We start from the raw sequence: 115,343 nt of genomic DNA, 5'->3' as shown, positions 1-115,343 counted from the left end.
CTGCCGGGTTTCATGGGGGTGCCGTGGGCCTCGGCCCTGCCGCCGGTGCTGAGGATCAGGCCGATGGCGGGGACGGCGGCGAGGAGGGAGACGAAGACGAGGAGGAGGGCTCTGGCGCGTAAGCCCGGTCCTCTTTTGGCCATGATCATGACACTTCGCATGACGGAGTCCGTCCTTCCGTGTACGGACCGTGCGGGTGGGGGGCGGTGCCGGTGGAACGACGCGGCCCGAGGGCCGACGCGGGCGTGCGTGTGGGGGTGCGGAAGAGACGTGAAGCGGGAGCGAACCCGGGCGGGTTCCGGTCCACCGGATGGGAGCGCTCCCACCTCACCTGAGCCGGAAGATAACCGCAGAGCGTGAGTTTGTAAACGCCTGCCGCGGCTACCGACCCGTCGGGGGTGGACCGGGGCGTTGTCTGGGCGGTGTCGGAGCTTCAGCGCGGGCGTCGGCCGGCTGTGATCGGGGCCGTCGTGTGGCCATGGCCGGAGCCGGGGGTGTGCGGTCGCCGCAGGATCGGCGCAGTACGGCCGCAGGCAGAGCCGGGCCTTCCGCCGCCCTCGGGGCCGCCGCCGTCCGGCCGCCGTCGGGGCCGGCATCGGTCGACTGCGGGCCGGGGCCATACGGCCGCCGTCGAAGTCGGCGTTGTACAGCGGCGGTCGGGTTCGGCACGGTCCGGCAGCATCACAGCGCCGTCGTGCGACCTCAGTCGCGGTCGGAGGCGGGCGGACTCGGCCGCGCCCTGCGCCGTACGGCCGCCCTGGGAGCCGGCCCCGTCCGGCAGCATCACAGCCCCGTCGTGCGACCTCAGTCGCGGTCGGAGGCGGGCGGACTCGGCCGCGCCCTGCGCCGTACGGCCGCCCTGGGAGCCGGCCCCGTCCGGCAGCCGTCAAGGCCGCCCTCGTGCGGCCGTAGTGCGGGTGGAGTCGTGCGACCGCGGTCGGAGTTGGCGTCGGACGGCCGCAGTCCAGTCGGCATCATCCGGCCACCGTCGGAGTCGGCACCGTCCGCCGGCGGGCGGGGCCGGCGTCGGGCGGCCGCCCTCGGGGTCAGGTCGGGCGGTCGCTGTCGGGCCGGCGTCGTACGGCCACCGTCGGAGACGACGTCGGCGCCGCCCGGTCGCCGTCGGGGTCCCCGGCGGCGGCGTCGGCGGCCCTCTCACACCGGCGGGCCCTGCGACAGGCCTCGGACCAGCGCCAGTTGCCTCCCACTTGCGGCATCGCCGTTCGGTCTGCTCATCAGCCACCAGACCAGCACGGCGGCCACCGCGATGACTCCCAGGCAGACGTAGGGGTCACCCCTGGTCTCCATGTAGAAGGCCACGCCGGCGAACGCGAAGCCGAGCAGGCCCGCGATCCACGCCCTGCGTCGGTCCTCCCGTTCGCCGGCCTGCACCCGCTGCCTGATCAGATCGAGAACACGACCCTTGTCGCCCTCGTTCAACTTGCCCAGGGCGTCCAGGAATTCGGCCGGTGGCCAGATGGAGTCTGCCGACGTCTCCGATTTCACGCGCGCCATGACGGCCCCCCTCGCTCCTCTGCAGGAAGGTACAGGTGGCGCGATGCTCCTTCCATCCGAATGAGCGATCCCCCACTCCTCGGGGTGAAACGGCGCAGGGCCGCACCCCCGGGGTGGGGGTGCGGCCCTGTGGCGGCCAGGGGCCGCCGTGGCGGGTGTCGCCGCTTACTTGCGGATCAGGCTGCGCAGCACGTACTGCATGATGCCGCCGTTGCGGTAGTAGTCGGCCTCGCCCGGGGTGTCGATGCGGACGACCGCGTCGAACTCGACGCCCGTGTCGGTGATGACCTTCACCGTGCGCGGGGTGGTGCCGTTGTTGAGCTCCTCGACACCGGTGAAGGAGAAGGTCTCCTCGCCGGTCAGGCCGAGGGTCTCGGCGGACTGGCCCTCCGGGAACTGGAGCGGCAGCACGCCCATGCCGATCAGGTTCGAGCGGTGGATGCGCTCGTAGGACTCGGCGATGACGGCCTTCACGCCGAGCAGCGCGGTGCCCTTGGCGGCCCAGTCGCGGGACGAGCCGGAGCCGTACTCCTTGCCGGCCAGGATGACCAGCGGGATGCCCTGCTCGATGTAGTTGCGCGAGGCGTCGTAGATGAACGCCACCGGCGCGTCGGCCTGGGTGAAGTCGCGGGTGTAGCCGCCCTCGGTGCCCGGCGCGATCTGGTTGCGCAGGCGGATGTTGGCGAACGTGCCGCGGATCATGACCTCGTGGTTGCCTCGGCGGGAGCCGTAGGAGTTGAAGTCACGACGCTCCACACCGTGCTCGGTGAGGTACTTGCCGGCCGGGGTGTCGGCCTTGATGGCGCCGGCCGGGGAGATGTGGTCGGTGGTGACCGAGTCGCCCAGCTTGGCGAGCACGCGCGCGCCGGTGATGTCGGTGACCGGGGACGGCTCGTGCGCCATGCCCTCGAAGTACGGGGGCTTGCGGACGTAGGTCGACTCGGCGTCCCACTCGAAGGTGTTGCCGGTCGGGATCGGCAGCGCCTGCCACTGGGCGTCGCCCGCGAAGACGTCCTGGTAGGACTTGGAGAACATGTCCTCGCCGATGGCGTTGGCGACGACGTCGTTGACCTCGGCCTCGGAGGGCCAGATGTCCTTGAGGAAGACCGGGTTGCCGTCCTGGTCGGTGCCCAGGGCGTCGCGCGTGATGTCGACCTTCATGGAGCCGGCGAGGGCGTAGGCGACGACCAGCGGCGGGGACGCCAGGTAGTTCATCTTGACGTCGGGGTTGATACGGCCCTCGAAGTTCCGGTTGCCGGAGAGGACCGAGGTGACCGCGAGGTCGTGGTCGTTGACGGCCTTGGAGACCTCCTCCGGCAGCGGGCCGGAGTTGCCGATGCAGGTGGTGCAGCCGTAACCGACGAGGTTGAAGCCGACCTTGTCGAGGTACGGGGTCAGGCCCGCCTTGTCGAAGTAGTCGGTGACGACCTTCGAGCCGGGCGCGAGGGTGGTCTTGACCCACGGCTTGCGGGTCAGGCCCTTCTCCACGGCCTTCTTCGCGACGAGCGCGGCGGCGACCATGACGTACGGGTTCGAGGTGTTGGTGCAGGAGGTGATGGCCGCGACCGTCACCGCACCGTGGTCGATCTCGTAGGTCGAGCCGTCGGGGGCGGTCACGGTGACCGGGTTGGACGGGACGGCGGAGGCGGGGCCGTCGGCGTGCTGCGGCGCGCCGGCGCCGTTCTCCTGGCTGCCGTAGGCGGGGGCGTCGGAGGCCGGGAAGGACTCGGCGCTGGCCTCGTCGACCGGGGAGGCCGCGGCGGCGGGCGTCTGCGCGACGGGCGCGTCGACGTAGTTGAGGACGTCCTTGGCGAACTGCTCGGCTGCGTCGGCGAGGACGATGCGGTCCTGCGGGCGCTTCGGGCCGGCGATGGAGGGGACGACCGTCGAGAGGTCCAGTTCGAGCTTCTCGGAGAAGTCCGGCTCGGCCTTCGGGTCCAGCCAGAGGCCCTGCTCCTTGGCGTAGGCCTCGACGAGCGCGACCTGCTGCTCGGAACGGCCGGTCAGCTTCAGGTAGTTCAGGGTCTCGTCGTCGATCGGGAAGATCGCGGCGGTGGAGCCGAACTCCGGGGACATGTTGCCGATGGTGGCGCGGTTCGCCAGGGAGGTGGCGGCGACGCCCTCGCCGTAGAACTCGACGAACTTGCCGACGACGCCGTGCTTGCGCAGCATCTCGGTGATGGTGAGCACGAGGTCGGTGGCGGTGGTGCCGGGCCGGAGCTCACCGGTGAGCTTGAAGCCGACGACGCGCGGGATGAGCATGGAGACCGGCTGGCCGAGCATCGCGGCCTCGGCCTCGATGCCGCCGACGCCCCAGCCGAGGACGCCGAGGCCGTTGACCATGGTGGTGTGCGAGTCGGTGCCGACGAGGGTGTCGGGGTACGCCTGGCCGCCTCGGACCATGACCGTGCGCGCCAGGTGCTCGATGTTGACCTGGTGGACGATGCCGGTGCCGGGCGGGACGACCTTGAACTCGTCGAAGGCGGTCTGGCCCCAGCGCAGGAACTGGTAGCGCTCCTTGTTGCGGCCGTACTCCAGCTCCACGTTCTGCGCGAAGGCGTCGTGGCTGCCGAACTTGTCGGCGATGACGGAGTGGTCGATGACCAGCTCGGCCGGGGCCAGCGGGTTGATCTTCGCCGGGTCGCCGCCGAGCTCCTTGACGGCCTCACGCATGGTGGCGAGGTCGACGACACAGGGGACGCCGGTGAAGTCCTGCATGATCACGCGGGCCGGCGTGAACTGGATCTCCTGGGAGGGCTGGGCCTGCGAGTCCCAGTTGCCGAGGGCGCGGATGTGGTCGGCGGTGATGTTCGCGCCGTCCTCCGTGCGGAGCAGGTTCTCCAGCAGGACCTTGAGGCTGTACGGCAGGCGGGCCGAGCCCTCCACCTTGTCCAGCCGGAAGATCTCGTACGACTCGTCGCCCACCTGCAGCGTGCTGCGGGCGTCGAAGCTGTTCGCCGACACGACAGTCTCCTTCATTGATGTGCGCGTACCACCGCATCCTGCCGCCACGCGAGCTTGTCCGATCCGCTGAGGTCAGGCTAAGTTAGGTAACCCTTACTGCCAGACCGGGATGCGTGCGACTGCGGTGCGCCTCGGCAGATATCTCGATGTCGAGATAACTCTAGTACATGAGGGCTGATTGGTCATGCCCGGGCCCGGCGTCCCGCCCCGGTGACCCCGGGGAGTCCCGGTCCTTCCTAAAGGGATTGCGCACCGGGGACGGGGTCGGATAGACGTTGCGACCGAGCCTCCGCCGCAAGGGCGGCGGGCAACGGCAGCGAGAGGAGGGACAAGCCGATGATCCGCATGATCACCGCGCTCACGTCCTTCCGGGGCGCGGATCGCGTCTGACCCCGGAGCGGACGGGCGCCTTCACCGGAGCGTGCCTGAACGTGGAACACGACAGCGTGACCCTGCGTCCCATCAAGGGACGCGAAGAACTCGACCTCTTCTCCCGACTGCCCTACGTCCTCGACGCGGAACTGGCGGACGACCTGGCCGCCGGCCGCCGACGCCCGGAATGGATGTGGATGGCCCTGCGCGGCGACCGCCTGCTGGCCAGAGTCGCCTGGTGGGGTCGGGCGGGCAGCGGCACACCCCTCATCCTGGACGTCCTCGACATCGACGACCACGGCGCGCGTTCCGATCATGCGGACATCGCGGCGCGACTCCTGCACACCGCGATGGCCGCCACCCTTCCGCACGGATCGCGTCCCCCGGAATACAGCCGTCTCGTCCCGCCGGACTGGCGCGCGAACGCGGCGACCAGACAGGCCGTCGAGGACCGCATGGCGGTACTGGAGAGGGCCGGCGCCCGACTCTTCGTCGAACGGCTGCGGCTGGAGTGGCGTCCGGAATCGCCGGTGCCCACACACACCGAGCGCCTTGCGTTCCGGCCGGCCCCTGACACCGGGGAGCTCGTCGCCTTGATGACCCTGGCCCTGGACGGCACCCTCGACGCACACGGCTGTGACGATCTGACCCGGATGTCCGCTCAGGACGCGGCTCTCAAGCACTACGAGGACGAACTCGCGCGCTACACCAGTCCACGAGACTGGTGGCGGATCGCGACGCTGCCCTACGGAGAGCCGGTGGGGTTCGTCCTCCCCGCCCACAACGGCTACAACGCGATCATCGCCTACATCGCGGTCCTACCCGCGCACCGCGGCAACGGCTACGTCGACGACCTTCTCGCCGAGGGCACCCGCATCCTCGCCGAACAGGACGTCCCCCGCGTCCGCGCGTCCACCGACCTCGGCAACGTCCCGATGGCGAACGCCTTCCGGCGCGCCGGGTACGTCGGCTTCGGCGGTGAGATCAACATGACCTGGAGCTGACCGGGCACCGGGCGGGGCGCCTCGAACGCCTACGCCTGAGGCCGCGTGGCCATGACAGCGCGGGGCGGGGGTAGACGACGGCGGAGAACGCTTTCCGCTGCACGACCCGACGAAGGAGGCCCGATGGCCCTCACGTTCCGCAAGAGTTTCCGGATCCTGCCCGGTGTGCGCCTGAACATCAACCGGCACTCCTGGTCCATCACCACCGGCGGCGGCTCGCACGGCCCCCGGCACACCCACAGCAGCACCGGCCGCCGTACGACCTCCATGGACCTGCCCGGCCCCTTCGGCTGGCGTCGCACCCGTACCGCCAAGCGACGCTGACGGGTCCTCACCCGAACGGCCCCCTCGGTGAGGCGCAATCTCATATCTGAGATAACCTCAGCCTCATGGCAGACGACTACCTCGTACGCATCGGCAAGCTCATCCGTGACGCCCGTCAGCACCGGGGCTGGACTCAGGCACAGCTGGCCGAGGCGCTAGGAACCAGCCAGAGCGCCGTCAACCGTATCGAGCGCGGAAACCAGAACATCAGCCTTGAGATGATCGCTCGAATCGGCGAGGCGCTGGACAGCGAAATCGTCTCTCTGGGCTATGCGGGACCGATGCATCTGCGCGTCGTGGGGCGCCGGCGGCTGTCCGGCGCCATCGACGTGAAGACCAGCAAAAACGCCTGCGTCGCCCTGCTCTGCGCCTCCCTGCTCAACCGGGGACGCACGGTACTGCGGCGGGTGGCCCGCATCGAGGAGGTCTACCGCCTCCTGGAGGTGCTCAACTCCATCGGCGTGCGCACGCGGTGGATCAACGACGGCGTGGACCTGGAGATCGTCCCGCCGGCCCGGCTGGACATGGACGCGATCGACGCCGAGGCCGCCGTGCGCACCCGGTCGATCATCATGTTCTTCGGCCCGCTGCTGCACCGTATGGACCACTTCAAGCTGCCGTACGCCGGCGGCTGCGACCTCGGGACGCGGACCATCGAGCCGCACATGATCGCGCTGCGCCGGTTCGGGCTGGACATCGCCGCGACGGAGGGGCAGTACCACGCCCAGGTCGACCGGACGGCCCGCCCGGACCGGCCGATCGTGCTGACCGAGCGCGGCGACACCGTGACGGAGAACGCGCTGCTGGCCGCCGCCCGGCACGCCGGCGTGACCGTCATCCGCAACGCCTCCTCCAACTACATGGTCCAGGACCTGTGCTTCTTCCTGGAGGCGCTCGGCGTCAAGGTCGAGGGCATCGGCACGACCACGCTCACCGTGCACGGCGTTCCGGACATCGACGTCGACGTCGACTACTCCCCCTCCGAGGACCCGGTCGAGGCGATGAGCCTGCTGGCCGCCGCCGTCGTCACCGAATCGGAGCTGACAGTGCGCCGGGTGCCGATCGAGTTCCTGGAGATCGAGCTGGCCGTCCTGGAGGAAATGGGGCTCGACCACGACCGCACCCCGGAGTACCCGGCCGACAACGGCCGCACCCGCCTGGTGGACCTCACCGTGCGGCCCTCCAAGCTGGAGGCGCCGATCGACAAGATCCACCCGATGCCGTTCCCCGGTCTGAACATCGACAACGTCCCCTTCTTCGCGGCCATCGCGGCCGTCGCCCAGGGCAAGACCCTCATCCACGACTGGGTCTACGACAACCGCGCGATCTACCTCACCGACCTCAACCGCCTGGGCGGACGGCTCCAGTTGCTGGACCCGCACCGCGTCCTGGTCGAGGGCCCCACCCGCTGGCGCGCCGCCGAGATGATGTGCCCGCCCGCGCTGCGCCCCGCGGTGGTCGTCCTGCTGGCGATGATGGCGGCCGAGGGCACGTCCGTCCTGCGCAACGTGTACGTCATCAACCGCGGTTACGAGGACCTGGCGGAGCGGCTGAACACGATCGGCGCCCAGATCGAGACGTTCCGGGACATCTGAGCCGCCGCCCCCCTGACTCCCTTGTCATGAGCAGCGGGACGAACGCGGCCGTGAGCCACCGCGCGCGGCGGAGGCTCACGGTCGTCGTCGCGTTCGGCTCACCAGGAGCAGTCGGGCACGCCGGCGATCTTCTCGCCGCCCTGGATGTAGATGTTGTTGACCCAGCCGACCCTGCCGTCGGCCAGTTCGAGCAGGGTCCACCAGCGGTTGCTGTAACCGCTGTCGCGGATGGTCTCGCCCTCGCGCTGGCAGTGAGCCTGTGCCGTGGTGCGCGAGACGGTGGCGACGACGGTCGGGCAGGTCCCCCGCGACGGGTAGAAGACGCAGTCCGCGTCGGCCCCGTCATGGCGGACGTTGACGCCGGTGGCCCAGATGTAGACGGAGGTCAGGGCCGCGCGGGCGGGTGCGGGTCGCGGTGTCGCGGGGGCCGCGGAGGCCGCGGTCGGCGACGCGATCAGGACGGTGGCGGCCAGGGCGGCGGCCGTGGCCGCCACCCTGGTCAGGCTTCTCGTGTTCATGGGCCTCCGTGGTCCGGGGTGCGCGACGGGTGCGGGGAGCGTGGTCTGCCGGAAGGGCTAGACGTACTCGCAGTCGATGGTGGGGTCCGAGGGGCCGTCGACCGGGGCGCCGGGCACCGGGGAGTTGTTGGAGCCGCCGCTGACGTAGACCGCCGAGATCCAGCCCAGTGTCCGGCCCGGCGTGATGACCTGCACCCAGTAGGTGTTGGTGTACGGGCCGTCGGTCACGCGGCCGGCCGCGCCGTTGCCGACCTGGCAGTACGCCTGGACCCTGACCCTGGTGAGCACCTCGTCGGTCGCGAGGGAGCAGGAGGTGCTCTGGCACGAGCGCACCCGTACGTCGCTGGCCCACACGTACACGGACCCGGTGGGCGGGTGCGCGGCGGCCGGCTGCGCGCCGACGACGAGGAGCGACGCGACGACCGCCAGCAGGCCGGCGAGCGTCCTGAGCGCCCTGCCGGCGAGGCCTCCCCTGCCGCGGTCGCGTGCCCGGCCGTCGTCCTCCGCGCGGCCCTCGTGTCCGCGTCGTGCGTGCTCGCTCGTCGCCGGTGACGTGTGCGTCATCGTCATCGTGGGTTCCTTCCCCGAAGCGGCAGCGGCGGCGGGCGCCGCCCTGTCCGTGTGAGGGACGGGCGGTGGGCGGAGCCCGTATGACCGCCGCCGCGCGCCGCCGGCGGCGGGGGCTCAGCCGGCCGGGGCGTCCTCGGTCGCCTCGCGGCTGCCGAGTTCGAGGAAGACGCGCCGGGCTTCCTTCCTCAGTTCCTGTGCCGGCCCGGTGTCTCCCCGGCCCTGGGCGGCGGAGGCGAGGTCGCGGAGGGTGCGGGCGCGCCACAGGGGGAGGTCCAGCTTCTCCCAGAGGCCGATGGCTCGGCGCAGGTCATCGGTCGCGGAAGACCAGTCGGACGCCGCGAGGTGCCATTCGCCGAGCGTCCGCAGGACGAGGGCCTCACCGAACATGTCCTGGCGCTCACGGGTGAGGTCCAGGCACCGGTCCAGGCGTTCGCGGGACTCGGCCATCCGGCCCTGCCGGAACTCGACCTTGGCGAGGGACTGGCTCGCGTACATCACCCCATACGCGTCGCCCGTCTCCTCGAAGAGGGCGAGCGACCTGCGCAGCAGCTGCTCCGCCGCGCGCAGTTCCCCCCGCGCCCGGTGCCACAGGCCCTGTGCGCGCAGGGTGAGTGCTTCCCCGTGCCGGTCGCGGGCCGCCGTGTACAGCCGGTGGGAGCGGGACAGGGCGTCCCACGCCTCCTCGTAGCGGCCCTGGTCGCGGTGCACGCAGCCCATGCCGTACAGCACATGGGCCGTGAAGGCGTCGTCCTCCGGCTCCCGGTTCTGAGCGAGGGCCGCCGTCAGCAGGGTCAACGCCTCGTCGAAACGGGCCTGTTCGCGGCGGGCCGCGCCCATGCCGGCCAGTGTCTGCGCCCGCCCGCGCGGTACGTCCCTGTCCTCGAAGAGCCGCAGCGCCGCGGCGAACAGGGCGTACGCGTCGTCGAAGCGGTCCTGTTCCAGGCGGAGTTGCCCGAGGCCCTGCAACAGCCAGGCCTCGCCCTCGACGTCGCCGCCGCGGCGTGCCGCGACCAGGGCGACGTCGTGGGAGCGGGACCAGGCGTCGAAGCCGTTGTAGAGCGCGGCGGAGGCCGCCATGAGGGCGGTGGCCAGTTCCCGCGCCGCGTCGAGCATGCCGTGCTCCGCGCAGTGGGTCACCGCCGCGAGCAGACATCGTTGTTCGGCGGCGAACCAGGCGGTGGGCTCGGCGGCCGGGTGGGAGCCCTGGTCCTGCCGGCCTGGTGCGAAGGGTGACGCCGAGCGGGAGGCCAGGTTCAGCGTCTCGTACAGCGCGTCGTGTGCCGCTCCGGTGGTGAGCGGGAAGAGGCGCGACGCCCCGCCGGGGCCGCGGGCCGCCGCGCTGCGGGCCATGTCCAGCCAGCGGTCCACGAGCCGGCGGACCGCCGCCTCCCGCTCGCCGCGGTCCTCGTCGGCCAGGCAGCGTTCCCGGGCGTGCTCGCGCGCGAGATCGTGGATGCGGTAGCGGGTCCTGCCGGTCTCGTCGGTGCGGACCACCTCCACGAAGTAGAAGTCGACGAGCCGCTCCACCGCTTCCTCGGCCTCGTCGGCGGTGACGTCTAGGAGCGGGCCCGCGACCCAGGCCGCGAAGTCCGGCAGGTCCATCAAGGCCAGTCGGCGCAGGGCGCGTTGCTCTTGCGCGCCGAGGTCCGCGTAGCCGAGTCCGAGGCTCGCGCGCACCTCCAGGTCGCCGGCCTGGAGTTCGTCCAGTCGGCGGCGCTCGTCGCGCAGCCGTGCGGCGAGCCGGTCCGGCGTCCAGTGCGGGCGGGCGGCGAGGCGGGCGCCGGCGACGCGGACGGCGAGCGGGAGCCGTCCGCACAGGGCGACGATCTCGGCGGCCCGCGCGGGCTCCACTCCGGCCCGCGCCGGTCCCGCCACGCGGGCCAGCAGGTCGAGGGCCTCCGCCTCGGAGGGCACGTCGAGATCGAGGTGGGCGGCGCCCTCGATCGCGACCAGCCGGCGCCGGCTGGTGACCAGCACGGCGGAGCCGCCGCCCGGGGGCAGCAGAGGGCGCAGCAGCGCCTCGTTGACAGCGTTATCGAGGATCAGCAGCACCCGGCGTCGTGCGATGTGGGTGCGGTAGAGCCCGAGGAGGTCCTCCTCGTCCCGGGCGGGGGTGTCGGGGTCGACGCCGAGGGCGCGCAGCAGCCGGGCGAGGGCGTCGGCGGTCCGTACGGGCTCCAGGTCGGAGGCACGCAGGTCCACGAAGAGCCGGCCGTCGGGGAAGAGCGCGGCGGTGCGGTGGCCCACGTGCACGGCGAGCGCGGTCTTGCCGGTGCCCGAGCGGCCGGAGACGACGCCGATGGGTGGTGCGGTGCGCTCGGGGTCTCGGACCCGTTCCAGTACGGCGGTCGCCCAGGCGATCTGCTCGGAGCGCCCCGCGAAGTCGGCTACGTCCGGAGGCAGTTGGGAGGGCGCGGGGCGTCGGTCCGTGGTGTCGCGGGGTGGTTCGGCGTCCTCGTGGGGCGGTTCGGCGCCGTCGCGCGGGTGCGGGAACGGAGGGTCGTCACCGGGGGCGTGCGGCGGGGCGGCGCTGTGGGCCCGCTCGGGAGCCGTGCGGGCGGCGGGCGTGGCGGGCCGTCGGGCCGGGGCGCCGAGCACGTCGGTGTCGGCTCGGAGCAACGCCTGGTGCAGGGCGCGCAGTTCCGGCCCGGGATCGATGCCGAGTTCGGTACGCAGGAGGCGGCGGCCCTCTTCGTAGGAGCGCAGCGCGTCGGCCACGCGGCCGGCGCGGAACAGCGCGGTCATCAACTGACCGCGGGGCCGCTCACGCAGGGGGTTGGCGGCGACATGGGCGACGAGTTCGGCGACGAGGTCGGTGCCGCGGTTCAGGTCCAGCTCGGCGGCGAATCGGAACTCCTTTGCCTCCAGCCGCAGTTCACGCAGACGCATGGCCTCGACGCGGGCGAAGGACTGGCCCAGGCCTTCGAGGGCGTCCTGGCCGCGCCACAGCCGCAGGCCCTCCTCCAGGGTGTCGACGGCGTCCTCGGGCCGGCCGTCGAGCGCCGCCCGGCGTCCGGCGGCGCAGGCCTGTTCGAAGCGCCGGGCGTCGACGGCGGCGGGCGGCAGGTCGGCGACGTATCCCGGCGAACGGGTGCCGATCACGCCGTCGCCCTCGGTGCCGGCCAGGGCGCGGCGCAGGCCTGACACATGGGTGGCGACGAGCGCCCGTGCGGTGGCGGGCGGCTCCTCCTCCCACACCAGGTCGACCAGGCGCCCGGCGGAGAGAACTTCACCCGGATGAATGACGAGAGCGGCCAGTATGGCCGTCGGTTTACCGCCGTTGAGCGGAATCCGCTTTCCTTCGCTCCATACCTCGACAGGGCCCAGAAGGCGAACGTCCACCGTGATCCCCCGATTTCGCGTTCCCGCAGTCGGGGACAAGATACCGGCGGCCGACGGCGGGCATGCCTCATGCCGGACCGCCCTTTTTCACACGGCGGACCGGCGTGAACGTCACTTGGCCGGAATTCGACGGGGACCCGGTGGGATTACCTCCTCATGCGAAGTGGCGACTGTCCGATGTCGAACGGAAGACGCTGTAGGCGGGGCGCCCGTATGAGGGACCGGCCGTATTACGCGCATACCGGCGCGGCGGATTCTCATGCCGTCTGCAGAGGTTCTGCAGGCTTTCTGCAGGGCTTCTGCAGACGGCGTACAGGTGCGCTGCAGGTGTTCTGCAGAGGCCCTTCAGACGCTGTGTGCGTGACAGAACTCATCCTGCTCTCGGACCGGCGCGTGGCCGAGACCCCCGTGGTCGACAACGGCGAACGACTGGTCGACGCCCGCGACTCGGCCGTACTGCGCGTCGACGCCCGCAAGGCCGACGCCGACGGTTCGTACGCGCACGTCCGGGCCGACGTCCTGCGCCGGCTGCTGCTCGCCCAGGGCGCGTTGCCCAAGGGCGTACGCCTGCTCCTGGTCGAGGGGTTCCGCCCGCCGGCGTTGCAGCGCAGCTACTTCGACGCCTACTCGGCCACGCTGCGCCGCGCCCACCCCGACGCCTCACCGGCCCGCATCCGTGAGCTGGCCAGCGCCTACATCTCGCCCCCGGAGGTCGCGCCCCACGTCAGCGGCGGCGCGGTGGATCTGACCCTGTGCACCGAGGACGGCAGGGAACTCCCCCTCGGCACCGAGGTCAACGCCACGCCGGAGGAGAGCGAGGGCGGCTGCCGCACCGCCGCGACCAACATCGACGCCGAGGCACGGGCCAACCGGCTGCTGCTGCACCGGGCGATGACGGCGGCGGGCTTCGTCAACTACCCGACCGAGTGGTGGCACTGGTCGTACGGCGACCGGTACTGGGCGCTGCTGACCACCGCGCCCGCCGCCGAGTACGGGCCCGCCGACCGGTAGCGAACGTCACGCACCCGACCGCACAGCGCCTCACCGCAGCCCGCATCACCGCACAGCACCTCACCGCAGCCCGCACCACCGCACAGCACCTCACCGCAGCCCGCACCACCGCACAGCACCTCACCGCAGCCCGCACCACCGCACCGCACCGTGAGACAGACCCGGGGGAACACCGTGCAGACCATCTCCGACCCGCCGCCGACGACGACCACGACCGACACGCCCACCGCCGGAGCCGCGGCCGCCTCACCTACCGCGGTGGAGGCCGGCCGCGCCGACCACATGACCGCGGCCGAGTTCGACGAGGCGTTCACGGCGGTGATGCCGAGACTGCGGCGCCGGCTGCTGGCGCTGACGGGCGACCCGCACGACGCCGACGACCTGCTCCAGGAGACGTACGTCCGACTCTCCCACCGGGCTCGCGCCCGCACCCTGGCGCGTCAGCAGCAGCCGTACGCCTACACGTGTGCGGCGGCGCTGAACCTGCTGCGCGACTCCTGGCGGCATCCCGCACGCCGTGAGCACTGCACCGACCGGCTGCCCGAACGGGGCTGGGACGGCGGCTTCGCGACCAGGGAGGCGGAGTCGGCGGCCGCTTCCCTGCTGAGCGGGCTGTCCCCCAAGGAGGCGGCCGCCGTGATCCTCGTCGACATCGAGGGGCTGACCCACGACATGGCGGGCGAGCGGCTCGGCGCGCACCGCGGCACCGTCCAGCGCAACCGCATGCGCGGGCTCGCCAAAATGCGCGCCGCGCATACGAAACCGGCGCCACAACCGTCTCCACGACGAAAGCCATGAAAGCCACGAAGCCCATGAAAGCTGCGAAGCCCGTGGCAGCTGCGAGAGGTGCGAAAGCCGCGTAGGCGGCATGCGCCTGAGGCGGACCGACCAGCCGTCTCACCCGTCCGCGGGCCTCACCATCCACCCACCTCGTCCGTTGACCCGGTGATCCAGTCGTCTCGCTGATCACCCGCCACAGCGCCACATGAACCAGGGGGACCCCACCATGCGCCGTGCACACCGCACTCAGCGAACCCACCGAACCCACCGAACCCACCGCACCGTCGCGTCCGCCGGCGGGCTGCTCCTCGCCACCGCACTGGCCTGCACCGGCACGGCGTACGCCGCCCCGGCCGGCGTGCCCGCGGCGTCCACCGCCTCCGCGGCCGCCGCCGACTGCCGTGCGCTGACCGGCGCGCCGGCGCAGGCGCAGGCGATCGTCAACGCCGCGTGCTCCCAGATCGGGGTGCCGTACTCCTGGGGCGGCGGCTCCATCCACGGGCCGACGTACGGCCAGGACTACCCGGGCGGCGGCCCCGGCGCCCACGACAGCCAGGTGAGGGGCTTCGACTGCTCGCACCTCGTGCAGTACGCGGCATGGCAGGGCGCCGGGATCAGCCTGCCCGAGGGGTCGTGGAACCAGGCCCAGTGGAGCGGCGCCACGGCCCGGTTCTCGCGGGCCGACGGCCTCGCCCCGCTGCAGCCGGGCGACCTGCTGCTGTGGGGGACGAACCCGTCGAACCTCAACAGCGTGCACCACATCGCCGTCTACCTCGGCAACGGCAAGATGGTCGAGGCGCGGGAGTCCGGCACGCTGGTGATGGTCAGCGACGTGCGGATGAACGCCCAGTACGCGGGCGCCCTGCGCATCGTCGGGGGTGGCGAACAACCGCCGGCGAACACGAAGCGGTTCATGACCTGGGGCACCGACGTGAGCCTGCGCCCGGACCCCGGCACCGCCAGGCCCCCGGTCGGCACGCTGCCCCGGCCCACCGCGGTCGACGTCCTGTGCCAGACGCACGGGGAGGTGGTCAGGGCCGAGGGATACGTCAACGACGCCTGGTCCTACCTGCCGAAGTACAACGCCTGGATCTCGAACATCTACATCGACGACCCGGCTGCCTGGCTGCCCGGCGTCCCCAACTGCTGAGCCCGGCCCGCCCGGTGACCCGTCGCCGGCCGGTCACCCACGTCCCGATCACGCACGTCCCGATCACCACGCACGTCCCGATCACCACGCACGTCCCGATCACGCACGTACGGAGAAGAACCGCCATGCGCGTACTCACCCGCACCAACCGCACCAAGGCCTTCGGCCTGTTCGCCGCCGCGCTCGCCGCGGCCGGGCTGGTCCCGCTCACGGCGGGCGCGGCCGACGCCGCCCCGCCCGCCAGGCCCGCCGAGGCCGGCTCCTGTCCGGCCGCCGGCACCGTGACCCAGTGGTGGCACTCCGGCCACGACGGCGTCGACATCGCCAACAACCGCGGCACGCCCATCCATTCGACCGGATCCGGCACGGCGACGGAACCGTCACCGAGTACGGCCACATGTACGAGCGGCTCGTCTCCGTGAACCAGCGGGTGAGCAGCGGTCAGTTGATCGCCCGGATGGGCTCCGAGGGCGACTCCTCCGGCAACCACCTGCACTTCGAGGCGCACGCGTCCACGTCCAGCACCCGTGGCATGGACCCGGTGCCGTACCTGGCGGCGCGCGGCGTGAACCTGCCGTGCACCCCGGGTGGCGGCGGGGGTCAGCCGGGGACCAACTTCACCACCTGGGGCACCTCGGTGCGGGTGCGGCAGGAGGCGCGGCTGAACGCGGCGGTCGTGCGCACCCTGACCGGGCCGACGCCGGTGTACGTGGAGTGCCAGAAGCACGGCGACCTGGTCAACGCCGAGGGGTACAGCAACGACGCCTGGTCCTACATCCCGGCGCTCGGCGGTTACATCACCAACATCTACATCGACGACCCGGCCGCCTGGCTGCCCGGCGTGAGGGAGTGCTGACCGCACACCCCGGGCACTGCACCGCGTGCCCGTGAACCACGTGAGGGGCGTCGCGACGGTCCGTCGGGCCGGCGCGGCGCCCCCGGCGCGTGTTCGCTCGTTCAGCGCTGGACCAGCGTGACGTCCTGCTCCTGGTTGGCATGGAACTCGGGCAGGGGCAGCAGGCCCTGGGGGCGAAGTTCCAGGACCGTCGCCTCGACCCGGGCGGCGCCGGCCTTGAGCGAGCCCGGCATGGGCTTGCCGGTGTTCACCCAGCGGTGCTCGACGCCGTCGCACACGGCGCGGCTGCCGCCGATGCCGTACCGCACCGTCGAGGAGTCCTGGCCGATGGAGGAGGCGACGAACACCGGGCCGGTGCTGTCCACGCAGCGGTAGGTGCCGGAGAGGGTGACGGTGCCGTCCGCCGCGATGCTGCCGGCCGGGTCGACGGTGACGGTCTCCGCGGCCGCGGCCGCGGCCGGGGCCGGGTCGGCGGCGGACGCGGCCGGGACGGCCAGCAGGAGCAGAGCGGCGCCGACGGCCGCGGTGAGGGCGGGACGCAACGACATGGATGACCTCCGGGGGTGAGGAACCTCAGACGGTTTCCACTGGTACCGGGCGGCCGCCCTCCCGCCGGTGACCGTCACCCCTTCGGTGGCGAGTCCGCACCGGGCGTCGGCATACGGTCGTGGAGCCGTCCCGGTGCTGTCACATTCGGCGGCGGCGTCTGGCGGCGGCCGTCCGGCAGGCGCATCGTCGGAGCACGGGGCCCGCCGAACGGCCGGTCCCCCGACGTGGAGGTGCGCCATGTGTTCCCACCAGTCTCCGAGCGTCCCGGCCGGCGTCCGCCCCGCGCACGTCGTCGCCGCCCACCCCGAGCAGGGCTGGAACCTGCTGTGCGACGGCACGATCGTCTTCGACGACTCCGGTGAACTGCTCCCCGACGGCCGCATCGTGGCCCCGCACCGCGCGACGCCCGACCGGCTGACCGTCGCCGCCTGATTCAGGGCCGTTCGTCGAGGACCGCGAACCCGTCGAGTTCGACGAGGGCGTCCTCGTCCCACAGCCGTACGATCCCGACCACCGCCATCGCCGGGTAGTCCCGCCCCGCCAACCTCCGCCAGACCCGGCCGAGTTCGGCGGCACGGGAGCGGTAGTCGGCCACGTCGGTGACGTGGACCGTGACCCGCGCCAGGTCCGAGGGGGCGCCGCCCGCCGCGGCGAGCGCGGCCAGCAGGTTGGCGAGGGCCCGCTCGAACTGCTCCGTCAGCGTCCCGCCGACCACCTTCCCGGCCTGGTCCAGCGCGGTCTGGCCGGCCAGGAACACCACGCGGGAGCCGGTGGCGACGACGGCGTGGGAGAAGCCGGCGGGCGGGGACAGCTCGGGCGGGTTGACGCGCTCGACACTCACCGGCTCTCCCCCGCCCCGACGATCGCGCCCCCGCCCGAGCCCGCCCCGGCGACCCGGCCTTCACGCAGCTCCCTGTACAACTCCCTCGCGATGATGCCTCGTTGCACTTCGCTCGCCCCCTCGTAGATGCGTGGCGCCCGCACCTCGCGGTACAGGTGCTCCAACAGGTGGCCTCGGCGCAGCGCCCGCGCTCCGTGCAACTGGACGGCTGTGTCGACGACATACTGCGCGGTCTCGGTGGCGAGCAGCTTCGCCATGGCGGCGCGACGCGGGACGTCCGGGGCGCCGGCGTCGTACGCGGCCGCCGCCGCGTGGACCATGAGGCGGGCGGCCTCGGTACGCAGGGCCATCTCGGCGACCTGGTGAGACACGGCCTGAAGGTCACTCAGTGGGCCGCCGAAAGCGGTGCGTCGGGCCGTGTGCGCGAGGGTGGCGTCCAGGGCGGCCTGTGCCATTCCTACGGCGAAGGCGCCGACGCTGGGGCGGAAGAGGTCGAGGGTGGACATGGCCACGCGGAAGCCGTGCCCGGGTTCGCCGAGCACGTCGGCCGCCGTGACCGGGACGGCGTCGAAGCGCAGCGTGCCGATCGGGTGCGGGGAGAGCATGTCGAGGGCGGAGCCGGTCAGGCCGGGGCGGTCGGCGGGGAGCAGGAACGCGGTGACGCCTCGTGCGCCCGCGGCCTCGGCTGTGCGGGCGAACACGGTGTAGAGGTCGGCCTCGGGGGCGTTGGAGATCCAGCACTTCTCGCCGGTCAGGCGCCAGCCGTCCGGGCCGTCGGGCTCGGCCGCGAGGGCGAGGGCCGCCGCGTCGGAACCGGCGCCGGGCTCGCTCAGCGCGAACGCGGCGACCGCGCTGCCGTCGGCGACGCGGGGCAGCCAGCGCTCCCGTTGCGCGGCGGTGCCATGGGCGTGCACGGGGTGTGCGCCGAGGCCCTGAAGGGCGAGGGCGGTCTCCGCCTCGGTGCAGGCGTGCGCGAGGGACTCGCGCATCAGGCAGAGGTCGACGGCTCCGGAGGTGAACAGGCGTGACAGCAGGCCCAGTCGGCCGAGTTCGGCGAGAAGCGGGCGGTTGACGCGGCCCGGTTCGCCCTTGTCCGCGAGCGGGCGCAGTCGGTCGGCGGCCAGTGCGCGCAGTTCGGCGCACCAGGCGGTCTGTTCCGGTTCGAGTGAGAATGCGGACATCGTCGGCCCTTCTCTGCGACGGCTCCCTCGGACTCTCCGCGCGCCTCCCCCGCGCGCCCGCCCCGGTCTCTTTCCTTCGCGCGCCTCAACGGTATCGCGAACCGTTGACTGTCGTCACGGACACGATACGCTCGGTGGGCGAGCCCACCACGACGCCCACCACGGCGCTCCAGGCGCCCATCACGGCGCTTCCCGGCGCCCACCACGGCGCTCCCGGGCGCCCACCCAAGGCAAGGGGGCGACCCGCCATGAACGTCCCACCACCCGCCGGGCACCGCTCGGCCCACGTCGACACCTTCGCGCGCGACCACCTCCCGCCGCCCGACCAGTGGCCCGACCTGCGCTTCGACCTGCCGGAGCTGCGCTACCCCGAACGGCTGAACTGCGCCGCCGAGCTCCTCGCCGGCCCCGACGCCGGCCGTCCCGCGTTCCGCACCCCCGCCGGGCCTGTGTGGACGTACGGCGAGCTGCGCGCCCGCGTCGACCGGCTGGCGCATGTCCTCACCGGCGCCCTCGGGGTCGTCCCCGGCAACCGGGTGCTGCTGCGCGGGCCCACCACGCCGTGGCTGGCGGCGTGCTGGCTGGCGGTGCTCAAGGCGGGCGCGATCGCGGTCACCGTGCTGGCCCAGCAGCGCCCGCACGAGCTGCGCACGATGTGCGAGATGGCCCGGGTGCGGCACGCCCTGTGCGACGTCCGGGCGGTCGACGACCTCGCCAAGGCGGAGATCCCCGGGCTGCGGATCACCACGTACGGCGGCGACGCCCCCGACGACCTGCTGCGCCGGCCGGCGCCGGACGTGCCGTACGGGGCCGTGGACACCGCCGCCGACGACGTGGCGCTGGTCGCCTTCACCTCCGGCACCACCGGTCGCCCGAAGGGCTGCATGCACCTCCACCGGGATGTGCTCGCGACAGCCGACACCTTCTCCAGGCATGTGCTCAGACCCCAGGCCGACGATGTGTTCGCCGGCAGCCCTCCGCTCGGCTTCACCTTCGGCCTCGGCGGGCTGCTCGTCTTCCCGCTGCGGGCCGGCGCGAGCACCCTGCTGCTCGAACAGGCGGGCCCGAAGCAGCTGCTGGCGGCGATCGCAGCCCACCGGGTGTCCGTGCTGTTCACCGCGCCGACCGCGTACCGCGCGATGCTGGCGGAACTCGACGGAGGCGACGGACCCGCCGTGCGGGACGCCTCCCCTGCGCACGACCTGTCCTCGCTGCGGCGCTGCGTCTCGGCCGGGGAGAACCTGCCCGCCGCCACCTGGCGGGCCTGGCACGAGCGGACCGGGCTGCGGCTGATCAACGGCATCGGCGCCACCGAGCTGCTGCACATCTTCATCTCCGCCGCCGACGAGCACATCCGGCCCGGCACCACGGGCGTGCCCGTCCCCGGCTGGCAGGCGCGCGTGCAGGACGAGCGGGGCGTCCCCGTCCCCGACGGGCGGCCCGGGCTGCTCGCCGTGCGCGGCCCGGTCGGCTGCCGCTATCTGGCCGACGCCCGGCAGCGGGAGTACGTGCGGGACGGGTGGAACGTCACCGGCGACACCTACGTCCGGGAGAGCGACGGCTACTTCCGTTACGTCGCCCGCGCGGACGACATGATCGTCTCCGCCGGGTACAACATCGCGGGCCCGGAGGTCGAGGAGGCGCTGCTGCGGCACCCGGACGTCGTCGAGGCGGCCGTGATCGGGCGGCCGGACGAGGCGAGGGGGCACGTCGTCGTGGCGTTCGCGGTCCTGCGGGCCGGCGCACGGTCGGACACCGAGGCGCTGCGGGCCTTCGTCAAGGCGGAGCTGGCGCCGTACAAGTGTCCCCGCGAGATCGTATTGCTGGACTCGCTGCCGCGCACCGCGACCGGCAAGCTCCAGCGGTTCCGCCTGCGCACAGGCGCGGAGACCGGCGCCGACGCCACCGCGGACACCCACGATGACCAGCGGTGATACCGACAACCTAAGATGATCAACGTGTCCGACCAGCCTGCACCCCGGTCTCTCATCGTCACGCTCTACGGCGCGTACGGCCGTTTCGCGGCGGGTCCCGTGCCCGTCGCCGAGCTGATCCGGCTGCTCGCCGCGGTCGGCGTGGACTCGCCCTCCGTGCGCTCGTCGGTGTCCAGACTGAAGCGCCGCGGGCTGCTGGTGCCGGCCCGTACGGCGCGGGGCGCGGCCGGGTACGAACTGTCACCGGACGCACGGCAGATGCTCGACGACGGCGACCGGCGGATCTACGCCGCCGCGCCGCCCAAGGACGAGGGCTGGGTGCTGGCGGTGTTCTCCGTCCCGGAGTCGGAACGGCAGAAGCGGCACGTCCTGCGCTCCCGGCTGGCGGGGCTGGGCTTCGGCACGGCCGCGCCCGGCGTGTGGATCGCCCCCGCCCGGCTCTACGAGGAGACCCGGCACACGCTGGAGCGGCTGCGCCTGGAGGTCTACGTCGACTTCTTCCGCGGCGAGCACCTGGGTTTCGCGCCGACCGTCGACGCCGTCGCCCGCTGGTGGGACCTGACCGCCCTCGCCGAGCGGCACGAGGCGTTCCTCGACCGGCACGCCGGTGTGCTGCGCGCCTGGGAGCGGCGTGCGGACACCCCGCCGGAGGAGGCCTACCACGACTATCTCCTCGCTTTGGACTCCTGGCGCCATCTCCCCTACGCCGACCCCGGCCTGCCCGCCCACCTGCTCCCCTCGGACTGGCCGGGCACGCGTTCGGCGGCGGTCTTCCGGGGCCTGCACGAGCGACTGCGGGACGCGGGGGCGGAGTTCGTCGCGGCGGGGCCGCCCGGGTGACGGGCGGGCGGCCCCTCGCGTGCTTCAACTCCGCAGGGTGAGGCGGGGCTTCGGCGCGTCGGTACGGCCGGTGCGCGGCGGGCGGCTGCCCGCGCGGTACGGCGCCGGCCACAGGACGCCGGGGCCGTCGTAGCCCTGCTCGGCGGCGGCGTGCAGCGTCCAGTGCGGGTCGTAGAGGTGGGGGCGGCCCAGGGCGCAGAGGTCGGCCCGGCCCGCCAGAATCAGCGAGTTGACGTCGTCCCAGGAGGAGATCGCGCCGACCGCGATCACCGGCAGGCCCACCGTGTTGCGGATGCGGTCCGCGAAGGGCGTCTGGTACGACCGGCCGAACTCCGGTTCCTCCTCGGCGACGACCTGGCCGGTCGACACGTCGATCGCGTCGGCGCCGTGCGCGGCGAAGGCGCGGGCGATCTCGACGGCGTCCTCCGCCGTGGTGCCGCCCTCGGCCCAGTCGGTGGCGGAGATCCGGACGGTCATCGGCTTCTCCTGCGGCCATACGGCCCGTACGGCGTCGAAGACCTCCAGCGGGAAGCGGAGCCGCCGGGCCAGCGAGCCGCCGTAGGCGTCGGTGCGGCGGTTGGCGAGCGGGGAGAGGAAGCCGGACAGCAAGTAGCCGTGTGCGCAGTGCAGTTCGAGCAGGTCGAAGCCGGCGCGGGCGGCCCGTCCGGCCGCCGAGGTGAACTGCTCGCGCAGGTCGGTGAGTTGCGCTCGGCTCAGCTCGCGGGGCAGTTGACCGCCCGGCTTGTACGGCAGCGCGGAGGCGGCCACCAGCGGCCAGTTGCCGTCGGGCAGCGGCTCGTCCATGCCCTCCCACATCAGCCGGGTCGAGCCCTTGCGGCCGCAGTGGCCGAGCTGGACGCCGATAGCGGCGCCCGGCGCCCGGGTGTGGACGAAGTCGGTGATCCGCCGCCACGCCTCCGTCTGCCTGCCGGTGTAGAGGCCGGTGCAGCCGGGGGTGATCCGGCCCTGCTCGCTGACGCACACCATCTCCGTCATCACCAGCGCGGCCCCGCCGAGGGCGCGGGCGCCGAGGTGGACGAGGTGGAAGTCGCCGGGGAGGCCGTCGGCCGCCGAGTACATGTCCATCGGGGAGACGACGACCCGGTTGCGCAAGGTCAGGCCGCGCAGCCGGAACGGGGTGAACATCGGGGGCGTGCCGGGCGGGCAGCCGAACTCCCGCTCGACGCCGGCCGTGAAACGGGGGTCACGCAGGCGGAGGTTGTCGTGGGTGACGCGGCGGCTGCGGGTGAGCAGGTTGAAGGCGAACCGGCGGGGCGGCTGGCCGACATGACGGGCGAGGTCCTCGAACCAGTCAAGGCTGGCGCGGGCGGCGCGCTGGGTGGAGGCGACGACGGGGCGGCGCTCGGCCTCGTAGGCGGCCAACGCCTCCGGCAGGGAGGGCTGTTCCTCCAGACACGCCGCGAGTGCGAGGGCGTCCTCGACGGCGAGCTTGGTGCCGGAGCCGATGGAGAAGTGGGCGGTGTGGGCGGCGTCGCCCAGCAGGACCGTGTTGCCGTGCGACCAGCGCTCGTTGACGACCGTGCGGAAGGTCGACCACGTCGAGTGGTTGGACCTGAGCGGCCGGCCGCCGAGCGCGTCCGCGAAGATCTTCGCGCAGCGCGCCACGGACTCCTCCTCCCCCAGCTCCCCGAAGCCGGCCGCCCGCCACACCTCCTCGCGCATCTCGACGATCACGGTGGAGGCGTCCGACGCGTAGGGGTAGCCGTGCAGTTGCATCACGCCGTGCTCGGTCTCGGCGATCTCGAAGCGGAAGGCGTCGAAGGCGAAGTCCGCGGCGAGCCAGATGTAGCGGCAGCGGTGGTTCACGATGGTCGGGCGGAAGAGGTGGGCGTGGGTGTCGCGGGTGGTGCTGTGGACTCCGTCGGCGGCGATGACGAGGTCGTGCGTCTCGGCGAGGCGCTCCGCGGGTGGGGCGGGGGTGTTGAAGCGGAGGTCCACTCCGAGGGTGTGGCAGCGGGCGTGCAGGATCTGGAGGAGCTTCTTTCGGCCGAGGGCCGCGAAGCCGTGGCCTCCGGCGGTTTGGCGGGTGCCTCGGTGGACGATGTGGATGTCGTCCCAGCGGGTGAACTCCCGTTCCAGGGCGGCGTGGACGACCGGGTCCGCGTTCTCTATGCCGCCTAGGGTCTCGTCGGAGAGGACGACGCCGAAGCCGAAGGTGTCGTCGGGGGCGTTGCGCTCCCAGAGGGTCACCTCGCGGTGGGCGTTCAGGTTCTTCAGCAGGGCTGCGGCGTAGAGGCCGGCGGGGCCGCCGCCTATGACTGCTATGCGGTGGGGGTGGGTGGGGTCGCATGGCGGGTGCGGGTGCGTTGGGGCTTGTCGCGCAGTTCCCCGCGCCCCTGGGGTGGGTGTCCTCGCGTCGGGATTCGGGCGCATCAGCGGCCCTGCCATTTCGGGGGGCGTTTGGCTGTGAAGGCTGCGTGGAATTCGGCGTAGTCCTCGCCGTTCATCAGGAGGGCCTGGGTGGCGGCGTCCAGTTCGATCGCTGCCGCCAGCGGCATGTCGAGTTCGGCGGTCAGGAGGGCCTTCGTCTGGGCGTAGGCCAGGGCGGGGCCGCCGGCCAGGCGGTGGGCGAGGCGTTGGGCGGCCTGGTCTGCGCCGCCGTCCTCGGCGAGTTCGCTGATCAGGCCGATCCGCTCGGCCTCGGGCGCCCGCACGGGTTCGCCGAGCATGAGCAGCCGGGTGGCGTGACCGAGGCCGACGACCCGGGGCAGCAGATAGGCGGCGCCCATGTCGCCGCCGGAGAGGCCGACGCGGGTGAAGAGGAACGCGAAGCGGGCGGTGGGGTCGGCGACCCGGAAGTCCGCGGCGAGGGCGAGGACCGCGCCGGCGCCCGCGGCCACCCCGTGCACCGCGGCGATCACCGGGAACGGACACTCCCGTACGGCCCGTACGACCTGCCCGGTCATCCGGTTGAAGTCGAGCAGCTGGGCGGTGTCCAGGGCGAGGGTCGCGCCGATGATCTCGTCGACGTCCCCGCCGGAGCAGAAGCCACGCCCCTCGCCCGCCAGGACCAACGCGCGCACGGACCGCTCCCGGGACAGTTCGGCGAGCAGGTCGCGCAGGTCGGCGTAGGCGCCGAAGGTGAGGGCGTTGAGCTTCTCGGGGCGGGCGAGGGTGACGGTGGCGATGCCGTCGGCCCGGGTGACCCGGAGGTGGCGCCAGTCGGAGGTGCGGGCGGCGGAGCCGGTGAAGGGACTCATGAGGGCGGCCTCCTCGACGAGTGGTCTCCTCGAAATTATCACCTTTGCGTGACTGTCGTCAGGAGTGCGCGATAACACGAGGGGGTATGCCACGGACGTGTCACTGCGTGACCGGGCCACGTCACATGCGTCACCGCTCGTCAATAGGGCGGTAACAAGCGGAGCAGGCGTGCGAGGGAAGGCGTTGTGCCGGGTAGGCCGCCGACGACGGGGTCGACGGCCCTGTGCGGCGACCCTCGTGCGACTGAGCCGGAGGCCGCCGTACCATTCCTGGAAGTTGAGAGCAGGACTGCCTGATGTCGAGCACGGGACCCTGCGCCATGAACGGAATCGCCTTGCACGAACGTCCTGCCTCGCCCGCCTCCTGGCGCATCGCGCTGCCGCACTCCGCCGCGGCCGTGCCGGTGGCCCGCGCCCTGATCCGCACGGCGCTGGCCGAGCTGAAGCACGGGGCGGACAGCGACACGGCGGAACTGCTGACAGCCGAGCTGGTGGCGAACGCCGTGGAGCACACCTGCGGGGACGCCCCGATAGAGCTGGTCGTGGAGTTGCAGCCGACCGGCTGCCAGGTGGAGGTGCACGACCCCGACCCCACCCCGCCGGGCGACCTGACCCGCCCGCCCGTCGTCGAGCCCGACCCGTGGCAGGAGCACGGGCGCGGGCTGCTGCTGATCCGCGCCCTCAGCTCCTCCTGCGGGCACCGGCCGACGGAGACCGGCAAGGCGGTGTGGTTCAGGCTGGCTGCCGTTCCCCGGCAGTGGCGTCCTCACCCGGCGTGAGAGCCTCGGCCTCGTCGGCAGCCGCCAGCCGGGAGTTGCGACGGCCGTACACCCCGTACAGCACGAGTCCGGCGGCGAGGAACACGGCGAACTGGAGCCAGGTCGCCCACCCGGTCTCGTACATCAGGTAGAGGCAGAAGGCGACGCCGAGCAGCGGAACGGCGGGGTAGAGCGGGACGCGGAAGGTGCGGGCCAGGGACGGCTCGCGGCGGCGCAGGGCGATCACCGCGATGTTGACGACGGCCATGATCGCGAGGGTGCCGATGGTGCACAGGTTCATGACGGCGTCCAGGGAGGCGAAGGCCGCCGGGACCGCGAAGACGATCGCCACGATCAGGGTGCCCGCGACGGGCGTGGCGGTGCGGGGCGAGACCTTCTCGAAGACGCGCGGGACGAGTCCGTCGCGTGCCATCGACATCAGGATGCGGGTCTGCCCGTACATCACCGCGAGGACGACCGAGGCGATCGCGACGACCGCGCCGAAGGCGACGATCCCGCCGCCGACCGAGGAGCCGGTGACCTGGTTGACGACGTAGGACAGGGCGGCGGGACGGCCCGCGACCTCGTCGCCGCCGGCGGCGCCGATCGCGGCGAGCGCGACCGCGCAGTACAGCAGGGTGACCAGGCCCATGCAGACGAGGATCGCGACGGGCACGTCCCGGCGCGGGTTGCGGGCCTCCTCGCCGGCCGTGGTGATCGCGTCGAAGCCGATGTAGGAGAAGAAGGCGGCGGTGGTGCCCGCGCCGATGCCGCCGAGGCCGGCCGGGGTGAACGGGGTGAGGTTGCCGTCCTTGAAGGCGCTGAAGCCGATCGCGCAGAACGCGACGAGGATGGCGAGCTTGAGGACGGCCATCGCGGCGGTGGCCCGGGCGCTCTCGCGGATGCCGCGGACCAGCAGCACGGCGGCCATGGCGATGACGAGCACGGCCGGGAGGTTGACCACCCCGCCCTCGCCGGGCCCCGCGGACAGGGCGGCGGGCAGGTGCAGACCGGTGAGGCTGTCGAGGAGTTCGTTGACGTACTGGCTCCAGCCGACGGCGACGGCGCTCACCGACACGCCGTACTCCAGGAGCAGGCACCAGCCGACGAGGAAGGCGGTGCGCTCGCCGAGGCTCGCGTACGCGAAGGAGTACGAGGAGCCGGAGACGGGGATCGCGCCGGCCAGCTCGGCGAACGCGAACGCGGTGAACACGCAGGTGATCGCGGCGAGGACGAAGGAGACGACGACGGCCGGGCCGGCCTGGGCGACCGAGTCGGAGAGTCCGACGAAGATGCCGGTGCCGACGATCGCGCCGAGGCCGAAGCAGACCAGCTGGAAGAGGCCCATGGTGCGGCGCAGGCCGTGGCCCTCGCGGTCGGCGCCTGACTCGGCCACCAGGCTGGCGGGGGACTTGATGCGGTGAGCGGGCATGCGGGTGGTGCTCGTTTCTGGTGGTGCGGGGCGACGGGGTGTCGTCGCGGGACGGTCACGGAAGGGGTGGTTCCGGACCGCCCGACAGCATAAGGGCAGGTCGGTCAGGCGAGTGTGGCGACGAGCACAGCCTTGATGGTGTGCAGACGGTTCTCCGCCTCGTCGAAGACGACGGAGTGGGCCGACTCGAACACCTCGTCGGTCACTTCGAGGGAGTCCAGGCCGTACGTCTCGTGGATCTCGCGGCCGACCTTGGTCCCGAGGTCGTGGAAGGCCGGCAGGCAGTGCAGGAACTTCACGTCCGGGTCGCCGGTGGCGCGCAGGACGTCCATGGTCACGGCGTACGGGGCGAGAGCGGCGATGCGCTCCTCCCAGACCTCCTTGGGCTCGCCCATGGAGACCCACACGTCGGTGGCGACGAAGCCGGCGCCGCGCACGCCGTCGGCCACGGACTCGGTGAGGGTGATGCGCGCCCCGCTGGCCTCGGCGAGCTCGCGGGCCCGGTCCACGACCTCCTGAGCGGGCCAGTAGCTCTTGGGAGCGACGATGCGCACGTCCATGCCGAGCAGGGCGCCGGTGACCAGGTAGGAGTTGCCCATGTTGAAGCGGGCGTCGCCGAGGTAGGCGAAGGCGATCTCGTGCAGCGGCCGGCCGGAGTGCTCGGTCATGGTGAGCACGTCGGCGAGCATCTGGGTGGGGTGCCAGTCGTCGGTGAGTCCGTTGTAGACGGGCACGCCGGCGTACGCGGCGAGCTCCTCCACCTTCTGCTGGCTGTCGCCGCGGTACTCGATCGCGTCGTACATCCGGCCCAGGACCCGCGCGGTGTCCTTCACGGACTCCTTGTGCCCGATCTGGGAGCCGGAAGGGGCGAGGTAGGTGGTGGAGGCGCCCTGGTCGGCGGCGGCGACCTCGAACGCGCAGCGGGTGCGGGTGGAGGTCTTCTCGAAGATCAGCGCGATGTTCCTGCCCTGGAGCCGCCTGTCCTCGGTCCCGGCCTTCTTCGCGGCCTTCAGCTCGGCGGCCAGCTCGATCAGGCCGCGGAACTCCTCGGCCGTGAAGTCGAGCTCCTTGAGGAAGTGGCGGCCGGCGAGGGCGCTCGGGGACGTCGCCATGGGGGCGCTCCATAGGTACGAGAACAGGACCGTGGAAGTATATACGACAACTGGAATTTCTATACAGCCCCGCGTCCGTTCCGTTCCACCCCGCGCTCCCTTCTACACAGCCCCGCGTTCGACCGGGCAGCTCATGCAGCGCGGTCCGCCCCTCCCCCGGCCCAGCTCGCTGCCCGGGATCTCTATCACCTCGATGCCCTGCTTGCGCAGGTGCGTGTTGGTGGTGGAGTTGCGCTCGTAGGCGATGACGACGCCGGGCTCGACGGCGAGGACGTTGCAGCCGTCGTCCCACTGCTCCCGCTCGGCGGCGTGCACGTCCTGGGTGGCGGTGAGCACCCGGATCTCGCTCAGCCCGAGGGCGGCGGCGATCGCACGGTGCATGTGCTCCGGCGGATGGTCGGTGACCTTGAGCTCCTTCTCGCCGGCGCCCGGCTCGATGGTGTACGAGCGGAGCATGCCGAGGCCCGCGTACTGGGTGAAGGTGTCGCCGTCGACCATGGTCATCACGGTGTCGAGGTGCATGAGGGCGCGGCGCTTGGGCAGGTCGAGGGCCACGATGGTCTGCGCCGAGCCGGCGTCGAAGAGTTTGTGGGCGAGCATCTCGACGGCCTGGGGCGTGGTGCGTTCGCTCATGCCGATCAGGACCGCGCCGTTGCCGATGACGAGGACGTCCCCGCCCTCGATGGTGGAGGGGTAGTCGGCCTGCCCCTCCGACCAGAGGTGGAAGGTCTCGGCGCGGAAGAGCGGGTGGTGCCGGTAGATCGCCTCGAAGTGCACGGTCTCGCGCTGCCGGGCCGGCCAGCGCATCGCGTTGATGGAGACGCCGTCGTAGATCCAGGCGGAGGTGTCGCGGGTGAAGAGGTGGTTGGGCAGGGGGCGCAGGAGGAAGTCGTCGAGTTCCATGACGTGGAAGCGCACGGACGTCGGTTCCGCGTGCTCCTCCAGGAACTCCCGTTTGGTCATGCCGCCGACGAGGGCCTCGGCGAGTTCGGGAGCGGGCAGGGTCTCGAAGGCGGCGCGGAGGTGGTCGGTGGCCAGCACTCCGTACTCCTTCTCGTCGAAGACCCGGTCCAGGACGAGCGATCTGGCCGCCGGGATGTCCAGTGCCTCGGTGAGCAGGTCGCCGAAGAGGTGGACGGCGACGCCTCTGTCCCGCAGGACGTCCGCGAAGCCGTCGTGCTCGGCGCGCGCCCGGCGCACCCACAGCACGTCGTCGAAGAGGAGGGCGTCCTTGTTGCTGGGGGTGAGCCTTTTGAGCTCGAGATCCGGCCGGTGCAGGATGACGCGGCGCAGTGGCCCGGCTTCGGAGTCGACATGGAATCCCATGCCTCCATCCTGGCCGCCGGGGACCGCCTTCACCCGCATGTGGACAGATTCCGACCGAGCTTGTTCTCGTCTGCTTGACGACAAGCGGATCGACCGATTATCGTCGCACTGACGAAAAATCGGGTCGCGTGAGTTCGAACGAGGGGGACTTCCATGGCCGACATCACCCGGCGCCTGGGCTGGCGCCATCTGCGGGGCGCGCCCACGGCGCACATCCGTCACCACCGCTCCGGCAAGCTGGCGCACGACGGGCCCGGACTCAGCTTCTGGTTCCGCCCGCTGAGCGCCGCGCTCTCCGAAGTTCCGGTCGACGACCGCGAGTTGGCCATGACCTTCCGGGCCCGCACTTCCGACTTCCAGGACGTGGCGGTGCAGGCGACGGTCACCTACCGCGTCAGCGACCCCGCTGTGGCGGCCGCCCGCCTCGACTTCTCCATCGACCCGGACACGGGCGTCTGGCGGGGCGCGCCCCTGGAGCAGCTCGGCACACTGCTCACCGAGACGGCGCAGCAGCACGCGCTGGACGTCCTGGCGCGTACGCCGCTGTCGGCGGCGCTGGTGGACGGGGTGAGCTCGGTGCGCGAGCGGGTCGCGGCCGGGCTGGCGGCGGAGCCGCGGCTGCCCGCCACCGGCATCGAGATCGTGGCCGTGCGGGTGGTCGCGCTGCGTCCGGAGCCGGAGGTGGAGCGGGCGCTGCGCACGCCGGCCCGGGAGCAGATCCAGCAGGAGGCCGACCGGGCGACGTACGAGCGGCGGGCGGTCGCGGTCGAGCGGGAGCGCACGATCGCCGAGAACGAACTCGCCAGCAAGATCGAACTCGCGCGCCGCGAGGAGCAGTTGGTGGAGCAGCGCGGCACCAACGCCCGCCGGGAGGCGGAGGAGAGCGCGGCGGCGGACAAGGTGCGGGCCGAGGCGGAGGCGACGCGCACGGTGCGGCTCGCGGAGGCGGAGGCGGCGCGGGCGGTGAAGCTGTCCGAGGCGGAGGCGGCCAGGTCGGTCAAGCTCGCCGAGGCGGAGGCCGAGCGGGCGGTGAAGCTGTCGGAGGCGGAGGCGGCCAAGCAGCTCCGGCTCGCCGACGCCGAGGCGCAGAGCACGCAGCGCCTGTCCCAGGCGGAGGCGGCCCGCACGGTGGCCCTCGCCGAGGCGGAGGCGGCCCGTTCCGTACGGCTCGCCCGCGCGGAGGCGGAGGCGGCGCGCGAGGTGGGCGAGGCGCGGGCGCAGGCCCAGGCGGCCTGGCTGCGGGTGCACGCGGACGCCGGGATCGACGGCGTGGACACCCTGCACGCCCACGCGGCCACGCGTCTCGCGGAGAACCTGCCGCAGATCGACAGCGTGACCATCTCGCCGGACGTGCTGACCGGCCTGCTGGCCAGGCTCGGCGGCGGGGACCGGGCGTGAGCCTCGCTCCGCGTGCCGTCCTGGTCCACCGGAGAACGGAGTACGAGGAGCTGGTGGCCCGGCACGGCACGCACGGCCAGGCCGCCTTCTTCCTCGCCTCGCGGGGCCGGGACATCGAGGAGGTCGCCGAACGCCACCGGCGCACCCGCCGGGCACTGGCCGAGGTGACGGCGGCGGTTCCCCTGACCTGGCGTCAGATGCAGCTGGAGCGGGCCGATCTGGACCGTTTCCTCTTCGGCCCCGAGGACGTGGTCGTGGTCGTCGGCCAGGACGGTCTGGTGGCGAACGTCGCCAAGTACCTCGCCGGGCAGCCGGTGTTGGGCATCGACACGGACCCCGGACGCAACCCGGGCGTCCTGGTCCGGCACCGACCGCGGGACGCCGGCGCCCTGCTGGCGTCGGTCCATGCGGCCGGCACGGGGGTGTCGGAGCTGACCATGGTCGAGGCGGTCGCCGACGACACCCAGCGGCTGGTGGCCCTCAACGAGATCTATCTCGGCGCGGCCGGCCACCAGACCGCCCGCTACCGCCTGGGCCTCGACGACGACGGGGGTGTCGTCGAGGCCCAGGCCTCCTCCGGGGTGCTGGTCGGCACCGGCACGGGGGCGACCGGCTGGATCCGCTCGGTCTGGCAGGAACGGGGCGGCGACGGCCCCGCCCTGCCGCAGCCCTCGGAGCAGCGCCTCCTGTGGTTCGTCCGCGAGGCCTGGCCGTCCCCGGCGACGGGAACGTCCCTGGTCGCGGGCGAGTTGTCGGCCGAGCGGCGACTGACCCTCACCGTCGAGTCGGAACGGCTGATCGCCTTCGGCGACGGCATGGAAACCGACGCGCTGGAACTGACCTGGGGACAGCGCGTACGGGTGGGGGTGTGCGGGGAGAGGCTACGACTGGTGGGGTGACGCCGCCGCCTGGGTACCCGCGGAGGCGTTCCCGCTGCGGTCGGCGCCGGGGACGCCCCGGAGGTGCTTCTGGGACGGCGATTCCGCCCCGGGTCGGAGCCGGGAACGCACCGGAGAGGTGCCTCCGGGCGACATCTCCGCTTCGGATCAGATCCGGGAACGCCCGGGAGAAGCCCTCCGGGCGACGTCTCCGCTTCGGGTGAGCGTCGGAACGCCCCGGAGGGTGTCCCCGGGCTGCAATCCCCGCCTCGGCTCGAAGCCGGGAACGCCCCGGAGAAGCGCCTCCGGGCGCCGTCCCCGCTTCAGACGGAGCCGGGAACGCGGAGGGGTGCCTCGGGCGGCGCTTCCGCCTGGGGTCGGAGCCGGGAACGCACCAGAGAGGTGCCTCCGGGTGGCGTCTCCGCTTCAGACGGAGCCGGGAACGCGGAGGGGTGTCTCGGACGGCGCTTCCGCCTGGGATCGGAGCCGGGAACGCACCAGAGAGGTGCCTCCGGGTGGCGTCTCCGCTTCGGTGAGCGTCGGAACGCCCCGGAGAGTGTCCCCGGGCTGCAATCCCCGCCTCGGCTCGAAGCCCGGAACGCCCCGGAGAAGCGCCTCCGGGCGTCATCCCCGCGTCGGGATGGAGCCAGGAGCTTCCCCGGGGGGTGTCCCCGGCTCGGGTCGGAGCCGGGAACGCCCTTGGCGGGTGTCCCTGGGCAGCCCTCCGCCCTCGGATCGAAGCCGGGGCCCCCGAAGGGTGCCCCCGGGTGCCATCCCCGCCTCGGGCCGAAGCCGTGGCCTCTCGGGAGGCGCCCCCGGGCGGCACCCCCGCCCTCGGATCGAAGCCGGGAACCCCCGAAGGGCGCCCCGGGCGCCGTCCCCGCCTCGGCTCGAAGCCAGGAACGCCCCGGGTGGGTGGCCCCCGGTGGCGATTCCGCCTCGCCTCAGAGCCGGGGGTCGACCGGTTCTGATTCCAGGGCCAGGACTCCGAAGACCGCCTCGTGGACGCGCCACAGGGGTTCGCCCTCCCCCAGTCGGTCCAGCGCCTCCAGGCCGAGGGCGTACTCCCGGATCGCCAGGGAGCGCTTGTGGTTGAGGAAGCGCCGGCGCAGCCTGTCGAGGTTGTCGGGCCGGGTGTACTCCGGGCCGTAGATGATCCGCAGGTACTCCCGGCCCCGGCACTTGACGCCCGGCTGGACGAGACGCCCCTCCCCGTCGCGGACCACCGCGCCGACCGGCTTGACGACCATGCCCTCGCCTCCGCGGCCGGTCATCTCCAGCCACCAGTCGACGCCGGCCCGCACCGACTCGGGGTCGGCCGTGTCGACGTACAGACGTCGGGTGGTCTGGAGCAGCCCCGTCGCGTCGTGCTCCACCAGCCGGTCCAGCAAGGCCAGTTGCTCGTCGTGGGGTATGCCGGCGAGGCTGCGTCCCTGGACCGCGAGGATCTGGAACGGCGCCAGACGGACGCCGTCCAGGCCGTCCGTGGTCCAGCAGTAACGCCGGTAGGCCTGTGTGAACGCGGCGGCGTCCGCGGCGCGTTCACGCTGCCGGGCCAGCAGGTCCGACACGTCGACCCCGCGCGCTGCGGCACCCTCCAGGGCGTTCAGCGCGGCCGGGAGGGCCGCTCCGGACGCGGCGCCGACCGCCGCGTACTGCGAGCGCAGCAGACCGGACGCCTTCAGCGACCACGGCATCAACTCCGCGTCGAGCAGGAGCCAGTCCGTGTCCAGCTCGGTCCACAGGCCCGCCTCCCCGACGGCCGCGCGCAGCCGCCCGAGGATCTCCTCGGTCATCGACGCGTCGTCGAAGAACGGACGGCCGGTGCGTGTGTAGAGGGAGCCCGTCACGCCGTCCACACCGAACCGCCGGCGCGCCGCCTCCGCGTCCCTGCACACCAGGGCGACGGCTCGCGAGCCCATGTGCTTCTCCTCGCACACGACCCGCGCGACGCCGTCCCGCGCGTACTGCGCGAAGGCCTCCGCCGGGTGCTCCAGGTAGCCGTCCACGTCGCTGGTCGGCGTGGGCGCCATGGTCGGCGGGAGGTACGGCAGCAGCCGGGGGTCGACGGCGAACCGGCTCATGACCTCGAGCGCGGCGGCCGCGTTCTCCTCCCGGATCGAGATCCGGCCCTGGTGGCGGGTCTCGACGACCCGCCGGCCGTGCACGTCCGCGAGGTCCAGCGGCCGCCCGTCCCGTCCGCCGGGCGCCTCTGCCCGCAGCGGCTTCACCGGCTCGTACCAGACCTGCTCGGCTGGTACGTCGACCAGCTCCCGCTCGGGCCAGCGCAGCGCCGTCAGCTTGCCGCCGAACACGGCGCCCGTGTCCAGGCAGATGGTGTTGTTGAGCCAGGTCGCCTCAGGGACGGGCGTGTGACCGTAGACGACGGCCGCTCGGCCCCGGTAGTCCTCCGCCCACGGGTAGCGCACCGGCAGCCCGAACTCGTCGGTCTCACCGGTGGTCTCGCCGTACAGCGCGTGCGAGCGGACCCGGCCGGAGGTGCGGCCGTGGTACTTCTCCGGCAGACCGGCGTGGCAGACGACCAGCCTGCCGCCGTCCAGCACGTAGTGGCTGACCAGTCCGTCGAGGAACTCCCGCACCTCGGCGATGAACTCCTCGCTCTCGCCCTCCATCTGCGCGATCGTCTCGGCGAGCCCGTGCGTGTGCTGCACCTTGCGGCCGCGCAGGTGACGGCCGTACTTGTTCTCGTGGTTGCCGGGCACGCACAGCGCGTTGCCCGACTTCACCATCGACATCACGCGGCGCAGCACCCCCGGGCTGTCCGGGCCGCGGTCGACGAGGTCGCCGACGAAGACGGCGGTGCGCCCCTCGGGGTGGACGCCGTCGACGTAGCCCAACTTGCCGAGCAGCGACTCCAGTTCGGCTGCGCAGCCGTGGATGTCGCCGACGATGTCGAAGGGACCGGTGAGGTGCGTCAGGTCGTTGAAGCGCTTCTCGGTGACGACGGTGGCGTGCTCGACCTCTTCGACACCGCGCAGCACGTGCACCTTGCGGAAGCCCTCGCGCTCCAAGTGCCTCAAGGAGCGCCGCAGTTCACGGGTGTGCCGCTGGACGACCCGGCGGGGCAGGTCGGCGCGGTCGGCACGGCCCGCGTTGCGCTCCGCGCACACCGACTCCGGCACGTCCAGGACGATCGCGATGGGCAGCACGTCGTACTGCTTGGCCAGCTCGATCAGCTGCCGTCGGGACTCCTGCTGCACGCTGGTCGCGTCGACGACCGTGCGCCGGCCCGCCGCGAGCCTCTTGCCGGCAATGTAGTGCAGGACGTTGAAGGCGTCCCGCGTGGCGCTCTGGTCGTTCTCGTCGTCGGAGACCAGCCCGCGGCAGAAGTCGGACGAGATGATCTCGGTCGGCTTGAAGTGCCGCCGCGCGAAGGTGGACTTGCCCGAGCCGGACGCGCCGACCAGCACGACGAGGGAGAGGTCGGTGACGGGCAGGACACGGCCCTGCTTCACGGGAACCGCGACGTCGGTGTCGGTCATGCCGCCTTCGCCTCCTTCTCGTTGCCGGCGCTCAGGGTGAACACGGCCATCTGGGTGGGGGATCCGACCTCGGGGTCGTCAGGGCCGACCGGCACGAACTCGGCCTCGTAGCCGTGCCGTTCGGCCACGGAGGTCGCCCAGGCGCGGAACTCCTCGCGGGTCCACTCGAAACGGTGGTCGCCGTGCCGGACGTGCCCGGCCGGGAGGGACTCCCAGCGGACGTTGTACTCGACGTTCGGGGTGGTCACCAGGACCGTGCGCGGGCGGGCCGCGCCGAACACCGCGTACTCCAGGGCGGGCAGCCTGGGCAGGTCGAGGTGCTCGATCACCTCGCTGAGGACGGCCGCGTCGTAGCCCTTGAGCCGGTTGTCGGTGTAGGCCAGGGAGCCCTGCATCAGCTTGACGCGGGAGGCCTGCCGCTCGCCCATGCGGTCCAGCTTCAGCCGGCGCGAGGCGATGGTGAGCGCGCGCATCGACACGTCGACGCCGACGATCTCGGTGAACTTCGGGTCCTTGAGCAGCGCCTGCACCAACTGGCCCTGCCCGCAGCCGAGGTCGAGCACCCTGGCGGCGCCCGACGCGCCGAGCGCGGCGAGGATCGCCTCCCGGCGCTGCACGGCGAGCGGCGTCGGCTTCTCCTCCGCCTCGGTCTCCGCCGCGACCGCGTTGTCGATCTCCTCGACCTCGCTGTCGTCGGCCTCGGCGAGCCGCACCAGCTCCAGCCGCTCCATCGCCTCCCGGGTCAGCGACCAACGGCGCGAGAGGTAGCGGCTGGTGATCAGCTTCTGCTCGGGGTGTTCGGGAAGCCAGCCCTCACCGGCCCGCAGCAGCTTGTCGACCTCGTCGGAGGCGACCCAGTAGTGCTTGGCGTCGTCGAGGACCGGCAGCAGCACGTACAGGTGCCGCAGGGATTCGGCGAGGGTCAGCGTCTGCGACTCCAGGACGAGACGGACGTACCGCGAGTCGCCCCACTCGGGGAACTCGGCGTCCAGGGCGACCGGTTCGACGTCCACCGCCCAGCCGAGCGGCTCGAACAGACGCCGTACGAGCGCGGGGCCACCGCGTGCGGGCAGCACCGGCACCTCGATCCGCAACGGCCTCGGCTGCGAGGGCAGTTCCGGCTTGGCGTTGCACACGCCCCGCATGGCACTGGAGAACACCGCGCTCAACGCGACCGCGAGCAGTGAAGAGGCCGCGTACGGACGGTCGTTGACGTACTGCGCGAGCGCGGCGTCGGGAGCGCCACCGCGCCCCTTGCCCTTGCCGCGCCTGACCAGCGCCACGGCGTCCACCTCCAGCAGCAGCGCCGCCGTGCAGCGCCGATCGTCCGCCTCGGGGTAGAGGACGGACGCCCGGCCGTAGGAGGTGGAGAACGCCTGCGCGTTGTCGGGATGCTTGTGCAGCAGGAAGCCGAGATCGGTGGCAGGGCGTTCGGGGGCGCCGGTGGTGCTGATCGTCAGGAACACGTGAGTCGCCTCGAAAGGGTTCGGAAAGGAGCGAAAGCGCTGGTAGTGCGCTTGTGCGCGGCACCAACGTACCGAGAAAGGGCACGACGGCACCCCGTATTTTCCGGGGCCGCTAGCCGGGCCGCTGCCAGGGCGTGACGCCGAGCTTGCCGGTCGTCCCGAGGTCGAGGCGGGGCGTCACCGTCACGGGTGCGCCGCCGGCCTTGGCGCGGACCCGGACGTACGGGACGTTCACGGGGGTGCCGGACCCGGTGGTGTTGCGCCACACCAGGCGAGCGATCGCTGTCTCGCCGGACTTGAGGGTGACCGGGCGGGGCGTCTCGTCGCCGAGGCCGGTGGTGATCTCCTTGCTGCCCTTGAGGATCTTCACGCCGTCGACCGGTTCACGGTCGTCGTCCAGCAGCTCCAGCAGCGGATATCCCTCGACGGTGTACTCGCCCTTCCCGCAGTACTCCACATGCAGTCCGACGACACGCAGGCCCATGGCGGCGTCGCCCTCGTCGGCCCACAGGCGGGTCCCGGAGGCGGGGCAGTCGCCGGTCCCGCCGGGCGCCTCGGCCGCGGGGACCTTGGTGACGCCGGCGACCTTCACCCGGGTCACGAGGGACGCGCCGGGCGCGAGGGCGCCCAGCCCCACCTGTGAGCGCACGGTCTTGCCGGGGGCGACCGCGCTCACGGTCTCCCGCCTGGTCTCCACCACCTCCCCGGTGCTGGTCATGAAGGCGAAGGCGATCGTGTACGTGAGCGCCTCGGGGCCCTCGTTGGTGACCGTGTAGACGGCGTAGCCGCGGGAGGCGCCGGAGTCTGTGGGGCGGTCGAGCCGGTCGGGCCTGACCCGGAAGTCGCTCGGGTCGGAGGGCGAAGGGGATGGCGCAGATTCCGCGGGAGAAGAGGAGTGCGACGGGAGCGCCAGCGCGACGATCCGCACACCGTCGACGGCGGGCTCGGTGACCTGGATCGGGGACGGCTGTGAGGCCGCGCGGGGGTCGCTGTTCCCGTCGCCGGTGCGTTCCGATCCGCACGCCGAGAGCAACAGGGCGGCGGCGAGGGCCGGGACGAGGAGGGGGGCGGGTCTGCGCATCCGGCCACCTCATCAGGGCGGTGCGCCAGCGACTGTGGTGGAGGCCATAGTTCCGGTCACAGGAGTGTCACAGGCGGGGGCGAGGTGGGGGTGCGCGGCGTTCGGGGTGCCGGAGGTAGGGGTTCCGGACGGACGGGTTCCCCGTGTTCCGGACGGAAGGGTTCCGGGCGGGAGGTTCGACACCCCGAACGCGGAGCCTGCGGGCGATGCGCCGGAGGCGTTACGGCAGCTGCGCCTGCACCTCGGCGGAGATCAGCTCCAGGTGGTCCAGGTCGTGCACGTCGAGGATCTGGAGGTACATCCGCCGCGAGCCGATTTCCATATAACGGCCGATCTTGTCGACGACCTCGGCAGGGCTGCCGGCCAGACCGTTGGCCTTCAGTTCGTCCACCTCGCGGCCGATCGCGGCGGCGCGGCGGGCGACCTCCGCGTCGTCCTTGCCGACGCAGGCCACGAGGACGTTGGAGCAGGTGATCGCGTCCGCCGGGCGGCCCGCGGCCTCGGCGGCGGCCCGGACGCGGCCGAATTGCCGCTCGGTGTCCTCGACCGAGCCGAACGGCATGTTGAACTCGTCGGCGTACTGGGCGGCCAGCCGCGGCGTACGGCTCGCGCCGTGGCCGCCGACCAGCACGGGGATCTTCGACTGGGCGGGCTTGGGCAGCGCGGGCGAGTCCTTGAGCTGGTAGTACTCGCCCTGGAAGTCGAAGGTCCGGCCGGCCTCCGTGCCCCACAGGCCGGTGACGATCGCCAGCTGCTCCTCCAGGCGGGCGAACTTCTCCTTGGGGAACGGGATGCCGTACGCCGCGTGCTCCTCCTCGAACCAGCCGGCGCCCAGGCCGAGTTCAACCCGGCCGCCGGACATCTGGTCCACCTGCGCGACCTGGATGGCGAGGACGCCGGGGAGGCGGAAGGTGGCGGCGGTCATCAGCGTGCCGAGGCGGATGCGGCTGGTCTCCCGGGCGAGGCCGGCGAGGGTGATCCAGGCGTCGGTGGGGCCGGGGAGGCCGTCCACGTCACCCATTTTCAGATAGTGGTCGCTGCGGAAGAAGGCGTCGAAGCCGAGATCCTCGGTGGCCTTCGCCACGGCGAGGAGGGTGTCGTAGGTAGCGCCCTGCTGGGGCTCGGTGAAGATACGCAGATCCATGGCCTCCATCCTGCACCCGACGCCTCCGCGGCCACCGGGCGACCCGTCGGCCCCACCACGCTCGGTGACCCCGGCGGGCCCGCGCGCACCAGTGCGGGGCGGCGAGGCGAGCGGGCCAGGCCGGAGCCCCGCGCCCCCCGCCCCTCCGGGCCCCGCCCCGCCACCGCTTGGACCCACTGCCGCCGCTCCACCGGGCCCCCGACCCCGCCACCCCTCCGAACCCCGTAACCGCCGCTCCTCCGCGGGCCCCGGCTCCGCCGCCGCCCCCCTCCGGGCCCCAACCCGCCACCGCTTGGAGCCACTGCCACTGCTCCACCGGGCCCCGATCCAGCCGCTCCTCCGAACCCCGTAACCGCCGCCCCTCCGGGCCCCGGCCCGCCGCCCCTCTTGGCCCCGCAGCCGCCCCCCTGCGGGCCCCAACCCGCCGCTCCTTGGACCCCGCTACCGTCACCCCTCCGAACCCCGTAACCGCCGCCCCTCCGGGCCCCTACGCCGCCGCCTCTCCGGCCCCCGCCCCCGCCGCTCCTCATGGCCTCGCAGCCGCCCCCCCTCCGGGCCCCAACCCGCCGCCCCTTGGAGCCGCAACCGCCGTTCCTCTCTCCCCCCGCCCGCCGCCCTCCCAGGCCCCGCCCCCCGCGCCCTCACCTCTCCCGCAACGCGCCTTCCCGCGCGGCCAGCTTGCGGAGCATCTCCCGGACCCGGTCCCGGGACTCGTCCGCCGCGTCGATGGCCTCCATGCACTGCCAGTACGTGCCCTCGTCGGCCGCCGCGCTGGCCAGACCGACGAGAGCGATGCCGACGTCGGTCAGCAGCACGCCCAGGCAGAGCAACGCCTCGCGGGCGTCGTCCAGTTCCGTGAGCTGGGCGGCCCGCAGGTCGCCGGGATCGAGGTCCGGGGCGTCCAGCACCCCGCATCCCCGGCCCGCCAGCTCGGTCAACCCCAGTGCCTCGCCACGCAGTTCGGGCGGTCCCGAGACCGCGAGCCGACTGCCGATCGCCTGGGCCAGCGCCTGCGCCTGCCATACCTCCTCGAGTGTCCGAGACCCGTCGTCGCCGCCTGAGAGAGCACGTCTGCTCATCAGGATGAGCCGCACCGCGTCCATGGGCCGCCCCCGTCTGTCCGGACGCGCCTCTCGCACGTCCGCCCGAACTCTGCCGTCCACTACCCAGAGTGAAGGCGTGTGGGGCGAAAAGCCAGAGGAAGGCGGAAATCTGCGGACAACAAATCGGTTTCGACTCGTCGAACAACTCCGGAGAGTGACATCGGGGTGTCCCGTCGCCCGACAACACGACGAACCGACGCTCCGTCAGGACGCGTCGACCCGCCACCGGCTCACGGCGCAGGAAACCGCCGCTCGTTGCGGTCGATCTTCGCGTCGAGCGCCGCCAGCGGGTCGATGCCGAGCACCTCGCACAGTTGCAGCAGATACGCGAGCACGTCGGCGACCTCGTCGGTCACCCGGTGCGCGGTGTCCGGCTCCTCCATCACACGGGCCGACTCCTCAGGGGTCAACCACTGGAAGATCTCGACCAGTTCGGACGCCTCGACGCTCAGCGCGGAGACGAGGTTCTTGGGGGTGTGGTACGGCTGCCAGTTCCGCGCGGCCGCGAACTCGGCCAGCCTGCGCTGCAGCGTCGCCACGTCCAGGTGTTCAGTCACGGCTCCAGGTGTACCACCGTGACGACGAGGGACAGGCAGACCCCTGCCCGCCCGCCCTCCCGGTCGCCCCCGGGAGCGCGCGGCGGCCCGCTCACACGCCCGGAACCCCGGCCTCGCCCATGAGCCCGCTCACCTCCGTGCCCGCCGGGGTCAGCAGGAACACGTTCCGGTCGACCCGGTGCATCCCGCTGGCCAGGCCGAAGACGACGCCGGTGGAGAAGTCCAGGACGCGCTTGGCGACCTCCGTCTCCGCGCCGGTGAGGTCGAGCAGCACCGGGATGCCCGCCATCAGCGTCTCCGCGACGTCCCGGGCGTCCGCGAAGACGTTGACCCGCAGCACGACGAACCGTCGCCGGGATTCCGTCGCCGCCTCGGGCAGCGAGCGGTGGTTCACCGCCGACGGCCAGGCGTCCCGGCCGCGCAACGGAACGACCTGAGCGAGCCCCTCCCACTGTTCATCGGTGACGTCGTACCGGTTCACCGGGACCCCCAGAACTGACTCGCACTCATTGCCTGCACCAGCCAATTCTTACGCCAAGTCACCCGTCCGGCCCAACAGCGACACGGACCGCGACCGTGCGGCCCTGTTCAGACGGGTTGTAAGTCCCGTACGCGGGGGCGCTGCTGGCGTCGGAAGGGGGGCTTCAGGACGCGGTGTAGCCGAGCTGACGTCGCATGTACGGGGTCATGAGAGTCTTCGCCTTGGCCAGGACGGACGTACGGCTGCCGAGGACCGCGGTCTCGCCGCCCGGCACCGGCAGCATCGTCAGCCCGTCGGCCGGCCCGAACGGCACGATCACCGGGGTGCGGTGGACGGGCCGGTAGAGGCGGGGCTCCCTGCGATGACGGCCGGCGCTGTTCAGGTAGGTGCGGATGTTCCAGGCGGCGAGGTCGGCCTGGGCGAGCGCGGCCGGGGTGATCTTGAGCTCGGTCGCGTCGTTGACGTCGCCGACGGCGAACACGTCGAGCCGCCCCTCGACCCGCAGCGACCGGTCGACCTTGATGTGCCCGGAGGGGTTGAGCCAGTCACCGTGTCCGGCCAGCCGGAGCCACAGGGTGTTGGGGGTGGTGCCGGTGGCCCAGAACGACAGGTCGGCCTCGATGACACCGCCGCGGGCGTCCCGGTAGGCGCCGAATTCGTGGCCCGGGGACATGAAGGAGTCGAGCCGCACCTCCACGCCGTGATCCTCCAGCCAGGCCTGGGACTTGCGCGAGGCCTTCTCGCACCCGGCGTTGCCGAGCAGCGCCGGCCCGGAGTGGGCCAGCGTGACACGCACGTCGGGCCGGGCGAGACGGATCTCCGCGCTGAGCTCGACGCCGGAGGGCCCGCCGCCGACGACGAGGACGTGCTCGGCGGCGGCGATGCTCTGCTGGTGCGCGGCGAACGCCTTGACCGCCTCCTCCGTGGTGGTGCCGAGGAAGCGGGCCGGCTCCGGGTAGTCGGCCCCGGTGGCGATCACCACCACGTCGAAAGGGAGCCGCTCGCCGGTGGCCAGCACCACCTGTCGTTCGACGGTGTCGACACGGACCGCCTTGCCGAGCACCACACGGCCGTTGCGCAGCAGCCGGTCGTACGGGATGAAGGGGGTCACCGTCCACTCGGGGCGCACGCCGGCGCGCAGGGAGGCGATGCGGTGGAAGAAGATCTCCTTGCGGTCCACCAGGGTGACCCGCGCCGTCGCGTCCAGCCGCTTCGCCAGCCGAACGCCCGCGTAACCGCCGCCGATCACCACTACGTCGCCGTCGCGCACATGAATCTCCTGTGCCTCGTGGGGGGATGCGAGTGCCGGGAGGCGTGGGTTTCCCCCGGCACTCGACCGCGACGAGCGTAGCGCTTGAAGATTAAAGTTCGGGTGTCGGTGCGTGTGCGTTCTGTGAAGTGATGGCCGAAAACAGCGACCCGCAACGCACACCTGACAGACCTCCGCAGGGTCGGCACGATCATCTACTCGACGGGCCGGGAGACACGCGAGAAGCTACGCTCGCTCGTCCGCCCCGGGACAGGGGTGTGGGAGGCCGCACTCACGTAGAGCCGACGCCCTCGCCCGTTCGTCGTCCTCCCCCACCGGACCGTGCAGCCAGCCCGCCCACGACCCCAGGGAGACCGGACCCATGCCGCCCCGGACGCTCAGCCTGCTCCTGGCCACCGCCCTGCTCACCGTGGGCCTGACCGGCTGCTCCGCCCTCTCCCCGTTCAACACCTGCGAGGACACCGCGACACGGTTGCGGGACCTGCGCTCCCAGCCCGTCCTCGGCTTCACCCCCGAGGGCGCGACCGCCCCGAAGGGGCTCGACCAGGTCGACGCGCGCTGCGTCGACGACAGCGGCGACGCCTGGCTGTACGCCGCGCGCGTCTACGCGTTCCCCGGCCCCCGGCAGAAGGTCGTCGACTTCTACCGCACCACCGCCGAGGCGGACGGCTGGCACCTGCCGTCCGCCCCTCCGGGCCTGGGCGCCCCCGAAACGGTGGCGGGACTGTGCTTCACCAAGGGCGGTGACGGCGACGCCCTCATGCTGACCCTGCGGTTCACCACGGCCGACCAGCTGAAGATCGAGTACGGCTACGACGCCGGGCCGGAGTTCGGCTCGGGCTCCGGGTTCGAGATAGAGGTCGGCTCCGAGACGGACGGCGCGAAGACCGGCTGCTGGGACTGACGCCCCGGGGCTGTCCGAACCGGCGGACCGGCGGGAGCGGGGGCCACACTGGATGGCGTGGTGGAAACGGATCGGCAGCTCGCCAGGCGGCTGGAGCAGGTCATCATGGACCTGCTGGAGCGACGTGCGGCCACTGCTTCGATCTGTCCGTCCGACGCCGCACGCGAGGCCTATGAAGGCGACGACGAGGGCTGGCGAGCCTTGATGGAACCGACCCGCCGAGCCGCCTGGCGCTTGGTGGCGGCCGGCAAGGCCGAGGTCACCCAGGCCGGCCGCCCCGTCACGGAAACAGAGGTCCACGGCCCCATCCGCATCCGCCGCACACGGTGACACGCACGAGGGCCGACCGGATCAGGGGCGGGCATCTGTCAGCCCGTTCCCGGCGAATATCGTCGGCGCTGACGCTCGCCCAGTGGTGCCCGCAGCAGCGCGCGCACCACCGGCAGACGCGTCACGAGTGCGCGCTTTACGCGGTCGGGTCCCAGTCCGCGAGCCGGTCCATCGGCTCGGTGTCGCCGGTGGTCTCCAGGCGGTCTTGCGGGACACGCTCGTAGAAGTAGAGGACCATGTCGCTCGCCGCGCCCCGCATCGCCATGTCGCCCGGCTCCGCGTCGGCGGCGAGGTCGTCGCAGCGGACGCCGTCGGCGTCGAGGGTCAGGCGCCAGGAGCGGCCCTCGGTCGTGTGCAGGTCGATGGTCGCCGGCTTGAACGGCCAGGGGACGGTCGTCGCCGAGACGGTCGTCAGGAACTCGTCGACGCCCTCGACCGCGACGTCCGTCGGCAGCGGCTGTGCGGCGCCCTGGGTGAGCTGGACGTCGTAGGTGTGGACGGCGATCTCCTGGACCTGGTGCCGGGCCACGGCTCCGCTGGTCGCCGGGGCCTGCGAGCGGCCCCACCAAGTCCAGCAGCCGCGGTCCGGGCCGGCCTCGCGCAGCGCGTCGAGCATGAGCTCGGTCGACTCGGCGAGCCAGGCGTCCAGGGCTTCGCGGTCGCGAGGCGCGGTCGGGGCGCCCTTCGGGTCCGTCTTCGCCGGGGGCTCGGCACCCGGGCCCGCCGCGACGATGGCGGCCTGGCGACGGCGGCCGTCCCCGAGGTGCTGCGCCAGTTCGCGCAGCGTCCAGTCCGGGCAGGTCGGGACCTGGACGTCGAGGTCGGGGGCGGCGGCGATCGCGGCCCGGAACGCGTCCGAGCGGTCCTCGATCAGCCGCAGGACCTCGGGAAACTCCAAAATGTTCGGCACGTCGGGTTGTGTATCACGACACTCCGTCCACCGGACAGCGAATTTGTCGGACGAACGCATCAACGGGCGGGCGGGCGGAGCACCGACGCTGCCGCCGTTTCTTCGCCATCGCCACCGGCCTCATCGGCAGTCCCACCGAACTGGTCGACGAGAACGGTGACATAGCCTGGCGCACCCGGACCGCGCCACGGGGTACCACCGCATGGACCAACGCCGGGTCCGCGTACACCACTGGAACGTCTTCCTCCACTTCCGACTCAGTGACGAACGGATGTTTCAGATTGAGGTCCCACCACTTCATCACCATTGCGCGAATGATCCTGCAAACCGACGCGCACGCAAGAGAACGCGGGGCCGACGAAGCGTCCGATCACGTGGGGCATACACGCCCGCTCAGGCCTCAGCTCTGGCGACACTGCTGGCGGCGAGTGCTGCCGCCGAGAAGGAGACTTCCGCCTTGGAGGCAGAATTGCACGCCATCACCGAACTCACATCCACCGGCCATGTCGACCCCGACCACCTTTCACCTCTGCATGAGATCGTCCTCAGCGACCTTCCTTCCCAACTCCGCGACTATGTCAACGATCTGCTGGAAGGCTGAACGCCAGAGACGGCCAGACAGCGCCGTTGCGTCACGGAACACTTCGTTCAACAGGGACAGCAACACGAATTCACACAACTCACCGAGGGGTGAATCTCAGCCGGAATCAGAGCAGGGCTTCACGTTCCCTCCCCCTGCGTACCTCAGCGCGCACCGGCAGTGACCGACAGCTTTCCCAGCAGAGGGCTGGGATCGCCGTGCCAGACGATGGTGAGCGCGTCCCTGGCCCGTGTCGCTGCGACGAAGAGCAGTGACCGGGCCCGCTTGCACTCCGCCTGGTACCGGGCTGGGTCGGTGCGGCGCAGCGCCTCCACCGAGGCCCTGGGCACGAGACCCCGTTGCACGCCCGCGATGACCATCCGCTGGTATTCCAGCCCCTTGAACCGGTACATCGTGCCGATGTGCACACCCTCGTCGCCCCGCGGACCGTCGGCCGTGATTTCGGTCGACACGATGCCGTTCTTCGCCAGGCGATTCGCCACCTGGGTGACCATGTCGTTCGTCGGGACGCACACCGCGATGTCCTCACGACGGATGTCGTGCCAGGCCTTGATCTGTTCGGTGATCGCGTCCAGTTCGTCCTCGAAGGAGCCGGTTCGGCGCACCACCGGCTCGCTCCCGTACAGCACCGAGCGGTAACCGGCCAGGGTCTCCTCGTCGCCGTCGAGATCGTCGTACTGTTCGTCGCCGAGCACCACGAGGGCCGACTTGAGGATTTCGCGGGTGGTCCGATAGCTCAGCGTGAGCTTGGCGGAGCGGCCGCGGATGTGGACGCCGAGGCTGCCCAGGGTGACGCGGTTGTCATAGATGCGCTGGTGGGTGTCGCCGACCAGGAAAATGTCGTCAGGGCCGGCGGCGACCATGGCCCGCAGCATCTTCCAGTGGGCGGCGGCCAGGTCCTGTGCCTCGTCGACGACGATGTGCCGGTACCGGTACCGCCGCCAGGCGCCTGTTGCGGACTCGGCATGCACGTTGCCGAGTCCTCCACGTTCCTCCTTGGTCCGCACCGCTGCCTCGATCCGCGCCGTACGTTCGATCTCCAGGCGAGCGGCCCGTTCGGCGACCTGGCGGTGGGTCTCCAGGTTCTTCTCGTCGAGGCGCTGGGTGAACCGTTCCGTCAGCTGCCAGATCTCGGCACGGTCCGCGCGGGTGATGCTCCTGCCCCGTCCGGCCCGGCGTGCTTGGAAGTATCCGGCCCGGGAGTTGACCGCCTGGCCGAGGATGACCTGCGTCCACTCGTCCATGAGGAAGTCGGCGTCCCACTTTGTCTCGCCGGTTTCGAGTAGTGTCTGCCGCCACTCGTTCAGGGCGCGTGTGTCGTCGATCCGGCTCTTGACGCTGCCCGGGTCCGCCTCCCGGACCACGCGGGACGCCAGCTGGTCGACGTGCGCGATCTCCACCCGGGCCAGGGTCTCGGGACCACCGAGCGCCAGCAGCCGCGCGCGCAGGTCCGCGGCCAGGTTCTTGTTGAAGGTGGTCAGCAGGACCGGCTTGCTGTTGCCGGGGCCGAGCCGGTCCACGAGATGCTTCACCCGGTGCAGGGCGACGATCGTCTTGCCGGTGCCCGGGCCTCCGCCGACGCGGGCGGGGCCGGAGTACCGGCGGGCCACGAGCCGTTTCTGGGTGGGGTGCAGGAAGACCTTCCAGCGCCCGAAGTCGCCCCCCTCGATGATGCTTTCGAGGTCCTTGTCGGTCGTGATGACCGTGGTGTCGGTGCGTTCGGCTGCTGCCTGGTAGTCATCCGGGTCGACATCCTTGACCTCCACAGGACGGGTGACCTCTTCGAGGACCTGCTCGTACGGGGCGTCTCGCAGCCGCAGAAGTACCTCGCCGGTGTGCCGGGGCGCGTACTCGACGAGGCCGAGCAACTCCTCGTCGGCGGTGAGTCGTCCGACGACCGGGATGAGTGGTTCTGCCACGCCGAGCTTGGCCAGCTGGTCGGGTGTCACATCCGCGAACAGCGGCCGCTCCGGCGTCGGTGAAGGCGTGGCCGGCGCCGGCGGGGACACGGCCGGTGTCGCGGGCGGCCGCCCCTTGCGCAGCATGCCGGATTCCACGATCTCCAGGTCGACGTAGTCGATGCTGCCGGTGACCTGGTTGATGCCGTACGAGAGACGGTCCAGGTTCTCGTAGACACTGCCCCGGTGCTTGACCGCGACCAGCAGCCACTCGGCTTCGCTCAGCTGGAGCAGCAGGGCTCGATAGTCGGCGTTCACGCGGGCGGAGTGCAGACGGTCGTGGCCTTCGAGCGGCTTCAGCCGCAGACTCGGGTGCCGGGGGTTGGCCCGGAAGTCGTGCTGGAACTTGTAGACGGCGCCGACGATCGCGCGGTCCAGCTTGACGATCTCCCGGTCGGTCTTCTCCAGCAGGCGCAGCGTGACCTTGGTCGGTGCGGCGGAAGTGTGGGCGGTCATCGTTCGTCTGCTCCCCTGCGGTCCGTGCCGTTGATACGTCGTGCGAGGTCGGTGGGATTCCACCGGGCGGCGGTTCGGGCGTCCCAGCCGGCGTCCGCGAAGGCCCGATCGCGGTCGGCGGCCTCGTAGTCGGGTCCGTCGTCCTCCTGGGCGGCGAGGACCACGGCCGCCCTCACGGCGGGCCAGGCCAGTTCTGCCTGCCAACCCGCATCGCCCAGTTCGTAACCCGCCTGGCCGGCGGGCACGCCCGCCTCGGCCAGGCGGCGAGCGAGGTCGAGGAGGCCCGGTTCCTCGTCGTCGAGGAGGGAGAGCACCTCGTCCCAGGCCTGATCCCCGGCCACCTGATGCCGACCGCCGCCCTGCCCGCCGACACCGGCCGCGACCGAGAGCTGAGCGGCGTCGAAGAGGGGCAGCTCGCTCGTAGCCAGCTGCCGCGCGTCTCCCTCACCCTCACTGAGGAATTGGAGGAGGTTGCCCCAGTACAGCCAGGCCTGCCAGCGACGCTGGTGGGCTGTCGGGTCCTTGGTGAGGGCGTCACGGCTGTCGTCCAGGACGGCGAGCGCGGTCCAGGCCGCGTCGACAGGGCCAGGGGACATGTCGACCGCGAGGACCAGCGTGCAGCCATTCGCGTCGGCCACGCGCACCACCTGGAGAGGCCCCTGGCCGGTCGTGATCGCCACGTCCTCACCCAGCAGGTGACCGTTGATCACGTCAGCGGCTTCCTGAAGCGGCACCGCCGTCCGCACTGCCTCCGGCAGTGCGATCAATCCGGAGAGCGCGGCCTGCGTGCGCAGCCGCCAGCGCCCCGGGTCGGGGTCGGCGAGGAACTTCAGCAGCGTGACGACCGGGTTCTGCCAGACGGTGTCGCGCAGTTCGCGGGGGTCGCCGCCGTACTGTCCTTCGAGGACCTGTCCTGCTGTCCGCATGGCATTGTTCTGGTACGGCTCCCAGGCGGGTCGGTCGGTCACCGCCCCGTCGCCGTCCCAGCGGGCCAGGTCGGTCCAGGTCAGCTGGAAGACGAGCCAGCCCTCGGCGCGGAGCCGGGCCCGGCGCGCGGCGTCCTCGGCGATACGGTTGTGGTCCGCCGAGGCGTGGTACTGGAAACCGTCCAGGTAGAGCGCGACGCGCAGGGGTTCGGCGTCCAGCCGGCGGATCACGAAGTCCGGCCGGGTCCAGCCCAGATCCTCCTGGGGCTTGATCTGCCAGTGGACGACCGTGCGCCCGTCCGGTGCAGTGAGCCTGAGGTCCGTGGCGATGGTGCCGGACGGGTCCTGAGCGTGCCGGACGCTCGCCTGGGTGTCCTTGCGGCGGGCCCAGGCGACGACGCCTTCCAGGAAACGGGCTTCGAGTTCGCTCTCCACCTGGCGTCCCAGGGGGATTTCGTGGGTGGCGGCGACGGGGGCGATCTGCCAGCCCTCGACCGTTTCTCCCAGGACCTCACGCAGCATTCCCAGGGCCGAAGCCCGGCTGACGTGGGCGTATTCCGTACCCGAGACGTGTCGCAGCAGACAGCGGTGGCAGGCCGCCTTGCCCTCCTCCTTGCAGGGGCAGGTGTCGATGCGGTGGCGCGCCGCCACGAGGACGTCCCGGAAGGTGTCCGGGTCGGCCAAGCGGTGCAGGTAGCCGGTTCCGCCGGGGAGGCTGTCGTACACCACGAGGAAGCGTCGCCGGATCTCTCCGCCGCCCGACTGGTCGGGCATAGAGGCGACCACGGCCTCGAGGTGGTCGGGGTTGCCGCCGTAGGTTTCCGCGATGCCCGCCCGCAGCAGCGCCTTGAAGGAGGAGAGCCGCTCCTCGACGTGCGTGGTGGCGGCGGGCAGGAGGATGCGCAGGGCCTCGGTGTGCAGTTCGTGGGCGAGCAGCAGGGAGACGTCGGCGTCCGGTCGGCCGCGGCCCCGGAAGCGCGGGCACCAGGGCCGGTGGTGGGACCGGTCGGGGCGGCGCGCGAGGGACGGGCTGAGGGCGTCCGGAGACTGGTCGGGGGCGGGTCGTCCCTTCGCCGTGGCCCCGCCGCACTGGGTGCACACGTAGAAGGGGTTGAGCCGAACGTCCTCGCCCGCGAAGGAGTCGGTGGCGGGGACGTCGAAGCGGGCCTGTCCGAGATTGAACGCCCGGACCGCGGCCCGCCGACTGAAGTCCCAGCCGAAGGTGGCCTCTTGGTGCCGCCACGCCGACTCGATGTCCTCGGTGGGGATGTCCACGGCGGTGACGACCGTGTAGCTGAGCCTCTCCCGGTCGTCCGACTCGTCGCGGACCCGGGCGTCGTCCCGCCGGTCGCGGGACGTGACGCGGGTGGGCTGGAGCACCCGGTGCAGACAGCCGCGGTCGCCGATGGCGGCGCCGTGGCAGCGCGGGCAGGGGGCGGTGTCGTCCTCGGCCCGGTGCGTACGGACATAGCCGCAACTGGGGCAGACCCGCCAGACCAGCCATTTCGGGCGCTCGACGCTGCCGATGTCCAGACCGGAGATCCGGTGCTTGTATCCCTTGAAGTAGAAGAGGTTGCCCGGCGCGTAGTCCGTCAGCGCCAGCCGGGCCGCCCGCTCATGGCTGACGACCTTGCTGCGGTAGGCGGTGGTTCCGTCCTCGGCGTCCTCGCTCCAGGTGAGGGTGGCCTCCAGTTCCGTGCCGCCGTCCACCAGGCTGTAGTTGGGCAGCAGCCCGAGGTCGACCAAGGTGCCGTGAGCACTTTGGCTGCCGATGTCGGCGAACCGGCGTGCCACGGCGGCTCGTTCGGCTCTCAGTTCGCGGTCCTGCCGGGCGTGCTCGGGATCGCCGGCGATGAGCTGGGCGCGGGCTTCGTCGATCGCGGCGAGGCGACCGCGCAGGTCGGTCAGGCGCTCTTCCCAGGTTGCGGCCGCTCGGTCGACGGCCGGTCGCAGTCCCTCGGTGGCGAAGGAGCGCAAGGCGTCCGCGGTCTCCTCGTCCACGGCTGACACGTCGTCCTTGTCCGCGAAGAGGTCCAGGAACTCCTCCACGAGGTGCGCGCCACGGGCCAGCGCCGCGTCGGTGAAGTCGTGCAGCCAGCCGGTGTCGCCGAACAGTGCGGAGGCCAGTCGGGGCAGTGGAAGGACTTCGGGGGCGCCGTCCTCGTCGGGTCCGCGCAGCAGGCCGCGGGCCGCGACGTCCAGGAGGCGGGCCACGTACTGGCGTCGCAGGATCTCGGCGGCCGACAGGTAGCACCCCGGCGGGTGGATGTCACCCGCGATCATCTGCCGCGGTTCCTGAAGGTAGTAGAGGTCTCGCGGGCCGCGGTCGACGAGCGTGAGGAGGTAGGCGTTGCCACTGGACCGTCCTGCGCGGCCGACCCGCTGCACGTAGTTCGCCGGCCCCTTGGGGAGGGAGGCGAGCACGACGGCCGACAACGCGCCGATGTCGATGCCGAGTTCCAGGGTGGGGGTGCAGGACAGCACGTTGGGGTCGGTGTAGCGGGTGCCGCGCCGGAAGGCGGCCTCGACGGTCTCCCGTTCCTTCCGGGTGAGGGCACCGGTGTGCTCGGCGGTCACCACGGTGTAAGCGCCGGTCTCTCGGTACAGCCGCCGGTAGTAGTCCTTTGTGTAGTCGCGTAGGCGCACCGCCGAGCCGCTGCCGGGCTCGGCGCCGTCCGATCCAGCGGTCAGGCTGCCGGGGCACTGGTAGCGCGGGCAGGGCTGGCGGTGCCAGCGGTCCAGGCGGTCGGGGTGAACCGTCTGCTGCCAGGCACACACGGAGCAGCGTGCGTAGGCGTCGCCCACGATGTCGTCGGCGAGCCCACGGACGCGTATGTGCCCGGGCTGGAGGCCGTAGACACGGGTCGCGCCGTCCCTGGCGGTGCGGACGCACAGGATGCCCGCTTCGGCGAGGCGGGGCAACAGCGCCCTGACGAACTCCGCTGCCGCGTCGCGAGGCAGGCCCAGACAGCGCGTGGTCCAGTCCTGGTACCAGTTCTGTGCCGAACCGAGGCTGTCGAACTGGGTCCTGTCCTTGGCCCGGTCGAGGAGGAAGGCGGGCGCCGAGATACCGGGCGGAAACGCGGGCATGCCCGCCGGCCGACCGCCCCACACCAGCCAGCGGCGTACTCCGGCCTCGTCGAGCCAGGGGTCGAGCCAGCGGTGGCGTACGGCGCCACGGATACGGAGCCGTTCCAGAATGCCGCGGACATAGCCCTGGTACCGCTCTTCGTCGGGCACACCTCCGTCCGGGAGGACCACCAGGGCCGGAGTCCGCTGCAACAGGTCCCGGACCACATCGGTGGCCACTGCGGGGTCGGGGAGGTCGGCCTCGGCCGCGGCGGTGCGGGTCAGTTCGAGGGTGCGGCCTTGGCGGGATCGCAGTCCGAACTCGAGTACGGCTGCGAAGTAGAGGCGCTCGCCGATCAGCTGCCAGGTGGCGCGGCTGCCCTTGCTGCCACCGGACAGCAGCAGGTTCACGCCGTGGATGTCATGCAGGTCGGGTGGCGCGACGGCGGCGAGGACATCGCGGTCGACGACCTCGGCCAGACAGTCCGCCACGATGTCGTTGAGCGGTCGTTCGGTTTCCTCGTCCAGTTGGGCGGCCAGCAGGGCGCGGAGGGAGAAGTCGTAGGCCCGGCTGGCGACGAAGCCCGCACGGTGGGCGGCGTCCTGCACGGAGTCGTTGAACAGCAGCGTGCGCCGTTCCGGGCCGGGGGCCAGCTCGCCTCCGGTGAACAGCTGCGTGACGGAGGCCGCGGCCAGGGGGGCGAGGCCGCGGCCGAGGAAGCGGATCGCGTTGCCGGTGGCGCAGTTGGGGCAGCGGTCGTCCGCAGCGGCCTGGTCGTTCATCAGGTCGACGTGGACGAACGCGGCGTCCCTGAGCCCCTTGGCCGCGCGGACACCGTGGCGGTCGGGCCGTTCGAAGTCCCTGGCGGGGTCGATGGGCCGGATGCGGCCCTGTTCCCCGTCGAGGACGAGGACGGATCCGCGCCGTCCCGTGTCCTCCGTAGGGTCGAAGGCGGCCCGGTGAGCCTCGGCGACCGTGGCGGAGATCAGGGCGCGCACCAGGCGCTTGTCCCGGCTGAGAGAAGCCTGCCGGATCTTCGCCGGGTTCATCTCCAGCTCGGCCCGGTCGTGTTCGCGGGACAGAGCGGCCCAGCCCGACCGACCGCACTGCCGGCAGTGCACGGCGGGCAGGAAGATGTTGGCGGGGGGTACGGCGGAGTCGAGCGCCACGGTTCCCCCTGGCTCGTCGGCCGCCGGGGTGTCGTCCGCACCGGCAGAGGCCGTCCGCTCGTCCCGGGGCCGGTCCTCGTCCCAGCGGAATTCCGGCCTGGGGCCGATACCCCGCAGCACCCGCGAGACCGACCGTACCCACTGGTGGACCTCGACCGTCAGCAGCGGACGCGGCCGCTCCGGCGTACTGTCCGGTGCCTGCGCGACGGAGAGGAGGGCGATGAACCGGGACAGGGCCTGCGCGGCCTCCTCGGGCTGCTGCTGGACGGCCATGCCCCAGTGGTAGGCGTAGCGCGGCAGCGCGTCCATGATCTCGGTACGGGTCTTCGGCCGCCCGTCGAGGATTTCGAGGACGGCCGACGTGAGCCGGTGGGTGCGCAGGATCTCGCCCAGTTCGACCGGGGTCGGCGGGCGGTCACGGTGCTCACCGGGCCGACGGGTGAAGGCGTCGACGAGGCGGTCCATGGCGTCGGGGTCGCGCAGCGGATCGCCGTGGGTGATGACGTCCTGCGGGGCGGGGAAGGGCAGAGTGAAGTCCGACTTGCCGGCGAACTGCTGGACGCTCAAGCGGTCCTCGCCGATCACCGCGTCCGGACCGAACGACGTGCCGAAGACCTGGGCCGCCACGTCGAGGATGGTGCCCCCGCCCTCCGCGGCCGGGAGATGGAGCGCCCCGGTGGCCGAGGGAGCACTCTTTCCGAGCGTCGCCGAGGTGGCGACCGGGCAGACGTCGCCGAGCGGGCGGCCGGGCTGTGCCTTGCCGGTGGCCGCGCCGAGACGTCGCATCAGCATGGCCACGTCCGTGCCCTGGGCGCCGTCGTAGGTGTGGAACTCGTCGACGACGACGTAGGAGAGGGCTCCGTCCTGCCAGAGTGGGATGTCCTCGGCGCGCTGGAGCAGCAGGTCCAGCATCTTGTAGTTGGTGATGAGGATGTCGGGCCGTCCGCCGCGGATGCGCGCCCGGTCCGTCTCGACTCGCGCATAGCCGGTGGCGGGCTCGTCGCCGATGTAGAGGGCTGCGGACACCTGGGCCAGACGCGGATCCTCGAGCTGGTCGTTGAGGCGCTGGGCCTGGTCGGTGGCGAGCGCATTCATGGGGTACAGCAGGATCGCCTTGACGCCGTCCTGGCCGGCCGCACGCGCACGTCGGCAGTGGTCGAGCACGGGTACCAGGAAGGACTCGGTCTTGCCCGATCCGGTGCCGGTAGTGATCAGCGTGGGCCGGGCGGACCCACGCAGGGTGGACAGCCGCTGCCACGCCTGCGCCTGGTGCCGGTAGGGTTCGAAGCCGTCGGGCACCCACTCTAGTGCCGACTTCCAGCTCTTCCCCGCCGGTTTGAAGGGGGTACGGATCCGCAGGTACGGGCCGCGGAAGATGCCGTCCTCCTCGTCCCGAAGGAAGTCCTCCAAGGCACGCCGTTCGCCCTCGTCCGCGAGGGCGAAGGTGGTGGTCAGGTACTGGGTGAGGCTGTCCCCGACCTGTTCGGCGGCGAGTGTGGGGCGCACCCGGGCGGCTCCTTGTCTTCGCGGGTCTGTGGCTGCTGTGAAGTCTCTTGTACGACGTCTCTCATACGGCACGGGCCAACAGGTCCGCCCGGATGCCGGCGATCGGCGGCGGTTCCCGCTCCCCCTCGTATCCGAGGTGAACCTCTTCCCGCGCCCGGGTGAGGAGCACGTAGTACGTCATCTTCAGGGCGGCGGCTCCCGGGTCGCCGCCGTCGGTGTGGGCGTCCGGCACGAAGACGCTGTCGAACTCCAGCCCTTTGGCGCTGGCCCGGCTGATGACGCGGATCCCGGGCCGCCGCAGGTCGAGCGTGCGGTGGCGGCCCTCGGCGGCGGCGCCGACGTACACCTGGGAGCGCAGACGGGGTGCGGTGCGCTCCAGCTGCTCGTGCAGGGCGAGCTGCTGGCGTGTCGTGCGCAGGACCACGCCGATGGTGCGCTGCGGATGCCGTTCGGCGTGGGCGACGAGCTGGGACACCAGGGCGCGCTGGTCGGAGTACCGCCACAGCCGGGGCACGGGCCCTGCGCGGGAAGGCAGGGAGGGCGCCGCGGCCCCGGTGTGGAAGCGGGCGGCCAGGGCCGCGATGGGCCGCGTCGTGCGGTGCTGGTGGATGAGCTGGTGACGTGCGCAGTCGCCGCCCAGAGCCGTGCTGATCTCGTCGAGGGTGGACTGGGTGTCGGTGATGCGCTGGCATTCGTCGGCGAAGACGGTGACGGGCACACCGAGCAGGCGGCACAGTCGGTAGAAGGAGCGGGGCAGATCCTGGCCTTCGTCCACCACCACGGCGCCCGGCGCGGTCGGCTCCTCCACTGCGGCGAGGGCGAACAGTGCACGCCAGTCGAACCAGTCCTCGGCGGCCTGCGGAGCGGGTTCGCCGGTGCGGGCCCGGTGCCATGCCTGGATCCACGCGTGCACGGTGGAGATCTCGACGTCGCCGTGGACCTGCAGGGTCTGACGCAGCAGGTTGGACCGGGTGAGCAGCTGGACACGTACGCCGGTGAGGGCGAGCAGGTCCGCACGCTGGGCGGCGAGCACGCTCTTGCCGGAGCCGGGCGGCCCGGTGACAAGGTGATTGCCCTCGAAGGGCAGGTCCCGCAGCAGGTCCTGCTGCTCCTCGCTGAGCTCCAGGTAGGTCAGGCTCACCGGACGTCGTCCTCGATCTCCCGTGCCGCGAGTTCCCGGGCCGTCGTGATGACGTCCTCGAAGTATCCGGGGACGTCCGCCCCGCCGACGAGCAGGACGCGGTCGAGGAGTGCGTTGCCGGTCTCGCAGCTGGTCTCAGGCAGGAGACAGCAGGCGTGGCAGGCCGCGCGGTTGAGGTTGGCGTATCCCTGTCCGGTGTGCTCCGCGCACAGCGGGTCGGCCGAGCACCAGGCGGCGGTCTCGGTCAGGCGCAGCAGGGTCTCGGCCAGCCTGGGCGGCTCGCCCTGCCTGACGAGGCCGCCGAGGGTGCCTTCGGCGTCCCCGGCCGCGGTGTAGACGAGAACGCCGGCCTGGGAGGAGCCGCCCGACCGGGCGTACACGCGCTCGCGCAGGGACGCGGTGGAATAGCCCGACTCGAAGGAGAGCTGTCGTACCAGCAGGTGGGCGAGGGTGTGCAGCAGGACGAACCGGGGCATCAGATCGGGCCCGGTGAGGGCTTCCAGCCGGTCCTTCTGGAAGGCCCGGTCGAGGTCGTCCCGCAGTCCGCGCACCCGTTCGCGTACGGCGCCGTCCCGCTCCCACTGCGCCAGCCGGCGTTCGTCCAGGGCCAGGAAGACTCCCTCGCCGAAGACTTCGACGGCGGGCAGCCAGCGGGCCCGCCGCCCGGTGTCCACGGGCACGAACTTCGCGGTGGGAGTAACGCGGCTGAAGCCCTGGATGGCGCGGACCTCGCGCAGCCGGTCCGCCACGACCACGCGCGCGACCTTCTCCCGCAGGTTCGCCCAGGGTGCCTCGAGCTCGTCGTCCAACCCGAGTCCGACCTCCCGGATGACGAAGTCCCGGGTGGGCTCGGGGGCGGGAGCGGTGAAGGCGGCCCATTCGTCGCTGCTGAGGTCCGGATACACCACCTGCTGGGAGCGGTCTCGGGGGCCGTCGACCGGAGTACCCGTCTCCTCCGCCAGCAGCGCGTCGAGCAGGGCGTCACCGGCCCCGGTGTCCTCAGCGATCATCGACCGGATGAGCGGGGCCCGGGGGCCGTCGGGCGCCTTGCACAGGGCGAGCCACATGTCGTGGAGGCGTACACGTTCGGCGAGTTCGCCGCCCGTCGCGGACTCGCCGCTCTCAGGAATGTCGAGGGCGGAGTGGACGACGGGGTAGTACAGGTTTCCGGCGGTGCGCTGGACGATCTGGATCGGCCCCGGGCAGTCCTTGATCGCTTCGCTCCGCCGCTGCCACGGGTTGCGCCCGGTGCAGCGCAGCCGCTTGGCGCCGAGGACGTCGAGCAGGTCCCGGGACGCGTCACGACACCCCTGTGCCGTGCAGGCGACGGAGAGGGCTTCCAGGCCTGTGGCCCGTTCCTCGAATCGGAACCGCAGGTGGTCACGGTCGGGGCAGGCCTCCCGCTGTTCCGGGGTGAGTTCCGAGTGCGCCCAGTACCACCAGTCGACGTCGCCGAGGTGACCGGACGGGCAGATCTGGACGAACCGCATGGGGGTGAGCTGCCGTTGAGGCGAACAGGTGCGGCAGCGCGGCGGCATCCCAGGCCGTTCGTCCGCCACACGCCAGTGGGTCATGCGGCGGCACGCCGGACAGAACAGCCAGGCGGGGAAGCGGATGTACGGCGGCCCGGCGGCGTCCGGGATGTCCCAGGCGTCGTGCGGGGCGGGCGGCGCCGCGCGGAAGCCACTGACGCCGAGGCGGGCGGCCAGCCGGGGTGAGGAGACGGGCTGGTGGGCTCGGGGCCAGTCACCGATGCCCGCGGCGACGAAGGACTCGCCCTGGACGTCGAGGACGGCACCGGTGCCGAAGGGCACCACGGTCTGCGCCTGGCGCACCCTGCGGCGGCTCATGCGTCGGCTCCCTTCACCACGACCTGGCATTCCCGGTCGACGTTGCGCATGGAGTGCGGGGTCTCCCACAGGCCCCCGCCGCGGTCGAAGTCGCGCAGCAGGTTGTGCTGGCCCTTGCCCTGGGTGCGGTAGTGCAGGCGCTTGCCGTCGTTCTGCGCCTCCCGTGCCGCCTCCAGCCACTCCTGAAACAGGCGGAAGAGGTCGTCGCGGACCCCGGGTGCCGCCTCCGGGTCACTGCGCGTGACCCATTCCACGAGCCGTTCCGCCTGCGTACTGACGTCGGCGACCCGGTCCAGGACGTCACCGGCGGCGTCCTCGGCGCCCAGCCCGAGGCCGTGCCGGACGAGCACAACCAGGGCCGCGTGCAGCGCGCGCCTGCGCGAGGGCACGGACCAGGGGGTGACGGTCGTCGGTTCCACGTGCCGGTACAGGGCGGAGTGGTAGGTGCCGAACGTCTCGTAGTGCGAACGGTCGCGGGGCTTGGTGGCGTTGAGGAACGTGACGACGAGTCCGGGCACGCCGTGCCGTCCCACCCGGCTGGTGGCCTGGATATACTCGGCGGTGGCCTTGGGCTGGCCGAGCATCAGCATCAGGGCGAGACGCTTCACGTCCACGCCCACGGACAGCATGTTGGTGCAGGGCAGCAGGGAGATGGCGGCCGGGTGGTCCCAGGGCTTCTCCAACCGGTCGAGGACAAGCGGCTGTTCGCTGCGGTCCAGGCTGCTGGTGAGTTCCTGCACCTGCCCCTCGGTGAGCAGGCGCCGCTCGTCGACCGGGCCGATGCCCGCGAGCTGCGCCGGGATGTCGTCGGCCGCGGCGGTGACGGTGCGGCCCAGCTCCCGGAGGCTGTGGTGGTACGCGACGAGGGTCCAGTAGTCGTCCCGGTGTTCCTCGGGGAGTTGCAAAGGCCCCTGGAGCAGGGTCGCGGCGGCGGCGACGGTGGCACGACCGGCGGTGTGTCCCTGCGCCATGACACCGACGTACATCCGGCCGGGACGGTCGGTGTCGGGCTCGGCGAAGTAGGACGAGCGGGCGTCGAGGCCGGCGGGCGGGAAGAGCTGCACGGGCCGGCCGTACAGCCTGCGGACCTGCTCGCCCGAGCGACGGATGGTCGCCGTCGAGGCGACGATCTTCGGCCCCTGCTCGGCGGGCGAGCACAGTTGCAGGATGGCCGCCTCGTACAGGCCGACGGTGGTGCCGAGCGGGCCGGTGAGCAGGTGCAGCTCGTCCTGGATGACGAGGTCGGGCGGCAGGTGACCGCCGCCGCCGAAGAGGCGGCCCGCGTCGCGTTCCCAGGCGAGGCGGGCGAACTTGTCGACCGTGCCGAGGAGGAACGTCGGCGGACGGTCGTAGAGATGGTCGTCGACGACCGCGACCGGCAGTTCGTCGTGGAAGGCGCAGTCGTCACGGGGACAGAAGAACCGGAAGGACGAGGCACGGGCGTCGATCCCGTAGTCGGAGCGGTCCGGGGACTTGCGCTCGGGCACGATCCGGGTGCCGCACCAGGGGCAGCGGTCCAGGATGAAGCGGTCGTCCGGGGTCGCGGCGGCGCGCACCTCGTCGAAGGCCTCCACGGCCGCCTGGTACGAGTTCGGAGTCGTCGCCTCGCCGACCCAGAGCCCGATGGAGAACGGCTCGCGCCCGAGCGCCGCCGTATCCGCACTCCTGAGACGTTCCAGGGCGCACACGGTGGTCGCCGCCCGCTGGAACTGCTGCGTGGTCAGCAGTGACAGGGTGTACCGGCTCAGTACGGCGGTCCCGCCGCCGGAGGTGCCCCGCAGCCGGAGCCGGCGCAGGACCATGACGAACGCGGCGAGCAGGAGATACGCCTCCGTCTTGCCGCCGCCGGTCGGGAACCAGATCAGGTCGACCGTCTCACGGTCGGGATGCGACGGGTCGGCCGCGCCTTCCAGTGCCATGAGGAAGAAGGCGAGCTGGAAAGGCCGCCAGGCCGCGTTCGGATCAGGATCCGGGTCCAGCTGAACGGCCGCTCCACGGGCGTGCCGCTCCCCTGCCTGGTCGGGTTCGCTGTGCCGCATCTGGAGCGCCATGGCGGCGTTCGCGGTACGGAACGCCCGCCGCAAGTCCTCGTTCTCCCTGGCGCACAGGGCCTGTACGCCCGACTCCATGCGCTCTACGGCGGTTTCGATCCGTTCGAGGATCCGCCGGGCGGCGGCCCGCGCCCAGGCGGGTACTTCAGCGGCGCGCTGCTTGTCGCACCATGTGCGGTATCCCCCGACGAACTCCCTGAGCTCCGCGTGGAGTTGCGCAACAGGCAGTGCGTCGTCGGCAAGTCGCTTCAGCAGGAGCACGGGTTCCCTCGGTCCCGCCGCCCGGACGGCGGGCACCTCGGTCTGCGGCATCACCTCGGCGTGGACACGCGTCACCCGACCGTCGTCGGCGTGTTCCTCCCGCGCGGCGCAGCCGTGGCCGACGGCGTAGGTCCTGACATGCCGGTACTGGAGGCGGAGTTCCTGCTCCTCCTCGTCGCGGCTGGCGAGCCGGACGCCTGGGTACGGCAGGACCTCCCCGTCGATCGCCTCGACCCCGAGTCCCACCTGGAACAGCATGCTGTCCCACTGCCGCTCGCGTTCGGCGCGACTGAGGGACTGGCGGGGAGCGCGGGCCGTGTTGACGAGGGCGACGGTGACCAGTCTGCCGTGCCCGAAGCTCCGCCACGTCACGCGGATCTCACCGCGCCCTTCGAACACGAGGGCATGCGGCTCGCCAGGCTTGAAGGAGTGCGGCTCGGCAGGCAGCGGGATGCGCTGCCAGCGCCGCCCGCGCTCGCCCCGCTCGGTCAGGTAGCGCGCCCCCTCGACGGTGACGCGGAGTTCGGTGGCCGTGGTGAACAGGGACAGTCCGAGGGACGAGGGCAGCCACGAGTTCGCCTCGGGCACGGGGTCGTCCCGGTGGGCGGTGTCCTCCCGCCGCTCCTCCGCTCCCGGTGCGTCGAGCATCTCGGCGGAGAGCGTCAACTGCCGGTGCAGATCGGCGTCCTGGGGGTAGAGGGTGCCCATCAGGTACTGCCGGTCGGGCGGGGAGGTCACCGTCTCGTGCTCGCCCCGAGCGGGCCCGACGAGCTGCCTGCGTACGAATGCGACGAGTTCGTCTCTGGGCCCCATGGCCCCCGTGCCCCCCATGCCACCCCCTGGCGACCGAACGTACCGGCCCGCAAGATCGTATCCGGCATATGCAGGATCGCGCCCACCGTAACAGGGAAAAGCTCACTTCCAGCCACAGGAGATGAACACAGCGTCTCCTCATCCGGAGTCGATTGTCAGTGCCCTGTGTCACAGTCCTTCCATGACGGCGGACGCACCGGGCACCCGGGGGAACAGGGTGCGTGAACTGCGCGGCGCCATGGGGGCGTTGCTGGCCGAACTGCACGGCTGCGCGCGCGGCGGCAGGGTGACGGCGGACGACTTCAGGGCGGCGACGGCTTCGCTGAGGCTGGATGCCGAGGGTCTGAAGAGGCTGGAAGTGGCACTGGCTCAGCAGGGGTTGGTCGTGGAGCGGGCTGCCGCTCCCTCCCGGGAGAAGGCGCGGATCGGCCGGGTGCTGGGGCTCGCCCGCAAGTATGTCGCAGCCGGTGTGGTCCCCGCCCCCGCGTTCACCGGGCTGGTCTCGCTGTGCGGGCTGGACGCGGCCGAGCGAGAGCTGCTCAAGGCGGCTCTGCGGGGCGAGGGGGTCGTGATCGGCGGCGTACCGAGCCCCAGGCCGGCTGGGCCTGCGGAGGCCTCGGGAGCCCCGACCGACGCGCCCGGACATTCCGAGGAGGACGGACCGGACGAGGGGCCGGGGGCGGAAGAGCTCGGCGGAGCGGGCGAGGTCCTCACGGACCTGGAGGCGGCGATGGCCGCCGCGCGGGCCCGCATGAACGAGGACCGGTTCCGGAAGACGGCGTGGCAGACACTGCTCACCGCCGAGCAGGAAGTCGGACTGAGCATCCTCCTCAAGGGCGGACCCGAGCATCTCGACCACAAGCCGGAGGAGGCGGAGCTGGCGGCCTTGCCCACCACCGATATCCGCCGCCGGGCCTACGAGACGCTGGTCATGCACAACGTCCGGCTCGTGCACAAACTGGCCCTGCGGCTGGGCGGGCAGGGCCTCGACCACGAGGATCTGGTGCAGCACGGCGTGACCGGGGTGATGCACGCGGCTTGCCTGTTCGATCCGGCCAAGGGCTTCAAGTTCTCGACGTACGCGACCTGGTGGGCCCGGCAGGCGCTGGAGCGGGCGCTGGGCAACGAGAGCCGGCTGATCCGCATCCCGGTGCACATGCACGAGAAGGTGCGCAAGGTGGCGGTGGTCGAAGCGCGGCTGGCCGCCGAGGGGAAGTCCCTCTCCGCCGGCGCGGTGGCCGTGGCGGCGAACCTCACCGTGGCCGAGGTCGACGCGGTGCGCCGGATCAGCCGGCCCACAGACTCCCTGGATCGCGAGATCGGCGACGGAACACATCTGGGCGAGCTCATCGCGACGCTCCACCTGGCGCCCACGCCGGAGGAGGTGCTGCATCCCAAGCACTCCCGGCAGCGTGTGGAGGAGTTGCTGAATCGCGCCCGGCTCACCGAGCGTGAGGCCGATGTGATGCGGCGGCGCAGTGGTCTGGTGGGCGGCGAACGTCAGACGCTGGAGGAGATAGGCGAGGAGTACGGCGTCTCACGCGAGCGCATCCGGCAGCTGGAGACGCGTGCGCGGGACCGGCTGAAGGAGGTGCTGGCGGGAGGGGTGCCGGAGCCGCGTGGGAGACGGAAGCGGAAACCGAAGCCGCCGGTGCAGGAGAAGAGGCCCCCCACACCGATACCCGCCCCCCGAACCGTAGAGCCGACATCGGTGCCCAAAGCCAAAAAGCCGCTGGTGCCGGAAGGGCAGGAGACGCTGTTCTGAGGCGGATCACAGGTCTGGTCGGATCTTGCCACCGATGTGCGCGATGCGGACCTTGCCGTTCTCCCCGACCGGCCGGAAGTGGATGCGGCCGGCCCCCGGAGTGAAGCGGGCGTGCAGATGGAACGTCCGCATCTTCCCGTCCAGGTCCTCGAACCGGCACACCCGCTTGCGGGTCTCGCCCTCGGGAGTCACCTTGCTCTGCCATTCCGGCTCATGCGTCGCGGCCGGATCCCAGGCGGCAGCCGAGGCGTCGAGCCGCTCCAGGCAGCGCCTCACGGGCACGACCCAGCGGAGGTCCAGGTCATCGAGCTGGGCCTCGGTGCGGGGCAGGAACTGGAGGTGGGGGTACAAGTCGGCCCTGCGTTCCCAGATCTGACGGCCGGTGGCGGCTCTGGCCAGGCTTGACTCACGGATCCAGGCGAGGTGGTCGGCGACGTGCGGCGGTCCGGAGATGTGCCGGACGTCGACGGTCTCGTGCTCGAACTCCAATGACTCGTTGTCGAGTTCGACGAGTTCACTGCGTTCCACGCTGACTGCGGACGTCTGCCACTCATGCGCCACCGGGAGGCTGACCGCGATGCCGTCCATGAAATGCGCGGCCCCCAGGCCCAGGACCTCCTCACCCCCATAGCGGTATTCGAGGTGGCCGTCGGCATCCGGGGTCGGGAAGACACTGCGGACGGGGGACCTGCTTCGCAGAGCCAGGAGACGCTGCCAGCGAACATGGTTCTTCGGACTGCTGCCGATCCACTTGCCGATCGGGTACCCCTCGGCGATTTCCAGTGACTTGATTTCAGCTTCGCTGACTAACGACGTATCAGCCGGGTCGTCCTTGGCGACCGCGCGCACGGCGTCGACGAAATCAGCCATGGCCCGCTCGGCGCGGGCCGGGTCGCAGGCCGTTTTCCAGGACTTTTCGTTCAGGAACAGCAGTGGCACTTCTCCCCCTTGGTCACCGTGACGCCTCGTCAGTCAAGCAGCTGGTCGAGCGAGTTCTCCCACTCGTCGAAGAACCCTTCGGGCCACTGGGCGAGCATGCCGTCCCTGTCGACGCGGGGGCTGATGACTTCGGCACCCGAGCCGTTGCCACGGAAGAAGTGGATGACGGCGTCGTCCGCCGCCAAGGCCCCCTGCTTCACAGCGATCCGGACGCCGTTGAGGACGTGGTCGCTGTGGGTCTCGACGACCAACTGCGCTCCGGAGGCGGCGGCCGCGGAGATCAGGGCCGCCATCCTGCTCTGCCCCTTGGGGTGGAGGTGGGCCTCGGGGTTCTCGAGCAGGATCAGGCTCTCGGGGGTCGCGGTGAGGCAGGCGACGACGATCGGCAGGGCGTACGTGAGTCCGAAGCCGACGTTGGTGGGGCGTCGACGGCGGGTGGAGTTGATGCCGGCGGTGCCGCCGAAGCCGTAGGAGAGGCGGACGAAGTCGGTGCCCTCGATCGCGGAGGCCTGGAGGTTCACACCGGGGCAGAGTTCCTGCATCCAGGCGACGGTCTGGTCGCGCAGCTGGGGTGAGGAGGCCTCGGGGTGGCGCAGCGGGCCGTCAAGCACCTCCCTTTCGCCGTAGTGGCGAAGAAAGTTGACGGTGTGTTCGCCACGAACACCGAGGAAACCGCTGTTGATGGCATGCCGGGACCGCGGGTAGGTGACGGCCGGCGTGATGCGGTCGGCATGGAGGTACTGGAAGGGCTTGAAGACGAACTGCGGGGGCCCGGGACTCAACCGTGTCTCGATCACGTCCTCGTCGGGCTCGTCCGGATCGAAGAGGCCCAGGCCTACGGAACGAACCGGCGCGCCTGCTTCGACCACAATGCCGACCACAGGATCATGCCCGGGCAACAGATCGTCCGTGGGGCCGAAGTCGTCATGCAAGACATCCCGGGCACTGCCCAACTCCACTAATTCTCCGTTGAGCAGCATCCTCTGATAGATCGCCGGCCGAGGCGGTGCGGTCTCGAACGACTGCCGGAACAGTCCGAGGGCCTGCAGAACACTGCTCTTGCCGGACGAGTTCAGGCCGGTCAGGAGGGTCAGCGGGCCCATCGGTAGTTCGAGGCGGCGGAACGCCTTGAAGTTGACCAGGGTGAGTCGGGTGATCACTGTGTGGAGTCTCCGTGGTCGAGGAGGTCTTCGAAGAGTTCCTGTACGGCGTCGAACCGCTTCCGCACCTTCTTGGGGTCGCCCGTGGCCACGGAGATGGACCGTTCGAACTCGGTGTCCTCCATGAGGTCCGCGAAGGCGTCCAGCGTGTCCAGCTGACTCAGCCTGTCGTGCTGCTCCGGGCCGAGTTCCGCCAGGTTCACCGCGATGGTCTCGAACAGGGCCTTGTTGATGGGCGACTTGCGCTGCTGCCCCGAACGGTACTTGCGGAAGGCATGGGCACCGAAGATCGCTCCGGCCGCGTCCATGGCCCGGCCGAACTCGCGCCGCAGGTGCTCCTCGTCCTCCGGCTCGAAGCGGTTGATGCGGTGCATTGCCTCTGCCAGGAACTTGTCGAAGTCTCCGGTGCGGTATGCCTCCGGAGAGGTGAGCCGGAAGGCCAGGAAGCGCAGCACCATCTCACGGTCGACCATCCGGTCTCCGACCACGCTGTTGCCTGTCGCCCGGCGGAACGCCTCGGACTCGGCGAGCTCGGCAAGGAAGGTCCTCGCGCGCCCCGGGATCAGCGCATGCCGGATCTCTTGCCGGGTGAGCGGTTCGCCGCCGGTGTTGATGCGGGCGAAGACATTGAACATGACCGCTTCGGGTGTGCCCCGCCGGATCACGTGGACGACGACCTCCGTCTCACGCAACCGGATCTGCAGCTTGCCGGAGAGGTCGTGAAAGCCCGCCCCCGTGAAATTGAGCAGGTACTCCAGCCCTTTGAGCCGCAAGGGCGCGGCACCGACCGTCTCGGCGTCCAGGAAACGCGCGATCGAGGTCAGCCGCTGGATGCCGTCCACGATGGCCCAGCTGCCGTCCTTCTGCTCCGCGGCGTAGAAGGACGGGATGGGGATGCGCAGGAGGAGCGACTCGATCAATCGGCTCTGCTTCTCGTCGGTCCAGATGCCGGCCCGCCGCTGGAAGTCGGGAGCGAGATCGATCATCTCGTTGCGGAGCCGGGAGAGCAGCAGGTCAACCGTCGTGTTACGGGTCTCGATGTCGATGTGCTCGGGGTCGAAGGGTGAGGTGATCTGGTAGACGCCCTCGTCGGTGTCCTCCCGCTCGACGTCGGTCGGCTGGCCGTCGGAAGTGGTCTCCCTGGCCGTGAGCATGAGCTCATCCAGGGTGGGGAAGCCGTCCTCCCCCGGAGCCTCCTGGTACCGCTCGAACACCGAGCGTCGGTCCCGTGTGCGCCCCTGGCTGCTGTCCTCCAGCGCGGCCATGTCTTCTCGTCGCCCTCGCCCTCGTGTTGTGCCGGGTCACCCAGTCCGTAACGGCCTCTCAGCCTACCGGCCGTGAGCCCCCGGTGACGGATGAGTGGTCGGCGCAGTAAGGGCAGGGGCCGGTCGAAGCGGATGGAGGGGCACTCGGCTCGTCGTCCGCCGTCTCCGGTCCCCTGTCGCCGGCGGGCGGGCCTCCGACGAGAAGCTCCTTCGCCCGGTGCAGGGCGTCCCGCAGCGGCGGGCAGACGAGGGCGACGGTCGCCAGCCCCGCGGCCGCCAGCAGATCCGGGACGGCTCCCCCACCGGGGAAGAGGACGGCCCCGGCGAGGAGGCCCGCGGCCACCGCCAGTCGGCCCGCCCCCGCGAGCAGGCGGCTGCGGAGCGGCTCGGCCGGCCCGCCCGCCGCGTCCGGCTCCGGTGCGTCCGCGAGGAGTACGGCGTCGACGACCACCAGGCTGTCGCGCTGTGCGCGCGGCTGGCAGCTGTGGCGCAGAGCGCCGGCGACGAGCCGGGACAGGTCGCGCACGGCTGCCTCACGGTCGGCTCCCTCGCCGAAGAGGTAGCGCTGGTCGGCGGCGGCGAGTGCCGCGATCAGCCGTTCGGTGCCCTCCCGCACCCGGGCGCGGGCGGCGGACGGCATGGTGCGGGTCCCGTACCGGGCTTGGGCGCGCAGGGCGTTGCGGAGACGTCGGAACAGCTTGCCGTGGACGTCGAGTGCGGAGTCCTGCGGACGGCGGCCGGACGGGACGAGCAGCATGTTCAGGAAGCGGATCGCCTCGACCGTGACGACCCCGGACGGGTCGGAGACCGCGGTGGCCCGTTCGTCGGCGGCCATGAGCGCGAGGGAGACGGCGCCGAACCCGGCGGTCGCGGCGAACATCCAGAGAGGCGTGACCGAGGTCCTGGCGAGCGAGGCCGCCCACCAGAAGGGGAGGACGACGGCCAGGAGGGGCACCGCCTGGAGCAGCACGGAGACGAACCGACCGGCGGCGACACGGTGCCACCGGTCGACGAGTTCGTCCTTGTCCGGCCCGCCCTCCGCCGGTAGGCCCCTCCGCTCCAACTCCACGAGCAGCGCCTCGACGCGCCGCACACAGTCAGCCCGCCCGATGCGCCGGGCACCGGGTATCCGGTAGAGCCCACCGCTCAGCACACGAGAACGGCTCTGCCACAGTACGGCGATCCACACGGCCTCGAAGAAGGTCCACCAGCCCCAGAAGAACGAGAGGTTGCCGAATTCCGTCCGCGTCATGACGTACAGAGTCGCAGACCGCACTGACAGTCACTTCAGGGCGACTTCGCACCACACCGTCTTGGTGTACGGGTCACCGCTGGTCGTTCCCCAGTGTGGGTGGAGAGGGCTTCGACGAGGAGGAGGCCCCGGCCGGAGTCCAGGTCGGGGGAAGGGGGAGGGAGGGTGCCGGGGACGGGCGGGCGGCGGTCGGGGCGCGGGTCCGTGAGCTCGATGCGGAGGGCGGGGTCCTGCGGGTAGAGGGTGAGGCGCAGACGGAAGTCACGGCCTCGCGCCCGGCCGTGCAGGACCGCGTTGGTGGCGAGTTCGGCCACGAGGAGGGTCGCCGTGCGGTTGGCGTCCGTGCCGTACGGCCAGCCCCAGCGGTCGATCTGCTCGGCGGCGAGGCGGCGGGCGAGGCGGGCGCCTCTGGGGGTGGCCGAGAGACGGATGGTGAAGGGGCGGGCGTGGGCGGTGTGTTCGGCGGGCTCGGGGCGGGGTGCCGGCGAGTGGGCGATATCGGCGTTCATGTGACTTAGCGTGGTCACCCGCCTCTACTCTGACCAGTGACAACGGTGGTACGCAGCGTCACTGTCCGGCCGCTGTCCGGCTCTGTCCGGGCGGCGTGGCGTGACGCGCGGCACCGGCGGGGAGTTGGGTACGGGCGGAACGTGGAGGTGTCCGGGCATGAGCGGTGACGGGATGGAGCCGTACGGCGCCGACGACGAGGAGTCGGCGGCGGTACTGCGGACGGTGGGCAGGGTCGTCAAGTCGTGCCGGGAGCGAAGGGGGCTCACACAGGCGGAGTTGGGGGCGGCGATCGGGTACAGCGAGGAGCAGGTGTCCTCGGTGGAGAGGGGGCGGCGGGCGCCGAGTCCGACGTTCCTGGAGAAGGCCGACGAGGTGTTGGAGGCCGGTGGGCTGATCCTCGGGCTGAAGAAGGACGTGGAGGAGGCTCGGTATCCGAAGAAGGTTCGGGATCTGGCGAAGCTGGAGGCGGAAGCGGTTGAGCTGTGCGCCTACGCCAACTCCGTCGTCCACGGCCTGCTTCAGACACCGGAGTACGCGAGGGCGCTGTACGGCATGCGGCGTCCCCCCTTCGCCGAGGAGGAGGTTGAGCGCCTCGTCGCCGCACGCCTGGCTAGGCAGGAGATCTTCGATCGGCAGCCCGCGCCCGTCTTCAGTTTCGTGCAGGAAGAGGTGACGCTGCGACGGCCGCTCGGGGGCACAATGGTGATGCGGAAGCAGCTCGAACGCCTGTTGGAGGTCGGCCAGCGGCGGAACGTGGAGATCCAGGTGATGCCCACGGATCGCAAGGACCATGCCGGTCTTGCCGGGTCACTTCAGCTGCTCCGGCTCAAGGAAGGGGACACCGTGGGACACAACGAGGTACAGCTGACCAGTCGGCTGATCTCCCACCCCAAGGAGGTCCAGATCCACGAGATCCGCTATGGCATCATCCGGGCCCAGGCCCTCACGCCTAGTGAGTCGCTGGCCTTCATCGAGAAAGTGCTGGGAGAGACATGATGACCAACCCCTCGACGGGGAACGGTTCCCCGCTGGAGTGGTTCAAGAGCAGCTACAGCACGAATGACGGCCCAGAGTGCGTGGAGGTCGCCTTCGCCCCCGAGACCATTCACGTACGGGACTCGAAGCGGGCGCAGGGCCCTCAGCTTGCCTTCAGTTCCGAGCAGTGGGCCGCATTCGTCTCGTACGCCGCCGATCACTGACGTACGACGTGTCGACGCCCCGCGTCCGGTTCCGTACCGGGCGCGGGGCGTCGGCGTATCCCGGTCAGGTGGGCGGCGGTGACCACTTGCCCTGATCGATGGCCTCCTGGAGACGCGCCGAGAAGTAGGCGTGTGCCTCGCGCATCTCAACCTCGCGGTTCGCCTTGTAGAAGGGGGCCGTGTAGCCGTCCGGCGGGTCCTTGCGTTCGCCGTCCAGGTGGGCGCGGAGTTGTTCGTAGTGGTCCTTGGTCTGGCCGTGGCCGTAGGTGTAGCGGTTGCCTGCGATACGGCGTTCCTCAGCGTCGAACCAGGTCACCGCATCGAAGTCCTGCATGATCGGGAAGCGAGCCTTGTACATGGCGACGAGCGCGTCGGCGTCCACCCCAAGCCATACAGCCACCAAGGCATCCAGCTCTACCAAGGTTGCACGTCGGGCGCGTTCGGTACGCAGAGGCGTTGCACGAGTCCATTCGGGACCGATTTCATGCAGGGGCTGCAAGTGGGGCCATCTGCAAGCCCAGGCCTCGTACGCCGGCCAAGTGGGATCGTAAAGCTCGGCCCAGAGAGCTGAGTAGGCGGACGTCAGGCAGTTAAGCCTCAATGTACGCAGCAACAAGGCGGACGCCAGCGGATGTCTCACCGACGGGGCAGGCAGCTCTTTCGCTCCCCCAGCTTGAAGGTCGCCTCGCCCCGTCGTTCGCAGGAAGTAGTCGACAGGTAGGCCTGACCAGAAACCCGCAACGAGCGCAGTCAGTTGGTTATCACCCATGGCAAGACTATGGACCGTGTTGATATGCGCAGCCCCCGGGGGAATCAACGCCGTATAGAGAGCACGCTCCGTGTCAGGTGCAATCTGGCGCCGCCACGCAACCCGGTAGAACTTCGTGTACGGGCGAGTCGACCGCTCCACAAAATGTCGATCGACAGCCTCGTCCCCAACCTCGTCCTCCGGCACCCCCTTAGCGTGCGCCAGCACCTGCCGAGCCTTGGCCGCGGCCCCTTCCGATGCGAGCAGTCGCGCCAAGCCGCCTCGGTCAAGCCACCTGTCCAGCTTCTCGGCGTACCTCTCTGGTGTAGCAACCCGCAGATACCCCGTCTCCGGCACCACATCGTCGGGAATCACCAGATGGTTGAGTCCGAGAACCTCCCCACCACCCTGACTGGGCTGCTTGAACAGCGGATTCGCGAGGCCCAGTTGAGGTCCCTTGAGAATGACATCGTCCCACTGCTTAGGCCGGAAGACCGAGCCGTCCTCCATCGGGAGGTTGTAATCGATAAAGCCTTCCTTCTTGGCACCACTCTCGTCGAAGCCTCGGGTGATCTGCGGGTCCAGCGCCCCCAACCTCAGCGGGTAATCCGCCAACGCCTTGATGGCCTTACCCTCCGCTACACTCACCGGCGACAGCAATCGGCCCTGCTCTGGCTGCCCCTCGTCACCCATCAACCGCTGCCACTGCTCCAGCGTCGCCCTGTCCACCCGGATGATCCGCTTCTTGTGTGGCCGCTCGTCCCACGTGTCCCCGTACCGGACCCCCGGGTCCGGCCCCGAACCGTCGTGCTGAGCGGAAAGCCGTAGTGCGTCCACCGAGAACAGCCACGACAGGTGGTCGAACCCGATCTCTCCATCAGGCCCATAGACGTGCACGCCGAAGTGGCTGGACCGGCCGACCGGCGGCGGAAAGAAGCGGTTGCCAGCGTTGACGAAGTCGCCGTGCACACGCAGCCGCCTGTAGGTCGCCTGCCTCAGCTGAGCTTCCTTGTCACCGCTGAGATGAGTGTCGGGATGGACAAGACCGACCGTGCCCAAGCGGCCCGCATGGGACCAGGTTTGACACATGAACGCCCGATACAGGTCCGGCTGCGTGCCTATAAGCAACGGATACGCGACCGGCGAGCCGAGCAAGGCCACCATGCCCGTGTTGGATACAAGTTCGGCCGACAGGTAGGAACCGACCTCGGCCCGCTCGGTCAGCTCAGCCCGCCGCCGGTCCTTCTCCGACCTTGCCGGCTTCTCCTGCAGCACGAACCACGGCTCGAACTCGGCGAGCAGGATGTCCTCCTCCCATCTGGGCCGCACCCAGGGCGGATTCCCCACCTGCAAGTCGAAGCCGGCCGCCTCCCCGGCGAAGACATGAGCGAACTGCAACTCCCAATGGAAGAAGCCCAGCCCCACATCGGCCCCGAGGTCATCCCGGTCCTCACTCCCCGCCACGTCCTCCACCGTGTCCAGCCACGGAAACCGCGCCTTCAGCCGGAACGGCGAGTCCATCCCCATGAACCCGTCGAGGTTCACCTCGAAGTCCCGCAGCGCCTTTAGGTTCTTGAAGCCGGCCACGAGGGAATCCGCCGGCACGTCCTTCGCACCGAGCGCGCACTCCAGGAAGTCGATCCAGTCGTCCAGCGTGGCGAGGGGAATCACCTCGCGCCGCTCCTTGGACCGTGCCGCCGCCCTCTTCCGCGTCGGCTTCGACTCCGCCGCGCCCTCCATCTCCAGCTGCTGAGGAAGCCCGTCGTCGAAGAGCCCGTCCTTCACCCAGAGCTGGTCCCCGGGGGCGGGACCGGCCGACTCGACCGGCACCTCCTCCGACGGCAGCTGCTCGGCCCCGGCCTCGACGCCCTCACCGCCGTCTCCGGCCAGCTCCTCCACCCGGTCCAGCGGCCAGAACCACAGTGCGCACCACACGTCCATGACCGTCTTCAGCCGCCAGTACGGCGTCCCGGGACGCGTGAGGTCGCCGTACACGACCTCCTTCGGCACCGCCTGTTTCGGATGGTCCAACCAGTCCGCGCCCCAGACGTCGATCTCGCGCGAGATCTCCCTCTCGGACTGCCTCAGCCGCTCGACGACCAGCCCCCACAGGAACTCGGCCCGCCGCGCGACCCCCTGGAGCCGGCGCCGCTGCGTCAGCGTCTTCGGTGCCCGCTGAATGCCGGAACGCCACTTCTCCATCCGCTGGACCGCCGCCTTGTCCAGCTCCTCGGCGATCTTCTTGGACTTGGCGTCGCCGACCACCGCTCCCCACCCCAGCGCGGGCAGCAGGAAGTGATGGACGGCTCCCTCGGGCAACGCCCCCGCGCGGAACGGGAGTTCCTTCGGAGCGAGCGTGTCCTTCTTCGACAGCCACTTGCCCTTGCCCAGCGCCTCCTTGTCGTAGATCTTGCGGCCCGCGCCGATGAGGGAGTTGCCGCGCCGCAGGTGCAGACCGAACCAGGGGGCCTGCATCCCGGGGTGCATGGTGTTGAGCCAGAGGGAGACCTCCGCCAGCTCCACCGCCGTGGCGTTGAGGTCGACGCCGTACGCGTTGTGCAGGGCGACGTACGCCTTGACCTTCTGGAGTTCGGCCAGCCTGTGGTCGGGGTCGATCTCCACGCCGGTCTCGGCCTGCCGGCGCTTCAGATACTCCGCGGCGACCTGGTTGATCGCCTCGTTGAGGAACGCGCCCGAGCCGAGGGCGGGCTCGCAGATCTTCCAACTCAGCAGCTCGCGAGCCGACGTCACCTCACCGTTCTGGTCGAGGCGGTGCTTGAGCGCCAGCTCGACCGTGACCTGGGTCAGGGACTCCGGGGTGTAGTACGACGCCGTGTTCTCGCGGTCCCGGCCCGCCAGCCGGTAGACGAAGGAGCCCGGCGGGTACTCGGCCCGCTCCGTCAGGCCGGTCTCGTCGTTCTCCCGCTGGACGAACACCTCGTTCGGGTAGTCGTTGGCGCGGGACTCGGGGATCATCCAGCTGCCCTTGGAGGCGTCGCCGCCCTTGGCGACCTCGAAGAGGGTCTCGTCCGCGATGAAGCCGGTGTACGACATCAGGCCCTCGTACACGGCGCCGAGCTGGTTGATGCCGAGCTGCGCGTAGGAGATGAAGCCGCCGCGCTCGCCCTTACGGCCCTTGGTGAGCATGAGGCGGCGCAGCACCTTGTGGAGGGTGGCGTTGCGCAGCCTGGTGTCGAAGAACTCCGGTCCCGAGGACGGGTCGTCCTCGTCGTACGCCGGGTTGGGGACCTTCGGGCCGATCAGCCGGATCGCGCCCGGCTCGAAGAGGTCGGAGCGCAGCGGCTCGAAGCGCAGTCCGACGTCCTCACTGCGCCGGGCTCGCCGCGCCCGTTCGAAGCGGCGGGCGCGCAGGTTCAGCTGCGCCTCCGTCAGGTCCCCGCCCGATGCCGCGAGTTCGGCGGCCTCCGCCTCTTCCGCCGCACGGTCCGCCGCCTCTTCCGCCCGGTCCTCGGGCTCGGTGCCGTGCGGGCGGTGGCCCTGGTTGACCATGCGGGTGAGCAGGTCGATCGACTGGTAGAGGTGGAAGCCGTCGCGGGCGGTCGGGCCGACCAGGTCCCGAACGGCCAGGTCGCCCAGACGTTGAAGGCCGTAACCCGCGCCGTACTCCGGATAGTCCGAGGGGAGGATGCCCAGCTCGGGGCGGGCCTCGGCGTAGAGCAGGAACAGGATCCGGTAGAGGTAGCGCAGTGACTCGCGGGTCAGGCGGCGGGCCAGCCGCTGGAGGTCGTCGAGGTCGGCGGGGGTCACGCCCTTCTCGGACAGCCGCTTCAGCACGGCCTGGGCGATGAGTTCGACGGAGTCCTTGAGGCCCTCGCGGAGCTCGGTCGAGACGCCCACGGCGTGTTTGCCCGACTTGGAGACGAGGTCGGCCAGCGGATTCGTGCCGCCGGTCTCCGGGACGCGGAGCGAGTCCGCGCCGAACAGGGCGGCGATCGTGTCGAGTTCGCCGCCGGGGCGGTCGTCGCGGCGTTCCAGGGCCGAGTCGAGGCTGACGGCCAGGTAGCGGCCCTCGCTCCAGGCGGTGCGGTCGGCGAGGACGACGACGCCGCCGACCAGGACGAGGATGTAGCGGGGCGGGTCGTCGGCGGCGAAGAGGAAGCGGACCAGGGCGTCGGCGTCGGTGATCGACTCGCCCTGCTGGATGTCGACGGGGTGCAGGAGCCGGCCGGGGCCGGCGGGGTCGCGGGCGGCGTCCGGTTCGGCGGCCCAGCCGCAGGCGATCGCGACCAGGCCGGGTTCGGCGTGGGTGACCTCGATGTCGTAGGTACGGCCTGCTCGTTCGACGGTGAGGGTCGCCGGAGTGGGGGTGTAACCGAGTGCCCGCAGAACGCGTTCGTGGAGTTCGGCGACCGTCTTGATCCAGCGCGGGTCGTCGTGTGTGCGCCAGCCCGACTCGTCCTCGGGAGCGTCGACTTCCGCCTGGGCCCGCTCCGCGAGGTAGGCGCGGCCCGCGAAGTACGGGGTGCGCAGGGCCCGCAGGCCCTGGCGAGGGGTGAGGGTGCGCGGCTCGTCCGCCGGCTTCTTGTTCTCCTCGGCCTCGCGTTCGGTCCAGCGGGCCAGCAGCCCGTCCTTCGCCTTGAGGTCCTTGGGGAGGACCTCGGCGAGGTAGTGCGCGGAGAAGTAGTCGCCGTGGTTGACCAGCGAGTCGTACGTCACGTCGAGGACCGTTTCTGCGGGTGGCTGCGGAGAGGAAGGGGGCGGGGGCTGCCGTCAGGCGCGGTCGAGGACGGCCAGGACGCGCAGCAGCGGGCGGCCGCTGGCGGTGAGCTTGTCGGCCAGTTCCGTCTGGTGGCGGATGGTGTCCTCGACGATGCGGCCGGGCAGGAGGGACTCCTGCTGCCAGCGGCCGAGGCGTTTGCGGTAGTCGTCGAGCTGGGCGCTGATCTGCCGCGTCCAGGCGTCCTTGCGTTCCTCCAGGTGCTCGCGGGCGGCGGCGACGGCGGCCGGGACGAGGGACTGGAGGGCGGCCAGGTCGCGGGGCGGGGCCGGGTTGGCCATGTCGGGTCCGACGCCGGCTTCCGTCAGGGCGTCCGGCATCGGCACCACCTCGGGGGTGCCGGGCAGGCCGCGGACGGCCATCCATTCCACGACCGTGGGGCGGCCGAGCCTGTTGGAGTAGATGCCCTGGACGAGGAAGGTGGGGCCGGGTGCTCGGGGGGTGAGGACGACGGGTGCCTGCTGGCGGCCGAACTGGACGAGAACCTTGTCGACCAGCCACTCCACCAGGGGGTGGATGTCGGTGAGGTAGCCGATCGCGGGCCAGCTGGAGCCGGACTTGCCCCGGGCCTCGTCCAGGCTGACCTGCCCCAGGCCCCGGTCGAAGGTGACCAGCAGTCGTTCCTTCAGCTTCTGCTCCCGCAGGTAGTCGGGAGGCAGGAAGTCGAGGCGGTGGAGGAGGTCGGGAGCCTTCGCGGTGGCGAGGCTGAGGTAGGGGGCCCGTTCGCCGCTCGGGCCGGTGCGGAAGTGCTCGGAGAGGTCGAGCGCGTCGTGCGGGCGCTCGTCGTAGACCTCGTCGAGGGCCGCCCGGACGAACCTCTCGGTGTCGCCGCCGAACAGGGACGGTACCGAGGCCTTGGGCACGGGGCGGTGCTCGGGCAGGACGGACGGCTGGGAGAAGAGCGCCGTCAGCGGGTCGCCGAAGGTGGGCGAGGCGGCGAGGGACTCCTCCACCGTGCGGCCGGCGAGAAGGTCCTTGATCAGGCGGCGTTCCTCCTCCTCCGCGCGGTAGAGGCCGGTGACCGCCTCGGCGGTGCCGTCGAGGCGGTAGGCCTCCTCTTCCCGCTCGAGGAGCTTCTCGGCGACCGTACGGTCGTCCTTGGCGCCCTCGGTCTCGGAGTGCAGGATCAGCGCGCGGAAGCGGGGGTTGTGCTTCTGGCCGTAGCGGTCGATGCGCCCGTTGCGCTGCTCGATGCGGATCAGCGACCAGGGGATGTCATAGTGCACGAGGTCGTGGCACTGGCGGTGCAGGTTGACGCCCTCGGAGGCCACGTCGCCGGTGAACAGGATACGGACGGGGTGGTGGGCCAGCCCGAAGGCCTCCACGACGTCCATCTGCTCCTTGTCGGACAGGCCGCCGTGCATGATCCGCACGGCCTGCTTCGCCTGGTCCTCGGTGAAGCCGAGCCGGGCGGGGACAACCTTGGCGAGCCACTTGAGCGTCTCGACGCGTTCGGAGAAGACGACGACCCGGGTGGCGGAGCCGGGACGTATGCCGATGTCGATGAGCTGCTCCACCAGGGCGTCCAGCTTGGCGGAGTCACCCGGCGCGCCGGTCTCCCCGATGGCGGCCGTCAGTGCGGACAGGCGCTCCAAGGCGGTGAGTTCGGTGGCGATGCGGCCGGCCGCCGGAGTGCCGGGCGCCGTCTTCGCCGCCTTCTCGGTCAGGTTGTTCCTGCGGGTGGCGACGGTCTTGGCGAGCGCCCGGTGCGAGGAGAGGAAGGCCTTCAGGAGCGTGTACGGGAAGAGGCGGTCCTCGGTGAGCGCGGTACGGCCGGACGAAGCGGTGCCGAACTCGGTGGAGGAGTCCGGGGCCGGGATCCAGTGCTCCGTGAGCTCCGCGAAGATCCGCTCCTCGGCATCGGTGGCGGTGCACGGCACGGAGACGGTGGGGTCGCGGTCGGCCCACTCCTTGCCGATCTGGTCGCGCACCTCGGGATGGACCTTCGTGCGGCGGATGAAGAGATGGCTCAGGTCGTTCTCGGCGTCGTAGTCGTTCGGGTCCGCGATCGCCACGGGGTCGAGCAGGCTGATCAGCTCGGCGAAGGACTTGCCGTCGCCATTGTGCGGGGTGGCGCTGGCCAGCAGCAGAGCGTCGGTGTTGGGGGCGAGGACCCGGGCGAGCGCGTTGCGCTGGCTGCCCCGGTTGATCAGGTTGTGGGACTCGTCGATGACCACCGCGTCCCAGTGGATCTTCTCCAGGTGGTGGCGGTACTGCCCGATGTTCTTGAGCGTGTCGACGGAGACGATGACCCGCTTGTAGTGGGTGAAGGGGTTGCGGCCTGCCGGGATCTCCCGCTGGATGCGCTGGATGCCGACCGAGTCCAGGCGGATCAGCGGGATCGAGAAGCGGGTCCACAGTTCGTGCTGGAACTGCTCAAGGACGTGCTGCGGGGTGACCACGAGAATGCGCTCGCCCCGGCCGCGGCGGATCAGCTCGGCCAGGGTGAGACCGATCTCCAGGGTTTTGCCGAGGCCCACGACGTCGGCGATGAGCAGACGGGGGCGCAGGTTAGCGAGGGAGAGGGCCAGCTCAGCGGGGCGCTGCTGGTAACTGAGCGGGTCGACGAGGAAGCGGTCCGCGAGGGCCAGGCCGCGTTCGGTCTGCGGCAGCGGCGTCTTGCGCAGGAGGGCCTCGAGGAAGAGGCGGCTGCGCCGGAAGTGGTCGGTCGGGTCCTCGACCAGCTCGGTGTCCTCGGGGTCGAGCAGCCTGACCCCGTCACCGGCCAGGCGCTCGATCTCGGTGAAGAACACGGCCGGCTCGTCGCGGACGAACTCCGAGACGCCGACCGCCTCGATCTTGGCACCGTCACGGCTCGGAGTGACGTTCTTGACCAGCCACTCCTCGTCCCGGACGAGGATCTGGGCACCCGGCGGGAACCTGCTCTCCGATGCGTCCGCCGCCTCCGCGACTGCCGACTGCTGTGGCCGCCCGTCCGGCTGGTGGGTCACGCTGCTGCCTCCGCGTCCTGCGCACACTGTGTCTGCCGTCGCCCGGATGGGGACGAATACCGCGCAAGTCTTCCACGGCGTGCGGTGTTCGTGCAGGTCGCTGCGGGAAGTGCGCCTTCTCCGGGCGATCGGTCAGCGTCCGCCGACGCGGGCCGGGGCGAAGGATGCCTCCCGGGCATAGGCGGAGCGCAGGGCTTCGGCGACGGAGTGGGCGGTGGCGGCGTCCGGCATGCGTCCTCGTGGAAGGCGTGCGGGGGGTGCGGGCCGAGGGCCTGGCGGTGGAGCGACGGCGTCGCCCGCCTCGTCGGGGAGGGCGGCATCACCGGCGTCCGGCTGCTGCTCCTTCGAAGGCTGCGCGGCCGGGTCGACGACCGTGGGCTCGTACTCGGCGATCGGTCCCGGAGGCGGAATCAGCCGGCCGTCGGCGTGCGGTGCGGTCCGGGTGATCAGCATCTGCCGTGCCTGCCAGGCGGTGACGCCCGCGCTGTTGAGGACGGCCACCAGTGTCGCCGTCACCTCGGGGAGAGCAGGCCGGTCCGCCGGGTCGAACGCGAGCATCGACGACACGACGGGAACCAGCTCCTCGGCCAGCCCCGTCAGATCCGGGGCCTGGTTCGGATCGCCGATGCGCGCCGCGACCGTCAGCCAGTTGTCGCCGTCGTACGGGTAGTGGCCGGTGGCGGCGAACAGCAGGACCACGCCCAGGGCGTAGACGTCCGCGGCCGGGGTCAGACGGTGGCTTCCCTCCGCCTGCTCGGGCGGCATGCACAGCACGCTGCCGACCACGACACCCGTCGCGGTCAGCGTCGTACGGCGTTCCGCGAGCACGGCCAGGCCGAAGTCGATCACCTTGGGGCCGTCGGGGCCGAGGAGAATGTTCTGCGGTTTCAGGTCCCTGTGCAGCAGCTGCGCCTGGTGGACGGAGGTGAGTCCCTCGGCCAGCAGGGCACCGAGACTGGCGGTCTCGACGAGCGGCAGGGGGCCGTGGTCGCGGGCGTGCCGCAGGAGGTCGGGGCCGGGGACGTAGTCGACGGCCAGCCACGGCCGCTCGGCGAGCGGATCCGCGCCGGCGAAGGCCGCGACGCGGGGACCGAAGACCTTCTTGAGGTTCTCCACTTCGAGGACGAATCTGCTGCGGGTCTCGGTGTCGAGGACCGACGTCTTGATGACCTTGACGGCGACCTGCTGACCGGCGGGTGACTCCCCCAGGTAGACGCGGCCCATGCCGCCGGAGCCGATCCGGCCGCGCAGGGTATAGCCCCCGATGTGGGTGGGGTCGTCATTCCTCAGCGGTTCCACGGCGTCCTCGCTCCCCCTCGGCGTTCCGGTGAGGCACATTACAGGGGCGACTCCCCGGCCAGGTCTGCCAGCAGGACGTCGGCGACCAGCTCCTCCACCACGGCGGTGCCGTGTTCTGCCATGGCCCGGGTCAGCTCGGTGTCCCAGGGGGCCTCGGTGAGGCGGCCGGGCCGCGGACCTCGCGGAGTGCGGGCGATCGCGGCGCGGTAGTCCGCCGCCGTCATGCGCCAGGGGCGGGCCGGTGTCTTGTTCAGGACATACGCGGCGATGCGGATGCCTTCACCGTCGAAGTCGCCGTGATAGCGGAGGGTGGCGCCTTGGTCCGCGAGGAGGCGGAGGAGACGGATGGCCGCGCTGTTGGGCCAGCCGGAGGTGCACACGAGCGTCGGGCAGTCCGGTCCGAAACGGCGTACCGCGAGGGCCAGGATGCTGGGGTTCTCCACGGCGTGGACGACAGGTGCGGGGCCTGCGGGGAAGGTGAACTCGCCCGGGCTGCGCAGTTGGGCGAGGGTCAGGCTGGCGGCCTGTCCGCTCTCGGCGCAGACGCGGGACACTCGGGCGAGCGGGCCGTCGCCCGCAGGGCGTAGTCCCCCGACGAGAACGGTCGGGGACAGGTCGTCGTCGGCAACGCCTGCGCGTGCCCACAGGGCACGCCGGTCCGCGGCGGACTGCGGTGGGGCGAGGTCGTACAGGGTTGCCAGGGCACGCAGGACGAGGGTGGACAGGGGGGTTCCGTCGTCGAGTGCGTGCGCATGGCCGTTCAGGACTCGAGCGGCGAAGACAGGCAGCGGTTCCGCCTGGGCGGGGAGCTCCGCGAGCACCGTGAGCGCGTCGGCGAGCAGCGATCGCGTGCGTTGCGGTGAGCCGCCGACCAGACCGGCGGCTCGGCAGGAGGCGGCCCAGCCGGAGAGCGCCGGCTGCGCCCGCACGGTGTCATGGTCGGCCAGCCAGGCCCACAGCTCCGCTCGTTCGCCTTCCTGGCGACGGCGTTCGCCCGCGCGGTCGCCGAGGGGACCCACGAGTTCGATGACGGTCTCGCGCACCGTACGGCCGCACAGCTCGGTGACGGCTTCCTCCAGCCGGGCCAGGGCGACGGAGGGTCTGGCATCGGGCAGGCGGTCCAGGCCGAGGAGGTCGGCGAGAGCCTCGCGCTGGGCGTCGTCGAGCGGTCCGAGGCGCACCCGTGTGACGGGGCGGCCCGAGGAGAGGCGGTCGTGGAGCGTGTGCCAGAGCGGACGGAGTTCCGGGCGGCGCAAGGCCCGTTCGCCGGAGGTCGGATCCAGGTGGGTCATCCCGCGTCCAGGTCGGTGCCGTTCCAGACGAAGCGGGCGCTGGTGACCGCGTCGTCGTGCCCGTCGGTGAGGAGCTGGTGGACGGCGATGCCGGGCAGCTCGCCGTAGGTGCACCATTCGTGGTCGGAGGTGACGATCAGGTCCAGGTCGAGCGCGGTAAGCAGGGCGAAGACCTGCCCCCGGTTGACCGTGTCGACGCCGACGAACACCTCGTCCAGCAGGATCGGCCGGGGGGCCATGGGCACGGCCTCGTAGTGGGCGGCGACGGCGGCGAACAGGGGAAGGTGCAGTGCGATGGCCTTCTCTCCGCCGGAGAGCGCACCGTGCAGCTTTTTGGTGAGGGGCTGCCAGCCGGTTCCGTTGGCCCGGTCGAGGCGGACGGTGAAGCGGTGCCAGGCGGTGTAGTCGAGGACCTGGCCGAGCTGTTCCTCCCAGCCGGCGGCCGTGTTGCTGCCCTTGGCCTCCTCGATCCTGGCCCGGAAGAACGCGTGGAGGGCTTCCCGGTCGGTCTCGGTGACCCGGCCGGGATCCTTCAGCAGCAGTTGGCGGGCGGTGCGGGTGCTGTCCGGAAGGTCTGGACGGACGTCCCAGACGAGTCGGACGGCGACCTTGGATGCGGTACGGACCCGTTCCAGGTGCCCGTTCATGCGGTCGACGAGTTCGCCGGCCTGGCGGATGCGCGCCGCGAGGTGACGGCGGATGTCGCCGGTGAGGATCTGGTCGAACAGGCGCCGCTCGGCGATGGTGATGTCGTCCCGGCTGCGGTCACGCTCCTGGGTCAGCGTGGTGAGCAGACCCGTCGCCCCCACGCGTACTCCGTCCAGGGTGGCGGTGAAGAGCTGGATGTCGTCGTCCGGTTCCAGGTCCAGGTCGGCGCGGGCGCCGAGGCGCTGGCGTGCCTCGTGGACCGCTTCGGAGAGACGGGTCGCGGCGTCGCCCAGGTTGCGTGGGGCGTGCGGGATGCCGGGCCACTTCGCCGCTGTGGAGCGGGCGGCCTCCAGTGTGGCCTTGGTGCCGTCACCGGCATCGAGTTCCCGTGTGATGCCGGCGTCCTCGGCCAGCCCGGCCAGGCACAGGTGCCGGAACCGATGCGCTGCGGCGTCCCGGATCGCGACGCCCTGTTCCCGCCGCTCGGCGTCCTGGCCGCTGGTGGCCCGGAGTTCACCGATACGTCCTTCCAGGCGCAGTAGGAGATCAGCCGCCCGGCCGGCCTCCTCACGGCAGCGCCGCAGCTCGGCCCGCGCCTCGGCGACGCGTGCGACGATCTGCCGGTAGTCCTCGCCGACGCCGGCTTCCACCGCCTGCAGGCGCGCCTTCAGCCCCGCCGCCTCCGCTTCGGCGGCGGTGGCCCCCTCGGCCTCTCCCTCGGCGATCCGGCGCGATCGGTCCGCCTGCGCGGCCCTCTGGTGGGCCAGGTCGGCAGCGGCGGTCGCGGCGAGCCGGGCGTCCACCCAGCTGTCGGCGGTGTCGCGGAACTCGTCTACGGCGGCGGAGAGTTCACGCAGTCGGTCGCGGTCGGTGGGCAGTCCGTGTTCCACGGCCCGGCGGTCGAGCGTGCGCAGCGCACCGGCAGCCTCGCTCTCGCACCGCGCCAGCCGCCCGGCGGCGTCACGCACGGCGTCGTCCCGAGCTGCCACCCTTTCCTCGGCGCGGTCCCGGTCACGGCGCCGGCCATCGAGCTCCCGGTGGTCGGGTCGGGTTGCGCGGTCGGCGTCCAGCCGGGCGCGGCGGGCGGCGAGACCGCGCAGCTGGTCGTCGAGCGTGGCGAGAGCCGGCTTCGTCTCGCCGATGCGGTCGGTCAGTTCGCCGATCCTGCGCTGCCGGGCCCGCTGCCGCGCCAGGGCTCCGATGTGGGCCGGTTCCGGCTTGCTCCAGGTCCCGGTGGCGAGCGCGAGACGCCAGGATCCGTCGGCGGAGACGGCCGCGGGGTGCCCCCCGGGCAGCGCCGAGCCGTACGCGATGCCGGCGAGGATACGGGTCACGGTGTCGGCCGGGACGGGGATGTCCGCCTCGGGCCCCAGCACCTCCAGCAGGCTGGAGCCGGGGGCGGTCATGGCCAGGGCTGCCTCGGCGCGGGTGTCGTGCCCCGGCAGTGTGATCCCGTCGTACGGGCTGACCCAGGCGTCAAGGAGACCCGACGCCTCCAGTGCGGCCTCCACCGCGGCCTGAACCGCGGGCGGGACACCTTCATGGAAGGCGACCAACCGCCACAGGGGTGCTCCCGCCGTCGCCGTGCGGACGGTGGTGCGGGTGGGCGGGGGCACCGGCGGCAGGTCGGTTTCACCGCTCAGCCGTCGTACCTCCTCCTGAAGTCGGCTCCGCTCGTCCCGCAGACCCTGACATGCGGTTCGGGTGGTGGCCTCCGCCGTGGCGATCTCCTGTTCCAGCGGGCGTGCGGCAGCTTCGGTCAGGGCCGTCACCTCGGCCTCGGCCGCTGCTGCGGCCAGGAGTTCCCCGGGGTCGGTGATGCGCAGTTCCGCGCAGCCCTCCACCCAGGCGAGCAGCCGTTCAGCCTGTGCGGCGAGGGCCTCGTCCCAGGCCACGGACGCCTCGTCCCGCCGGACGATCGCCTCCGCGAGTCGGGTGCGGGCCTCGTCCAGCAGTTCCTCGGCGGCACCTCGGTCGCGTACGGCGCGATCGTGCTCATCGATCGCCCCGGTGACGAGGGTGATCTGCTGACGTCGGGCGGTTTCCGCGCCACGCAGCAGCCGACGGGCCTGTCGCGCCCCGTTCTCGGCCGTCGCACGCGGGCCGCCGTAGCCCTGTTCGCGTCCCATGCCGCCGGGGATGGCCACCGTCGGATCCGCGTCTAGGATCGTCTGCACCTCGTGGTGGATGGACTCCAGCCCAGCTGGCCGGGCCGACCTGTGCGCCTCCCCGGCGGCTTCGTGTGCGTGCTCGCCGAGTGTGCGGGCCCGGCCCGCTGCCTCATCGGCGTGCAGCTGGTCCTCCTCCGACTGGGCCTGAGCAGCTTGGGCAGCGGCTCGCTGCCTCCCGGCGGCGGCTGTCACGTCTTCGGTGCGGCGGCGGAGCCGGTCGAGTTCCTCGCCCTGCTTGTACTCGTCACTCTCGCGCAGGCCCTCGACGGTCTCCTCCAAGGCGTGTGCGCGCAGCTCATGCTCCTCGCGCCGCCCCTGAGCCGACTCGCGCTCCGCCAGCGCCCGCTGGAGCTCCTCGGCGCTCTGGCGGGCGACGCGGGTGAGGTTGTCCATCTCGGTGGTCACCGAGATCAGCACGGCGGAACCAGCACGCAGGACCCGTCGCGCGTAGGCGCGCTGCCGCGATGCGACCGTCTCGGCGGCCGTCACCTCTTCGTCGAGCCGCTTGAGGTGTTCGCGCTGGCGGTCCAGCCGCTCGAAGCCCTCGGCGAGTTCGGCGATCTCTCCCTCGCCCAGCGGGGGCAGAGCGCGGGACAGCAGGATGGAGAGCAGGGACGGATCGAGCCGTTCGGACAGTTTGGGCTGGCGCAGCTGGAGCAACGCGGACAGCAGCGACTCGTAACGCTGCTCCCCCATGCCAGCGAAGAGTTCACGCCGCACGGCCGTGCGGTAGTCGGTGGCTGAGGCATGCACGTCACCGCGCTCGCCCAGCGCTTGCGCCAGGGCGGCCCGGGTCAGTGGCTGTCCCGCCTCGTTGACCAGGAGGACACCGTCGGGGTGGGCGAGCCGGGAGCCGGTGGTGAAGTAGTCGGCGTGCACCGTGCTGGTGTGCACGCTCGCCTGCAGGCGCGCCCCGCAGCCGAACCACCGCTCGGTGCCGTCCTCACCGACGCGGCGGAACTCCATCCACACGTATCCGACGCGGGTCTTTCCGGAGGCGCCCTCGCCCAGCAGGTTCCAGTGCATGGTGCGTTCCGAACCACCGAACGTGGACAGGCGGTTGGGACGCAGGCTGGCGTCGAAGAGGAACGGCAGCAGAAGCTCCAGGGCCTTGGACTTGCCCGAACCGTTCTGGCCGCGCAGCAGCAGACGGCCCTGGTGGAAGGTGAACGTCTCGTCGTAGTAGCGCCAGACGTTGAGGATGCCCGCACGGTGCGGCTGCCAGCGGCTGCGGGTGGCTTCCGCCCCTTGTGCCGGCGCCGCAGCCGGCTCGGTCGGCTCCGGCCGCCGCGGGAGGGGGAGCTCCGTCACGCTCACTGCTGGTCTCCTTCTGCGGCAACGTCCCTGGAAGTCGTGCTGTCCGCTGCCCCGGGCGACCGCGCGTCCTCCTGCGGTCCGGGCCTGTCGTCCCGGTCCTGACTCGTCGTCTGCGTCAGGCGGTAGCGGTAAGCGGCCGGGCACGCGACGACACGGCCCCCCGCCCGGCGGGCCAGGCCCACGTCACGCAGTACGCGCACGGCATCGTCGGACAACCGGGTCGCGCCGTCCTCGGACTGATACGCCCTGGCCCACCGCGGGAAGCGCCGCAGCAGACCCGCGCCGACCTCGGCGAGTTGCTCGGGCAGCAGCCCCGCGGGCGCGTCGCACAGGGGCTCCAGGAGGAGCAGCGCGGCGACCCGGGCGGTGGAGGTGTCGTCGGGGAAACGGGCATCGGTGGCGAGCCCGTCAGGGTCCACGAGCAGGAAGCCTTCGGCTCGTTCTTCCAGGAGGAAGCCGGCCTGCTCGACCGAGCGGCGCAGGATCTGCCGTCCGGTGAGGGAGGTGACGTACGCCAGTTCGTCCTCGGTGAGGTCCGTCCGGTACAGCACGGGGTCGTCGAAGAGGCGGCGCAGCACCGAGTGGCGCAGCCTCAGGTTGCGTTGCGCGTCCGTCGCGGTTGTGTCGCTGTGTGTCTCGTCCGAAGTGCCGTCGGCGACCGCGCCTCCGTAGCGGCGCTCCCGTACGAGACCCGTGAGGAGGTCCTCGAACCGCCCGGGCACCTCGTCCGGAGGTACGGCGAGCCGGGAGGCGCCGACGGGCGCGGCGGGCAGCCGCATCAGCAGTGTGGTGTCAACGCGGTACAGGACCTTTGCCTCCGCGGACTCGACGTACGCCTCGGTGCTCCCGTCCACCGCGCGCAGCACGTCGTACGACTCCAGCAGTTTCAGGACGTCGACGAACGCCATCCGCTCCGGCTTGTGGACCGGGTCGAACGCGGTCAGCGCCCGGTCGGCCGCCATGGCCTGCACGACACGGTCGGCGAGCATGCCGATGGTCGTCATCGGCATGGACAGCAGCTCGGCCGCGGTCACGCACAGCAGCACGTAACGCCGGCGGTCGAACGGGGCCCGGCCGGAACGCGTTCTGCGGGCCGGTCGGGAGTCACACGGGTCGGCGCGGACCTTGGCGAGGCGGGCGTAACCGCGGCGGGGCTCCACCACCAGGCTCCAGCCGCACGTGTAGTCGAACCACTGGGCCAGCGGTTCGCGTCGGCGCCGTACCAGTTCGAAGCCGGCGGGGTCGGCGGCCTCGGTCAGCAGGGGGTGGACCAGCAGAAGACGGATGGCACGGGCCACGTCCTCCCGTTCGGCGGTGGCCAGTTGGTTGGCGAGGGTGCTCATCCGGCCGCCTCCTGCCGCTCGGCACGCAGGGCGGGGAAGACACCGGCTCCTCCCGCCGCCGTGATGTGAACGACGTAGTCCGGTGCGGCCAGTGAACCCTTCGTGGTGCGCAGGACGGCGGTGCGCTCGTCGGGAGGCGGCGACAACGCGATCTCCACCCGGCCGTCCCCTGTCGTGGCGCGTCGCAGGCCGCCTGCGTCCGGCCTGGCGGACAGGGCCCGGCCCAGCAGGTCGAGCAGCCGGTCGAAGACGGCGGGATCCAGTGTGCCGAATGTGGACAGGCGCACGGGGCCGTCCCTCTCCAGCGCCCGCCAGGCACGTGCGAGTTCCGCTCGCTCCGCGCGGGCCCGCTCCGCACGCTCGGCCCTGACCGCCGCGACGTCCCGCACTCTGGCCGTGCGGGTGAAGCGCTCCGTCCGCCCGCTGGTCCGCAGCAGCGCCGACACCTCCACGGGCGGGGCAGCGGACCAGGACAGGGACGACGGGATCAACTCCGGGTCGGGGTGGGCGAGGTGAGCGTGGCGCGCAGGGCCGAGTCCGAAGGCCGCCGACCACAGCCGGTGCAGGTCCTCCTCCGCGGGAGCGGCGGCGAACCAGCGCGCCAGCTCCCGGAAGTCCTGCACCGCGCTGGAGGAGCGGCGCCGTGACTCGTTGATCCGCTCCAGGACCTGAAGGAGCGAGACGATGGCCCGCCGGGCGATGTCGTGCAGCTGCTCGATCCGGGGTCGTGCCCCGTCGTCGGGAAGGAACCACACTCGCAGTCCCGCCCAGCGAGCCCGCCTGCTCTCCAGCCAGCCTGCCGTGGGATCCGCACCGGCCACCGGTGGCAGCTCGGCCCCGCGCAGGGCTCGCTCGCGCAACACGGCGGTGCCCCGCTCCTCCACCCGGGCCACGGCGGCGGCGACCGCTTGGCCGCGCCGGTCGAGGTTGACCAGGAACTCCTGCAGATAGGCAACGGTCGCGGCCTTGACCTCGCGGAATACCTCCAGGTCCGCGCCCTCGGCGCGCAGGAGCCGTTGGAGTTCGCCGTTGAACGCCTTGGTGTTCTCCACCAGGGCCTCCAGGTGCCCCTCCAGCTCTCGCAACGTGCTGAAGATCCGCCGATCCGCCGACGCGGGTTCGCGGGACAGCAGGCACAGCTCGTCCAGCCGGTCGGCGATGGCCTCCAGCACGGCGGTCTGCAACGCCCCCGTGGAGGCCAGCGCCTCGAGCGCGTGCCGCACGCCGGCGAGAGCGGCCTCGCCCCGGCGGGTCAGCGAGTACTGGAGGTTTCGCCGCTCGTACTCCTCGGCCGTGCGGTAGTTCGCCGCGTGGTTGTGCACCACGTCCAGGAGCTCCCACTGCACGAGCTTCCTGAGCGCGTCATGCAAATCCTCGTCCTCGATCGCCGCCGCCCAGCCCACCGCGCGCAGCCGCTCACGCACCGCGTCGGGCCCCAACGCCGTCTCCAGGTGCTCGCCTGCCACCCCGAAGGCCTCCAGCACCGCCCCGTACAGATCGGACCTCTCCACCGTCGTGAACCGGAACATCTCCGGTGGAACCCTGCGCACGCCCGTGGCCCCCTCCCCCACCGCCTCGACGGCTTTCAGATCTCCACCGTAAAGGGCGGTGCCGACATTCAGAGGCGGGTCCAGGGAGATCGAGGCGCGAGACGGACGGGGCGTGTGCGCTGTGGTGTCCGCACCCGGACGAACACAAGACGGTCGCCCCCGAGACCCTTCGACTACCGGCCTCGCCCCGAAACGCAGGTCACAGCGCCCCGGACCGCCCGACCCGTTGCCCCCTGGGAAACAGGTCGAGAAACGAACCTGAAACAGAAACCCGCAGGTCAGGCACCCTTGGCAGCCGGCTCCAGAATCGCCACGCACTCCACGTGATGCGTCATCGGGAACAGATCGAACGCCCGCAGCGTCCGCACCCGGTAGCCGCCCTCGCGGAAGTACGCCAGGTCTCGGGACAGGGCCGCCGGGTCGCAGGCGACGTAGGCGATCCTGCGGGCGCCGAGGGAGGCGAGGTGGGTCACCGTCGTGCGGCCCGCACCGGCGCGGGGCGGGTCCAGGACGATGAGATCGACGTCGGTGATGCCCGTGCGCGGGAGGACGGTCTCGACCTTGCCCTGTTCCACGCGGACGCGGGGGAAGTCGGCGAGGTTGTGGCGGGCGTCCTCGACCGCGCGCTTGCCGGACTCGATGCCGAGGACCGCGCCCGTCTCGCCCAGGCGGTCGGCGAGGGCGCCGGCGAACAGGCCGACGCCGCAGTAGAGGTCGAGGGCCATCTCGCCCTTGCGGGGCAGCAGGCCTTGCATGACCGCCGTCACCAGCGTGTCCGCCGCCTTCGGGTGCACCTGCCAGAAGCCGCCGCTGCCGACGCGGTGCGTCCGGCCGTCGGCGCGTTCGCGGACGAAGGGGCGGCCGTGGACGCGGTGGACGCCGCCGTCCTTCTCCCCGACCCGCATGACGGACACCGGCCGGTCCAGTTCGACGATCGGCAGGCGGGCGCCCGGCCGGGGCGTCAGGATGACCTGGCGGTCCTGGGAACCCGTCGCCGCGATCGCCTCGACCGACTCCATGCCGGTCCACTCGCGCTTCTCGATGCCCAGCTCGTCCACGCCCGGCGCCGCGATCATGCAGTGGTCGATCCGCTCCACCTCGTGGGAGCGGTGCTTGCGCAGACCGGCGTGGCCCTCGGCGTCGACGGCGTACTGCACGCGCGTGCGCCACGCGGGCACCTCACCGGGCGGCAGCTTGTCGCCCTCGGCCGGCATCACGGTGCCGTCCCAGCCGGCTTCCTCGGGAGTGAGGCCGGCGAGCCGCTGGAGCTGCTCGGCGATTACCTCGCCCTTCATCCGGCGCTGCGCGCCCGGCTTGGCGTGCTGCCAGTCGCAGCCGCCGCAGCGGCCGGGGCCGGAGAACGGGCAGGGCGCCTCGACCCGGTCCTTGGACGCCTCCAGGATCCGCACGGCGTCCGCACGCAGGAAGCGGGCGCCCTCCTCGCCCTCCGTCACCCGGGCCACGACCCGCTCACCGGGAAGGGTGTGCCGGACGAACAGCACCTGGCCCTCCTCGGTACGGGCGATGCAGTGGCCGCCGTGGGCGACAGGGCCGATCTCGACCTCGTACTCGGTCCCCACCAGCGTCTTCTTCGGTTCTTCCTGCATGGCGGGGTGACTCCAGGGACGAGGGTGGACGAACGGCCGGACAACAGCCCACCAGTCTACGTGGGCGCCGTCCGGCCGTTGACCGGGGTGCTGTGCGCAGGGGGCGGTCAGCTCTTGGTGTCCGACGACTCCTTCGCCCGTCCCGCGTCCGCCGGACCACGCCGGACCGATCCCGGCGCGCTCCAGTCCTGCTGCCTGCGGGCCCGCTTCTTGGCCGCCTCGGAGGACTGCAGCTGGTACGGGACGGACGTGACCATGACGCCCGGCGTGAACAGCAGCCGGCCCTTGAGCCGCAGAGCGCTCTGGTTGTGCAGGAAGTGCTCGTACCAGTGGCCGACCACGTACTCGGGGATGATCACGGACACCGCGTCACGCGGCGACTCCCGGCGCAGGCTCTTGACGTACTCGATGACCGGCCGCGTGACCTCCCGGTACGGGGAGTCGAGGACCTTCAGCGGTACGTCGATGCCGCGCCGTTCCCATTCCTCGCGCAGCGCCTTCGTCTCGGCCGGGTCGACGTTGACGGTGAGCGCCTCCAGGGTGTCGGAGCGCATCAGCTTGGCGTAGGCGAGGGCCCGCAGCGTCGGGCGGTGGATCTTGGAGATGAGCAGCACCGAGTGGACGCGGGAGGGGCGGACGCTGTCGTCGCTCGGACCCTCGGGCGCGGCCAGCTCCGCGGAGACGCCGTCGTAGTGCCGGCGGATCGCGGTCATCGTGCCGTAGAAGATCACCATGCCGAGCAGGGCGACCCAGGCGCCGTGGGTGAACTTGGTGACGAGGACGACGACGAGGACCAGGCCGGTGAAGAAGGCGCCGAAGGTGTTGATCGCACGGGAGCGGATCATGTGGCGGCGCTTGTCGGGGTCGGTCTCGGTCGTCAGGTGGCGGTTCCAGTGCCGGACCATGCCGGTCTGGCTCAGGGTGAACGACACGAACACGCCGACGATGTACAGCTGGATCAGGCGGGTGGAGTCGGCGCCGTAGATGCAGATCAGCAGCACCGCCGCGCCGGCCAGCAGCACGATGCCGTTGGAGAAGGCGAGCCGGTCGCCGCGGGTGTGCAGCTGGCGGGGCAGGTAGCGGTCCTGGGCGAGGATCGAGCCGAGGACGGGGAAGCCGTTGTAGGCGGTGTTCGCCGCCAGGAACAGCACCAGGGCGGTGGCCGCCGCGAGCACGATGAAGAAGAAGCTGCCCTTGCCGAAGACCGCCTCGGCGACCTGTGTGATCACCGGGTTCTGCACGTAGTCCGCGCCGACCGCGACACCGTTCTTCAGCAGGTCGGCGGCCGGGTTCTCGGCCATGCGGACGTCGGTGACCAGGGCCAGGACGATGATCCCGCAGAACATGGTGACGGCCAGCAGGCCCATCGCCGCGAGCGTGGTCGCCGCGTTCTTCGACTTCGGCTTGCGGAAGGCCGGGACGCCGTTGGAGATCGCCTCGACGCCGGTGAGCGCGGCGCAGCCGGAGGAGAAGGCGCGCAGCAGCAGGAAGACCAGCGCGAAGCCGGCGAGGCCCTGGTGTTCGGCCTTGACGGTGTACTGGGCGGTCGGCGCCCGCATCGTGTCGTCGAGGACGAGCCCCCGGAAGGCCCCCCAGGCGATCATGATGAAGACGCCGGCGACGAACACGTAGGTGGGGATCGCGAAGAGCTTGCCGGACTCCTTGACGCCCCGCAGGTTCATCAGGGTCAGCAGCACGACGACGGCGACGGCGCAGACCACCTTGTGCTCGACGACGAAGGGGATCGCGGAGCCCAGGTTCTCGATGCCGGAGGAGATGGAGACGGCGACGGTCAGGACGTAGTCGACGAGGAGCGCGCTCGCGACGGTCAGGCCCGCCTTGGGGCCCAGGTTGGTGTTGGCCACCTCGTAGTCGCCGCCGCCGCTGGGGTAGGCGTGGACGTTCTGCCGGTAGGAGGCGACCACCGTGAACATCAGCACGACGACCGCGAGCGCGATCCACGGGCTGAAGTGGTAGGCCGACACGCCCGCGATGGACAGGACCAGCAGCACCTCGCCGGGGGCGTACGCCACGGAGGAGAGCGGGTCGGAGGCGAAGACGGGCAGGGCGATGCGCTTCGGCAGGAGCGTTTCTCCGAGCCGATCACTGCGCAGTGCGCGCCCGATCAGGATCCGTTTGGGCACGTCGGTCAGTTTGGACACAACAGAGGATCGTAGGCCTTCGAACACCGGGCCGCCCACCCTCCCCCGGCCTCGGCCGGGTGATGCCGTGTCACGTCTGCCTCACGGGTGAAATCGGCCACGGCGCGACGGGGGATTCTGCAGGCGCACCAATCGTCATGCCTATATGACAATCCCCGCTCGCCGTAGCCCTTCGGAGGTTCCATGCACACGACCGCGGAGTTGATCGGTGCCGCCGGCAGCGTCGTCGGCCTCGGAATCCTCACCTTCCTCAGTGTCTGGAGCATCAGCCGTCGCTGACCGCACGACGGTGGCCCGGGCCGTCGCCCGTCGCCCGGCGGCGCGGCCCGCACTCGGGGTGCCCCGCGCGTGTGTAGCCCGGGCGGCGGTCTGAGACCCTGTGAGGGGGTCCTCGGACGCTCGTCGTGCGCGGACCCCCCAAGCCACCCCAGCGATTTCTGACCTCGGAAGGACGGTCGTGCACATCGTCATCATGGGCTGCGGCAGAGTGGGTTCCGCTCTCGCCCAGACCCTGGAGCAGCAGGGGCACACGGTCGCCGTGATCGACCAGGACCCCACCGCCTTCCGACGTCTCGGCTCCTCGTTCGGCGGCCGCCGGGTCACCGGTGTCGGCTTCGACCAGGACACCCTGCGTGAGGCGGGCATCGAGGAGGCCGGCGCGTTCGCCGCGGTCTCCAGCGGCGACAACTCCAACATCATCGCCGCGCGCGTCGCCCGCGAGATGTTCGGCATCGAGAACGTCGCCGCGCGTATCTACGACCCTCGCCGCGCCGAGGTCTACCAGCGCCTGGGCATCCCGACCGTGGCCACCGTCCGCTGGACGGCCGACCAGATGCTGCGCCGGCTGCTGCCCTCGGGGTCGGAGCCGCTGTGGCGCGACCCCACCGGCGGCGTCCAGCTCGCCGAGGTGCACGCCTCCGCCGCCTGGGTCGGCCACAAGATCAGCAAGCTGCAGGAGGAGACGGGCGTGCGCGTGGCGTTCCTGACCCGCCTCGGCGAGGCCATCCTGCCCACCTCGCAGACCGTGCTGCAGGAGGGGGACCTGGTGCATGTGATGATGCGCAGCGACGAGGTCGAGAAGATCGAGGCGTCGTTCGCCGAGGGCCCGAAGGAAGGCGGTCACTGATGAGGGTCGCCATTGCCGGAGCCGGCGCCGTCGGCCGCTCGATCGCGGGCGAACTGCTGGAGAACGGCCACGAGGTCCTGCTCGTCGACAAGGCGCCGACCGCCATCTCGGTCGAGCGCGTCCCGCAGGCGGAGTGGCTGCTCGCCGACGCCTGCGAGATCACGTCCCTGGACGAGGCGGCCCTCCAGCGCTGCAACGTCGTGATCGCCGCGACGGGCGACGACAAGGTCAACCTGGTCGTCTCGCTGCTCGCCAAGACGGAGTACGGCGTCCCGCGCGTCGTCGCCCGCGTCAACAACCCGAAGAACGAGTGGCTCTTCAACGAGTCCTGGGGCGTGGATGTCGCCGTCTCCACCCCGCGTCTGATGTCCGCCCTCGTCGAGGAGGCGGTCAGCGTCGGAGACCTCGTCCGCCTGCTGCGCTTCAGCCACGGCGACGCCAACCTCGTGGAGCTGACCCTCCCCGAGGAGTCCGCCCTGGCCGGCACCCAGGTCGGCGATGTGGAGTGGCCTGAGGACACCTCGCTGGTCACCATCATCCGCGGCACCCGGGTACTGACCCCGACTCGCGAGGACTCCCTGGAAGCGGGTGACGAGTTGCTCTTCGTCGCCGCTCAGGCCAGGGAGGAGCAGTTGGAGGACCTGCTGTCGGTCCGCCGCGAGGACACGGTGGGCTGAGCCGCGCCCGCCCACGGCGACGCCGAGCCGCCTCGGCCGACGTGACGGGGGGCGCCCGGAGATCTCCGGGCGCCCCCCGTCACGTGTGTTCGGCGGCTGTGCGCGTCGTTCGGCCGGGCCGGGACTATCCGTCGCGGCGGTGCCGCCCGCCGGCCTCGGAGGACGCGGTCTCCGTGCCGGTCTCCGTCCGCGCGGCAGCGGCTTTCTCCTCCGCCTCCATCTCCGCGAAGACGTCGATCGGCGCGGGCGCCTTCGCCAGGAACACCCACGTCAGCCATACCGCCAGCAGGAACGGCGGGATCTTCAGCGCGACCAGCACCCAGCCCAGCTGCGTGGTGTCGGCCCACCAGTACAGCGGGAACAGGATCGCGCACTTGCCGAGCAGGATCAGGCCCCAGGCGTAGCTGGCCTTGGCGTACGCCTTCTTGCGGCCGGGGTTGCGGGTCCGCCAGGAGAGGTTCTCCTTGAACACCGGCCCGAGGATCAGGCCGAGCAGCGGCACCCCGCACAGCGTCGTGATGATGTAGGCCAGCGCCAGGCCCACCGTGTAGAGCATGCCGGGGAGGTAGAAGTCCTTGGCGTTGCCGGTCATCATCGCGAACACGACGCCGAAGGCGACGCCGAAGACACCGCTGAAGGCGTGCTTCACGGTGTCCTTCTTGACGAGGCGCACCACGACCAGGACGAGCGACACCGCGAGCGCGGCGATCGCCGACATGTGCAGGTCTTTGTTGATCGTGTAGATCGTGACGAACAGCAGGCCGGGCAGCACCGTCTCGACCATGCCGCGCACTCCGCCGAACGCCTCGAACAGCGCGGCCTCGGTCACCGCCCGGGCGTCGTCCTGCTGAGTGTCTTCGGTCGGCTTGTCGAGCGACGTCACCGGCTACTCCCTACCGAGGGGTCTCAGTTCGTACTTGGGATTGAACAGCACCCGGCGGCCCCGGCTCATCGAGATCCGGCCCGATGCGATGAGTCGGCGCCCCGGCTCTATGCCGACTATGGAGCGCCGGCCCAGCCACACCACGTCCAGCGCGGCGGAACCGTCGAACAGCTCCGCCTCCAGGGCCGGGACTCCGGCGCGCGGTCGCAGGGTGACCGTGCGCAAGGTACCAGTAACCGTCACGATCTGGCGGTCCTGGCAGTCTCCGATCCGTGTGCAGCCGGCGGTCTGCGCGTCCTCCCGCAGCTCCTCGGACTCCAGGTCCTCCTGCGACGAGGAGAGCCGATCGAGCATGCGCCGGAACCGGCCCACCGGCTTCTCGGAACGAGGAAGAGCACTCATATCTGAAGCGTACCGGGGCCCGGCGTCCACCCCGCACCCGCGTGACGCGCCCGCGCCCGGCCCACTTCCGCGCCCCGGGCGGCCCGCGGCTCACTTCTCGAACCGGTATCCCATCCCCGGTTCGGTGATGAAGTGCCGGGGATGCGACGGGTCCGCCTCCAGCTTTCTGCGCAGCTGGGCCATGTACACGCGCAGATAGTTGGTCTCCGTGCCGTACGACGGACCCCACACCTCCTGGAGCAGCTGTCTCTGGCTGACCAGCCGGCCGGTGTTGCGCACCAGCACCTCCAGCAGATGCCATTCGGTGGGCGTGAGCCGTACGTCCCTGCCGCCCCGGTCGACCTTCTTGGCGGCGAGGTCGACGGTGAACGCGTCGGTCTCCACCAGGACGTCGTCCTCTCCGCCCCCGGCGGGTTCGGCACGGCGGACGGCGGCCCGCAGCCTGGCCAGGAGCTCGTCCATGCCGAAGGGCTTGGTGACGTAGTCGTCGGCGCCGGCGTCGAGCGCCTCGACCTTCTCGTCGGAGGAGTGCCGGGCGGACAGCACCAGGATCGGCACCCTGGTCCAGCCGCGCAGGCCCTTGATCACCTCGACGCCGTCCATGTCGGGCAGCCCCAGGTCGAGGACGACCACGTCCGGGTGACGGGCGGCGGCGAGCTGGAGGGCGGTGGTCCCGTCGTGGGCCGCGTCCACCTCGTATTTCCGTGCTCTGAGGTTGATCACCAGGGCGCGCACGATCTGCGGCTCGTCGTCGATCACGAGCACCCGGGTCATGAGGCCCGCCTTTCCGGTCGTACGGGGACAGGTTGCGCTGGGACGCCGCCCGGGGCGTCCGTGTCGAGGGGGCCCGCGCGTGATCCTGCCGCACGCAGGGTGAGGACCATGGTGAGGCCGCCGCCCGGTGTGTCCTCGGCGGTCAGGGTGCCGCCCATGGCCTCGGCGAAGCCGCGCGCGACGGCCAGACCGAGGCCCACGCCGGTGCCGCGGGGGGCGTCGCCGTAGCGCTGGAAGGGCGCGAAGATCCGCTCCTTGGCCTCGTCGGGCACGCCGCGCCCGCGGTCCACGACCCGTACCTCGACGCGCTCGGCCATGGCGCTCGCCGAGACGAGAGCCCGCTCACCCTCCGGGCTGTATTTGACGGCGTTCTCCACCAGGTTGGCCACCGACCGCTCCAGCAGCCCGGCGTCGACGGCCACCATGGGCAGTGTCTCGGGGATGTCGAGCTCCACGCTGTCCTCGGGGACCCCGCCGAGCGCCATCGGGACCACCTCGTCGAGGTCGATCTCCCGGACGATCGGCGTGACGGTGCCGGTCTGGAGGCGGGACATGTCGAGCAGGTTGCCGACCAGATGGTCCAGCCGGTCGGCGCCCTGCTCGATCGACTCCAGCAGCTCCGCCTCGTCCTCCTCGGACCACTCCACGTCATCCGAGCGCAGCGAGGAGACCGCCGCCTTGATCCCGGCCAGCGGGGTCCGCAGGTCGTGGCTGACGGCGGCCAGCAGGGCGGTGCGGATCCGGTTGCCCTCGGCGAGCGTGCGGGCCCGGTCGGCCTCCTCCTGAAGCCGCCGCCGGTCCAGGACCACGACGGCCTGCGCCGCGAACGCGGCCAGCACCCGGCGGTCCTCCGCCGGCAGCACCCGCCCGGTGAGCGCCAGCGCCACGCGGTCGCCGACCGGCACGTCCACGTCCGCCTCCTCCGGGCGCTCCACCGGCTTCCCGGCGCCGGCCCGGCCCGCGCACGTCCAGGGCGCGACGTCGCTCTCCCGCTCCAGCAGGGCCGCCGAGTCCATGCCGAAGGTCTCCCGGACCCGCTCCAGGAGCGCCTCCAGGCTGGTCTCGCCGCGCAGGACGTCGCCCGCGAGGAAGGAGAGGATCTCGGACTCGGCGCGCAGCCGGGCCGCCTGCTGGGTGCGTCTGGCCGCGAGGTCCACCACGGAGGCCACCGACACCCCGACCCCCACGAAGATCACTATGGCGACGATGTTCTTCGGGTCGGCGATGCTCCAGTGGTGCAGGGGCGGTGTGTAGAAGTAGTTCAGCAGCAGGGAGCCCAGCGCCGCCGAGGCCAGGGCCGGCAGCAGCCCGCCGAGCAGCGCCGCCGCGACGGTCACCGCCAGGAACAGCAGCATGTCGTTGGCGAGACCGAGGTCGACGGTGGTCAGCAGCACCGTCAGCGTCACCGGGCCGGCGAGCCCGACCAGCCAGCCCCACAGAAGCCGGGCCCGCCCCAGCCGCGCTCCCCGGGCCACCGGCAGTCCCCGCCCCTTGGCGGCCTCCTCGTGCGTGACGATGTGCACGTCGAGGTCGGGACCCGACTCCCGGGCGACGGTGGCGCCGACGCCGGGGCCGAAGACGTACTGCCAGGCCTTGCGGCGGGAGGAGCCCAGGACGATCTGGGTGGCGTTCGCCCCGCGGGCGAAGTCGAGCAGCGCGGCCGGTATGTCGTCGCCGATCACATGGTGGAAGGTGCCGCCCAGGTCCTCCACGAGGGTGCGCTGCACGGCGAGTTCCTTCGGGGAGGCGGCCGTCAGCCCGTCGCTTCGCGCTATGTAGACCGCCAGCACCTCGCCCCCGGCGCCCTTCTCCGCCAGCCGCACCGCCCGCCGGATGAGCGTCCGCCCCTCCGGGCCGCCCGTGAGCCCCACGACGATCCGCTCCCGCGATCCCCAGATCGCCGACACCCGGTGCTCGCTGCGGTACTCCTGCAGGTACTCGTCGACCCGGTCGGCCACCCACAGCAGCGCCAGCTCGCGCAGGGCGGTGAGGTTGCCGGGGCGGAAGTAGTTCGACAGGGCCGCGTCGACCTTGTCCGGCTTGTAGATGTTGCCGTGCGCCATCCGCCTGCGCAGGGCCTCGGGCGACATGTCGACCAGCTCGATCTGGTCGGTCCGCCGCACGAACTCGTCCGGGACCGTCTCCTGCTGCCGCACCCCCGTGATCGACTCCACGACGTCGCCCAGGGACTCCAGGTGCTGGATGTTCACCGTGGAGACGACGTCGACGCCGGCGGCGAGCAGTTCCTCGACGTCCTGCCAGCGCTTGGCGTTGCGCGAGCCGGGGACGTTGGTGTGGGCCAGTTCGTCCACCAGGGCGACCTGGGGATGCCGGGCCAGCACGGCGTCCACGTCCATCTCCGTGAAGAGGGCGCCCCGGTAGCTCAGCTCCCGGCGCGGCACCTGCTCCAGGCCTTGCAGCATCACTTCGGTGCGCGGCCTGTCGTGGTGCTCGACGAACGCCACGACGCAGTCCGTGCCCCGCTCCAGACGGCGGTGCGCCTCCGACAGCATGGCGTAGGTCTTGCCCACGCCCGGTGCGGCACCGAGGTAGATCCGAAGCTTGCCGCGTCCCATGGCCCCATTGTCTTCCCGTAACCACTGCCTACGCAGCGTCGACCTTACGGCCAAGGACTCGGACAATGGGGGCGAGAAGCAGGCCACGGGACGCCTTTGACGCAACCCTGACGCGCTGGGCGCCCTCCTGGTCGACACGATCATGACGCGCTCCCCCCTCACCGCTCCGCTCTCCGGCCTTCACCGCTTCATCGGATGAGGCCCCTCGATCGGTTCACGCCGACGGAAGCCGAACCGGATCGGGCGCGGAGGGCGGGCCACGGCGACGGCGCGCCGGCACAGACAGGCAGACAGGCAGACAGGCAGACAGGCAGGCCGCCAGCCGGCCGGCCAGAGAACCAGTCAGTCAGCCAGTCAGCCAGAACAGCGAAGGGCCGCACCCCTTCCGGGATGCGGCCCCACTCGCTCTGGGTCGGCTCGCGCCGCGTCCTAGCGGACCTCGGTGATCTCCGGCCCGCGCTGCAGCTGGCCCATGCCGCCGGAGAACCGGGAGCCGGCCTCTTCCTGCTGGACTCCCTCGGGCACCATCTGGGCGTCGTTCGGCAGCTTCAGGACGATCGGGTCCCTGGGGGCCATCGGGCCCTCGCCGCGGACCACGACCGTGTCGCGGAAGATCTGCTCGAGCAGGCCGGCGGCCTGCGGCTGCACCGCGCCCTGGCCCGAGATGACGCCGCGCAGGAACCAGCGGGGTCCGTCGACGCCGACGAACCGCACGACGTGGAACCCGCCCGTGCCGTCGGGCAGCTGCACCGGCACCTGGGCGCGCAGCTCCCAGCCCAGCGGGCCCTCGACCTCGTCGATGATGCCGCCCTGCTGGGTGATGCCGGAGGCGATCTCCTCACGGACCTCGCCCCAGATGCCCTCCCGCTTGGGCGCGGCGAAGGCCTGCAACTGGATGGCGCTGTCGCGCAGTACGACGGTGGCCGCGACGATCGCGTCGCCCGCGACCTCGACCCGCAGCTCCATGCCGTCGACGCCGGGCACGAAGATGCCGCCCAGATCCACGCGCCCCTCGCCGGGGTCGCGCACCTCCGAGCTGTCCCAGGGCCCGTCGGGCCGCGGTTCGGGCTCGAGCCGCACTCGCTCGCGCTGGCCTTCTACCTCGTCCGCCTCAGTGTCGACACTGTCGACGACCTGCTCGGCCTCGCCGGCCGCGTCCTCGGCGGCACCCTTCTTGTTGCGACGTCCGAACACGTCACTGTCCTTCCCGGTCGGATACGACCGAAGCGTATCGATTCCCACCCGTCGGACCGCCTGCGGCGGCCTGACCACTTGTGCCGCTTCCGCCGTCCACGGCGGCGTGACCACCGGTGGACCCGAAGCCCCCCTCGGCCCGCGCCGAGTCGGGAAGTTCCGCCACCTCGTGGAAGCGGACCCTCTCGACCTGCTGGACGACCAGTTGGGCAATCCGGTCGAAGCGCTCGAACCGCACGGACTCGCGCGGGTCGAGATTCACCACGATCACCTTGATCTCCCCACGGTACCCGGCATCAACCGTCCCCGGGGCATTCACGAGGGCCACGCCGCACCGGGCGGCGAGCCCTGAACGAGGGTGCACGAAGGCCGCGTACCCCTCGGGCAGCGCGATGGACACCCCCGTCGGCAGTACGGCCCGCTCCCCCGGGGCGAGTTCACGGGCTTCGGTGGTCCGCAGATCGGCGCCCGCGTCACCGGGGTGCGCGTACGTCGGAAGCGGTACGTCGGGGTCGACGCGCCGAAGGAGGACCTGCACGGGAGAGTGGCTCACGGAGTGGCTCACGGGTTCACCTCGAAGGCGCGGGCGCGTCGGGCCTGGTCCGGGTCGCTCATGGCGGCCTGGATCTCCTCCTCGCGGCCGTGGTCGACGAAGTGGTCGACCTTGACCTCGATGAACAGGGCGTCGGCGCGGACGGCGACGGGACCCTCGGGGCCGCCGATCCGCCCGGTGGCGGTCGAGTAGATCTTCCGGCCGGCCACCGCCGTCACCTCGGCCTCCAGGTGCAGCGTGGCGCCGACGGGCACGGGCCGGACGAAGTCGGTCTCCAGCCGTCCGGTGACCGCGATGGTGCGCAGCAGCCAGTTCAGCGAGCCGAGCGTCTCGTCGAGCGCGGAGGCCAGGACGCCGCCGTGGGCGAGCCCCGGCGCCCCCTGATGGGCGGGCTGCACGGTGAACTCTGCGGTGACGGTGACGCCTTCGCCGGCCCGCGCCTCCAGGTGCAGCCCGTGGGGCTGCCCCCCGCCGCATCCGAAACACTGTTCGTAGTGGGCACCGAGAAGCTCCCCGGGCACGGGGGCATCGGGGTGCCGAACGGGTTTCACCGCGTCGGCCGGAGGTTGAAGAACCGGGGAAGTACCACTCACAGCCGCAGACCTTACCCGCGCGTCGGAGAGATGCGGACACCGTGCCAAGCTTGGCTTCATGCAGCTCTCCGCCACCCCGTACGAAGAACGCCTCACCGCCCCCCGTTCGTGGTGGTTCGTCTCGTTCCTCGTCGGGGTCTCCTTCGCACTGATCCTGCTGCCGTTCGGCACCCTGCCGCTGCTTGGCGGCCTGGTCGGCGGGACCGCGGCGGCGGCGGTCGTGGCGAGCTCGTACGGGTCCGTCCGGATCCGGATCGTGGGGGACTCGCTCGTCGCGGGCGAGGCCAGGATCCCGGTGTCGGCGCTGGGCGAGGCGGAGGTCCTCGACGCCGAGGAGGCGCGCGCCTGGCGCACGTACAAGGCGGACACCCGCGCGTTCCTCCTGCTGCGCGCCTACATCCCCACCGCCCTGCGCGTGGAGGTCACCGACCCGGACGACCCGACGCCCTACCTGTACCTGTCGACGCGCGAGCCGGAGCGGCTGGCGGAGGCGCTGCGGGCGGCACGGCAGACGGCGGCTTGAAGCGTGGCGACGGCTCAGGCGGCGCTGCGCGAGGGCTCGGCGATCAGCGGACACCGGACGGCGCCGAGGACGCGGGGCGGCTGAGCGGCTCGGAACCCGGTCACCGCGCCGAAGACCGGCATCGGCCGGGGCTACTGCGCCGCGCCGGTGCTGCGAGGCGGCGAGCGGCAGCCCCTGACACGCGGCACCGGACTGCGCCCAGGCCGCAGGCCGGCGGCGAGGGGGCGGCGGGGCAAAGGTTTCGCCCGTGCCGCGCAAAGACCTGGCGGCTCTGCGCGGAAGCCGCTCCACAGGATGACCGGGGTGGGCGGCGGGTCGATCAGGCCGGCCCGCCGGCCCACGGGGTTCAGGGCTTCTCGGGGTCTTCCCCCTGCCCGCGCAGAAGCTCCCTGGGGTCGCCTGTGAGGGGCAGCGGATGCTCCGGTGTCTCCAGGGGCGGCAGTTCGGGCAGCGCGTCCCAGGGCACCTGGCGCTTGCGCAGGTCCGTGCGGATCTTGGCCGCCAGTCTCTTGGTGTCCCGCCGGTTCATCATCGCGCCGACGGCCGCGCCCACCAGGAAGGGCATCAGGTTGGGCAGGTCGCGGACCATGCGCTTCATGATCTGCTGCCGTAGCTCGCGCTTCATCTGACCGCCGAGGGCGGAGTTGAGGGAGCTGGGCTTGAGCGGGTCCACCCCGCGCTCGCCCGACCACACGCGCAGATACGTGGTGCTGCGGTCCTTGAGGTTCCCGGGCGGTCGTACGCCGTACACCTCGTGCAGTTCGGCGATCAGCTTGAGCTCGATCGCGGCGACGCCCGTGATCTCCGCGGCGATCTCGGCCGGCATCGCGGGCGGCACGGGGAGCATCGCGGCCGCGCCCACGCCCGCGCCGACGGTGGACGTGGCCTTCGCCGCGCCTGAGACGAGCTTGTCGGCGAGCTGCTCCGGGCCGAGGCCGGGGAACTGCCCGCGCAGTGTCCGCAGGTCCCGTACGGGAACCCGCGGCGCGATGTCGATGATCCGGTCGGCGAGGTGGGCCAGGCCGGCCCGGGCACGGCTGCCGCTCTTGCGGACGCCGTCCTTGGCCAGGTCCACGGCCTTGTCCCGGATCGCCGCCGCCCGTCGTCTGGCGACGGGCGCGGCGTCTTGAGCGGCGGCCGGGAGGTCACCCCGGTCGTCCGCCGATGCGAGCGAGGCCGATCCCGCGGGAAGCACTCCCGCACCGGATGAGCCTCGCTCGTCGTCACGCACGCCGTGAGGGCCGTCGGACGGCCCCTTGTCCGCTCCCGGGCGAAGGAAGCGGCGCTTCCGAGGAGGGGTCGAGCCAGTCACGGCCGACCCGCCCTCAGTCGCAGTCGCGGCAGATCGGCTGACCGTTCTTCTCCCGGGCCAGCTGGCTGCGGTGGTGCACCAGGAAGCAGCTCATGCAGGTGAACTCGTCCTGCTGCTTGGGCAGCACCCGGACGGCCAGCTCCTCATTGGAGAGGTCCGCGCCGGGCAGTTCCAGTCCCTCCGCGGCTTCGAACTCATCGACGTCCACGGCGGAAGCGGACTTGTCGTTCCGTCGTGCCTTCAGCTCTTCAAGGCTGTCGGAGTCGACATCGTCATCGGTCTTGCGTGGGGTGTCGTAATCGGTTGCCATTTCGCCTCTCCCCCTCTGGGTGTCTGCGGTGTCTCCAGCGCACGTAACGCGTGAGAGGCCGGACTTGTGCCCGCCTCGAGGCGGAGATTTTGCCTCACATCAAGGTCTGTTACTCAATCGACACCCAACCGGACTCCTCACGGGTGATCGAGTTGGATGGCGATCGGGACCGTACACGGTCCGAATGTCGCACCTCAAAGGCGCCTCACCGTGTACTTCCCGTGATCAGGACCCCCGAAAACCCGGAGTTTCCGGGCTTTCCGAAGGCATTCATGATCACGGAGAGTAGATGGCCAGAAAATCGCCCTTGTGATCGATCACACACGGCGGGCCCGGATCGCGGTCTTGAAAATTCCGCGCAAAGCGAACATCCCCGCGTGTGTCGGCGACATGATCTCAGACGGGAAGGGTGACTCGCATCAGGAGCCCTCCTCCCTCGCGTGGTTGCGCGGCGATATGACCGCCGTGCGCACGGGCCACGGACCGCACGATGGACAGTCCGAGCCCGACTCCCTTGTCGCTTCCGGTGCGTTCCGTGCGCAGCCGCCGGAAGGGCTCGAAAAGATTGTCTATCTCGTACGCGGGAACGACCGGCCCCGTGTTCGACACCACGAGGACTGCCTGGCCGTGCTGGATCTCGGTGGTCACCTCGACCCAGCCGTCCGCCGGGACGTTGTACCGCACGGCGTTCTGTACGAGGTTGAGCGCGATCCGCTCCAGCAGCACGCCGTTGCCCTGCACGACGGCCTTCTGGCGTGTGCTGCGGATCTCCACGCCCTTGGCCTTCGCCTCGCCGAGCACCTGGTCGATGGCCTGCCCGGCGACCTCGGCCAGATCGACGGGCTTGCGCTCGACGATCTGGTTGTCGCTGCGGGCGAGCAGCAGCAGACCCTCCACGAGCTGTTCGCTGCGTTCGTTCGTCGCCAGCAGCGTCTTGCCGAGTTGCTGGAGCTCCACGGGCGCGTTCGGGTCGGAGAGGTGCACCTCGAGCAGCGTGCGGTTGATCGCCAGCGGCGTCCTCAACTCGTGCGAGGCGTTGCCGACGAAGCGCTGCTGAGCGGTGAAGGCGCGCTGGAGCCGCTCCAGCATGTCGTCGAAGGTGTCGGCCAGCTCCTTCAGCTCGTCGTCGGGCCCGTCCAGCTCGATACGGCGGGACAGGTCCGAGCCGGCGACCGAACGCGCTGTGCGCAGGATCCGGCCCAACGGCGACAGGACGCGGCCGGCCATGGCGTAGCCGAAGGCGAAGGCGATCACCGCGAGGCCCAGCAGGGCCAGCAGGGACCGGCTGAGCAGGTCGTCCAAGGCGTGCCGGCGCTGTTCGTTGACGCAGTCGTTCAGCGCCTGATTGAGCTCCGCCGCGGGCAGCCTGTCGCTGCGCAGCTGGCAGATGTCGCTGCTCACCCCGCCGGAAACGATCTTGAACGGAAGGTCGCTGCCCACGTTCAGCGCGTTCGCAGCCAGCAGGTAGATGATCGACAGCAGCAGGATGCCGGCGATCAGGAACATGCCGCCGTAGAGCAGGGTGAGCCTTATCCGGATGGTCGGGCGCAGCCAGGGGAAGGGCGCCTGCGGCCTTCTCGGGTCCCAGGTGGGCTTCGGAGGCGCCTGGGGAGGCGCGGGTGTCGTGGCCACGGTGCGTCAGATCCGGTAGCCGGAGCCGGGCACGGTGACGATCACCGGGGGTTCGCCGAGCTTGCGGCGCAGGGTCATGACGGTCACGCGCACGACGTTGGTGAACGGGTCGGTGTTCTCGTCCCAGGCCTTCTCCAGGAGCTGCTCGGCGGAGACGACGGCGCCCTCGCTGCGCATCAGCACCTCCAGGACGGCGAACTCCTTGGGGGCGAGCTGGACCTCCTTGCCGTCGCGGAAGACCTCGCGGCGGTTGGGGTCGAGCTTGATGCCGGCGCGCTCCAGGACGGGCGGCAGCGGCACGCTGGTGCGCCGGCCGAGGGCACGCACGCGTGCGATGAGCTCGCTGAAGGCGAAGGGCTTGGGGAGGTAGTCGTCGGCGCCGATCTCCAGCCCCTCGACGCGGTCGCTGACGTCGCCGGAGGCCGTGAGCATCAGCACGCGCGTGGCCATGCCGAGTTCGACGATCTTGCGGCAGACGTCGTCGCCGTGCACGAGCGGGAGGTCGCGGTCGAGGACGACCACGTCGTAGTCGTTGACGCCGATGCGCTCCAGAGCGGCCGCACCGTCGTACACGACGTCGACGGCCATGGCCTCCCGGCGCAGACCGGTGGCCACCGCATCGGCGAGCAGTTGCTCGTCCTCGACGACGAGTACGCGCACGTCGCTTGTCCTTCCTGTGTCCACCCGCGCAGCGCTCAGTGGGCGCACGCGGGCAGGGGTCTTGGTGGGTGTGTGCTTCCATCCTGCCCTTTTGGTCCATAAGTCGGCGGTAAGGCGGGTGAGTGAGCCATGAAGGACCGGTGTGAAGCCGGGGACTGCCGAATTTTCTCGTTCGGTCGAGGTTTCCGGCGGAGGGAGCGGGGGGAGGACGGCTTTACACCCCGCGATCACGCTCTGCATGTGCCGCAGCACCATGCGGCACTCCGCGGTCTGCTTCCCCGCAGAGCGGCGTGGTTGTCCGGCACCGTGGCCGCCCGGCAGGGCAGCGCCGGGCACTCACGGGAGACGTGATCGTCTCTTCTCCATCCCCGGCACACCCCCGTGCCATCGACCCACGACCCAAGGACGAGGGGGCGCAGCATGGACGCATTCACCGCAGGACTTCTGCAGCGCATAGAGGCGACCGAGTCCGATCTGACGCGGGCTCGCGACGAGGGCGACGACTTCCTCGTCGAGGTGGAACTGGCCGAGCTCGACGACCTGCGCCGCCTCGCCGCCAACCACGGCGTGGAGGTCGCGACGAGCGTCTGAGCGGTTCGCGCGTGAGCACGACGGAGGGGCCCCGGCGAATCCAGCGCCGGGGCCCCTTCGCGTCGTCCGGCCGGAGCGGCCGGCCACGGTTCAGTCGTGCCAGGCGCCGAAGTCCTCCAGGAGTCGCTGGAGCGGCTCGAAGACGGCCGGGGTGGCGGCGATCGCCAGTTCGCGTGAAGGGCGTTGTGAGGGGCGTCCAGAGGTCAGCGCGCCCGCCTCCCGGGCGATCAGGTCGCCCGCGGCGAGGTCCCAGGGGTGCAGGCCGCGCTCGTAGTAGCCGTCGAGGCGGCCGGCGGCCACGTCGCACAGGTCGATGGCGGCCGATCCGCCGCGGCGGATGTCGCGCACCAGGGGGACGAGCCGCCGGGCGACCTCGGCCTGGTGGGCGCGTACCTCGGTGACGTAGTTGAAGCCGGTGGAGACCAGGGCTTGGTCGAGGGGGGCCGCGGGGCGGCAGGCGAGGACGCGCTCGCCCTCCCAGGCGCCGGTCGCCCGGGCCCCGGCGCCGCGCACCGCGTGGTACGTCTCGCCGCGCATCGGCACCGCGACGACGCCGACGACGGTCTCGCCGTCCTGTTCGGCCGCGATGGACACGGCCCAGGCGGGCAGCCCGTAGAGGTAGTTCACGGTGCCGTCGAGCGGGTCGATCACCCAGCGGACGCCGCTGCGGCCCTCGCTGGCGGAGCCCTCCTCGCCGAGGAAGCCGTCGTCGGGGCGGCGGTCGGCGATGAGGCCGGTGATCAGCTTCTCGGCCGCGATGTCCATCTCGGTGACGACGTCGATGGGGCTCGACTTGGTGGCGGCGACCGAGAGGTCGGCGGGGCGGCCGTCGCGCAGGAGTGCGCCGGCCTTGCGGGCGGCCTCCTGGGCCAGGTCGAGCAGTTCCGTGTGCAGGGGGTCGGTCACGGCGCTCCTCACGCGTAGGGGCTGTCGGCGCCCGCGGCGGCGGGCCGGGGGGCGCGGGCCGGGCAGCAGCCGACCGGGCAGAGGTCGTGGGAGGCGCCGAGCGATCCCAGGGCGCACGGGGTGGCGGCCTTGCCGTTCTCGGCCGCTGCGCGCTCCAGGACGAGCTCGCGGACGGCCGCGGCGAAGCGCGGGTCGGCGCCGACGGTGGCCGAGCGGCGCACGGGCAGGCCGAGCTCGCCCGCCTTGGCCTCGGCCTCGGTGTCGAGGTCGTAGAGGACCTCCATGTGGTCGGAGACGAAGCCGATGGGCGCCATCACCACGGCCGGGGCGCCGGCGGCGTGCCGCTCCTCCAGGTGGTCGCAGATGTCGGGCTCCAGCCACGGGATGTGCGGGGCTCCGGAGCGGGACTGGTAGACGAGCTGCCAGGGGTGGTCGACGCCGGTGCGCTCGCGGACGGCGTCGGCGACGAGCCGGGCGACGTCCAGGTGCTGGGCGACGTACGCCCCTCCGTCACCGTGGTCCTCCACGGGGCCGGAGGCGTCGGCCGCGGCGACGGGGATCGAGTGGGTGGTGAAGGCGATGTGGGCACCGTCGCGGACGTCTTCGGGGAGGTCTGCCAGGGACCGGACCACGCCGTCGATCATGGGCTCGAGGAAGCCGGGGTGGTTGAAGTAGTGCCGCAGCTTGTCGATCTTCGGCAGGGGCAGGCCCTCGGCCTCCAGGGCGGCCAGCGAGTCGGCCAGGTTCTCGCGGTACTGGCGGCAGCCGGAGTAGGAGGCGTAGGCGCTGGTGGCGAGGACCAGGATGCGGCGGCGGCCGTCGGCGACCATCTCGCGCAGGGTGTCGGTCAGGTACGGGGCCCAGTTGCGGTTGCCCCAGTACACCGGCAGGTCGAGGCCGTGGCCGGCGAAGTCCTTGCGCAGGGCGTCCAGCAGGGCGCGGTTCTGGTCGTTGATGGGGCTGACCCCGCCGAACAGGAAGTAGTGCTGCCCCACCTCCTTGAGGCGTTCCTTGGGGATGCCGCGCCCGCGGGTCACGTTCTCCAGGAACGGGACCACGTCGTCCGGGCCTTCGGGGCCGCCGAAGGAGAGCAGGAGCAGGGCGTCGTACGGGGTGGCATCGAGCGCGTCTGGCATGCCTTCGATCCTGCCACCCGCGACTGACAGCGGGGAAACGGCGGGTGCCGGAGGGCCGCGCGGACCGCGACCGGGGGCGGGTGCGCCCTTGCCGGGAAGCCGGTCCGGAATCTGACCGGGAACAGACGTGCGAGGCGTGCGTTAGGGTTGCCTAACTTCGTAAGCTGTATGAGCGGAATTCGCGCCTTACGGACCCTGTCACGCTCTTCACCGGAGACCCCCGTGCCCAGCCCCTACCGCGCCCTGTTCGCCGCCCCCGGCTCCAAGGGCTTCTCCGCCGCGGGGTTCGTCGGCCGGATGCCGCTGTCGATGATGGGCATCGGCGTCGTCACGATGATCTCCCAGCTCACCGGGCGCTACGGTCTCGCGGGCGCGCTGTCGGCGACCATCGCGCTGTCGGCCGCCGTCCTCGGGCCGCAGATCTCGCGCCTGGTGGACCGGCACGGCCAGCGCAGGGTGCTGCGCCCGGCGACGCTGCTGGCGCTCGCCGCGGCGGCCGGGCTGCTGCTGGCCGCGCACTTCGACGGGCCGGAATGGCTGCTCTTCGTGTGCTCCGCCGGGATCGGCGCCGTACCGAGTCTCGGCGCGATGATCCGGGCCCGCTGGGCCGCCCTGTACCGGGGGACTCCGCAGCTGCACACCGCGTACTCCTTCGAGTCCGTGGTGGACGAGGTGTGCTTCATCTTCGGGCCGATCGTCTCCATCGGGCTGTCCACGACCTGGTTCCCGGAGGCGGGGCCGCTGCTGGCGGCCTGCTTCCTCGCCGTCGGCGTCTTCTGGCTGACCGCGCAGCGGGCCACCGAGCCGGCGCCGCACCCGCGCGCGCGGCGCGGCGGCGGTTCGGCGCTGCGCTCGCCGGGACTGCAGATCCTGGTGGCCACGTTCGTGGCGACCGGAACGATCTTCGGGGCGGTCGACGTGGTCACCGTCGCCTTCGCCGAGGAGGAGGGCCACAAGAGGGCCGCCAGCGTCGTCCTGGCGCTCTACGCGGCGGGTTCCTGCGTCGCCGGGCTGGTCTTCGGCCTGCTGCGGCCGCAGGGGCCGCCCGAGCGCCGCTGGCTGTTGGGCGTGTTCATGATGGCCGTGAGTATGATCCCCCTCCTACTGGTCGGGAACTTGTCGTTTCTGGCCGTGGCGCTGTTCGTAGCGGGCCTGGCCATCGCTCCCACGATGATCACCACCATGTCCCTCATCGAAGAGCACGTACCACGCGCGCAACTGACCGAGGGCATGACCTGGGTGAGCACCGGGCTCGCGGTCGGGGTCGCGCTCGGCTCCTCCATCGCCGGCTGGGTCATCGACGCGGCCGGCGCGCGGGCCGGGTACGGGGTCCCTGCGGTGTCCGGGGCCGTCGCGGTCGCGGTCGGTTTCCTGGGGTACCGCCGGCTCAGCAGGCCGGCGCCGGGTCGGGGAGGCACCGTTGAGCAGCACAGCGAGCGCGAAGAACGGAACGTGGCGTAACTGGGGCGGCAACGTCGTCGCCCGGCCCGCGCGGGAGGTCACGCCCGCCTCCGTCGACGAACTGGCCGCCGCCGTGCGCCGCGCCGCGGAGGACGGGCTGAAGGTCAAGGCGGTCGGCACCGGCCACTCGTTCACGTCGATCGCGGCGACCGACGGCGTGCTGATCCGCCCTCAGCTGCTGACCGGCATCCGCGACATCGACCGGGCGGCCATGACCGTCACGGTCGAGGCCGGCACGCCCCTCAAGAGGCTCAACATGGCCCTCGCGCGCGAGGGGCTCTCGCTCACCAACATGGGCGACATCATGGAGCAGACGGTCTCGGGCGCCACCAGCACCGGCACCCACGGCACGGGCCGGGAGTCGGCCTCGATCGCCGCGCAGATCAAGGGGCTGGAGCTGGTCACGGCGGACGGCTCGGTGCTCGTCTGCTCCGAGAAGGAGAATCCGGAGGTCTTCGCGGCGGCCCGGATCGGCCTGGGAGCCCTCGGCGTCGTCACCGCCATCACCTTCGCGGTGGAGCCGATCTTCCTGCTCACCGCGCGCGAGGAGCCGATGCCCTTCGACAGGGTGCTCGCCGAGTTCGACGAACTGTGGGCCGAGAACGAGCACTTCGAGTTCTACTGGTTCCCGCACACCGGCAGCACCAACACCAAGCGCAACAACCGCAGCGCCGGTCCGCGCCGGCCGGTGAGCCAGGTCTCGGGGTGGATCGAGGACGAGTTCCTGTCCAACGGCGTCTTCCAGGTGGCCCAGTGGGTCGGCCGCGCGGCGCCCGCGACGATCCCGTCGATCGCCCGCATCTCCAGCAAGGCCCTGTCGGCGCGCACCTACACCGACATCCCGTACAAGGTGTTCACCTCCCCGCGCCGGGTGCGGTTCGTGGAGATGGAGTACGCCGTCCCGCGCGAGGCGGTGACCGAGACGCTGCGGGAGCTGAAGGCGATGGTCGAGCGCTCGGGCCTGCGCGTCAGCTTCCCGGTGGAGGTGCGCACGGCCCCCGCCGACGACATCACCCTGTCCACCGCCTCCGGCCGCGACAGCGCGTACATCGCCGTCCACATGGCCAAGGGCACGCCGTACCAGGGGTACTTCACCGCCGCCGAACGGATCTTCACCACGCACGAGGGCCGGCCGCACTGGGGCAAGGTGCACACGCGCGACGCGGAGTACTTCGCCTCGGTCTATCCGCGCTTCGCGGAGTTCACCGCGCTGCGGGACCGGCTCGATCCCGAACGCCGTTTCCAGAACGACTACTTGCGGAGGGTTCTGGGGGCGTAACGGGCACGGTGGGCGCCTGGTCCCGTTTCCGTCGTTCGCGTGAAACGCACCACGTTCAAGATCGCGGAAATCGGGCATCAGGGAGTCAAGTCCCGTCCGCCGTCAGAAGTTGCGCGGCGCGCCGATCCACGCAGGTGGCCCGAATGGAGTACTGTTGCGAGCCCTGGGTCCGGTCTCCCGCCAGGGCGTCCGGGGCCTCGCCGGACCGCCAGGAGGGGGGACAGGTTGCACAGGGTGACGGAGTTGGTCACTTAGCGTGGCGAAAAGGTAACCGTGCCATAACGGCGCGTCAGGGCGCGTGCCCGACACGCCGGGCAACTCGGCAAGGTTGTGGCAGGCTGCACCCGGGCAGGCCACACTCGACTAGCGGAAGCAGCGACGCACGTGACGTCGGCAGGCACCACCCGGGAGGTCCCCATGCCCGAACTGCGTGTCGTGGCCGTCTCGAATGACGGCACACGGCTGGTGCTGAAGGCTGCGGACAGCACGGAGTACACGCTTCCCATCGACGAGCGTCTGCGCGCCGCGGTCCGCGGCGACCGTCCCCGCCTCGGCCAGATCGAGATCGAGGTGGAGAGCCATCTCCGCCCCCGTGACATCCAGGCGCGTATACGAGCCGGTGCGACCGCGGAAGAGGTCGCCCAGATGGCGGGCATCCCCGTCGACCGCGTGCGCCGCTTCGAGGGGCCCGTGCTGGCCGAGCGCGCCTTCATGGCCGAGCGGGCCCGCAAGACGCCCGTGCGCCGGCCCGGCGAGAACGCCGGCCCCCAGCTCGGCGAGGCCGTGCAGGAACGGCTGCTGCTGCGCGGCGCCGACAAGGACACCGTCCAGTGGGACTCCTGGCGCCGCGACGACGGCACCTGGGAGGTCATGCTGGTCTACCGGGTCGCGGGCGAACCGCACTCGGCGAGCTGGACCTACGACCCGCCGCGGCGGCTCGTGCAGGCCGTCGACGACGAGGCGCGCTCGCTGATCGGCGAGTCCGACGACCTCGCCGCGCCGGAGCCCAGCTTTCCGTTCGTCCCGCGTATCGCGCGGCTGCCGCGCGAGCGGACGATGGACCGCGCCCTGGAGCGGCCGAGCCTGCCCGCGCCGGCCCCCGAGCCCCCCGAGGAGAGCAGCGCCGAACGGGAGCGCGACTCGCTGACCAGCCTGCTGGAGGCGGTGCCGAGCTTCCGTGGCGACCTGATCGTCCCCGACCTCCCGTCGGAGGAGCCGGACGAACCGGTCGAGGAAGAGGACGTCGAGGAGCCACCGGCGACCGCCGCGTCCGCCGGCTCCGCCTACGCGGACGTCCTGATGCCGCGTTCGGTCAGCAGTCACCGGGACCGGCTCGTCGGCGCCACCGACCGCCAGGCCGAGGCGGACGGCGTCCGCCCGGGCCGCCGCGCGGCGGTGCCGAGCTGGGACGAGATCGTGTTCGGCACCCGGCGCAAGAAGCAGGAGTAGAGCGTCCTCTCACCGGCCCCGGGCGGCGACCCGCCCGGGGGGGGGGCCGCCTGTTCGGCGGTTTGACGCGCCGTCGGCCGGCTTCGGGTCGCACCGGTCATGCCTTCGGGAGGGCCGCGCCTGTTCGGTGCGGCCCTCACCCCTGTGCCCGCGGGGCAGGGCTCACTGAGGGTCGGGGCCCACCGCGACCGGGCGGGACGGGTCCGAGGACCACTCCGACCAGGAGCCGACGTACAGGGCCGCCGGAACGCCCGCCACGGCCAGTGCCAGCACCTCGTGCGCGCCGGAGACGCCCGAGCCGCAGTACACGCCCACCCGCGCGCCCTCGGTGGCTCCCAGCGCCTTGAAACGGTCCCTCAGGTCCCCGGCGGGCAGGAAGCGGCCGTCCGGCCCGACGTTGTCGGTGGTGGGCGCGGAGAGCGCGCCCGGGATGTGCCCGCCCACCCTGTCGATCGGCTCCACCTCACCCCGGTACCGCTCCCCCGCGCGCGCGTCGAGCAGCACACCGGAGCGGGCCAGCGCGGCGGCCCCGTCCGCGTCGAGGAGCTCCGCGGCGACCGGCGCCGGCTCGAAGTCGCCCTCGGCGGGCACGGGCACGTCGGTCTGCAACTCGCCCTGCCAGGACGGCAGACCGCCGTCGAGGACCCTCACGTCCGGATGGCCCGTCCAGCGCAGCAGCCACCACGCGCGTGCCGCCGCCCAGCCCTGCCCGCCGTCGTACACGACGACCGGGCGGGCCGCCGACACGCCCGCCCGGCGCATGGCGGCGCCGAACTCCGCCAGGTCCGGCAGGGGATGCCGCCCGCGCGTGCCGGGTGTTCCGGCCAGCTCGCGGTCCAGGTCGACGTAGACGGCGCCGGGCACATGTCCCGAGGCGTACGCGGCCCGGCCGTCGAAGGCCGGCTCGCCCGCCGCCTTCGCCAGGGTGAGCTGCCAGCGGACGTCGAGAACGACCGGAGGGGCGTCGCCTGCCAGGCCGTCGGCGAGTTCGGATGCGGAGATGATGGCGTTCATGGCCACCATCCTTGCGCACAGGGTGGTCCCTTCGTCCCCGTCCGGCTACTGTGCTCGGCCGGTCGGCCCCGGTCACGAGGCGTACGGCACCGGGCACACGGCGTAGGACAGGCCGTCGTCCGGCGGCCGTCGCGCGCGGCCGGAAAGGGGTGACGATGACCGAAGGGCGTGCACCCGGAAGAGCTGCCGGTCCGAGGGACGGGGCGTCCGCCCGGCCGGCTCTCGGCACCCCCTGCTGGGTGAGTCTGATGGCGCACGGACCGACCGCCGCCCAGGAGTTCTACGGCGAGCTGTTCGGCTGGGAGTTCCGGGCCGGTCCGCGGCAACTCGGCCCTTATGTGCGGGCGCTGCTGGACGGCCGAGAGGTGGCCGGCATCGGACGGCTCCCTGCGGACTGGCACCTCACCGTCGCCTGGACGCCCTACCTCGCCTCCGACCGTGTGGACGCCACGGCCGACGCGGTGCGCCAGTGCGGCGGCACTGTGGGGGTCGGCCCGCTCGACGCCGGTGACGCCGGGCGCCTGGCCATCGGCTCAGACCCCTCCGGCGCGGTCTTCGGCGTCTGGCAGTCGGCGGCCCACCTCGGCACCGCCGTCGCCGGCGTGCACGGCACGCCCGCGTGGCATGAACTGGTGACTTACGAGGCCGCCGGCGTCGCCGCGTTCTACGAGACGGTGTTCGGCTACGGGCGGCAGGCGGCGGAGTCGGCCGACACGGATCACGTCACCTTGCTCATCGACGGCCGGCCGGTGGCGGGCGTGCGGGGCGTGGGCGGCGCATTGCCCCGGGACCGGGGGCCCCACTGGGTGACGTACTTCGAGGTGGACGACGCGGACGAAGCGCTCGCACGGGTTGTCGGACTGGGCGGGCGTGTACTGCGTCCGGTGCGCGACGGTGCGCACGGGCACGTGGCGGACGTGGCCGACCCGGAGGGAGCCCGCTTCGCGCTGATCGAGCGCTCTCGCTGAGACGGTGCCCCGGCCGGTCCGTCAGACCTGCTGCACCGGCAGCACGTCCGGCGACAGCGCCGCCGCCCGGGCCGTGGCCGCCGTCATACGGCGCCGGTGGTGCCGGCGGCACAGGACCTCGTAGCCGATGGTGTTCGCCTGGTTGACGTCGCCGATGACGACCTGGGCGCCCTCGACGACCATCACGCCGCCGACGGTGCGGGCGTTGTGCGTGGCACGGGCGCCGCACCAGCACAGGGCCTCGACCTGGAGCACCTCGACGCGGTCGGCGAGTTCGACGAGCCGCTGGGAACCGGGGAACAGCTTGGAGCGGAAGTCGGTGGTGATACCGAAGGCGTAGACGTCGATGCCGAGGTCGTCGACCACCCGCGCGAGCTGGTCGATCTGCTCCTCGGCGAGGAACTGCGCCTCGTCCGCGATCACGTAGTCGGCGCGGCCGCCCTGCGAGAGGTGGTCGACCAGGTAGGCGTACAGGTCGCGGCCGTCCTCGACCTCGACCGCGTCGGTGACCAGGCCGAGACGGGAGGACAGCTTGCCCTCGCCCGCGCGGTCGTCGCGGGTGAAGATCATGCCCTGGAGTCCGCGCGCGGAGCGGTTGTGCTCGATCTGGAGAGCCAGCGTCGACTTCCCGCAGTCCATGGTTCCGGAGAAGAACACCAGCTCGGGCATGGGGGGTTGCGCACCTTTCGGCGGGGTCGATGGCGTGTCGATGACGGGAGGGCCGGGGCCGTCAGGAGCGTACTTCGAGGAGCGGGACGAGTTGTTCGGCGGGGGTCATGGAGCCGTGGTTGCCGACCATCGCCGACTCCTTCGGCTCCCGCTCGGAGGCGATGACCAGGACGTCGTCCCGGGCGGCCGCGATCACGTCGCCGAGGCGGGCGTGGACGCGTTCGTCGATGTGCGGGCCGAACCAGCCCGCCGCGACGGCCTCTTCGCGCGAGGCCACCCAGAACTGCTCGCCCAGGACCTCGCGCCAGCAGGTCAGGACGTCGCCCTCGGCGCCCGGTACGGCGTAGACGTGACGGGCGCGGCCCTCGCCGCCCAGCAGGGCGACTCCGGCGCTCAGCTCCCAGTCCTCGTCGAAGTCGATGCGGTGCTGCTCGTCGAAGGGCACGTCGAGCATCCCGTGGTCGGCGGTGACGTAGAGCGCGCTGCGCGGCGGGAGTTGCTCGGCCAGGCGCTGGACGAGCCGGTCGACGTACATCAGCTGGCCGCGCCAGGTGTCGGAGGCGACGCCGTAGCGGTGCCCCGCGCCGTCGAGTTCGGCGTAGTACGTGTACACCAGGGAGCGGTCGCCGGCGGCGAGTTGCTCCGCCGCGAAGTCCACGCGCTCCTCGCCGGTGAGGCGGCCGTGGAACCTGCCGCCGCTGAGCGCCACCTTGGTCAGGGGGGTGGTCTCGAAATGGGGGGAGGACACCTGCGCGGCGTGCACCCCGGCGGCGTCGGCGAGCTGGAAGACCGTGGGGTACGGCTGCCAGGTGTGCGGCGGCGTCCACGGCTGCCAGCGGAGCTGGTTCATCAGCTCGCCGCTGCCAGGATTGCGCACGGTGTAGCCGGGCAGGCCGTGCGCTCCGGGCGGGAGGCCGGTGCCGACGGAGGCGAGGGAGGTCGCGGTGGTCGCGGGGAAGCCGGCGGTGATCGGGCGTCCGGTGCCGCCGCGGGAGGTGCCGAGGAGGGCGTGCAGGTAGGGGGCCTCGTCCGGGTGGGACCGGATCTGCTCCCAGCCGAGGCCGTCGATCAGGAAGACGCAGTTGCGGTCGGCCGGGGTGAGTTCCGTGATCGACGCGGTCATGCCGGGGACGCCCATGCCGGCGGCCAGGGTGGGCAGCAGGTCGGCGAGGGAGCCGGAGCCGTACTCGGGGACGGGCGCGGAGGAGACGGCGAGGGGCTCCGGGTCGTCCCAGGCGGCGGGCGCGGCCATCAGCGGGTGACGTCCGCGGTCGCCTCGGAGAGGGACTGCGCGAAGGCGAGCGCCTGGCGCACCGTCTCCGGGCCGTCGCCGGCCTCGCTGACACGCAGGCTGAGGTCGTCCGCCGTGGAGTTGCCGGTGTAGCCGTGGTCGGCGTCGCAGTTGGGGTCGCCGCAGGCGGCGGGTTCCAGGTCGATGCGGGAGACGGCGCCCCAGCCGATGGTCAGGACGACCTCGCGCGGGACGCTGCCCGCGGTGTACGACTCCGGGTTGGCGACCACACGGCTGACGACGACCGACGAGATCCGGCCGATCTTCACGGACTCCGTGGACGTCGTGGCGTAGGGCGTCGGGGAGGTGCTGTCGGCGGCCTGCTCGTCGGTGTGGCTGACGATGAAGCGGTTGCCGGTGAGGACCAGCACGGTCACATGCCGGCGGACCTCGTTCTGGTCGAAGGTGGTCTCCTGGTGGACCAGGTACGACCGGATGGGCTCGCCGCCCACGGCGGCCTCCACCGCCTCGGCCACGAGGGCCGGGTAGTAGCCGCTGCGCTCGATCGCCGCACGCAGCCCCTGGGTCGTCGTACTGGTCTTGGCCATGCGGTCCATCCTACGGGGACCCGCTGACTGCACGGGAACGCTCGCGTTCAGTAGACCGGGAGGGTGCGCGGGCCGAGGTCGTCGCGGGCGGGCGGGGGCGCGAGGCGGACGGAGGCGCCGAGGACGCTCAGGCCGTGCGGGGCGACGACGACCGGTTCCAGGGTCACCGCGACGACCTCGGGATGGTCGTCGACCAGCCGGGAGACCCGCAGCAGGAGTTCCTCCAGGGCGGGGGTGTCGACGGCGGCGGATCCGCGCCAGCCGAACAGGAGCGGAGCGGTCCTGATGGAGCGGACCAGGGAGGCTGCGTCGCGGTCGGTGACGGGGACCAGGCGGTGGGCCATGTCCCCGAGCAGTTGGGATGCGGCTCCGGCGAGACCGAAGGAGAGCACCGCGCCGGCCGCCGGGTCGATCACCGCGCGGACGACCGTGTCGACTCCGCGCGGCGCCATCGCCTGGACGACCGGGCGCAGTTCCTCGGCGCTGCCGAACAGCTCCGTCAACTCGGCGTAGGCGCGCCGCAGTTGCTCCTCGTCGGCGAGGTCGAGGCGGACGCCGCCCAGGTCGGCGCGGTGACGGAGGTGGGGGACGGTGGCCTTGAGGGCGACGGGGTAGCCGAGGGCGCCGGCGGCTCGCGCGGCCTCGTCGGGGGTCGGCGCGGGGACGGCCGGGCGCAGGTGGACCCCGTAGCGGCCGAGGAGCTCACGGGTCTCGTCGGCGCCGAGGGTGAGGCCCTGCCCGCGCGCGAGGAGCCCGTCGATCAGCTCGGCGGCTCCCCTCTCGTCGATGTCGTCGTACTCGGGCACCTTGCCGGGGTCGGCGGCCTCGCGGCGCCAGTGCGCGTACTTCACGGCTTCGGAGAGAGCGCGGACCGCGCG

87 protein-coding genes and 1 pseudogene (2 of these 88 running past the window's edge) are annotated in these 115,343 nt (G+C 71.7%); 28 read left to right on the top strand and 60 right to left on the bottom strand.

All coding sequences use genetic code 11. From position 1 onward, the window contains the following. From ACFYXA_RS00890 to ACFYXA_RS00880, 3 genes are all read right to left on the bottom strand, one after another. Nucleotides 1–161, bottom strand: the beginning of a protein-coding gene (locus ACFYXA_RS00890; RefSeq protein ID WP_389027175.1) for a lytic polysaccharide monooxygenase. It extends 916 nt beyond the left edge of the window; only the first 161 of its 1,077 coding nucleotides appear in the window; it begins with the start codon at nt 159–161; its stop codon lies beyond the left edge, outside the window. Nucleotides 162–1,155: 994 nt separating this feature from the next. Continuing rightward, the gene (locus ACFYXA_RS00885) at nt 1,156–1,515 is read right to left on the bottom strand and encodes a hypothetical protein (RefSeq protein ID WP_389027173.1); all 360 of its coding nucleotides are present in this window, start codon (nt 1,513–1,515) and stop codon (nt 1,156–1,158) included. Nucleotides 1,516–1,680: 165 nt separating this feature from the next. Further along, nucleotides 1,681–4,479 (bottom strand): aconitate hydratase, encoded by a 2,799-nt coding sequence (locus tag ACFYXA_RS00880; RefSeq protein WP_389027171.1) that lies wholly within the window; start codon nt 4,477–4,479, stop codon nt 1,681–1,683. A gap of 431 nt (nt 4,480–4,910) precedes the next feature. Between ACFYXA_RS00880 and ACFYXA_RS00875 the strand changes: the two genes are divergently transcribed. The 3 genes from ACFYXA_RS00875 to ACFYXA_RS00865 all read left to right on the top strand — a co-directional run bounded on the left by ACFYXA_RS00875 (nt 4,911) and on the right by ACFYXA_RS00865 (nt 7,774). Further along, nucleotides 4,911–5,855, top strand: coding sequence for a GNAT family N-acetyltransferase (locus ACFYXA_RS00875; protein ID WP_352245922.1), 945 nt, complete (start codon nt 4,911–4,913; stop codon nt 5,853–5,855). 123 nt (nt 5,856–5,978) lie between these two features. Then, a complete protein-coding gene (locus tag ACFYXA_RS00870; RefSeq protein ID WP_352245921.1) occupies nt 5,979–6,179 on the top strand; it encodes a DUF4236 domain-containing protein in 201 nt (66 codons plus the stop codon). Between the two features lie 65 nt (nt 6,180–6,244). Beyond that, nucleotides 6,245–7,774, top strand: coding sequence for a helix-turn-helix domain-containing protein (locus tag ACFYXA_RS00865; protein WP_389027168.1), 1,530 nt, complete (start codon nt 6,245–6,247; stop codon nt 7,772–7,774). A 98-nt stretch (nt 7,775–7,872) separates the two neighbouring features. On the opposite strand, the gene ACFYXA_RS00860 is transcribed toward ACFYXA_RS00865, so the two are convergent. The 3 genes from ACFYXA_RS00860 to ACFYXA_RS00850 form a co-directional block, all read right to left on the bottom strand. Continuing rightward, on the bottom strand, nt 7,873–8,292 hold the full coding sequence (locus ACFYXA_RS00860) for a peptidase M23 (protein ID WP_352245919.1): 420 nt from the start codon (nt 8,290–8,292) through the stop codon (nt 7,873–7,875). A gap of 57 nt (nt 8,293–8,349) precedes the next feature. Further along, nucleotides 8,350–8,862 (bottom strand): hypothetical protein, encoded by a 513-nt coding sequence (locus ACFYXA_RS00855; RefSeq protein WP_389027166.1) that lies wholly within the window; start codon nt 8,860–8,862, stop codon nt 8,350–8,352. Between the two features lie 114 nt (nt 8,863–8,976). Then, nucleotides 8,977–12,204 (bottom strand): BTAD domain-containing putative transcriptional regulator, encoded by a 3,228-nt coding sequence (locus ACFYXA_RS00850; protein WP_389027165.1) that lies wholly within the window; start codon nt 12,202–12,204, stop codon nt 8,977–8,979. 360 nt (nt 12,205–12,564) lie between these two features. On the opposite strand from ACFYXA_RS00850, the gene ACFYXA_RS00845 reads away from it, so the two are divergent. From ACFYXA_RS00845 to ACFYXA_RS00825, 5 genes are all read left to right on the top strand, one after another. After that, nucleotides 12,565–13,215, top strand: a complete 651-nt coding sequence (locus ACFYXA_RS00845) for a M15 family metallopeptidase (RefSeq protein ID WP_389027163.1) — start codon at nt 12,565–12,567, stop codon at nt 13,213–13,215. A 282-nt stretch (nt 13,216–13,497) separates the two neighbouring features. Next, nucleotides 13,498–14,013: an RNA polymerase sigma factor gene (locus ACFYXA_RS00840; RefSeq protein ID WP_389028979.1), complete on the top strand. Its 516-nt coding sequence runs from the start codon at nt 13,498–13,500 to the stop codon at nt 14,011–14,013. Nucleotides 14,014–14,221: 208 nt separating this feature from the next. Beyond that, a complete protein-coding gene (locus tag ACFYXA_RS00835) occupies nt 14,222–15,145 on the top strand; it encodes a C40 family peptidase (protein ID WP_389027161.1) in 924 nt (307 codons plus the stop codon). Nucleotides 15,146–15,270: 125 nt separating this feature from the next. Further along, on the top strand, nt 15,271–15,567 hold the full coding sequence (locus tag ACFYXA_RS00830; protein ID WP_389027159.1) for a hypothetical protein: 297 nt from the start codon (nt 15,271–15,273) through the stop codon (nt 15,565–15,567). Continuing rightward, nucleotides 15,543–16,001: a M23 family metallopeptidase gene (locus ACFYXA_RS00825; RefSeq protein WP_389027157.1), complete on the top strand. Its 459-nt coding sequence runs from the start codon at nt 15,543–15,545 to the stop codon at nt 15,999–16,001. The genes ACFYXA_RS00830 and ACFYXA_RS00825 overlap by 25 nt, the downstream gene beginning before the upstream one ends. 101 nt (nt 16,002–16,102) lie before the next feature. Here ACFYXA_RS00825 and ACFYXA_RS00820 read toward each other — a convergent pair whose 3' ends face one another. Further along, complete coding sequence (locus tag ACFYXA_RS00820) at nt 16,103–16,549, bottom strand: DUF6299 family protein (RefSeq protein ID WP_389027155.1); 447 nt, start codon at nt 16,547–16,549, stop codon at nt 16,103–16,105. A 238-nt stretch (nt 16,550–16,787) separates the two neighbouring features. Here ACFYXA_RS00820 and ACFYXA_RS00815 point away from each other — a divergent pair, with 238 nt between their 5' ends. Further along, complete coding sequence (locus ACFYXA_RS00815) at nt 16,788–16,982, top strand: DUF5999 family protein (RefSeq protein ID WP_389027153.1); 195 nt, start codon at nt 16,788–16,790, stop codon at nt 16,980–16,982. Between the two features lies 1 nt (nt 16,983). Here the strand turns inward: ACFYXA_RS00815 and ACFYXA_RS00810 are convergent, their stop codons facing one another. Continuing rightward, nucleotides 16,984–17,391: a RidA family protein gene (locus ACFYXA_RS00810; RefSeq protein ID WP_352245910.1), complete on the bottom strand. Its 408-nt coding sequence runs from the start codon at nt 17,389–17,391 to the stop codon at nt 16,984–16,986. Beyond that, a complete protein-coding gene (locus ACFYXA_RS00805) occupies nt 17,388–18,572 on the bottom strand; it encodes an acyl-CoA dehydrogenase family protein (RefSeq protein ID WP_389027150.1) in 1,185 nt (394 codons plus the stop codon). The genes ACFYXA_RS00810 and ACFYXA_RS00805 overlap by 4 nt, the downstream gene beginning before the upstream one ends. 248 nt (nt 18,573–18,820) lie before the next feature. Here ACFYXA_RS00805 and ACFYXA_RS00800 point away from each other — a divergent pair, with 248 nt between their 5' ends. Further along, nucleotides 18,821–20,506: an AMP-binding protein gene (locus ACFYXA_RS00800; protein ID WP_389027148.1), complete on the top strand. Its 1,686-nt coding sequence runs from the start codon at nt 18,821–18,823 to the stop codon at nt 20,504–20,506. Nucleotides 20,507–20,521: 15 nt separating this feature from the next. After that, nucleotides 20,522–21,346 (top strand): PaaX family transcriptional regulator C-terminal domain-containing protein, encoded by an 825-nt coding sequence (locus ACFYXA_RS00795; protein WP_389027146.1) that lies wholly within the window; start codon nt 20,522–20,524, stop codon nt 21,344–21,346. 24 nt (nt 21,347–21,370) lie between these two features. On the opposite strand, the gene ACFYXA_RS00790 is transcribed toward ACFYXA_RS00795, so the two are convergent. Together ACFYXA_RS00790 and ACFYXA_RS00785 are read right to left on the bottom strand one after the other, a co-directional pair. Beyond that, entirely contained in the window at nt 21,371–23,755 is a 2,385-nt protein-coding gene (locus ACFYXA_RS00790) for a bifunctional salicylyl-CoA 5-hydroxylase/oxidoreductase (RefSeq protein WP_389027144.1), read from the bottom strand. Next, nucleotides 23,740–24,567 (bottom strand): enoyl-CoA hydratase family protein, encoded by an 828-nt coding sequence (locus ACFYXA_RS00785; protein WP_389027142.1) that lies wholly within the window; start codon nt 24,565–24,567, stop codon nt 23,740–23,742. The genes ACFYXA_RS00790 and ACFYXA_RS00785 overlap by 16 nt, the downstream gene beginning before the upstream one ends. A gap of 320 nt (nt 24,568–24,887) precedes the next feature. Between ACFYXA_RS00785 and ACFYXA_RS00780 the strand changes: the two genes are divergently transcribed. Next, nucleotides 24,888–25,346 (top strand): ATP-binding protein, encoded by a 459-nt coding sequence (locus ACFYXA_RS00780; protein WP_389027140.1) that lies wholly within the window; start codon nt 24,888–24,890, stop codon nt 25,344–25,346. Here the strand turns inward: ACFYXA_RS00780 and ACFYXA_RS00775 are convergent. The 3 genes from ACFYXA_RS00775 to ACFYXA_RS00765 all read right to left on the bottom strand — a co-directional run bounded on the left by ACFYXA_RS00775 (nt 25,300) and on the right by ACFYXA_RS00765 (nt 29,195). Continuing rightward, nucleotides 25,300–26,757, bottom strand: coding sequence for an amino acid permease (locus tag ACFYXA_RS00775; RefSeq protein WP_389027138.1), 1,458 nt, complete (start codon nt 26,755–26,757; stop codon nt 25,300–25,302). The genes ACFYXA_RS00780 and ACFYXA_RS00775 overlap by 47 nt on opposite strands. Nucleotides 26,758–26,861: 104 nt before the next feature. Continuing rightward, a complete protein-coding gene (argF, locus tag ACFYXA_RS00770) occupies nt 26,862–27,869 on the bottom strand; it encodes an ornithine carbamoyltransferase (protein ID WP_389027136.1) in 1,008 nt (335 codons plus the stop codon). Between the two features lie 102 nt (nt 27,870–27,971). After that, on the bottom strand, nt 27,972–29,195 hold the full coding sequence (locus tag ACFYXA_RS00765; protein WP_389027134.1) for an arginine deiminase: 1,224 nt from the start codon (nt 29,193–29,195) through the stop codon (nt 27,972–27,974). Between the two features lie 153 nt (nt 29,196–29,348). Between ACFYXA_RS00765 and ACFYXA_RS00760 the strand changes: the two genes are divergently transcribed. Beyond that, entirely contained in the window at nt 29,349–30,593 is a 1,245-nt protein-coding gene (locus ACFYXA_RS00760) for an SPFH domain-containing protein (RefSeq protein ID WP_352245903.1), read from the top strand. Next, the gene (locus ACFYXA_RS00755) at nt 30,590–31,492 is read left to right on the top strand and encodes a hypothetical protein (RefSeq protein ID WP_389027131.1); all 903 of its coding nucleotides are present in this window, start codon (nt 30,590–30,592) and stop codon (nt 31,490–31,492) included. Before ACFYXA_RS00760 ends, ACFYXA_RS00755 begins: the two co-directional genes overlap by 4 nt. 923 nt (nt 31,493–32,415) lie before the next feature. On the opposite strand, the gene ACFYXA_RS00750 is transcribed toward ACFYXA_RS00755, so the two are convergent. From ACFYXA_RS00750 to ACFYXA_RS00715, 8 genes are all read right to left on the bottom strand, one after another. Continuing rightward, nucleotides 32,416–34,974 carry a polynucleotide kinase-phosphatase gene (locus ACFYXA_RS00750; RefSeq protein WP_389027129.1) on the bottom strand — a complete coding sequence of 853 codons (2,559 nt, stop codon included), beginning with the start codon at nt 34,972–34,974 and terminating at the stop codon, nt 32,416–32,418. Continuing rightward, nucleotides 34,971–36,440, bottom strand: coding sequence for a 3' terminal RNA ribose 2'-O-methyltransferase Hen1 (locus ACFYXA_RS00745; protein WP_389027127.1), 1,470 nt, complete (start codon nt 36,438–36,440; stop codon nt 34,971–34,973). The genes ACFYXA_RS00750 and ACFYXA_RS00745 overlap by 4 nt, the downstream gene beginning before the upstream one ends. 112 nt (nt 36,441–36,552) lie before the next feature. Beyond that, nucleotides 36,553–37,521 (bottom strand): DUF4232 domain-containing protein, encoded by a 969-nt coding sequence (locus tag ACFYXA_RS00740; protein ID WP_389027125.1) that lies wholly within the window; start codon nt 37,519–37,521, stop codon nt 36,553–36,555. A 220-nt stretch (nt 37,522–37,741) separates the two neighbouring features. Further along, a complete protein-coding gene (locus ACFYXA_RS00735; RefSeq protein ID WP_389027123.1) occupies nt 37,742–38,665 on the bottom strand; it encodes an LLM class F420-dependent oxidoreductase in 924 nt (307 codons plus the stop codon). Nucleotides 38,666–39,306: 641 nt separating this feature from the next. Next, entirely contained in the window at nt 39,307–39,768 is a 462-nt protein-coding gene (locus ACFYXA_RS00730; protein ID WP_130438127.1) for a DUF6099 family protein, read from the bottom strand. A gap of 230 nt (nt 39,769–39,998) precedes the next feature. Continuing rightward, entirely contained in the window at nt 39,999–40,325 is a 327-nt protein-coding gene (locus ACFYXA_RS00725; RefSeq protein ID WP_130438128.1) for a nucleotide pyrophosphohydrolase, read from the bottom strand. A 91-nt stretch (nt 40,326–40,416) separates the two neighbouring features. After that, nucleotides 40,417–40,806 (bottom strand): cell division protein SepF, encoded by a 390-nt coding sequence (locus ACFYXA_RS00720; RefSeq protein ID WP_352245897.1) that lies wholly within the window; start codon nt 40,804–40,806, stop codon nt 40,417–40,419. Nucleotides 40,807–40,969: 163 nt separating this feature from the next. Continuing rightward, complete coding sequence (locus ACFYXA_RS00715) at nt 40,970–42,076, bottom strand: NAD(P)/FAD-dependent oxidoreductase (protein WP_389027120.1); 1,107 nt, start codon at nt 42,074–42,076, stop codon at nt 40,970–40,972. Nucleotides 42,077–42,437: 361 nt separating this feature from the next. Between ACFYXA_RS00715 and ACFYXA_RS00710 the strand changes: the two genes are divergently transcribed. After that, a complete protein-coding gene (locus tag ACFYXA_RS00710) occupies nt 42,438–42,980 on the top strand; it encodes a hypothetical protein (protein ID WP_389027118.1) in 543 nt (180 codons plus the stop codon). A gap of 57 nt (nt 42,981–43,037) precedes the next feature. After that, complete coding sequence (locus ACFYXA_RS00705; protein WP_389027116.1) at nt 43,038–43,310, top strand: DUF3253 domain-containing protein; 273 nt, start codon at nt 43,038–43,040, stop codon at nt 43,308–43,310. A 136-nt stretch (nt 43,311–43,446) separates the two neighbouring features. Here the strand turns inward: ACFYXA_RS00705 and ACFYXA_RS00700 are convergent, their stop codons facing one another. Next, a complete protein-coding gene (locus tag ACFYXA_RS00700; protein WP_389027114.1) occupies nt 43,447–44,220 on the bottom strand; it encodes a maleylpyruvate isomerase family mycothiol-dependent enzyme in 774 nt (257 codons plus the stop codon). A gap of 457 nt (nt 44,221–44,677) precedes the next feature. On the opposite strand from ACFYXA_RS00700, the gene ACFYXA_RS00695 reads away from it, so the two are divergent. After that, nucleotides 44,678–44,821 (top strand): hypothetical protein, encoded by a 144-nt coding sequence (locus ACFYXA_RS00695; RefSeq protein WP_389027112.1) that lies wholly within the window; start codon nt 44,678–44,680, stop codon nt 44,819–44,821. 143 nt (nt 44,822–44,964) lie between these two features. On the opposite strand, the gene ACFYXA_RS00690 is transcribed toward ACFYXA_RS00695, so the two are convergent. The 5 genes from ACFYXA_RS00690 to ACFYXA_RS00670 all read right to left on the bottom strand — a co-directional run bounded on the left by ACFYXA_RS00690 (nt 44,965) and on the right by ACFYXA_RS00670 (nt 60,022). Beyond that, complete coding sequence (locus ACFYXA_RS00690) at nt 44,965–47,235, bottom strand: UvrD-helicase domain-containing protein (RefSeq protein WP_389027110.1); 2,271 nt, start codon at nt 47,233–47,235, stop codon at nt 44,965–44,967. Next, nucleotides 47,232–53,906, bottom strand: coding sequence for a DEAD/DEAH box helicase (locus tag ACFYXA_RS00685; protein WP_389027108.1), 6,675 nt, complete (start codon nt 53,904–53,906; stop codon nt 47,232–47,234). The genes ACFYXA_RS00690 and ACFYXA_RS00685 overlap by 4 nt, the downstream gene beginning before the upstream one ends. Before the next feature lie 61 nt (nt 53,907–53,967). Beyond that, the gene (locus tag ACFYXA_RS00680) at nt 53,968–55,047 is read right to left on the bottom strand and encodes an AAA family ATPase (RefSeq protein WP_389027106.1); all 1,080 of its coding nucleotides are present in this window, start codon (nt 55,045–55,047) and stop codon (nt 53,968–53,970) included. Beyond that, the gene (gene drmB / locus ACFYXA_RS00675) at nt 55,044–56,897 is read right to left on the bottom strand and encodes a DrmB family protein (RefSeq protein ID WP_389027104.1); all 1,854 of its coding nucleotides are present in this window, start codon (nt 56,895–56,897) and stop codon (nt 55,044–55,046) included. The genes ACFYXA_RS00680 and drmB overlap by 4 nt, the downstream gene beginning before the upstream one ends. Beyond that, complete coding sequence (locus ACFYXA_RS00670; RefSeq protein ID WP_389027102.1) at nt 56,894–60,022, bottom strand: helicase-related protein; 3,129 nt, start codon at nt 60,020–60,022, stop codon at nt 56,894–56,896. Before ACFYXA_RS00670 ends, drmB begins: the two co-directional genes overlap by 4 nt. A 181-nt stretch (nt 60,023–60,203) precedes the next feature. Here ACFYXA_RS00670 and ACFYXA_RS00665 point away from each other — a divergent pair, with 181 nt between their 5' ends. Continuing rightward, entirely contained in the window at nt 60,204–61,787 is a 1,584-nt protein-coding gene (locus tag ACFYXA_RS00665) for an RNA polymerase sigma factor RpoD/SigA (protein WP_389027100.1), read from the top strand. 6 nt (nt 61,788–61,793) lie between these two features. Here the strand turns inward: ACFYXA_RS00665 and ACFYXA_RS00660 are convergent, their stop codons facing one another. The 5 genes and pseudogenes from ACFYXA_RS00660 to ACFYXA_RS00640 form a co-directional block, all read right to left on the bottom strand. Next, nucleotides 61,794–62,726, bottom strand: coding sequence for a hypothetical protein (locus tag ACFYXA_RS00660; protein WP_389027098.1), 933 nt, complete (start codon nt 62,724–62,726; stop codon nt 61,794–61,796). A 29-nt stretch (nt 62,727–62,755) separates the two neighbouring features. Further along, nucleotides 62,756–63,886: a DUF3696 domain-containing protein gene (locus tag ACFYXA_RS00655; protein WP_389027096.1), complete on the bottom strand. Its 1,131-nt coding sequence runs from the start codon at nt 63,884–63,886 to the stop codon at nt 62,756–62,758. Next, a complete protein-coding gene (locus ACFYXA_RS00650; RefSeq protein ID WP_389027094.1) occupies nt 63,883–65,151 on the bottom strand; it encodes a DUF262 domain-containing protein in 1,269 nt (422 codons plus the stop codon). Before ACFYXA_RS00650 ends, ACFYXA_RS00655 begins: the two co-directional genes overlap by 4 nt. Before the next feature lie 58 nt (nt 65,152–65,209). Beyond that, the gene (locus ACFYXA_RS00645; protein WP_389027092.1) at nt 65,210–66,403 is read right to left on the bottom strand and encodes a hypothetical protein; all 1,194 of its coding nucleotides are present in this window, start codon (nt 66,401–66,403) and stop codon (nt 65,210–65,212) included. Nucleotides 66,404–66,433: 30 nt separating this feature from the next. Beyond that, nucleotides 66,434–66,912 (bottom strand): annotated as a pseudogene (locus ACFYXA_RS00640) (ATP-binding protein). Nucleotides 66,913–67,069: 157 nt separating this feature from the next. On the opposite strand from ACFYXA_RS00640, the gene ACFYXA_RS00635 reads away from it, so the two are divergent. Beyond that, nucleotides 67,070–67,909, top strand: a complete 840-nt coding sequence (locus ACFYXA_RS00635; RefSeq protein WP_389027090.1) for a helix-turn-helix domain-containing protein — start codon at nt 67,070–67,072, stop codon at nt 67,907–67,909. After that, the gene (locus tag ACFYXA_RS00630; protein WP_389028976.1) at nt 67,909–68,112 is read left to right on the top strand and encodes a DUF397 domain-containing protein; all 204 of its coding nucleotides are present in this window, start codon (nt 67,909–67,911) and stop codon (nt 68,110–68,112) included. Before ACFYXA_RS00635 ends, ACFYXA_RS00630 begins: the two co-directional genes overlap by 1 nt. A 64-nt stretch (nt 68,113–68,176) precedes the next feature. On the opposite strand, the gene ACFYXA_RS00625 is transcribed toward ACFYXA_RS00630, so the two are convergent. The 9 genes from ACFYXA_RS00625 to ACFYXA_RS00585 form a co-directional block, all read right to left on the bottom strand. After that, the gene (locus ACFYXA_RS00625; RefSeq protein ID WP_389027088.1) at nt 68,177–73,537 is read right to left on the bottom strand and encodes a hypothetical protein; all 5,361 of its coding nucleotides are present in this window, start codon (nt 73,535–73,537) and stop codon (nt 68,177–68,179) included. Nucleotides 73,538–73,591: 54 nt separating this feature from the next. Further along, the gene (locus tag ACFYXA_RS00620) at nt 73,592–76,549 is read right to left on the bottom strand and encodes an SNF2-related protein (RefSeq protein WP_389027086.1); all 2,958 of its coding nucleotides are present in this window, start codon (nt 76,547–76,549) and stop codon (nt 73,592–73,594) included. A gap of 132 nt (nt 76,550–76,681) precedes the next feature. Beyond that, nucleotides 76,682–77,848, bottom strand: coding sequence for a serine/threonine-protein kinase (locus tag ACFYXA_RS00615; protein WP_389027084.1), 1,167 nt, complete (start codon nt 77,846–77,848; stop codon nt 76,682–76,684). Between the two features lie 38 nt (nt 77,849–77,886). After that, nucleotides 77,887–79,140, bottom strand: a complete 1,254-nt coding sequence (locus ACFYXA_RS00610) for a TIGR02679 family protein (protein WP_389027082.1) — start codon at nt 79,138–79,140, stop codon at nt 77,887–77,889. Beyond that, a complete protein-coding gene (locus ACFYXA_RS00605) occupies nt 79,137–83,276 on the bottom strand; it encodes a TIGR02680 family protein (RefSeq protein ID WP_389027080.1) in 4,140 nt (1,379 codons plus the stop codon). Before ACFYXA_RS00605 ends, ACFYXA_RS00610 begins: the two co-directional genes overlap by 4 nt. Then, on the bottom strand, nt 83,273–84,619 hold the full coding sequence (locus ACFYXA_RS00600; RefSeq protein ID WP_389027078.1) for a TIGR02678 family protein: 1,347 nt from the start codon (nt 84,617–84,619) through the stop codon (nt 83,273–83,275). The genes ACFYXA_RS00605 and ACFYXA_RS00600 overlap by 4 nt, the downstream gene beginning before the upstream one ends. Continuing rightward, entirely contained in the window at nt 84,616–86,148 is a 1,533-nt protein-coding gene (locus ACFYXA_RS00595) for a TIGR02677 family protein (RefSeq protein ID WP_389027076.1), read from the bottom strand. Before ACFYXA_RS00595 ends, ACFYXA_RS00600 begins: the two co-directional genes overlap by 4 nt. Nucleotides 86,149–86,447: 299 nt before the next feature. Then, the gene (locus ACFYXA_RS00590; RefSeq protein ID WP_389027074.1) at nt 86,448–87,776 is read right to left on the bottom strand and encodes a class I SAM-dependent RNA methyltransferase; all 1,329 of its coding nucleotides are present in this window, start codon (nt 87,774–87,776) and stop codon (nt 86,448–86,450) included. Nucleotides 87,777–87,883: 107 nt separating this feature from the next. Continuing rightward, nucleotides 87,884–89,938 (bottom strand): APC family permease, encoded by a 2,055-nt coding sequence (locus tag ACFYXA_RS00585; protein WP_389027072.1) that lies wholly within the window; start codon nt 89,936–89,938, stop codon nt 87,884–87,886. A gap of 457 nt (nt 89,939–90,395) precedes the next feature. Here ACFYXA_RS00585 and ACFYXA_RS00580 point away from each other — a divergent pair, with 457 nt between their 5' ends. Together ACFYXA_RS00580 and ACFYXA_RS00575 are read left to right on the top strand one after the other, a co-directional pair. Further along, nucleotides 90,396–91,064, top strand: coding sequence for a TrkA family potassium uptake protein (locus ACFYXA_RS00580; protein ID WP_130438172.1), 669 nt, complete (start codon nt 90,396–90,398; stop codon nt 91,062–91,064). Continuing rightward, nucleotides 91,064–91,741: a TrkA family potassium uptake protein gene (locus ACFYXA_RS00575; RefSeq protein ID WP_130438173.1), complete on the top strand. Its 678-nt coding sequence runs from the start codon at nt 91,064–91,066 to the stop codon at nt 91,739–91,741. Before ACFYXA_RS00580 ends, ACFYXA_RS00575 begins: the two co-directional genes overlap by 1 nt. Nucleotides 91,742–91,865: 124 nt before the next feature. On the opposite strand, the gene ACFYXA_RS00570 is transcribed toward ACFYXA_RS00575, so the two are convergent. The 7 genes from ACFYXA_RS00570 to ACFYXA_RS00540 form a co-directional block, all read right to left on the bottom strand. Further along, a complete protein-coding gene (locus ACFYXA_RS00570; protein ID WP_389027069.1) occupies nt 91,866–92,624 on the bottom strand; it encodes a DUF3159 domain-containing protein in 759 nt (252 codons plus the stop codon). A 3-nt stretch (nt 92,625–92,627) separates the two neighbouring features. After that, nucleotides 92,628–93,026, bottom strand: a complete 399-nt coding sequence (locus tag ACFYXA_RS00565) for an OB-fold nucleic acid binding domain-containing protein (protein WP_130438175.1) — start codon at nt 93,024–93,026, stop codon at nt 92,628–92,630. 90 nt (nt 93,027–93,116) lie between these two features. Then, entirely contained in the window at nt 93,117–93,800 is a 684-nt protein-coding gene (locus tag ACFYXA_RS00560) for a response regulator (protein WP_389027066.1), read from the bottom strand. After that, entirely contained in the window at nt 93,797–96,376 is a 2,580-nt protein-coding gene (locus tag ACFYXA_RS00555) for an ATP-binding protein (protein ID WP_389027064.1), read from the bottom strand. The genes ACFYXA_RS00560 and ACFYXA_RS00555 overlap by 4 nt, the downstream gene beginning before the upstream one ends. Nucleotides 96,377–96,805: 429 nt before the next feature. Then, nucleotides 96,806–97,570: a DUF3710 domain-containing protein gene (locus ACFYXA_RS00550; RefSeq protein ID WP_352245886.1), complete on the bottom strand. Its 765-nt coding sequence runs from the start codon at nt 97,568–97,570 to the stop codon at nt 96,806–96,808. 1 nt (nt 97,571) lies between these two features. Continuing rightward, entirely contained in the window at nt 97,572–98,135 is a 564-nt protein-coding gene (gene dut / locus ACFYXA_RS00545; protein WP_389027062.1) for a dUTP diphosphatase, read from the bottom strand. Next, nucleotides 98,132–98,716, bottom strand: coding sequence for a PaaI family thioesterase (locus ACFYXA_RS00540; RefSeq protein WP_352245885.1), 585 nt, complete (start codon nt 98,714–98,716; stop codon nt 98,132–98,134). The genes dut and ACFYXA_RS00540 overlap by 4 nt, the downstream gene beginning before the upstream one ends. A gap of 58 nt (nt 98,717–98,774) precedes the next feature. Here ACFYXA_RS00540 and ACFYXA_RS00535 point away from each other — a divergent pair, with 58 nt between their 5' ends. Then, nucleotides 98,775–99,239 (top strand): DUF3093 domain-containing protein, encoded by a 465-nt coding sequence (locus ACFYXA_RS00535; RefSeq protein ID WP_352245884.1) that lies wholly within the window; start codon nt 98,775–98,777, stop codon nt 99,237–99,239. Between the two features lie 346 nt (nt 99,240–99,585). Here ACFYXA_RS00535 and ACFYXA_RS00530 read toward each other — a convergent pair whose 3' ends face one another. The 4 genes from ACFYXA_RS00530 to ACFYXA_RS00515 all read right to left on the bottom strand — a co-directional run bounded on the left by ACFYXA_RS00530 (nt 99,586) and on the right by ACFYXA_RS00515 (nt 103,153). After that, the gene (locus tag ACFYXA_RS00530) at nt 99,586–100,551 is read right to left on the bottom strand and encodes a hypothetical protein (RefSeq protein WP_352245883.1); all 966 of its coding nucleotides are present in this window, start codon (nt 100,549–100,551) and stop codon (nt 99,586–99,588) included. A 13-nt stretch (nt 100,552–100,564) separates the two neighbouring features. After that, complete coding sequence (locus ACFYXA_RS00525) at nt 100,565–100,861, bottom strand: DUF4193 domain-containing protein (RefSeq protein ID WP_003993510.1); 297 nt, start codon at nt 100,859–100,861, stop codon at nt 100,565–100,567. A 396-nt stretch (nt 100,862–101,257) separates the two neighbouring features. Further along, nucleotides 101,258–102,493 carry a HAMP domain-containing sensor histidine kinase gene (locus tag ACFYXA_RS00520; RefSeq protein WP_352245882.1) on the bottom strand — a complete coding sequence of 412 codons (1,236 nt, stop codon included), beginning with the start codon at nt 102,491–102,493 and terminating at the stop codon, nt 101,258–101,260. Between the two features lie 6 nt (nt 102,494–102,499). After that, nucleotides 102,500–103,153: a response regulator transcription factor gene (locus tag ACFYXA_RS00515; protein WP_130438183.1), complete on the bottom strand. Its 654-nt coding sequence runs from the start codon at nt 103,151–103,153 to the stop codon at nt 102,500–102,502. A 420-nt stretch (nt 103,154–103,573) separates the two neighbouring features. Here ACFYXA_RS00515 and ACFYXA_RS00510 point away from each other — a divergent pair, with 420 nt between their 5' ends. After that, nucleotides 103,574–103,744: a hypothetical protein gene (locus ACFYXA_RS00510; protein ID WP_351092048.1), complete on the top strand. Its 171-nt coding sequence runs from the start codon at nt 103,574–103,576 to the stop codon at nt 103,742–103,744. A gap of 90 nt (nt 103,745–103,834) precedes the next feature. On the opposite strand, the gene ACFYXA_RS00505 is transcribed toward ACFYXA_RS00510, so the two are convergent. Both ACFYXA_RS00505 and ACFYXA_RS00500 read right to left on the bottom strand, forming a co-directional pair. Then, nucleotides 103,835–104,650: an inositol monophosphatase family protein gene (locus tag ACFYXA_RS00505; protein WP_389027057.1), complete on the bottom strand. Its 816-nt coding sequence runs from the start codon at nt 104,648–104,650 to the stop codon at nt 103,835–103,837. An 8-nt stretch (nt 104,651–104,658) separates the two neighbouring features. Further along, nucleotides 104,659–105,786 (bottom strand): ferrochelatase, encoded by a 1,128-nt coding sequence (locus ACFYXA_RS00500; RefSeq protein WP_389027055.1) that lies wholly within the window; start codon nt 105,784–105,786, stop codon nt 104,659–104,661. 222 nt (nt 105,787–106,008) lie between these two features. Between ACFYXA_RS00500 and ACFYXA_RS00495 the strand changes: the two genes are divergently transcribed. From ACFYXA_RS00495 to sepH, 3 genes are all read left to right on the top strand, one after another. Then, the gene (locus ACFYXA_RS00495) at nt 106,009–107,247 is read left to right on the top strand and encodes an MFS transporter (protein WP_389027053.1); all 1,239 of its coding nucleotides are present in this window, start codon (nt 106,009–106,011) and stop codon (nt 107,245–107,247) included. Then, entirely contained in the window at nt 107,207–108,526 is a 1,320-nt protein-coding gene (locus tag ACFYXA_RS00490; RefSeq protein ID WP_389027051.1) for a D-arabinono-1,4-lactone oxidase, read from the top strand. The genes ACFYXA_RS00495 and ACFYXA_RS00490 overlap by 41 nt, the downstream gene beginning before the upstream one ends. Before the next feature lie 417 nt (nt 108,527–108,943). After that, entirely contained in the window at nt 108,944–109,975 is a 1,032-nt protein-coding gene (gene sepH / locus ACFYXA_RS00485; RefSeq protein ID WP_130438188.1) for a septation protein SepH, read from the top strand. 162 nt (nt 109,976–110,137) lie between these two features. Here the strand turns inward: sepH and ACFYXA_RS00480 are convergent, their stop codons facing one another. Continuing rightward, the gene (locus ACFYXA_RS00480; RefSeq protein WP_389027048.1) at nt 110,138–110,989 is read right to left on the bottom strand and encodes a sulfurtransferase; all 852 of its coding nucleotides are present in this window, start codon (nt 110,987–110,989) and stop codon (nt 110,138–110,140) included. Nucleotides 110,990–111,144: 155 nt separating this feature from the next. Between ACFYXA_RS00480 and ACFYXA_RS00475 the strand changes: the two genes are divergently transcribed. After that, entirely contained in the window at nt 111,145–111,957 is an 813-nt protein-coding gene (locus tag ACFYXA_RS00475) for a VOC family protein (RefSeq protein WP_389027046.1), read from the top strand. A 21-nt stretch (nt 111,958–111,978) separates the two neighbouring features. On the opposite strand, the gene ACFYXA_RS00470 is transcribed toward ACFYXA_RS00475, so the two are convergent. The 4 genes from ACFYXA_RS00470 to ACFYXA_RS00455 form a co-directional block, all read right to left on the bottom strand. Further along, nucleotides 111,979–112,626 carry a thymidine kinase gene (locus ACFYXA_RS00470; protein WP_130438191.1) on the bottom strand — a complete coding sequence of 216 codons (648 nt, stop codon included), beginning with the start codon at nt 112,624–112,626 and terminating at the stop codon, nt 111,979–111,981. A 61-nt stretch (nt 112,627–112,687) separates the two neighbouring features. Then, the gene (locus tag ACFYXA_RS00465) at nt 112,688–113,878 is read right to left on the bottom strand and encodes an alkaline phosphatase family protein (protein WP_389027043.1); all 1,191 of its coding nucleotides are present in this window, start codon (nt 113,876–113,878) and stop codon (nt 112,688–112,690) included. Then, complete coding sequence (locus ACFYXA_RS00460) at nt 113,878–114,474, bottom strand: DUF5998 family protein (RefSeq protein ID WP_130438193.1); 597 nt, start codon at nt 114,472–114,474, stop codon at nt 113,878–113,880. Before ACFYXA_RS00460 ends, ACFYXA_RS00465 begins: the two co-directional genes overlap by 1 nt. A gap of 38 nt (nt 114,475–114,512) precedes the next feature. Further along, on the bottom strand, nt 114,513–115,343 hold the final stretch of the coding sequence (locus ACFYXA_RS00455; protein WP_389027040.1) for a GNAT family N-acetyltransferase. The gene runs 2,103 nt beyond the window's last position; 831 of the gene's 2,934 nt are visible here — the last part of the coding sequence; the start codon falls outside the window, past its right edge; the stop codon is at nt 114,513–114,515.

The organism is Streptomyces sp. NPDC002566, from assembly GCF_042889585.1.
In the GTDB taxonomy this organism is placed as follows: Bacteria; Actinomycetota; Actinomycetes; order Streptomycetales; family Streptomycetaceae; genus Streptomyces.
The sequence above is the reverse complement of the archived record's forward strand: the minus strand, read 5'-3'. Positions and strand labels throughout refer to the sequence as shown.

What these genes read in the sequence shown, in the direction of transcription:
- ACFYXA_RS00885 (WP_389027173.1), bottom strand. Translation starts at nt 1,515, where the DNA reads ATGGCGCGCGTGAAATCGGAGACGTCGGCAGACTCCATCTGGCCACCG.
- ACFYXA_RS00870 (WP_352245921.1), top strand. Translation starts at nt 5,979, where the DNA reads ATGGCCCTCACGTTCCGCAAGAGTTTCCGGATCCTGCCCGGTGTGCGC.
- ACFYXA_RS00865 (WP_389027168.1), top strand. Translation starts at nt 6,245, where the DNA reads ATGGCAGACGACTACCTCGTACGCATCGGCAAGCTCATCCGTGACGCC.
- ACFYXA_RS00860 (WP_352245919.1), bottom strand. Translation starts at nt 8,292, where the DNA reads ATGAACACGAGAAGCCTGACCAGGGTGGCGGCCACGGCCGCCGCCCTG.
- ACFYXA_RS00855 (WP_389027166.1), bottom strand. Translation starts at nt 8,862, where the DNA reads ATGACGATGACGCACACGTCACCGGCGACGAGCGAGCACGCACGACGC.
- ACFYXA_RS00840 (WP_389028979.1), top strand. Translation starts at nt 13,498, where the DNA reads ATGACCGCGGCCGAGTTCGACGAGGCGTTCACGGCGGTGATGCCGAGA.
- ACFYXA_RS00835 (WP_389027161.1), top strand. Translation starts at nt 14,222, where the DNA reads ATGCGCCGTGCACACCGCACTCAGCGAACCCACCGAACCCACCGAACC.
- ACFYXA_RS00830 (WP_389027159.1), top strand. Translation starts at nt 15,271, where the DNA reads ATGCGCGTACTCACCCGCACCAACCGCACCAAGGCCTTCGGCCTGTTC.
- ACFYXA_RS00825 (WP_389027157.1), top strand. Translation starts at nt 15,543, where the DNA reads ATGTACGAGCGGCTCGTCTCCGTGAACCAGCGGGTGAGCAGCGGTCAG.
- ACFYXA_RS00820 (WP_389027155.1), bottom strand. Translation starts at nt 16,549, where the DNA reads ATGTCGTTGCGTCCCGCCCTCACCGCGGCCGTCGGCGCCGCTCTGCTC.
- ACFYXA_RS00815 (WP_389027153.1), top strand. Translation starts at nt 16,788, where the DNA reads ATGTGTTCCCACCAGTCTCCGAGCGTCCCGGCCGGCGTCCGCCCCGCG.
- ACFYXA_RS00805 (WP_389027150.1), bottom strand. Translation starts at nt 18,572, where the DNA reads ATGTCCGCATTCTCACTCGAACCGGAACAGACCGCCTGGTGCGCCGAA.
- ACFYXA_RS00800 (WP_389027148.1), top strand. Translation starts at nt 18,821, where the DNA reads ATGAACGTCCCACCACCCGCCGGGCACCGCTCGGCCCACGTCGACACC.
- ACFYXA_RS00795 (WP_389027146.1), top strand. Translation starts at nt 20,522, where the DNA reads ATGATCAACGTGTCCGACCAGCCTGCACCCCGGTCTCTCATCGTCACG.
- ACFYXA_RS00790 (WP_389027144.1), bottom strand. Translation starts at nt 23,755, where the DNA reads ATGGCAGGGCCGCTGATGCGCCCGAATCCCGACGCGAGGACACCCACC.
- ACFYXA_RS00785 (WP_389027142.1), bottom strand. Translation starts at nt 24,567, where the DNA reads ATGAGTCCCTTCACCGGCTCCGCCGCCCGCACCTCCGACTGGCGCCAC.
- ACFYXA_RS00780 (WP_389027140.1), top strand. Translation starts at nt 24,888, where the DNA reads ATGAACGGAATCGCCTTGCACGAACGTCCTGCCTCGCCCGCCTCCTGG.
- ACFYXA_RS00775 (WP_389027138.1), bottom strand. Translation starts at nt 26,757, where the DNA reads ATGCCCGCTCACCGCATCAAGTCCCCCGCCAGCCTGGTGGCCGAGTCA.
- argF (WP_389027136.1), bottom strand. Translation starts at nt 27,869, where the DNA reads ATGGCGACGTCCCCGAGCGCCCTCGCCGGCCGCCACTTCCTCAAGGAG.
- ACFYXA_RS00765 (WP_389027134.1), bottom strand. Translation starts at nt 29,195, where the DNA reads ATGGGATTCCATGTCGACTCCGAAGCCGGGCCACTGCGCCGCGTCATC.
- ACFYXA_RS00760 (WP_352245903.1), top strand. Translation starts at nt 29,349, where the DNA reads ATGGCCGACATCACCCGGCGCCTGGGCTGGCGCCATCTGCGGGGCGCG.
- ACFYXA_RS00750 (WP_389027129.1), bottom strand. Translation starts at nt 34,974, where the DNA reads ATGACCGACACCGACGTCGCGGTTCCCGTGAAGCAGGGCCGTGTCCTG.
- ACFYXA_RS00740 (WP_389027125.1), bottom strand. Translation starts at nt 37,521, where the DNA reads ATGCGCAGACCCGCCCCCCTCCTCGTCCCGGCCCTCGCCGCCGCCCTG.
- ACFYXA_RS00735 (WP_389027123.1), bottom strand. Translation starts at nt 38,665, where the DNA reads ATGGATCTGCGTATCTTCACCGAGCCCCAGCAGGGCGCTACCTACGAC.
- ACFYXA_RS00730 (WP_130438127.1), bottom strand. Translation starts at nt 39,768, where the DNA reads ATGGACGCGGTGCGGCTCATCCTGATGAGCAGACGTGCTCTCTCAGGC.
- ACFYXA_RS00710 (WP_389027118.1), top strand. Translation starts at nt 42,438, where the DNA reads ATGCCGCCCCGGACGCTCAGCCTGCTCCTGGCCACCGCCCTGCTCACC.
- ACFYXA_RS00690 (WP_389027110.1), bottom strand. Translation starts at nt 47,235, where the DNA reads ATGACCGCCCACACTTCCGCCGCACCGACCAAGGTCACGCTGCGCCTG.
- drmB (WP_389027104.1), bottom strand. Translation starts at nt 56,897, where the DNA reads ATGAGCCGCCGCAGGGTGCGCCAGGCGCAGACCGTGGTGCCCTTCGGC.
- ACFYXA_RS00670 (WP_389027102.1), bottom strand. Translation starts at nt 60,022, where the DNA reads ATGGGGCCCAGAGACGAACTCGTCGCATTCGTACGCAGGCAGCTCGTC.
- ACFYXA_RS00665 (WP_389027100.1), top strand. Translation starts at nt 60,204, where the DNA reads ATGACGGCGGACGCACCGGGCACCCGGGGGAACAGGGTGCGTGAACTG.
- ACFYXA_RS00650 (WP_389027094.1), bottom strand. Translation starts at nt 65,151, where the DNA reads ATGGCCGCGCTGGAGGACAGCAGCCAGGGGCGCACACGGGACCGACGC.
- ACFYXA_RS00645 (WP_389027092.1), bottom strand. Translation starts at nt 66,403, where the DNA reads ATGACGCGGACGGAATTCGGCAACCTCTCGTTCTTCTGGGGCTGGTGG.
- ACFYXA_RS00635 (WP_389027090.1), top strand. Translation starts at nt 67,070, where the DNA reads ATGAGCGGTGACGGGATGGAGCCGTACGGCGCCGACGACGAGGAGTCG.
- ACFYXA_RS00630 (WP_389028976.1), top strand. Translation starts at nt 67,909, where the DNA reads ATGACCAACCCCTCGACGGGGAACGGTTCCCCGCTGGAGTGGTTCAAG.
- ACFYXA_RS00610 (WP_389027082.1), bottom strand. Translation starts at nt 79,140, where the DNA reads ATGACCCACCTGGATCCGACCTCCGGCGAACGGGCCTTGCGCCGCCCG.
- ACFYXA_RS00600 (WP_389027078.1), bottom strand. Translation starts at nt 84,619, where the DNA reads ATGAGCACCCTCGCCAACCAACTGGCCACCGCCGAACGGGAGGACGTG.
- ACFYXA_RS00595 (WP_389027076.1), bottom strand. Translation starts at nt 86,148, where the DNA reads ATGTTCCGGTTCACGACGGTGGAGAGGTCCGATCTGTACGGGGCGGTG.
- ACFYXA_RS00590 (WP_389027074.1), bottom strand. Translation starts at nt 87,776, where the DNA reads ATGCAGGAAGAACCGAAGAAGACGCTGGTGGGGACCGAGTACGAGGTC.
- ACFYXA_RS00575 (WP_130438173.1), top strand. Translation starts at nt 91,064, where the DNA reads ATGAGGGTCGCCATTGCCGGAGCCGGCGCCGTCGGCCGCTCGATCGCG.
- ACFYXA_RS00565 (WP_130438175.1), bottom strand. Translation starts at nt 93,026, where the DNA reads ATGAGTGCTCTTCCTCGTTCCGAGAAGCCGGTGGGCCGGTTCCGGCGC.
- ACFYXA_RS00560 (WP_389027066.1), bottom strand. Translation starts at nt 93,800, where the DNA reads ATGACCCGGGTGCTCGTGATCGACGACGAGCCGCAGATCGTGCGCGCC.
- ACFYXA_RS00555 (WP_389027064.1), bottom strand. Translation starts at nt 96,376, where the DNA reads ATGGGACGCGGCAAGCTTCGGATCTACCTCGGTGCCGCACCGGGCGTG.
- ACFYXA_RS00535 (WP_352245884.1), top strand. Translation starts at nt 98,775, where the DNA reads ATGCAGCTCTCCGCCACCCCGTACGAAGAACGCCTCACCGCCCCCCGT.
- ACFYXA_RS00525 (WP_003993510.1), bottom strand. Translation starts at nt 100,861, where the DNA reads ATGGCAACCGATTACGACACCCCACGCAAGACCGATGACGATGTCGAC.
- ACFYXA_RS00510 (WP_351092048.1), top strand. Translation starts at nt 103,574, where the DNA reads ATGGACGCATTCACCGCAGGACTTCTGCAGCGCATAGAGGCGACCGAG.
- ACFYXA_RS00500 (WP_389027055.1), bottom strand. Translation starts at nt 105,786, where the DNA reads ATGCCAGACGCGCTCGATGCCACCCCGTACGACGCCCTGCTCCTGCTC.
- sepH (WP_130438188.1), top strand. Translation starts at nt 108,944, where the DNA reads ATGCCCGAACTGCGTGTCGTGGCCGTCTCGAATGACGGCACACGGCTG.
- ACFYXA_RS00480 (WP_389027048.1), bottom strand. Translation starts at nt 110,989, where the DNA reads ATGAACGCCATCATCTCCGCATCCGAACTCGCCGACGGCCTGGCAGGC.
- ACFYXA_RS00475 (WP_389027046.1), top strand. Translation starts at nt 111,145, where the DNA reads ATGACCGAAGGGCGTGCACCCGGAAGAGCTGCCGGTCCGAGGGACGGG.
- ACFYXA_RS00470 (WP_130438191.1), bottom strand. Translation starts at nt 112,626, where the DNA reads ATGCCCGAGCTGGTGTTCTTCTCCGGAACCATGGACTGCGGGAAGTCG.
- ACFYXA_RS00465 (WP_389027043.1), bottom strand. Translation starts at nt 113,878, where the DNA reads ATGGCCGCGCCCGCCGCCTGGGACGACCCGGAGCCCCTCGCCGTCTCC.
- ACFYXA_RS00460 (WP_130438193.1), bottom strand. Translation starts at nt 114,474, where the DNA reads ATGGACCGCATGGCCAAGACCAGTACGACGACCCAGGGGCTGCGTGCG.